Here is a 115,343-nt window from a genome sequence, read left to right as displayed (position 1 = left end):
GTCAAGATCTTGCCAAGGTGTAAATGTACCTGGTAATTGATTGTACGGAACGGCTTCATCAAAGGTATGTAAGTAGCGGCGTAACTTTCCTTGACCTGTTTCGCTATAGTTTTCAAACAGCGTTTTTAAAGCGCCAAAGTCATTGGCCTCTCTGCCAAAGTAACTAATATGTTTACCTTCTTGTTGTGCTTCTCGAACTTTTTTATCCATTTCGGGGCGAGTGTAACGATGAAAGCTATCTCCTTCGACAAAAGCCGCTTGAATATTAAGGCTACGGAAAATATGTTTAATTGCATTCGTTGTGGTGGTTGTACCCGCACCAGATGAACCCGTAATCGCAATAATAGGATTTTTAGCTGACATGTTAATTCTCTTTTTTAGGACCAGGTTTTATAACCAGACTAAACTTAACATTATTTTAAGTCGTTTGGGTATCTTAAGAGTTGACTGACTTAGCTCAAGTGACGCCATCAGCAAATAACGTTATCATGAGGTGCTTAAAATTAAAACGAGAGAAAGCATGAAACTTATTAAACCATTACTTGGATTATTTTCTATAGCAGCGCTGAACCCAATAGTGGTGCAGGCTAGCATGCCAAAAAGCCAAGTATTACTTGCTGATTTAAATACACCTTTCGGGGTACAAGTTAGTATTGTGAGCGATAAAAATAGTTATAACAACCAACCGCACTTAACAAGTACAGGTTTATACTTTACTCATGAAGTAATTAATAAAGGGCAAAGCCAAACTGATATTGCTTATTATGATTTCACGTCAAAAAAAGTTACCAATATAACTAACTCTCCCGTAAGCGAATACTCACCAACAGTTATGCCAAGTGGTGATGCGATATCAGCGATTGTTGTAGAAGCTGACGGTAAGCAAAAATTGTGGCAATACCCACTCAAAAATGAAGATGCGCCACGTCGTATTTTTGATTGGATTGAACCTGTTGGATACCATGCATGGGGTGTCCAAAATGATTTAGTGATGTTTATTTTAGGAAAGCCTCACACGCTTCAATATACTTCTGTTGCACAAGCGAAGGGGGAAATAGCTGCCAGTAATATTGGCCGAACGCTTATTTATAACAACTCAATGGCTGCATTTTTATTTAGTTACACTAAAAACGAGCAACACATTTTAGCGAGTTTTAATCCACAAGATAAACAAGTTGAAGACCTATTAAGGTTACCGGCTCAAGTTCAAGATTTTATTTTAAAAGATAATGCGACCATTGCTTATGCTATTAAAAACCGCGTTTATCAGCGTAAACTTGATGGAAGTGATGAAGTATCGCAATGGCTTAATTTAAGCACCTACTGCGAAACAAATATAACAAGAATGAGTTACAACAATGAAAAACTCGCTTTTGTATGTGATATAACAAAGTGAAGCAGACAAATAAATTCAGATTTTATTGTGTGTATGCGTTAATCTAATACGCAAATTAACTAATAGGGATTACACGTGGCTTATAGTGCAGACGAGCTGACAGAACAGCTCATTAAATTACAGTGCAGAAGTAATTTTAAGATTAAAAATATTGCAGAGTACATGTTAGTAAACTCTAAAGAAGCATTTTATACCCACAGCGAAAGCGGCAAGGGTAAAATAGTAATTCGCCCAGCATTTGAAGTGTTTAGCGATGATTTTAATGATATAGATGGCGTAACGCGTGCGCAAGGGTACTTCCATAGCAGTGAGATGACACGCTTTCCTACGCGCATTTTTAAAAGCGCTCAACCTATTCACTACGGTGTTGCGTTTAAAATAAATTCTGAGCAAGCAGCCAAAGATTTTATAGCCAAGCTAACTATGATTATTGGTAATTAATAAAGCAAAAATATAAACGTAAAAAGCCGCTGAATTTATTTTCAGCGGCTTTTGTATTTTTATAGCTCAATAAACCTAATAATTACTTACTTTTTAAAAAGCTATTAACCGATTCAAGTTCACGTGTTTTAAGCGCGATACAATCGTTTGTGCTTTCTTCAAGCTTACTTAATGTACGAGCGTAACCAGCTACATCAGCTACTTTTTCGTTAAAGAAGGTTTTTGTTGTCGCTAAACTTTCTGCATCACAGCTTGCAGTTGTAAAGTACGGCAAGTTAGGTATAAAGAACGGCGGTAAGCTTGCTGTTACTTTATCGTAGTTACTGTAAACCCAATTAATAAATAATGCTTGGCGCTCATCTGTGTAACTTTGACCTGACAAAATAGTACGCATGTCAGATGCCGTTACTTCATCCGTTAAGCTATAAGCTAATACCGCTTTTTGTAACTCAGGTTTACCAAAAAAGCCCATAGCTGCAAGCATGTTTGTGCGTACTTGCGGATCTTTAGTCGTTTTAAACGTTGTCATGAATTGATCAAGCAGTGCTTTATCACCATGAAAAGCAGCAAGAGTTAAGTACGTACCCGCTAAGTATGGGTCTACTTTTTGTGGATCATTTAAATAAACTTGCGTTTGTTCTTTGGCTTTATTGATGACGTTTTGATCTTCACCATCAAAACCTAAGCGTGATACAACGGCCGCACGAAGTTGTGCAATAGCTCCATCTTCACCCGCTTTTGCTTCTAAACCATATTTTTTAGCAGCAGGCGTTACTGCACCGCGAATAAATTCAGGCCATAGGTCTTTATTGCTATCGTCTTTAAAAGTGCGCTGTTGCGATACTAAGTAACCTAGTGCGGTATTTGCTACGCGAGGGTGGCTATCGCTTACGAACACTTCAAGTGTTTGCATTAACTTAGCAGCAGATATAACACCAGCATCAAGTAGCGCATCAGTAGCAGATAGTAACGCTAAGCGTTCACGGTCACTCAGTACGCTTGGCGCCTTTTTAACAAGTGCGCTAAATTGTGCATCATCCATTACCCAGCGGTAGTAGCCTAATGCACCTTGGTCGGGATAAATCCACTCTGGTTCAAAGTCTAAATCTAGTGTTTGGCTTTGTTTATTAAGTAATACGTTTGCTGTTTTCACTTTATCGCCAGCACCATATTTAATTGCCACCGGTACATTCCATAACTGCTTTGGCGCATCAACGCCTGCGTTTACAAAGCGGCTTTGTGAAATAGTTACTTTGCTACCTTGTTGAGTTACTTTAACTAGTGGGAAAGAAGATTGCTCAATAAACGATTTTAAAACACTCGCTACGTCTTTATTTGACGCTTTACCAAGTGCTTCCCATAAGTCGGCCGCTTCAGCATTTTTATATGAAAACTCTTTTAAGTAGCTTTGAATACCTTTTTGAAATGCATCTTCGCCAATCCAGTTTTCAACCATAGCAAGTACTGAGCTGCCTTTACTGTAAGCAAGACCTAAACCGTCCATAATGTCGGCTTCAGTTTTAATTGGCTTACGAATAGGCTTGGTGCTTAGGCGTGCATCAAGTGCCATTACGTTGTTTTGTGGCAGGTCTAAGTGCGATTCAAACTCAGGGTTAAGCTGTTTAGTAATTTTTGCAGCCATCCAGCTAGCAAATGCTTCGTTTAACCATAAGTCGTTCCACCATTTCATGGTTACTAAATTACCGTACCATTGGTGAGCAAGTTCATGAGCAATAATTGATACATTACGCTGTTTTTTACTGCGTGTTGCTGCAGCTAAATCAACTAATAAAATATCTTCTCGGTAGGTTACTAAGCCTGAGTTTTCCATTGCGCCAAATGGAAACTCTGGTACCGCTACTGAGTCTAATTTTTTGTAAACGTAAGGAATACCAAAATACGCTTCAAGTGCGCCCAGTACTTTTGGCATGTTTTCTTTTGCGTATTGGGCTAAGTGAATTTTACCTTGAGGGGTAATTACACGACCAGGAATTGGCATGCCTTTAATATCTAATTCTTCAAATGGGCCAACAGCCATCGCGACTAAGTATGAAGGAATTGGCGGCGTTTTATCAAAAAAGTGTGTGGTCATATCGCCATCAACCGTTGTTTTTAGTTCTGGCGTATTTGAATATACTTTTTGTGATGTAGGCGCGGTAATCGTTAACTGAAATGGAATTTTGTAACTTGGCTCATCAAAAACAGGAAATGCACGGCGTGCATCACTCATTTCAAATTGAGTAAATAAGTAAGGTGTGCCTTGGTCTAACGTTTTGTATAAACCAACACTTTGACGGTTATATGGCGCTGAAAAATCAACTTTAAGGGTGTATTTACCTGGTTGAATTTGCTCATCACAGCTAAATTTAACTTTACCTGTTTTAAGCATTTCGTTGTTTAAGTCACAGTTTTCGTCGCCAAGCAGTTGCGCCATTTTAACAGCGTAAGCTACGCCATTTAATTCAATGTATTTTGTTGGTTTTAGTACTTCTAGGGAAATCTCAGTCATCCCTGTGAATGTATCTTGGCTCGGATCGAGTGTTAACGATACCTGTTGTGAACTTGGTTTTGCGAGTTTTTCAATAACGAATTCGTTAGCGTTTGCAGCACCCATTGCCAAAGCAACGCTCACTGTTAAGAGGCTTTTAAGAAACATAGTGATCCCTAGATTGTTGTTGTTAGAAACTACCCTAAATAGGCTTTTTTATGCTCATATTATTAGGGGGTTAGATATCCTAACAGTTTTTTTTTAATAGAGTAATTGATTATAACGATGACTTTAAGGGGAAATAGTAACAAAGTTTGTCAGTGGCTTTCGCGTGTTATAAAACGCTGCCAATGCAGGTGTGAGTTAATAATACGTATTTTTTGGATCACGTTATTTAATAAAAGCACGTCCTTAAATTCATTATGTGGGTATTCGTTAAATCCCATGAGATAATTAAAGGCGTCTTTAGAGTTGGCTTGCAGAGCATGTATACGCACTTGTTGCTCAAAGTTAAGACGAAGGCTGCTTATGGCTGTTTTCATACCGAGTTGATCAACGTTTGGTATATCACACTTTTGTAAATAGCCGGCTCGCTCACCTTCACCTGAAAACCAAATACGGACTTTTTCACTGTATCTGCCAGTTTTAGCGGGTAAGTCGAACATTAATCGTTGTTGATTTTGTGATTTTATGAATGCTAAATATTCATTAAACCCGGCATCTATAAGTGCCTGATGCACTGGAACTAAGCGAGGTTTTATCTTACCGTGAGTATGAAAATTAAAACATAAGACATCTTTTTCAAGGGACAGATCATCAAGCGTTAGATAGCCAATTTCATCGCTATATGCACCACTGTAGTATGCAATTAGAGGAAGCCAAAAATGCCAGTGTTTTGGTTGCTCACGTGCAACTTTAAAATCACCGTATATATATCCATTATAAAGAGTGTGCAGTTCCATGGCTGAAAAGGGCCGGCGACCAAGATGGGTTTTCAACGTAATACCTTGAAAATAATGATGTGTTTTATTTTATACCCAACTAGCAGTAGATGCTAGTCGGGTTTTATCCGCTCTTAAAATAAAGCGTATAAAGTATTATTCACTTAATGCGCGAGCTAAACCAGTAGGTTCAATCTCTGTACATACTTGGTCATCATTCCAGTTAATGCCAACAAGTGCGTTATCTTCATTTAAATCTTCAACCCATGCATCTAAAAATTCATCAAGATTTATTTCTACAGGGCTGTAGTCTTTCCACTCTTCTTTACATTGCGCTTTAGCTGCTTCTTCACTTTCCCAAAGCAGTAGTACGTCAGTTTCGTCAAATTGGTTAGAATCGCACACTACAAAGCCATTATCTTCTGCACCAAGTGCCCAAATTACTTCGCTAACACGTACTTTTTCTACAAAGTTAACTAGTTGTGATTCAATTTCGATATCGCTCATGTGTTTACCTTTTTAAATTAGTGACGAGGATTAGTATCTATTGCTGCTTGACGCTTGCCATATTGCTTATGAAAAGCAACAAGCTCTGAATACTGACTAAAGTCAGTTAATTCACGAAAGCAAATCCAATCAAGCAGGCAGTATAAACTGATGTTGAGGTATTCACAGCTTTTAAATTCTTCATCGCTTAAATGGGTATTTAAAAAGCTTAATGTTTGTTCAATTCGTTCGTTTTGCAAATTAAAAAAGAGTTTATCGCTTTTGGTGTCAAATCCAGAGCGTTCACATAGCAACATTTCTACTAGCGAATCGTTACAGGCATTTATAGTCGTAAGTAAGTGCTCTTGCGGCCACGTTAGTTTTGGTTGACCTGTTTTTTCAAGTAAATAGCGCAATATAGAATTAGAGTCACTAAGTGTTAAGTCGCCATCTACCAGAATAGGAATCTTTCGAGCTGGATTTTTACTGGCCATAGTAGGGCGATCTTGCTCAGAAAATATATCAAGACTCACAAGCTCTAGTTTACAGTTGTTTTGTTGTGCCCAAATTCTAATTCGGCGCACGTAAGGTGAAGGTACAGAACCAATTAATTGCATAATTACTCCATAAAAAAGCCGCATAAGCGGCTTTTATAAAACGTTACTTACGATACAGTTAAATTTATTCTGAACGGCTAGTAACTTCAAGTAAATGATAACCAAATTGAGTTTGCACAGGGCCTTGTACTTGGTTAATTGGAGCTGAAAACACAACTTTATCAAACTCTGGAACCATCATACCAGGACCAAACTCACCAAGAGCACCGCCATCTTGACCTGATGGGCAGTTTGAATGCGCTTTGGCTAATTCAGCAAAGTCTTCGCCTTGCTCAATTTTTGTTTTTAAGTCTAAGCATTGTGCTTCACTGTCTACAAGTATATGTCGTGCGCTTGCTACTGTCATAAAATCTCCCGAGTATAGTGTGGTGTTTTTTTTAACCGAATTAAAATATCATTCTAGTTAGTTTCAACTAATTGTACCAGTATAAACTTATTTATCAGAAAGCACAGTTTCAATTGCAGCAATCATTTGTTCTGAATCAGGTGCTGCTTTGCTGTTAAACCGTAAAACCGTCTCACGATCAGCAGACACTAAGTACTTATAAAAGTTCCAATTTGGAGAGCTAGTTTGCTCATTCAAATATTTAAAAATTGGATTCGCTTTACTACCACGCACTTCGCTTGTAGCAAACATAGGGAAGGTTACACCATAATTTACAAAGCATACTTTTGCAGTTTCTTTTTCACTATCCTCTTCTTGAAAAAAATCATCAGAAGGGAACCCTAATACGACTAAACCTTGTTCTTTGTATCGTTGATATAGCGCTTCAAGGCCTTTAAATTGGGGTGTAAAACCACAGTTGCTTGCCGTGTTTACTATTAATAAAGGCTTATTTTTAAATTGGCATAAATTAATAGATTCTTTTGAGCGAAGCTTTCGAATATCGACATTGGTAAAATCTTGACAGTCTTGGGTAGAGGTTTGGTTAATAGTTGATGATGTTTCAGCGTGGAGTGGGGCATTAATAAATAAAGCCATTAATCCTATTATAATTTTTTTTAGCATTACATTACCTAAACTTTTCAATTGTTTGATTGGATAATCATACGCTAATATGAAACAAATTGATCAACCTTTGAATGACCTATGACAACCCGTTTAGCAACTATTGATGATCTTAGTGAAATTGTAGCCATTTATAACGAAACCATTGCAGGGCGAATGGTAACTGCAGATACCGAAGAAGTTACTGTTGACGAAAAGCGTGACTGGTTTAATAGCCATAACGATAAAAGGCCTATTTATGTTTACTGCGAAAATAACCAAGTACTTGCTTGGGTAAGTTATAAATCATTTTATGGGCGTCCTGCTTACGATGGCACAGTAGAGATGAGCATTTACATTACCCGTAAAGCACAAGGTAAAGGGCTTGGTAAAAAGCTAATGATATTTGCTCAAACACAAGCTAAGCAATTAAATATTAAAGTATTGCTTGGTTTTATTTTTAGTCATAATTTACCCAGTGTTAAATTGTTTAAGCATTTTGATTTTGAAATATGGGGCGAGCTACCAAGCGTTGCCATAATGGATAACAAGCCCTACAGCCTGACTATTTTTGGAAAGCATCTTAAATAAACTGTTTTATGAAACCTTGTAATATTTTTTTACAAAAAAACGATAGGGCTTTATGCCAATTAAATAAAAATAGACTACGCTGTTAGGATATTAAGTTTATTAATTTGAAGTGTGGCTTGATGATTCGAAAAATATTAATTATTGATAGTAGTAGTGTCATCGCGATGCGTGTGAAAGTGCTTTTAGAATTAATAGGGTGTGAGGTCGAATTAATTCATTTCAGCATGCTAGACATGTATACCAATATAGGCGATTACGACTTAGTTGTTGTTGCCCATGGTGTGCCTGTTGATTCTATAAAACCGCTTGTAAGCGAAGTAGCGCAAGAGCGCTTTATGCTGCTTGCGCCAAAAGCACAAAGCGGTGAACAACTAACTGCGTTTAGCGAGCTAAATCATATTGCGCCTGACGCAACCGTGGTCTACCCATTTTTTTCTAATAAAGAAATTACTTCTCTTTTAGAGAGCCTATTAGAATTGGGCTCTAACCATATTTTGCAATTACCTACTATTTTACTCGTCGATCATGTTCCTGAACGTCTCGAAAAAATGAAAAGCAGCTTGATCGGTGCTCATATCGAGACTCATACAGCAACCACCTCTGCAGAAGCTTTAGAAATTACGAAAGAAAAGCAAATAGATATACTGATAAGCGATTTTATTTTAGATGACGGAACAGGTTTAGGAATTTTTTCAAATTTAAAAGTAACCCAACCGCATTGTCGTTGTTTGTTATTTACCTCACGCCCTGATCAAGTTTCAATGATTGAAGCTATTCGTCAAGGTGTAGAAGACGTACTTATTAAGCCATTGAACGACAGCTCATTATTACAATCAATACATAAACTGTGGCAAACAGAGCTATTAAAACGCCATAACGCAGAACTTGTCGAAAGGCTACAAGATACGGTTGATGCCCTAATAGAAAAAGACAGCCTACTTCAGGTTATTTATAAACATACGCCCGATGCAATTATGTTATTTGAAAAGTGCGGTAGAGTGATAGAAGCTAATGATGCTTGCTTGAGACTATTTAACTTACCGTTTAATGAACTCGAAGGTAAATCAGTATTTGATTTTTTAGATGATGATTCAATTTTAGGTATTAAAGATAAGATTTCGACATTAAATAGTAATCGACAATTTAGCTGCGATTTACGTTTATCTAAAACAGCAGGAGGTTACATACCCTTAGTTGGCTCTTTTAATGAGATAGATCACCATGGCGAAATAGCACTTGCGGTCATATTTAAAAATGTAACCCATCTTAAGCAAAAAGAGGATTTATTACTTGAAGCAAAAGATGTTCTTGAAGAGCAAGTAAGAGCGCGTACTTCACAACTCGAGCATGCTAAAAATGTGGCTGAGGCTGCAAACTTAAGTAAATCAGAATTTTTAGCAAACATGTCGCATGAACTTCGAACACCTATGCACTCTATTTTAAGCTTTTCTCGTTTTGGTTTAAGTAAATTAGAAGCTGGAGATTTTGCAAAAGAAAAACTCATTAAGTATTTATCGCGAATAGAGAGTAGTGGTGAGCGTTTACTGTCGTTACTAAATAATTTACTCGACCTATCTAAGCTAGATGTAGGCAAGTTTCCATTTAACCCTCGTCCCTATAATTTAGCGAATATTATTAAAACAAGTATTGATGATGTGTCTGGTACGGCAATGGAAAAAGAAATTGAGATTATATTTACCGCACAGCCATTACCTGTAATTGCACAATGTGATGAAGAGCAAATAAACCAGTTACTTCGAAACGTACTAGGTAACGCACTTAAATTTAGCGAACCTAAAAGTAAAATACGGGTAAATTTAGAGTCAGATAATAAGCTTGCTACTATAGAGGTTACCGATAATGGGGTCGGTATACCAGAAGATGAGTTGGAGCATATTTTTACTAAGTTTGTGCAAAGCAGTAAAACAAATAGTGGTGCTGGTGGCACAGGGTTAGGCCTTGCATTGTGTAGAGAGTTTGTATCTTTACACCAAGGTGAAATCACTGCACGTAACAACGAAAATGGTGGTGCAACTATATCTATACAAGTGCCATTAGAAATAAACTTAGACGAGCATTTAGCTGAAGATCAGTTAATACAACACACTAATTAATTGTTTTTTGGCATACCAAGTAACTTTTTAAAGAATTTGAATGGATGATAAATTATGGCCTTAACTAAAATACTTGCCGTTGATGACGAACCCTTTAACCTTGAAATTATTGAGGAAATTTTAGAGGAGCTTGATTTTGAATTACAAGTAGCAACAAATGGTCCTGAGTGTTTAAACATGGTTGAAGGTTATATGCCTCAGGTTATATTACTCGACGTAAGTATGCCGCAAATGAACGGCTATGAAGTATGTAAAGCACTTAAAGCAAATCCAAATACCGCACACATTATTGTTATGTTTGTTTCTGCTCGCGGCACTGTTGAAGAACGCATGGAAGGCTATTCTGTTGGCGCAGAAGATTATATTGTAAAACCTTTTGGCCATGACGAACTTAAATCTAAGCTTAAAAATTTAAATCAAGTACTCGTTGAAAAGCAAAGCCTAGAAAAGCAAGTTGAAGATGCAACATCAACTGCATTTAATGCAATGGCCAATAGCAGTGAAATGGGGCAAATAGTTAACTACGTTGAAAACATAGGCTTTATTAACGATCCTCAAGAGCTAGGTAAAGCGCTTGTAGATTGCCTTCAGTCTTTTGATTTACAAAGCAATGTAGAATTTAGAGAAAATAATGAAATTAGCCACTTTGCGCTAAACGGCGTGTGTTCACCTATTGTGGTGGAGCTATTTGAAATGCTGAAAAACAAAGGGCGCTTACATGAGTTTTCGCACCGAATTTTAGTTAACTATGAATTGATTAGCTTACTCATTTTAAATATGCCCGATCATGACCCTGACAAGCATGGTCGTATACGCGACCACGTATGTTTTATTGTCAGTGTTACCGAGCAGCAGCTACGCGCCATCATGACCAAGAAAATGCTTGAATCACAACGAGCGAAACTTAATGCCGTAGCAAGTACTGTTCATAGTAAGTTTCATAGCTTAATTAGCTTGTTGAATGAAAACCGTCAAAACAACGAAAAAGTGTTTAAACAGTTACAAGAAGAGCTCGAAGAACGTATCCCATCAATGGGACTGGATGAAGATCAGGAGGTGTTTATTTATAAAAAAGTAGATGAAACTATCCAAAACTCAGTAGCAAGAGAAGAGTCTGTTAAACAAGTCAAAGCAGCCTTTACAGAGATAGAACAAGATCTATTGTTACTTTTGAAAAACTAGTTACTTCGCAATATAAAGGTTTACTTAAGCGGTGCTATGCATCCCTTGGTAAGCCTTTTTCTACAATTCTAATTAACCTAGCTGTTTTACGAATTTGTAATCGTTGTTTATCGTTTTGCTGAGCAAGTGCCCATTCAATATGTTCTAAAACAAGTTCGCTGCATATTTGGCTTTTATCTTGTAGGGCATTAATAATAGCGGGGCTGAACTCTGCATTACCTAAACCAACTGCTAAATTACGTAACCAACGTTCGTGGCCAATGCGACGAATAGGGCTGCCTTCGGTGTTTTTTAAAAATGTAGGCTCATCCCAAGCAAACAGCTCAAGTAAATCTTTATCTTTTAATTGAGTGCGAGGATGAAAATCATTTTCGTCAGTTATTTGTCCATAACGATTCCAAGGACATACCAACTGGCAATCATCACAACCATAAACACGATTGCCTAATAAAGTTCGGTACTGCTCTGGTATTGGCCCTTGGTGTTCTATGGTTAAATACGATATACATTTACGTGCATCAACAACGTAGGGCTCTACAATTGCACCTGTTGGGCAAAGAGTAATACAAGCAACGCATTTACCGCAGCCTTCAAAGGTGTTTTCTGCATCAATTGGTAGAGGTAAATCAATAAATAGCTCGCCTAAAAAAAACCACGACCCAGCTTCTTGGTTAATTAATAACGAATGCTTACCACGCCACCCTAAGCCGGCTTTTTCGGCAAGTTGACGCTCAAGTACAGGGGCTGAATCTACAAAGGGTCTAAAGCCATACTCGCCAATTTCTTGCTCTATTTTTTGGCCGAGTTTTTTTAAACGATTACGCATTAATTTATGGTAATCACGACCTAATGCATAGCGGCTTATATATGCTTTTTCTTTATTTTTTAAGGTTTTTGCAAAGCCAGCATCGGGAGGCAGATAATTCATTTTTACGGATATAACACGTTGTGTACCAGGCACTAATTCAGCAGGGCGGGCGCGTTTCATACCGTGGGCAGCCATATAATCCATCGAGCCGTGGTAGCCTGCATCAAGCCAACGTTGCAATTGGGCTTCGTGCTTAGATAAGTCAATATCAGTAATGCCCACTTCGCTAAAGCCAAGCTCTTGCCCCCAGGTTTTTATTTGCAGGGCTAATTTTTCATAGTCTGGGGTAGGGTTGCTCACACGCTTTACACACTTAAATTAATAGCTGCGTAATTTACCATATTTATCTGAGCCCGAAAACGCTTCTTAGTGCACAAAGCGCTTTAACTGTTGTTGGGTTTGTAAGCTAAGCTGTTGAGATTGCTCGCTATCGGCTAATGCCGTATCTATTTGTTGTTTAGCTTGCTCCCCTAAAGCTACGATTTGCTCTACCGATTGGTGAGTCGTACTTTGGGTGCCCTCAAGCAAATGTACAGCACTGGCTATTTGTTGCAGCTGCTGCTGGTTGTGCTCAAACTCACTAAGCATTTTAGTAAAGCCATCACAGGTTGCACTAATTGAGCTTTGTGCGTTATTAGAGTGAGTCATTAATTGCTCTGACTCTTTATTTGTCTCGTTTACCAAATCATTCATCTGACTTATAAAGTCGCTAATCTGCCTAGTTGCGCCACTTACCTTTATTGAAAGCGTGCGTACTTCGTCTGCAACTACGGCAAATCCTCTGCCAGCTTCACCCGCTCTAGCTGCTTCTATTGCGGCGTTGAGGGCTAACAAATTAGTTTGATCAGAAAACTCTTCAACCATTTTTAAAATACTACGAATGTTTTCACTGTTCTCTTTTAGCCCCGCAATTGTATTTGAAAAGCTACCTAGCATATTAGTAATAAGTTTTACCTGCTCTACTAAAGCAGCGAGTTCTGACGCAGATAGTTTTACAAAGTTAAGGTGTTCATTATTAACGTTATGTACGCTATCTGTATTATTTACTATGCCTTGTAAGCTTTGGGTTATTTGCATACTGGCATTAATAATACTGTGGCTTAACTGTATTTGTTGCTCACTTGATTGCTCAGTATTTTTCATTGATTCAGTGACTTGTGTATTGCTGTGTGCACTCGCTTGAGCACTGTTATATGTTGTGCTGAGTAACTCACTTAAATGGGCAGTAAATATATTGTATTGTGAACTTAAATCTTTAAATTCGTCATACGAAAAGTGGGGAAGTTTTGCTGCTAAATTTGCATCTTGTTGGTTTATTTCTATCAAAGTATCGCGCATAGCAGTAACAGGGCGAACAATTAAAAAACGCATATAAAAAAGAGTAAAAATAAAACCAGATATAATCACAAGCGTAAGCAGCCAAAATAGCCCTGTACTTTGCTGTTGTTCGCTTAAACTCTGATGCAGCCAAAATAACGTAATTGCTTGGAACAATAATACAAAACTTAAATTACCGACTATTTTACGGGTTAACGTAAAAAAGAATGTTTGCTCTATATAGTTATAAATTTTCATGAAACCACTCATTATGCTCAAGCCCTACGATTGTTATTTAAGTGAGGGGAATGTAAGTTAGCCTTTTTGTAACGACAACAAGTAAGCTTTGGTTCGCGCTGGGTAATTTGTAAAAATTCCGTCTATGCCATACTCAAGCATTAGCGCTATATCTTCTTTCCTATCGACTGTATAAGCATAAATCTTTAGGCCTCTTTTTTTTGCATCCTCTGCAAAGGCCTTATTTATAAAGGTTTTATCTGCATGTACGCTATAAGCGTTTAAATCACTAGCAAACTTTGCATAGTTAATTGGAATAGAAGAAGTAAGGGCGCCTATTTTAAGCCATGGTAGCTTGTTTTTAAGCCACTGTAGTTGATGATGATCAAACGATGATACTAAAATATTGGTTCTCGATATTTTTTTAGCTTCAATGTTTTGTTCTAATTGAGCCACAAACCTTTCTAGTGCAAACGTGTGTTTAAGCTCAATATTTAATAAAGATTTATTGTTATTCCAATCAAACAGCTGCTGAAGAGTAGGAATTTTTTCACCATTTCCAGCATCAAGCTTAGAGAGCTCATGAGCGGTAAAGTTACTCACCCTGCCTTTACCGCTGGTGGTTCTATCAAGCCATGAATCGTGTATTACCATGTAATCATCGAAGGAACTTTGAATATCTACTTCAATACCATCAACACCTACTTTTAACGCTTCTAAAATAGCGCTTTTGGTGTTTTCAGGAAAATCCCCACTGGCACCACGGTGTGCAAATACTTTCATTGTCGAGCCTTTTTAGTGATTGACCACGTTTCAAAACAAGCGGCACTCACTATGAGTGCTCCACCAACTAACGTCATAACAGTAGGACGTTCATGAATAATTACTATAGCCAGTATGGTGCCATAAAGTGGCTGCAAGCAAGAAATTAACCCCGCAGTTGCCGCTGATAAATGCTTTAAACTTGCTGCAAATAACGAGTGCGGTGTAGCTGTAAATATAACACCCGCTACAGCAATTAAAATCAGGTCATGATTACTAACCTCATACACTGGTACTTCTATAAATGCACACAACATAATGCTTGCCACTAAGGTTTGATAAAACATCGTTTGCGGCCCGCCATATTGGCTAAAGTAGCGCTTATGAGTAATGTTTCTTATTGAAAAAAACAATGCTGATATCACACCTGTTATTACACCTAGGGTTACATCATCGCCCAAGTTTGCACTTGGTACTAATAAGTAAATACCTAAAACAACCACCGCTGCACTTATTATATCTTTTGCTTTTGGCCTGCATTTATTAAATAAGGGTTCTAAAAACACCGTCATTACGGGGTAGCTAAAAAATGCCAGCATTCCAATAGTTATACCGGCCATTTGCATACCAGCAAAATAGGTAACCCAGTGAATACCCACCGCAACACCTAAAAATAACGCAATAAGATAGTCTTTAGGTTTGTTGAGTTTAATTTGTTTTTTTTGAAAATAAAGCATGGCTAAAATAGCCATTCCTGCAATTGCAGTTCTGTAAACGGTAATATCTAAAGCATTTAAACCAATAAGTTTGGCAAATAGAGCGGTCCCGCCAAAAAGTAATACCGCTATGTGTAAATAAATTAAACTTTGTTGCTGAGGCTGCATTTAGTTTCCTTGTTGTACTTTTTGAATATATTAACATTGCTTAAAAATTCTTAAGATGAATTTTTTACCGCATGACAAAAGTCATTAAAGTTGATGACACTTCACACTCTTATTATTTTTGTACGCGGGCATAGTTACCTTACTCAACAGGAGGTAATTATGAATTCTTTAATTTTAATCAGCTTAACTATTAATGAAGTGCTAGAGGCGTTAAGTTTTACTATTACGTACGCAGATTGCTTTATGCTGGTATGCATTTTTATGTTATTTATATTTATTAATAAAAATAGTGCTATAAGTAAAAATAATATGCCTGAGGTATTAGTATGAGCTCGTTAAGCAGCTTTTCTCAACAAAGCGATAAAGGTTTTTGGAAATATGGACATTTAATTTTTACCGGCTTTTATTTACTCCCGCTAATAATTAATTTTTCGAGCTTTACCGTTAACCAAATTGTTATGTCTTTAGCCTTCTATGTTGCTTTTATTCTTTTGTATATAAAAGCAATAAACTGTAAAAGTGCAGGGGTGACTAAGTTATTTGTAGCCATGCTTTTAATTTGTTTTTGCGCTACTTTTTACACCACAGGTACGCCTACTTTATTTGGTTTCGTAGCCTACATAGCAGGCTACTCTTACAGCTACCGTCAAAGAATTTATGCTGCGATCGCAATTATATTCACGGTTTTATTAAGCACATATATTGGAGATATAGGTAAGGTTCAATACTTTTTAGGCGTTGCTTTGATTCTTTGCGCCACATTATTTAGTTACGGTATTGCAGCAAAAAGAGAAAGCTTATACAAAAAGCGCGAACAAGAAAGCGCTAACCAACTAGAGCAATTAGCAGCTATTGCAGAGCGAGAACGAATAGCTCGCGACTTGCATGATATTTTAGGCCACTCATTGTCATCTATTGCTCTAAAGGCTGAGCTTGCTAATAAATTAAACCAAGGAGAGCGATACGCTCAAGCAAATAGCGAAATTGCACAAGTGGCCGATTTGGCAAGGCAGTTGCTTAGCGATGTAAGAAGCGCCGTAAGTGATTTAAAACAGCTTAATCTTGTCAGCCAAGTAGCACAGTTAAAGCAAAGGTTAATAGAGCAAGGATTTAACGTTTCATTTAATGTGGTTTTAAATGCTCTGCCCGCTAAAGTAGAGGGTATAGCAGGCCTTATAATTAAAGAGGCAGTTACTAACTTATTACGCCATAGCAACACAAAAAATTGCGAAATAAATATAGAACAAACAGCGCAGCAGTTACTTATAACCGTAATTGACCATGGTCCGTGCAGTACATTGAATTCGGGCAATGGCCTAAATGGTATTAAAGAGCGAGCAGAGCAACTAAATGGCAGTGCAGCATTTACCTGTGGCGATAATTTTACTTTAAAAGTAGTGCTGCCAATTACAGCTAAGGATTTATAATGATCAGAGTATATTTAGTGGAAGATCAGGCGCTTGTACGCGACGCAGTAGCAGCATTGTTAGGGCTTGATTTTAATATTGAGATTATTGGGCAAGCAAGTAACGGGCAAGATGCACTTAATGCAATTGAGGCACTTGATAGTGATTTACATCCCGATATAATTTTAACCGATATAGAAATGCCAACCATGAATGGTATAGAGCTTAGCGAAAAAATAGCCGCTAAATTTCCTGCTATAAAAATGGTTATTATGACTACATTTTCTCGTGCGGGTTATATTAGGCGAGCGCTTACGACTGGCGTTAAAGGTTTTATTTTAAAAGAAGCACCAAGTGAAGAGTTAATAAATGCGCTTAAAAAAGTAATGCAGGGACAAAAGGTAATTGACCCAGAGCTTGCTATTAATGCATTAGGCGACGCAGATCCACTTACCGATAAAGAGCGCAAAGCCCTTAAACTTGCAAGCGATGGCCTTAAAACAAGCGACATAGCTAAGCAGTTATTTATTAGCGAAGGGACTACGCGTAACTACTTATCTGATGCCATTGCAAAATTAAACGCTACTAACCGCATAGATGCTGCGCGTATAGCTAAACAAAAAGGGTGGCTTTAATCAGTGGGTTTATAAATTATAAGCAAAGTATTACTATGATATGTAAAAGTAACGAACAGCGCTTAAAATTAGCTTAAAACGCGCTAAAAGAGGTTTTAATGGCAAATTTAATAGAACTAACAACTAAAAATAATATCGCTATACTCACCATGAATACCGCTGAAAACCGCCACAACCCAGCGTTTTTGGCTGAGTTTAATTTACACCTAGACCACATTGAAGCAGAACAAAATATTAAGTCAGTTATTTTAACGTCTTCAAGTGATAAAAAATGGTCATTGGGTATCGACCTCCAATGGATGTCTAATCCAAGTATTTTACCTGCAGCAATTTCAGACTTTATGATTCAAATAAGTGACTTATTTAAACGCATAGTTACTTTTCCTATGCCTATTATTGCTGCGTTAAACGGGCATACCTATGGTAATGGTTCTGTACTTGCGTGTGCGTGCGACTTTAGATTTATGAAATCAGACAAAGGCTTTTTTTGTTTTCCTGAAGTGGATGTAATGGTGCCGTTTGTTCCATCGATGTTTCCTATAATTAATAAGGCTATTTCGCAAACCTTCTTTAATCGTCTAGCTATGTCAGGAGAGCGGGTTGGTGCACAGCAGTTGCTAGAGAACAAAGTAGTTGAAGCTGTGTTTGCAAATAACGACGAACTTCAAGCGGGTGCACTTGAGTTTGCCCAGCAATTTAATAAAAATCGTTGGATTTACGCTCAAAATAAAACACAAATGAATAAGCAGATTTTACTTACAATGAAAGAAGAAGATCCAAGCTTTATTGATAATATAAGTAAACTGCTGTGGAAAAACCTACAAAAAAAATAGTATAGATTTTAGCATTGCTACGAGATGACTAAACACTTTGCAGTTAAGGGATCGTTAAGCCCCATTGCGCTAGATTTTTAAACTATACAGCAAGGTAAACAGCAAGGTAAAAGTGCTTTCTTAAAAGTTTAATAGCTTTTACCTGTCTCATTATAACTATATGGGTTAAAATACCTACATAACCAACTAACAAGATAGTGAATGTCAAACCAAGATCCAAATCTCAGTCGAGAACAAGAAAAGTACGAAAACCCAGTCCCTAGTCGTGAGTTTATACTTACTCACCTTCAAGAGCGTTCAAAGCCTGCTAACTACGCGCAATTATGTGAAGAACTAGCAGTAAACGATGACGAACGCCAAATAGCATTTAAACGCCGCCTTCGCGCTATGGAGCGTGACGGACAGCTGTATTTCAATAAATTTAAATGCTACGCCCTAATTGACGAAGCCGGTTTAACCAAAGGCAAAGTAATAGGCCACAGAGACGGTTTCGGCTTTTTAGAAGTTGAAGGCGAGAGTAAAGATTGGTTTATTGCTAAGCACCAAATGAATATGGTGTTACATGGCGACATTGTACTAGCTAAAGGCACTAAACGTGGTTCTGGCTCAAAATGCGATGCACGTATTATAAAAGTGCTTACTAACGAGCGCGCGCCAATTGTTGGCCGTTACTTTGTTGAGCACGGTGTTGCTGTTGTAGTCGCTGAAGACCCGCGCATAACGCAAGATATAATGATTTTACCAGGCAACGAAAACGGTGCCCGCCATAACCAAATGGTGCAGGTTAAAATTACGCAAAATCCAAGCCGTAACATGAACGCGGTAGGTAAAGTTATAGATGTACTTGGTGAGCATTTAGCCCCAGGTATGGAAATTGAAGTTGCACTGCGCAATCACGATATTCCACATGTATGGCCAGAAGAAGTTGAAGCACAAGTTGCTCATCTAGGTGAATTTGTTGAAGAAGCTGACAAAAAAGGTCGCGTAGATTTACGTGATTTACCACTTGTAACTATTGATGGCGAAGATGCACGCGACTTTGATGACGCCGTATATTGTGAACCTAAAAAATCAGGTGGCTGGCGCTTATGGGTTGCCATTGCTGATGTATCGCATTACGTAGGAATGAACACGCCGCTTAACAAAGAAGCAATTTTGCGTGGTAACTCAGTGTATTTCCCTGAGCAAGTAATTCCGATGCTACCAAAAGTGCTTTCTAACGGATTATGTTCGCTTAATCCAAAAGTAGATCGCTTATGTATGGTTGCCGAAATGACCGTGTCGAGTGCGGGTAAACTTTCGGGTTATAAGTTTTACGAAGCGATAATGAACTCGCATGCACGTTTAACTTACACCAAAGTAAATGCCATTTTACAAAACGACGAAAAACTACGCGAAGAATACTCAGCCGTTGTGCCACATTTAACTGATTTACAGCAAATGTACATGGCACTTAAAGCTGCACGCCAAGACCGTGGTGCCATAGAGTTTGAAACCCTAGAAACACGTTTTGTATTTAACGCTCAGCGTAAAATAGAATCAATAGTGCCTGTTATTCGTAACGACGCGCACAAACTCATTGAAGAATGTATGATTTTAGCCAACGTATCAGCGGCTAAAATTCTTGAAAAGCACGAAGCAAGCGCGCTTTATCGTGTGCATGACGAACCAGACCAAGAAAAACTAGGTAACTTTACTAAGTTTTTAGGCGAGTTAGGTATTGAAAGTACATTAAGCGACGAGCCAACACCAAAAGAAATAACGCAAGTATTAGCGCGACTAGGTGACCGCCCAGAAGCTGAACTTATTCAAACTATGTTACTGCGTTCAATGAAACAAGCTGTATATCAGCCAGATAACATTGGTCACTTTGGTTTAGCGTTATCGGCTTACGCGCATTTTACATCGCCAATACGTCGTTACCCAGATTTAGTAGTGCATCGTGCTATTAAAGCAGTAATAAAAGCACAAGGTCAGCAAACGTCTGGCGAATACGCTTATACCGACGATGAAGTTGATCAACTAGGTGAGCAGTGTTCTACAACAGAGCGTCGTGCTGACGATGCAACTCGCGAAGTAGCTGATTGGCTTAAATGTGAGTTTATGCAAGACCATGTAGGTGAAGAGTTTGATGGTGTTATTTCATCGGTTACCAATTTTGGTTTGTTTATTCGTTTAGACGATTTACAAATTGATGGGCTTATTCACGTTACTAATTTAGGCGACGAGTTTTTTGCGCATGATGCTGCAAAACACACCCTAATAGGTGAGCACTCTCACAAAATTTATCGCCTTGGCGATAAAGTAACAGTAAAAGTTGCGTCGGTTAGTTTAGACGATCGCCGTATAAACTTAACGCTTAAAGGCGATGTTGCACAAGACAGATACTCACGTCGTCGTGCACCAAAAAAAGGTTCAGGTAAGTCTGAGCATGCGCCAGCAAGTGTGCGTTCGCAATTAAAAGCAGGCAAAGTACCAGGTAAAAAGTCGCACAGCGATGACAAACCAAAAGGTAAAAAAAAGCCAGCAAATAAAGATAAAGGCAAGCCTGCAAATAAGTCTGCAACAAAACCTGCAGATAAAAAAGCAGCAGACTCTGCCGTAAAGAAAAAACCAAAGAAGAAGGCCGTTAAAAAGCCTAAAAGAGCAGGCAAAAATGCCCGCAAACGTACTAGCCCAGGAGCAGACAATACGTGAGTAATGAATTAATTTTTGGCTTTCATTCTGTTGAAGCAATTTTAGAAAGCGAACCAGAGCGCTTTGTAGAAATTTACGCCCTTAAAGGTCGTGACGACAAACGCTCAACTCCGATTATTGATGAAGCACGTAAATTTGGTATTTCAGTACAGTTTATGCAGCGTAAAGCCCTTGATAGCAAATCAAAAGGTGAGCAGCATCAAGGTATTATTGCTAACGTAAAAGCAGCGCCAACGTTTAATGAAAAAGATCTTGATGCGATAATCGCTCGTGAAGACACACCGTTTTTACTTGTGCTTGATGGTATTACCGATCCGCATAACTTAGGCGCATGCCTACGTAGTGCAGACGCGGCAGGTGTCCACGCTGTGATTGTACCTAAAGATAAGTCGGCTAAGCTTAACGGTACTGCACGTAAAGTGGCCTGTGGTGCAGCCGAAACAGTACCGCTTATTCAAGTGACTAACCTTGCACGTACGCTTCGCGAAATTAAAGATGCAGGCGTATGGGTTGTAGGTACCGCTGGCGAAACTGATAATCACGTATTTGATGCAAGCTTAACAGGGCCAATGGCTATTGTTATGGGCGCAGAAGGCGAGGGCATGCGACGCTTAACGCGTGAGCATTGCGATATGCTCGTTAAAATCCCAATGGCGGGTACTGTTTCAAGCTTAAACGTATCGGTAGCCACGGGTATTTGTTTGTTTGAAGTATTACGCCAACGTAACGCAAATAACTAATATATAAAACGATAAGTTTTATGTATTAAAAAGCCGAGATTGAAATTCAATCTCGGCTTTTTTGTGTCTGTAATTTACGCTTTTAATTTTATATCAATTGATACTCTATTATAGCGATAGGAAAATAACTCTATAGCAAGACAAAAATAACGAAATATAGTTGTTCTTATATGAGTTATTTTTAACGCAGCTAGAGAGCTATTTAACTCGTTAGAATGAGTAAGTGTAGCCCATCTGTACAGTCCTCGGCTTACCTGGCTGAATGCCACCGTTTGAACGGTTAGCAACGTATGTTTTATCAAACAAGTTATCAACGCTTAGGTATACTTTTTGATTTTCATCGATTAAGTATTTAGCAGCTAAATCCCATACTACGCGGCTATCAATTGCGTTTAAGCCCGCCTCAGTTAAGTTAGCATGCGCATCAGATACGTAACGTATTTGGCTGTTAACTACAAACGCAGAAAACTCAGCACCTAACGATAACGCTACTTGGTTTTCTGGTACGTAAGGCATTGCATCGCCTTTTTCTACCGCGCCCCAAATTTCTGAATCAAAATCGTTTTTAAACTCAGAGTCTGTGTAGGTATACGTTAATTTAACTGGGAACATAGCTGTATCAGTTGCAAACGTACGTGCTGCACTAAATTCAAAACCCGCTACTTCTACTTCACCGTAGTTGTATTGGTCGCCAATGTTGTCGTCGCTACAACCAACCGCTGCAGTACAGTTACCGTGCATGTTGTCGTAGTCTGAGTAAAAGGCAATTACTTCACCGCTAAAGCCATCCATATTAAAGCGAGAGCCAAACTCAATGTTTACACTTTCTTCTTCTTCTTGGTCAGCATTACCAGGTGCTGCTGGTGCATACCCTTTTTGAATGCCCGCAAGTAGCGTTACGTTTTCGTTAAGCGTGTAAGTAGCACCTAGTGACGGCACTAAAATTTCAGTGTCGTTCGACACATCTTTAGTTAAACCGTTGCTGCGTGTTGGATCTGATTTAGACCACTCTTCACGCGTAATAGTAATGTCTTCATAACGAAGGCCTGCACTTACTACTAATGCATCAATTGTCCACTCGTCTTGAATAAACAAGGTGCTTGCTTCTGCGCTATCTACGCGGTTGCTGTCTGAGCCCGGAACGCCTTGCTCTGTAAGTGTTAAGCTTAGGTCTTGATTAAGTGTGTATTTGTCTTCCCACTGAAAACGATCCATTTCGTCTTCGTGGTAACGTACGCCAACAGTCACATAGTGATCGCCTGCAGGAATATGTAATTCAGACTGAATACCTTTAGCTTGGTAGTCGCGGTTATTAGCTTTAACGCCAATACCTTCAATACCTTCGCTTGTAGGGTTTGCTTCAAAATCGCTGTACTGCTCAAGAGTACTTAAGCCTACGCTGCTGGCTTTATACCAGTTACGATGAAAATCGTTTAAGTAAGCCGTAGCTAAAAACTCATAGCCATCACCAAAACGGTACGCGTAGTTAAGTTGGTATGCGTTGTGGCGCGTATTCATTTCATCGTTTTGCGATGCAGCATAACGACGGTAAGGACTTTCTTGATAGTCTTCGTCAGTTAAGCCCATGTATGTTTCGTCTGATGTTTCGTCAGAGTACTTAATTTTTAGCTCAAGATTATGCGCATCGTTTTGACCAAACGTATGGCCAAACTTTAATAGTAAATCTGTTTTTTCAAAGCCGGTGTTGTCATTGCCTACTGGCAGCTCTTTAAAGCCGTCTGCGCCGTAAGTAAATACTTCAATTAAACCCGCTGTGTTATTTTTTTCTTTACCAAAGTAAGCGTGGCCTTTGTAGTAACCGTCGCTACCAAGGGCTGCATCTACCATACCTTTTGAGCTATTTGGCTCAGTTGGTAAACTGCGCGAAAGTAAGTTTAAAACACCACCTGTAGTACGCGGGCCGTACTTAACTGAGGCTGCGCCTTTTAATACTTCAATAGATTCCATACGACCCATAGTAGGGAAGTAGTATGCAGAAGGTGCTGAATATGGTGCTGGTGCAACTAATACACCGTCTTCCATTACTGATATTTTATCGTTACGGCCAGTACCTGTACCGCGCATACCAATATTAGGACGAAGGCCATAACCGTCTTCTTCTTGCACGTAAACGCCCGGAACAGACGCTAAAACGCGAGAAATATCGGTAAACTGGAATTTTTGAAGATCTTCTTCAGAAATAAACGTAGCCGAACCAGGAATATCGTTAATTGCTTGCTGAGAGCCAATAACAGTAATTTGTTCAAAGCGTTGTTCTTTATTGCTGGTGTCTTTTGCTATTGCAGTAGCACTAAAAGACAAAGCAACCGCAGTTGCTAAAGTAGATACTAAAAACTTAGGGTTCATTGTGTTCCTAATCATGTCAATTATCTTAATTGGCGCAATTTGAACACGTTAACGAATACGAATCAATGTTATTAACTATTTAATTATTCAGTTTAATAGAACTAAAAACACCTGCTTATGCAACTTAATTAACTAAATTGTTTCTTTTGTATTATTTTGTAATTGCTTTACTAGCTATAAAGGCTGAACGAATTATATGTGCTACGTAAGCGCTAGCCCAAGCGTAGAGCTATAAATTCAGCGAGTTTATCTACCGCATTTTCCGACTCACCCGAACTTTTAACCAAACTAATACCAATATTACCAAGAGCTGGTAAATGCTTGGTTTGAACCTGATAGTTAAGCTCACTCGGTACTGTACTTTTGGCAAGTACCGTAATACCTAAGCCTTCTTTTAATGCAGCAATAAGGCCGGTTAAATCGGCGTTGCTATAAACTATTCGGTATTTAATGCCTGCACTTTTTAATGCATCAGTAGCACGGCGACGATAAATACATCCCTCTGGTGCGGTAACTAGGGTAACCACCTCATTATGCGCAAGTGACAGGTCGCCCACCCACACTAGTTCGTCTTGCATAAAAATAGGAAACTTATCAGAGTTGAGTCGCTCATTTAGCGCAAGTACTAAATCAAACTGATCTTGGCGAGAAGCCGAAAGCAAATGCTTACTTAAACGCGACTTAACCTCTAACGACACCTCAGGGTAGAGCGCCACAAAGTCGCCAATAATTGAGGGTAAAATACGCGCTGCAAATTCGCTCGGAATACCCAAGCGCACTTTACCTGCAATGTTTTCTGAGGTGAACTGCTGCAAAATAGCATCGTTGTGTTGCATCATTTGTTTTGCCATAGGCAATAATAGCTCGCCGTACTGGTTTAATACTTGGCGCTGCCCTTGTTTTTTAAATAGTTTATAGCCAAGCACGTCTTCTAAGCGCTTGATTTGCAAACTTACAGCAGGTTGCGACAGGCCAAGTAAATCGCCTGCTTTAGCAAAGCCACCTATTTCAACTACCATTACAAAAGTACGTAAACCGTCTGTTGATATGTTTTTCATATTTAAAATTACAATTTATATAGCCATATATATAAGTATTATTTATCAATTGATAAATAATTACAATTTGTTGTTGATAGACGTGGGCAATATACTTTTGTAATCGAAAATACACAGGTGTCTGTTATGACTTTTAACCCAATAATGTTTGCCCGCCACAGCAACGCAAGTAGTGCGGTTACTAACGCTTTGCAAACTAACAACAATCACGTTGTAATGGATTTTAGCGGAACCGAAACCAGTGTATTTTTAAGCACTATTTTAGGCCTTGATTTAACTAAGCTTACCGCCAGCGGTTTAGGCTTAAAAGGCACGCTTGATGGCGACTATAATTCTGACTACAGTTTTGCTGTTTATTACTTTAGCGAAACCGCCTTTAGATTCGTACTACCACACAACGCAAGCCTTCAACTACAAGCGCTTATAAACGAGCAGCAATTACGTTTTGATATTGATTATGTAGTACGCACCGACCTAGCAAGCTTTATTTTAAGTGGCGACAACGCATTTGATACCCTAGTTAATGCTTTTAAATTAACACCAGGTTTGCGCCTTTCTGACGCGCAACTTTGCTACGGTGCACAAAGCGGTGATGTATTTATTACCGCCATTGATAAAAACGACGAACAACACTTTGTATTAGTAGCTAAACAACAAGAATTACAAAAATGGCAAAGCTACATGCAAGCGCAAGGCTTTGCACTTATGCATAGTGAAGCCGCATAACGAATAAAAACAACAGGCGAGCATAACAATGTTTACCTGTTTTTATATCTATTTAAGCCACGCCCTAAACAGGGTTAATTTAAACGTGAAGGAATGTTATGACTTCTAAAACTGTACTACATGCTAAGCACCTAGAAGCGGGCGCAAAAATGGTTGATTTTCATGGCTGGGAAATGCCAATCAACTACGGCTCACAAATAGAAGAACACAATAGCGTACGTACCGACGCTGGTATGTTTGACGTATCACACATGACTATTGTTGATATTGAAGGGCCTCAAGCAAAAGCATTTTTACGTAAGCTAGTAGCTAACGACGTTGCAAAATTAACCGTACCAGGCAAAGCGCTTTACACAGGCATGCTTAACGAGCAAGGCGGTGTAATAGACGACTTAATTATTTATTTCTTTAGTGAAACGTTTTACCGCCTAGTTGTTAACTCAGCGACGCGCGAAAAAGACCTAGCGCATTTAGCTAACGTATCGAGCGACTTTGACGTAACTGTTACAGAGCGCCCAGAGTTTGCAATGATTGCAGTGCAAGGCCCTAACGCTAAAGCAAAAACAGCTACTCTTTTAAATGCTGAGCAACAAGCCGCTGTTGAAGGTATGAAGCCATTTTTTGGTGTTCAAGTAGATGATTTATTTATTGCCACAACGGGTTATACTGGCGAAGACGGTTACGAAATAGTAGTACCGAACGACCAAGCAGCCGATTTATGGCAACAACTGCTAGACGCAGGTGTTAAGCCTGCTGGTTTAGGTGCACGCGACACGCTACGTTTAGAAGCAGGTATGAACCTTTATGGCCTAGATATGGACGAAAGCGTATCACCACTTGCAGCTAACATGGCATGGACCATTGCATGGGAACCAGAAGATCGTGACTTTATTGGTCGTGACGTACTTGTTAAGCAACGCGCAGAAAAAAGCACTGACAAACTAGTTGGCTTAGTGTTTGAAGAAAAAGGCGTTTTGCGTAGCGGTTCTAAAGTAATTGTTGATGGTGGTGAAGGTATTATTACTTCTGGTACTTTTTCACCAACACTTGGTTTTAGTGTAGCCCTTGCACGTGTACCACGTTCAACAGGCGATACAGCTCAAGTAGAAATGCGTAAAAAATTAGTAAACGTTAAAGTAGTAAAGCCTAGCTTTGTACGTAACGGTAAATCAATAATTTAAATAATTTGGTTATATCAATCAGTGTAATTACAGTGATTGATATCCTCCCAATATAAACCAAAGGACAAATAAAATGAGCAACATTCCTAGCGAGTTAAAATACGCACCTTCACACGAGTGGGTTCGTAACGAAGGCGACGGTACATTTACTGTTGGTATTTCTGAGCATGCACAAGAACTTCTTGGCGACATGGTATTTGTTGAATTACCAGAAGTTGGCGACGAAGTAGACGCTGGCGAAGACTGTGCAGTAGCAGAGTCAGTTAAAGCAGCATCAGACATTTACGCACCTATCAGTGGCGAAATTGTTGCTATTAACGAAGAACTTGAAGACTCACCAGAAACAGTAAACAACGACGCTTACGGCGACGGTTGGTTATTCCGTATTAAAGCATCTGACGAGTCTGAGCTAGACAACTTATTAGACGCTGAAGGTTACTCGCACACTATCGACGAAGAATAATTATTCTTTGTAGATAACTAAAAGCCCCGTGTGTTTTATTTAGATATCGGGGCTTTTATGATTTTACAGTTAACTTTTCCATACAAAGTAAGCTGTTAAATTATAAGAATTTTAAGTTATTGCTGTTTACCCATCAGCAGTAGCCACATTTTTTGGATCATAGGAATCTGGACACATGTCAAACGCCAAATCTCTTGAAGAACTAGAGCAAAAGCAAGATTTTATTCGCCGCCATATTGGGCCAAGCCCAGCACAAGTAAGCGATATGCTAAGTGCTTTAGAAGTATCGAGTGTGCAAGAGCTCATTGACCAAACTGTACCGGCTAGCATTCGTCTAGAGCAACCGTTAACAGTTGGACAAAGCCGTACTGAAGTTGAAACACTAAGCTACTTAAAATCAGTAGCAAGCAAAAATAAAGTTTTCAAATCGTACATTGGCCAAGGCTACCACCCAACTAACGTACCGCACGTAATTTTACGTAACGTACTAGAAAATCCAGGTTGGTATACAGCGTACACACCGTATCAGCCAGAGATTGCACAAGGGCGTTTAGAATCATTATTAAACTTCCAAACTATGACCCTAGATTTAACCGGTCTTGATTTAGCAAGTGCGTCACTACTTGACGAATCAACAGCGGCTGCAGAGGCTATGGGCCTTGCAAAACGCGTATCAAAAGCTAAAAAAGCCAATGCCTTTTTTATTGCCGACGACGTACACACACAAACAATCGACGTAGTAACAACGCGTGCCGAGCAGTTTGGATTTGAAATAATTGTAGGTAAAGCAGAAGATGCCGTAAACCACGACATTTTTGGCGCATTGTTCCAATACCCAACTACATCGGGCGAAGTGGTAGACATAACTGACCTAATTGCTGGCGTACAAAGCAAAAAGGCGATTGCCTGTGTTGCTGCCGACATAATGAGTTTATTACTGTTAAAAGCGCCGGGTAAACTAGGTGCAGACGTAGTACTTGGTTCGGCTCAACGTTTTGGCGTACCTATGGGTTACGGCGGTCCACACGCTGCATTTTTTGCAACACGTGACGCATACAAGCGTTCATTACCAGGTCGTATTATTGGTGTATCTAAAGACCGTTTAGGTAACGACGCACTACGTATGGCAATGCAAACGCGCGAACAACACATTCGCCGCGACAAAGCCAATTCAAACATTTGTACAGCACAAGTATTACTTGCCAACATGGCAGCGTTTTACGCGGTGTACCACGGCCCACAAGGCTTAAAAACTATCGCGCAGCGTATACATCGCTTTGCTGATATTTTAGCAAGTGGCCTTAAAGCTAAAGGCATTGCACTTAAGCACAGCACTTGGTTTGATACGCTAACAGTAGTAAGCGATAGCAAAGACGACGTAATAGCGCGTGCAATTGCAAAAGGCGTAAACTTTGCAACAAACCACGAAGGCGAGTACTCAATTTCGGTATCAGAGACTACAACACGTGCCGATATTACTGAGTTATTCGATATTATTTTAGGCGAAGGCCATGGCCTAAGTGTTGACGCTATTGCAGCAGACGTTGAAGCAAATGGCAGCGAGTCTATCCCTGCAAGTTTAGTACGTGACGACGAAGTACTAACGCATCCAAACTTTAACAGCTACCACAGCGAAACAGACATGCTTCGCTACATTAAGCGACTAGAAAGCAAAGACTTATCGCTTAATCACTCAATGATCTCGTTAGGCTCATGTACCATGAAACTAAACGCGACTGCCGAGATGATCCCAATTACGTGGCCTGAGTTTGCAAACCTTCACCCATTCTGCCCGCTAGATCAAGCAGAGGGTTACCAAATAATGATTGGCGAGCTACACGACTGGCTAGTAAACATTACCGGTTACGATGCAGTATCACTTCAGCCAAACTCTGGCGCGCAAGGTGAATACGCAGGCTTAATCGCGATTCGTAAATACCACGAATCACGAGGGGATGCACACCGTAATGTATGTTTAATACCAAGCTCTGCGCACGGTACTAATCCTGCATCAGCGCAAATGGCGAGCATGAAAATTGTAGTAGTTAACTGCGACAAAAACGGTAACGTAGACATGGTTGACCTTAAAGCGAAAGCTGAGGAAGTGTCTGAAAACTTATCGTGTATTATGATCACATACCCGTCTACGCACGGCGTATACGAAGAAACAATTCGCGAAATTTGTGACATTATTCATGAGCACGGCGGCCAAGTTTACATGGATGGCGCAAACATGAACGCGCAAGTTGGCGTAACAAGCCCAGGCTTTATTGGCTCAGACGTATCGCACTTAAACTTGCATAAAACATTTTGTATTCCACACGGTGGCGGTGGTCCAGGTGTTGGCCCAATTGGTGTTAAATCGCATCTTGCGCCGTTTATGCCAAACCACAGCGTAATTAACGTACCAGGTACTAACATCGGTAACGGTGCGGTATCGGCAGCGCCTTACGGCTCAGCCGCTATTTTACCTATTTCATGGGCTTACATCACCATGATGGGGTCAGAGGGCTTAAAACAAGCTACTGAAATGGCAATTGTTAATGCTAACTACTTAACGCATGAGCTAAGCAAGCACTTCCCAATTTTATACCGTGGTCGTAACAACCGTGTTGCTCACGAGTGTATTGTTGACTTACGCCCGCTTAAAGAGCAATCAGGCATTACTGAAATGGACGTAGCTAAGCGCTTGCAAGATTACGGCTTCCATTCACCAACTATGTCGTTCCCAGTAGCTGGCACATTAATGATTGAGCCAACAGAGTCTGAATCAAAAGGTGAGATTGACCGCTTTATCGAAGCAATGGTGTCAATTAAAGGCGAAATTGAAAAAGTAATCTCTGGCGAATGGTCAATCGAAAACAACCCGCTAGTGTTTGCACCGCATACACAAGGCGATGTGTTAGGTAACGAATGGGACCGCGCGTACGACCGTTTTTACGCTGCATTCCCAGTGCCTGCAGTGGCTAAAAACAAGTTCTGGCCAACCGTTACACGTATTGATGACGTATACGGCGACCGTAACTTAGTATGTTCATGCCCAGCGGTTGAGACATATAGAGATTGATAATTTTTAAAATTTCCAATTAAAGATTGGGAATTTATAAAATTGAAAAAGCCGTTGCAGCAATGTAGCGGCTTTTTTATGTGTGGTGATTCGCTATAAATAATATGGGCGTAGGTTGGGTAGAGTGAAACGAAACCCAACAAATCACAAATATACTTACTCGCTCAAAAGCCAAGAGTATGTGTTATTTATGTAGGCGTTTAGCTTGCTGACGCGCGGGCGGCAGCCCGAATAAGTATTTAAATAGGTACTTGGAATTACTATTACAGATAACGCGAATACGTTTGGCACTTCTAGAGATTAGAAACCTTATTCAAGGTTTTGTCGCGCTGGCGACCGCAGCCAAAGAGGGGCTGCCGCTGGTCCCTCTTTGGACACTCTCAGCGCACCCGAGCATCACGCTATTTCCTTCAAACCACAATTGATGTGAATGTAAACGCCATGAAAGCACATCCATGTGCAAGCATGGCTTTCATTTCATCCATGAAATGCATTACTCATCAATTGCTTATTTTCAGGGGTGATGACGGGGGAGGGTGTTAAACGTGAGGTTGGTGTTTGGTCTTGGCAAGAAGCAAGACTGACCCTCTGTATTTCCTCTAGGTAGAGTGAAACGAAACCCAGCGAATCACAAATATACTTACTCGCTTAAAAGCCAAGAGTGTGTGTTATTTAATGTAGGCGTTTAGCTTGCTGACGCGCGGGCGGCAGCCTGAATAAGTATTTAAATAGGTGCTTGAGGTTACTATTACAGATAACGCGAATACGTTTGGCACTTCTAGAAATTAGAAACCTTATTCAAGGTTTTGTCGCGCTGGCGACGGCAGCCAAAGAGGGGCTGCCGCTGGTCCCTCTCTGGACACTCTCAGCGCACCCGAGCATCACGCTATTTCCTTCAAATAATTAATTGATGTGAACGTAAGCGGCGAAGATAGGCCATCCATGGCCTAGTTTCGCCTTATCGCGCATCCATGCGCGACATTACTTATCAATTGCTTATTTTCAGGGCGTAATGACGGGGGGAGGGTGTTAAACGTGAGATTGGTGTTTGGTCTTGGCAATAAATAATAGCTGACCCTCTGTATTTTAAGATATTAGACAATGTCGCAGATCCTCTCCACATTCAAGAAGTGTTAGGCCATGCTAGCATTCTCACACCACAACTTTACACGCATGTTAGTCGTATAAAGCTCTCCGAAGTATATAAAGCAACTTACCCTTTTGCTGTTGGTAGAAGTGGGTTATTTTTAGCTCACATAGGACACTAACTTATTTTACAAAAATATATGGCATCATTACTAGTGAAATATTCCATTAAGTATTTGTAATACATGTATAAACTCTATAGTTTAGCAGAAAGAATTTTGATACGAAGTTAAGTGGTATATTTTAGTTATGAGTAAGCGAGATAGAGATAGAGTTGTATTTCACTCAATACACGACATGTCGAGTGGTCACTATTTATCAAAAGCAGAGCCTCTATTGAATAGCGAATTATTGGAAGATATCAAAGATATAAACGATATACTTGAACTGTACAATATATCGCTGTTTTTTGAAAAAGCGATATACCTTAAAAATTGGTCTGAAAAAGACATTGCTGCTTATAAAGAAAAAGTTAATGGTTTCAGAACTGTAATTGGTAAGTTTATAACTAATATTGATGATAGTAACTTCCTACCACATTTTGAAAGTATATTTCACGGTTACTATGAAAGCTTCTGGGTATTAATAAGTAATTATCAACAGTTTAAAAGAATATCACCATCTCAAATAGAAGAGGTTATAAAGAAAAACCCACATCAAATTAGGTACTTGTTGAGTCAAAAAAAATTGGTTAATAAATATAAGATTACCCTTTGCGAATATTTTAAAAGTGCCCAGCAAAGTGCTGAGATCCTTTTGTCTATATATGAAGTTGAAGATAGCTTTAATAAAACTCAATTGTACCTCCCTAGTTGTTTAACTGTTCAAGACAAAGAAAATATTATTTATTCGTACATCGACTCAGAGCATTGTAATACTAACTATCTGCCTATAATACAGAATGCTAAAAGACATAGTGACTTCCGCATCTCAGATAAAACTAAACTGGCGGCTAAGAGAAAATATCAACAGTCTATTAAAGACTTTTTCGATAATGGTTCTAGTTCATCATTTGAATACGGGGTAGCTATTAGTTATCCAGAAAATGCTTCTAAAATTAAACATGCTTGGATTGAGCAGGGTATAATCCATTACGAATTTAGCTTAGATTACATTAAAGAAAATAATCACCCATATATTCTGTATAGAAACTTCAAGACACTTTTTGAGTACGTGGATGAACAGAATATCGTATCTCTAACGAGCAAAGAAAATCAGCTTGGAATTTTTGAAAGAACTTTAGGAATTCGGTCAAAAACTGAATACGTTTATGGTGTTGCGTTCACACAATTAGAAATGGCATCTATGGCCCAAATTTATACATATTCTAATATACTAAAAGGGCTTAAATATTCATTAGAGGATATTCTAAAAACAGTTTTCATTGATACTTTACCGGAATTATTTGACTTACCGAGTAACGCCAATTTTACAGTCCCTACTCAAAATGCTTCTGCTTTAGAGAAAATAAGAACAATCGCACCTGAGTTTGAATCGATATTAAAGCAATATAAATTATTCGTAGAAAATGAATATATTGATTTTGAACTCCTGCAAATGTCATCTGGCCCTACAGCAATCAAAGATATTCCAAGCTTAAATAATAATAAGTACATATACATTAACAAAGGTAATCAAGAAGTTGATTCGCTAACCCATCTGTTATTTTCGGATCAGACTTTGTTGACTTATGTTGACCCTTTCAAAGATAAGCAATACAGAAATTTTGTTGATTTGTTGGTGAGTGAAGAAGAAATAAAGTTTGGAAATTATGAAGAACATCAGCATGAGCATTTAAATTATTTGATAGATAAGAATCATATATCTGTCGATGAAAATAATTGCGTTCAAGTCACAAATTGGAACCGAATATTAATATTAAGAGATATCTTTGAAAATGAGGTTGCCTCGTTTCACCATTATCCTGCCGATATTCAAGGCGAAGTTATGAATATGAGTAAGGATGGAATAGTGTTTTTTGGAAGTTCACTTTTCGCAATACCTGAGCAAAACTATTTCAATTACTACTTAAACAAAAGTGAGTTTACAAACGGGCACGACTTAAGAAATAGCTATTTACATGGTACACAGGCTAACCCAACTGAAGTTTATCTGCATGAAAATTCGTATTTACTTTACTTAAAGCTTTTAATATTAGTTATTTTTAAAATAGAAGATGATCTTTTTATTTATAAAAAGCTTAAGGCTACCGAAGAATAACTGTTAACGGTCAAAAATCAGCAGGGTCAGGTCTTTCTTTTTGCCATTTGTGATTAAGGAAAAATGCAAAACCTGCCCTAGTAACCCCATTTAAAAAAGGGCAATATTATTGCCCTTTTTATGCGCTTAAACTAGTAGTTATAAACTATAGCGCTACTAAGCTTTGCTCTAGCATTGCCTTTATTTGTTTTACTATTTTAGCTTCTGTTTCAGGTTCGAACTGTTGTATACGTGGGGTGTGAATATGCCCTGTAGGTATACTTGAATTAAGCGCATCGCGCAGGCGAATACTTCGGTACGATATTTCGTTAGACAGGTAACCACCGCCGCCGCCATTTACCGCAATACTATTTTTAACCTCGCCGTACGAACCCGCTTTATAGGTTTTTTCAAGCGTGGTGACTTCGTGATTGTCGATAACCTTATAAGGGCCTTTAGCTTGTTGCATGTAACTTACAGGCAAGCTAAATTTTACAAACTCGTTGCCTGGGAGTGGTCGACCATTTAGTTTTGGTATTACTGGGCTCGTTTGCGTTCCACCATACACAATATTGGCATTATCGGGAGCGGTTACACTGCGGCGTTTACCTGGGAAACGCTCTAAATCAAATTCTGTTCTGCCCATACTTACGGTTACTACCATGTCTACATTATTAAGTGCGTAGTAGGGGGCAAGTAGTGATTCTATTATACCTTGATCAAAGTCTTCGTAGCGTACAGGCACCATAACGGTGTTAATTTCTGCGCTTATGCCGTTGTAATTAATAACTTGGCCGTCGAGTAATAACGCCGCAACACCTGAGGGGTTACTTTGGTTTATGTTTTTATCGAGTAAAAAAGGGTCAAAGCCTGTTAGTAATATTTTTTTAGTGCTGCCTGATGAAAAAGCAAGGTCGGTACGGCCTCTGCTGCCTTCTTCAAGTAGGGTTAGTAAAGTATTTAGTTGAGCCTGCGTAATTGAAAACTTAGGCGAAGTTGTGCGTATTACTTTGCTTGAAAGCAGGCGTGCCCAGTAGAGCTCTCGGTCGTCGTAGTTACTGGTTTTTATTATGCGTTGCTTGGCGTTTTCCCACAGTTCAAAGCTAAAGTTTTGTACTAATGCTTTTGCACTTTTAAAGTCGTTTAATTCTTTAAATTGTTGCTCAAAACTTGATACTTGTGGGGTAAATGCATTTAAAACATTTGGCATTGCTGATTGTGCTTTGTTGATACGCTGTTCTTCAACAGTTAAAGGATTACTTAAAGCAGCGAATGAAGAGGCAATTAAGCTGGTCGCTAATAATACTTTGATCATAATACTCCTAAGATAAAGCTATTGTTTTATATGTAATTTACTATCCTACTATTGCTAACTTAGGGCAACCAATTAACGTTGAATCGACTGAAATTTGCTTTTGTTGTTTGTTAAAAACCAAGGGGAGAGAAATTTTGCTTAATATATCAAGGGTCTAAATTATAGTTTATTGCTCATTGAGTTACTTACTATGTCTAGACCGCTATGAATAGAATAAAAAATACACTTTTTAAGTGATGACGTTTTTTAACTGTTTTTTACACTGTATTTGTCCACTTACATCGTTCTCTCTTCTTTAATGATTATTGAGTATGTTAGCCAACTATCGCTGGGTACCAACTTGCAAACACTACACCAAATAAGCCGACTAAAAATACAATGGATATCAACATCATTAAAGCAGCGGTGGCGATTATTATTACTCTATTAGACGTTTTACCTGCATACCTGACTAACTCAGCTATGAGCAGCGGCATAATATAAGAACATACGCTAATAGTTAACACGGTTGGACCTGTAAACGTTGCAGTATCAATTCCTAGTGAGCCGAACATTAAAAACCAGGCAAAAATCATCAGCCTAAAAAATAAAACGCCGTTTGCTGCAAGATATAAACGTATCGCCCAAATTTTATGTTTAGTGATATTACGCTTTCTGGCCGCTTGTACGGCTAATATACTCGCTAAAATAACCACGCAACCACTAAGCATAGTCAACGCATGCATTAAGGTGTTACCAACGGTTCCTCTGGCTATCATAAGGTACATACCTGCTAAAGAGATGGTACAGGCTAACATTACGAACACGCGACCATTGTAGCGGTGAAACTTAGTATACTTTGCTCTTATTGTAGGTATTAGCTGTAAGCTACCACCAATTATCATTATGATGGCGAGTAACACATGCAGAGCGTACATTGAATTACCGGTGGGATCGCTGGCAACATAGGCGGAGCTATTTATACGACTCCAGCCAGATATTCCCGTAGTGACCCCCGTAAGCCCGTATCCCAAGGAGAGGTAAATAACAAAGCAGGTTTGTGCCATTAAAAGGCACGTGAACCACATTTTTTTACTCATCTCAAGTAGCTCATTGGGCGTTTTTTTTATTGTTTGCATTAACATGTGCTTTTCCAGGAAATCTTTTCAATAGCCCAAATATAAAGACTTTCATGGTGATTTCTTCTCAAATTCGGAATTTGAGCAACGATATATTGATAATTTTTTGTAATTAGCTAGGGTGGTATAGACACATTCACTAACAAAGTTTTTTTGCCAACATACATGTTAATTTGTACCATGTAATTCAGGCCACGTTGTTGGTTAAAACGTCATTTTAAGAGCACGCTATTATGCAAAATTATTCCCCTTATTATCTTCTTCTTTTTGTTTGTATGGGGTTAATGTTTTTAAATGCGCTGAAAAAAGATAAGCAGCTGGTTAATTATTTATTTGTGATTTTTTGTGGTTCCCTTTGTATGGTGGCAGCACAAAAGCTCAGTGCGCAAAGTATTGGCGCGTATCAATATTTAATCGGGTTGTTCACTTGCGCAACATGTAATGTTTCATGGCTGATTGCAAGAACGTTATTTCGTGAGCATTCGCCAATTTCCCGCAGGCATGTGGCTTTTGCTGCAACCATTGCCGGCTTGATCATGTTTAATCAAACATGGCACTACTTAGTGAGCCTTGATCCTCAGCCTTTACCTACCAGTGATATAATGTGGCGCTTAAAGCAAGGGGTGAATGAGATCACCATATTGCTTTCATCAAGTATCCTTGCGCTTTCTTTTTGGGAGGCGTTTAGAGGTTATAGTAAAAAAACATAGTCACAAAAAATGCAATCAGTCATCTTTGGGAGCGCTTGGGTTTTAGCTGTGTTTAATGCAAGTATTTTTCCTAAGTTTATTTTTAGCGCGGCTGAAATTGAGCTGTATAACCCCATTATCATAACTTCATCTGCACTTTTAATAGTATTTGCAATGCAGGGAGTTATGCTGCTTCAAGCAATTACTACTAATAAGCAAAAGTTAAATCACAATAGTAAGAGCAAGACTGCTTTTGATACTGATGATGTAAAAGAGTCTTGTGGTAGTGTTCATCACCAAGAGCAAGTGCCCTCAGAATTAATAGGAGGTATTGCTGAACTGATGAGCGAGCAGCAGTTATTTTTACAAACTAGCCTTAAAATTTCGGATTTTGCACAAGCGCTCAAAGTGCCGGAATACAAAATTAGTAGAGCAATTCGCTATCACTATAAAGTAGCTAACTTTAATCTGTTTATTAACCAATACCGTGTAAATTATGCGAAGACATTATTAGCAAGTGAACAAGCCAAAGAGTGGAGTATTTTGAGCATTGCACTTGAAAGTGGTTTTTCTTCTCTTGCTACGTTTAATCGTGTGTTTAAAGATATTGTCGGCGGTATTCCTAACGAATATCGAAAACAAAACGATGACTACTATAATAAAGGTATACGGGAGCTTGTTGATTAGCCAGCTACGTTAAATTATCTGTAAATAAACCAAAAGGGTCTAATTTTAACTTCATATCAATGGTCTAGATTTATAGTTTATTGCTCATTGAGTTAATTATTATGTCTAGACCGCTGCGAATAGAGTATGAGAATACGTTTAACCGTGTAATGAAACGTTGAGAAGGCCGTGAAAATACCTTTTTAGTGATGAGGGTCTGAAGTGTTTTTGATACTGCATTGAGCAAGCAAGCCTTCGTTTTAATATTGAAGTGCATTCTTATTGTTTTATGGCCAATTACCATCATCTGCTAATAAAAATCCCCGAGTCGAAATTGGTTTTTATGGGTTCTATTTTAAGTGCTCATAAAAGTAAAAAGCCGTTGCAGTAATGCAACGCTTTTCATTATGGTTTTATGTGCTTAGGCAATACGAGCGTAAGGCTTTATAGTCCTTTAAGACCCTCTATTAATCATCTGGCCCTTTTAAGGTAAACACTAAATGTTTACGCATATCCTTTAAAATCACGCCTTTTTTAAGCATTGCGCCGCTTAAGCGTTTTTGCCATTTTAATAAATCTGGCTCTGCGGCTGCTAAGGCTTGCTCGTTTTCAAACTGAAAACACAGCAGTAGTGAACTTGGAAATAAGTGATATTCCACATCAAACCAGCATTGCAGCATGCCTGGGAGCTCAGCGCGGCCTTGCTCTTCTAATTTTTCAGCAGTATTGAGTACAAGCGCTTGCTGTTTTATTTGCACTGCAGAGAGTTTTTTCATTATTAAAATCCAAGTTAGCGGCTAAAAAATGCAGCCGGAATGTGGGCATTATACGCAAGCTTGTAGGCAGGCAACAACTTTGAAAGGGAGTTAATGTCCAATAGAGTGTATCTGCTTAAAATAAAGGGTCATGTTGCAAGGCACCTCCAGTTTTTCAACCTATGTAGATCGGATAAGTGGCGCAGCCGCGCCATCCGACTTTTTAAGTTTCATCACTGAACTCCGATTTGGGTATTAATATATTTTTTAGCTCAATAGTTAAGTAACCTTAACCTAAGCTTTTGCCAAGTTGCTTGCGACAACTGGGGAGTGGTTGTCGCAAGGCGCCTTTAGCGCCTCACCACACTACGCTTAATACTTATAAGAGGTATTAATTGGGTAGGTTTATTTGGAGCGGCGCTTGTCTAGTACGTAGCGTACGGCCATTCTTGCAACACCCGCACCAATACCTGAGACTACTGCCCATGTAACGGCCTCTTTAAGATCTGTTTCTTCGCTTGGTCTATCTTTTGGAGCTGGTTCGTTGGTAACCTTTTCCCACGATTTTTGTAAGGTTTTCCTTGTTAACATACCTGCAGATGCAGCGGCGAGACCTATACCTATTGTCGTAATTAGTTGTTTATTACTCATAATGTTCTCCTTTTTATAAATAACGGCAGCGTTATTTATGTATAACTCTTTAAGTAAGAATATTAATAACAGCAATTTACGTACCGATAGGCTGAGGCGTTTTTAAATCAGGGCGTTCTTGTTTTATGCAAATTAGTCGTTTAAAACCATACTCACATCACACTTTCACCACATTTACACACAAGCTAAATAACCACTGTAGAGCGTGCGCAACTCTGCTCAAAATCTTCTTTTTAGATATTAACTCTGCAATTTAACTTACCTTCTAGGCGGCTTATCGCACTCATTGCTGTACAGATAGTAAACACTTCCACCCTATGCTTTAATATTAAAAAACAAGGGAGGGCGTTATGAGTAAAAATCGATTTTTATTTAATAAATACGTTTTGGTAATGACAGTGTCGGGCACTTTGGCAGTGCCGCTACCAGTGCTGAGCAACGATAAGGGGCCGCTAGTTGAGCAGCTTTGTGCTAGTTGCCATAGTTTAACTAATCTTGAGCGCAGTGCGGGTTATAGCCAGCAGGACTGGCAAACATTAATAAGCTATATGGTTGATGCGGGCGCAGATACTGCGCTTAATAAAGATATAAGCGCTTATTTAGCTGAGCATTATCCTGTAAACACTAAGCGCGAATCTAAGGTTGTTACCGGCGATTTAAAGCTTAGCTTTAAGAACTGGCAAGTGCCAACGCTTGGGCAGCGCGCTCGCGATCCGGTGCAAGGTAAAAATGGCATTATTTGGTGGGTTGGCCAGTGGGGTAATATTTTAGGCCGGTTAGACCCTCAAACCGGCGATATGAAAGAGTATACACTGCCAAGTGGTACATATGCGCACAGTGTGTCGCTTGATAAAAATCAAACCCCTTGGTTTTTAGGCAATAAAAATGGCACGGTTGGATATTTAGACTTAAAAACCGAAAAATTTAAAGTGTATAAAATGCCAAATAAAAATGCCCGCGACCCGCATACTGGTGTATTTGATGAAGCCGGAATATTTTGGTTTACCCTCCAGCATAGCAATATGATTGGCAAGCTAGACCCTACAACTGGCGATATTCAATTGGCTACTTTACCCACTAAAGGCTCACGGCCATATGGTATTAAGCTTGATTCAAAAGGCACGCCGTGGGTGTCGTGTAATGGTAGTAACTGTTTGGTTAAAGTTGATAAAAATACCATGGAGCTTAGTGAGATAAAACTCCCAGGCGCTAAAACGCATACTAGGCGATTAGCCATTACGCCTGACGATATAGTTTTTTATGTTAACTCTGGTATGGGTAAACTTGGCCGCTATAACCCCAAAAACGGTAAAATAACGCAGTGGGATAATCCCAGTGGTGAAAACAGTCATCCGTATGCAATTGAATATGCCGATAACGCCATTTGGTTTAACGAGTCAGCCAAGCGTCCTGAAACCTTAGTAAGGTTCGACCTTAATACCGAAACTATGCAGAGCTGGCAAATTCCGAGTAAAGAAGGAGTTTACTCTGGCTTAATTAGGCATATGCGCATGGGGAATAATGGGCTGATCATTCATCAAACAGCAACTAACCAATTAGCTGAAATTACGTGGAGTAAGTAATAATTTATTTTATGTTAAAGCTGCGTACTGCTTACTAGTAAGTTTTCTTATATTAGGTAGGAGTTTTTTACAAAGCTTAGCAACTTTTACCTTTTAAATAAGTAAATTGATACAATTATTTATTTAAGATATTGATTTTTATTAGTTAAATTTGTGGTTTGGGTTTTGCTTGGTAGTAAGTGTATTTTCTTAAATAAAATAAAGGAGTTATTATGAGTACCGTTATTACTGGGTTATTTGAAAGTGCATCACAAGCAACACTCGCAATTTATAGATTAGAAGCTTTAGGTATTAATGAAGCTGACATAAGCATTGTAGCCAACGACTCATACGCAAAGGAAGATTTTGCTGTAGACGAAGGTACAAAAGCCGCTGAAGGTGGCCTTGTAGGCGCGGCTTCAGGTGGTATTCTTGCTGCAATTATTGGCGGTTTTACTGCAGTAGGTACTGTAGCAACAGGTGGTACGGGCTTATTAGTTGCCGGACCATTAGTCGCAGCATTTGCTGCTGGTGGCGCAGGCGCCGCAGTAGGTGGTACTTTAGGTGCTGCAATTGGTGCGTTTATTCCTGAGCACGAAATTAAATATTATGAAGATGCCATTGAAAAGGGCTCTATATTAATTGGTGTTAAGTACGATAGTGACAACAAAAACGCTATTGAAGAAATACTTAACAATGCAGGCGCAAGTAACGTTTCTACGGCTTAATGCTAACTAATTAGTTTCAAAATTAATTAAAAAGGTGAAACTTAGTTTCACCTTTTTTTTTCGTTTTTAACGGCGGAGCAATTATAAATATTAACGTAATTTTTTATCATTAAATAAACTCCATATATAAGTAAATTGGTTTTAAACATGCTTTGATTATAGAAAAGACTTATTTAGATAGGCGCTTTTTATTACATGTCGTAAGGCCTCTCTAACAACACCAACTCTCGAAACTACCGCCTATATAATAACGGCCTTTTTAATAGCTACTTTTTAACTTGGCTTGTCTTTTTGGGTTGGATCGTCGGTAATCTTCTTTTATGAGTTTTGTAAAGTTGCCATTCTGTTTGTAAATATGCCTTGGTTTTTGTTTAACTTTTGGGTGAAAGTCAGTTTTTTTAATTAACTAGCTATTTATTTAAAATTAATAAAAATTATAAATTTACTTTTTAATCAATAGATTAAAAATAAATAATACATAAATTCATGTTTACGCGTAGGGCTGGTATATACATTGAAACTACTTGTTTAATAGTCGCTTAATTTAGCGTTATTGCTTTATTAATTTGATACTAAACGAGGAGATGATGATGAATTGTTTGCAGTTTGATTCAAACGCTAAAAGACCTTTAACCCGCGTTTTAAAACCAGCTTTTGCGATACTACTTACCGGTGTGTTACTACAAAATAGTGCACTGGCTAATGTAAAAGTTCAAATGCACCAAGTAACTAAGTCCGGCCAAGGGCAATCACTAGGTACTATTACACTAACAGAAAATGATAACGGTGTTGTTTTTTCACCAAGTTTAAAAGGTTTAACACCGGGGCTGCATGGTTTTCATGTTCACCAATTTGCTAGTTGTGAACCCAAGAAAAAAGGCGAGAAAGTTGTGCCGGGGGGCGCCGCTGGTGGGCATTTCGATCCAAAAGCTAGCGAGCATCATGATGCTCCTTGGGGGGATGGCCATTTAGGCGATTTACCGGCGTTGTATGTAAATGAAAGTGGCCTAGCTAAATCGCCTGTTTTAGCGCCAAGGCTCACGCTTGAAAAACTTAAACAACACGCAGTAATGATTCACGAAGGAAGTGATAACTATGCAGATAAGCCAAAGCCATTAGGTGGCGGTGGCAAACGTGTTGCTTGTGGCGTAATTGAGTAAATCTAAGGAGGAAGTTATGCCATATAAAAATCGTGATGAATTACCTGAGTCGGTAAAAAGTAACTTACCTAAACATGCTCAAGAGATATATCAAGAGGCGTTTAATAGTGCGTGGGATACCTATAAGGACCCTAGCGATAGAAAAAACGATGATGACCGCGAAACAACAGCGCACAAAGTAGCTTGGTCGGCGGTTAAAAATAGTTATAGCAAAAATGATAATGGAAATTGGGTAAAGTCGAGTAACTAAACTAACAACAAAGCTTAAGCATTAAAAAGCCGCCATAGCTGATATAGCGGCTTTTTATATAGACGTTTTATAGTTGCGCTGTTTATACAATACTTTGCAGTCTGTTTGAGTAAAAACTGGTAAGCAAAACCATAAGTACTGCTTTAAACACGAATGTGAGTTTGGTTTAAATTTGCGTTATTATTTATTTGTATTAGCCAATCAGAGAACACTTTGAATTATTTAGCTCATCTTTATTTAGCGCAGCCCACAGCCGATTCTCACTTTGGGAACCTGTTGGGTGACTTTGGTGGAAAAAGACATGTAAAGCACTTACCAAACACAGTTAAAAATGGCCTCGATAACCATTATTTAGTTGATAAATTTACCGACTCTCACCGCGCAGTTAAACACGCTAAACAATACTTTTCACCCGAGCGTAAACGCTTTGCTGGTGTGGCTATTGATGTGGTGTTTGATCACTTTTTAATTGTGCATTGGCAACGATTTAGCAAGCAACCTTTAAGTGATTTTAAGTACACCAGCTATCAGCTTTTAAATAACCGTATACCTGTTATGCCAGCGCGAATGCAGCATGTTGTAACAAGTATGACTAAAAACGATTGGTTTAAAGAGTACGAAACCGTTGAGGGAGTAGGGCTTGCGCTTGATAATATAGCCAAACGCATTCGTTTTACGAACACTTTTGCGGGCGCGGCTGATGACATAGCACAGAATTACGATGAATTAGAAGCCGTGTTTTTAGCGTTCTTCCCGGAGCTAATTAAGCATGTGAATGAGTTTGACCTTGAAAGCCCCTCAAAAAATGGCATAAAGCGCATTATTTAAAGTTTTCATCAATTGTTAATCTTTTGTGATAAGTTAAGGTGAAAAACACGCTACTCTAATACAAATTAATTTTTGAGTGTTTTTAATGAATCGCAATTACTTGGTTATTGTGGGCTTTGCTGTTTTAGCGGCATTTCAATCCGGTGCTGTATTGGCTTTCGACTTCGACTTAAAATCGGTACGCACAACTATTTCAAACCCAAGCACTAGCCACGCGCTAATATACGATGACTTGGCGCAGAGTAATCAAAAAATACTGTTTTCGTTAGATCCCATAAATAACCAGCGTGTGGGTGTGTTTTTTGATATTAACGACATTGAAATTGGCTACTCTGCCGACATTTTTGAAGATGACGTTGAAACAAAAACACTAGATATACTGCTCTCGTATAGAAAATTTAAAAATTACAAAATCACATTTAACTATCAAACGCTTGAAGGGCTGCAAAGCACGGCTAGCAATTTAAGCGGCAATCAAACGGATCAAATTTTCTCGCAAAATACACGTTCAACCAAGTTTGAGCTATCTGGCCAACACAACTTTTATACCTTCAATAATAAAGAGTCTTTGTTTGAGCATTTTTTTCTTAATAGGCCAAAGCTAAGCAGCAAATTTGATTTGTCGTTAAGTGTTGTTGGCGCTTGGTCTTTCAAGCATGTATCTCTTGAGAATAAAGATAATATTGTGTTTCAGGCTGATTTTTTAAGTTCACCTGTGCCACAGATCACTAAGTTAATTTCTAATTCGTATGGGGCGAGTATTGGCTCGCTTTTATCATTTTCGTTACCGCATAATGTTCACGTATTTGCTGAATACAAAGTAGGTAAAGGGCATATTCAAAACACAAACCCTGGGCTGGGGTTAAAAGATTCGGGCGCCGAAAAAGTTGAAGCATACGGTGGTGGAATTTCTTGGACTTCCGACAATAAAAAACTTATGGTCGTACTACGCGCGTGGGAGCAAACAGGCCGGCATATAGATACTTCTTTTGGTGATTTGTCAGTAATTAAGTTTTTTTAGTATTGATCACCAAAATAGTAAATTTACCAGGAATACTATGAGTAAGAATAACGCAGTACCTCAGGCTTATGTGAAGCAAGAGGAAGGTTACCGAATTAAAGCCTTAAGATTGTACCCTTGGGTATGCGGGCGTTGTGCTCGTGAGTTTGAGTACTCTAATTTACGAGAGTTAACGGTGCATCATATAGATCATAACCATAGTAATAATCCAGAGGATGGCAGTAACTGGGAGTTATTGTGTATTTATTGCCACGACAATGAGCACAATAAATACCACGAACATATTATGTATGGCGGGTCGACTACAGAGCGAAAAGTTGAGGCTGCAACGCATTCTCCATTTGCCGATTTAAAAGCGATGCTTAATAAATCAAAGTAGCTACTATGATTTCAACTGTTTGGATAAAAACAAGGTTGTTACATCAGCTACTTTAATAAGTGACAGTTTATCTGCATGGCTCCATGAAATTTTTGAGCCAACACTTTCACAACAAATAACACCTAGCGGTTTGTTATCAATAAAGTAGATGTAATCAAGCAAGGAGTAAATGTTTGATGGTTCAAAATAAACCTTGGTTAAGTTTTTAGTGATTTCGTGGTTTCTCGCATCTGATGCGTCTAATACTTTATGCTCTAAAATATAGTCAAAGTATGCAGGAAAGTCTTCAGCTTTTAAAACTGCATTACTTACTATCTCATTTTTTTCATCAAGGCAAATTAAGCTATTAATGGCAGTATAGTCGTGATTAAACAACCATAGACTGACTCTGTCGGCATTTGAAATTAACTTTTTTAGCTCATTGCATATCTGTTTTAGCTTACGTTCACTCGTAATGTTTGGGTTACTAACTTTAACTGCTAAATTTTTGAGATTTGAGTTTTTTGGATTATAAACATTGAGCAAGCTATTTAAATGATCTTTATTAAATGGCTTCGTTAAATAGCCATCCATACCAATGTCTAAATAGTGTTCAATATCTGGTTTCATGGTGTTGGCTGTCATGGCAATAATTGGCGTTGTTTTACCTGTTTGTTGCTCCCTAATTATCTTAGTGGCTTGCACTCCATCCATCACTGGCATTTGAATGTCCATAAAAATTAAATCAACATGGTTGGCAAAAAAGTAATCAACGCATTCTTTGCCATTTTCGGTAAATATTACTTTCGCATTATGAGCTTGTAGCATTTTACTTACGACAACTTGATTTACTTTATTGTCTTCGGCAACCAAAATAGTACACCCTTGTAAATCGGTTATTTCTTTATTTGGTTTTAATAATTCATCGAGTTCTGATGTTTCAAAGCTTTGTTGGTAAGTAAATACAGAACCTTTATCTTCTTTACTCGTGAAGTTGATTTTGCCATTCATTAAATCACTTAGCTTGGTGCAAATGGAGAGGCCAAGTCCCGTGCCCCCGTACTTTCTAGATGTAGATGAATCTGCCTGATGAAACTCTTGAAATAAATTTTGCTGTGCAGCTTTACTAATACCAATACCCGTATCGATTATTTCAAATACAATATTTTGCGTGTTTAAGAGGTTCTCCTTTACAGTGACTTTAAACTCTACCTGGCCTTGTTGTGTAAATTTAATCGCATTTGAGCATAAGTTATTTAAAATTTGAGAAACTCTGACAGGGTCGCCTTTTAGGGTTGTAGCGATATTTTTATCTATAGATGGAATAAATTTTATGCCTTTATCTGTGGCTTGTTTCATTAGTGGATTAATTACATTGTTAATGACTTCGCTCAGGTTAAAGTTAATATTCTCAATATTTAACTTACCCGCTTCAATTTTTGAAAAGTCTAAAATGTCATTTACAATATTTGAGAGTATATTCGCGGAGCTTAAAATACTTTTTAGGGCGTTATCTTTTTGTATATTTGAAGTCTCTGCTAGTCCAAACTCAGCTAAATTTAAAATGCCGTGCAGCGGGGTTCTTAGCTCGTGAGACATATTTGCTAAAAATCGACCTTTTAGAGTGTTAGCTGTATCAGCTTCTTTTTTTAGTTCTTCAAGATTTTTATTATGTATTTGTTGTTGTTTTAATGCAGTCGCCAGCTTTCTGTTGTTTAACCTGAGCTCAAGTTGTGCGATAACTTCTTTGCCAAGTATTTTCAGTGCGTTAATTTGTGTTTGAGTTAGCTTTTTTGGCTGGTCGCTGATAACACATAATGTACCAATTGTGCTGCCACTAGGTGTAACTAGCGGTGTGCCCGCATAAAACCGAATGTTTGGATCGCTGGTTACTAGAGGGTTATCATAAAAACGTTCATCAAGCAGAGCGTTTTGTATTTCAAATACTTGGTCTTGCAGTATTGTATGAGAGCAAAATGCGATATCTCTTTCGGTGGAGTCTACATCGATACCATACTTTGATTTAAACCATTGCCTTTGTGGATCAACTAAGCTTATAAGTGATATGGGGGCTTCACAAATATCAGAAGCAAGTTGAGTTAAATCATCAAATACTTTTTCGGCTTCAGTATCTAATATTTCATACTCGTAAAGGGCCTTTAATCTAGATTCTTCGTCAGCTGGTATTTGTGCTTTTATCATAGTATTGCTCAATATTTATATAGATTCACTATAAGAGTAATTTAGTGATAATGACAACTTTAACATGTAGAACCGGCTAAAAAAAAGACATTGCATTTTGCTACTCTATTATTACTTTTTTGAAATGTTTTTTCTATTGTGACTAATATTGGTTTTTAAACTCGTATTTTAAAATCTGCTCTAAATACTTAAAAGTAACTTTGCTAAGCTTTTTAGTTGAGTAAGCTGTTATTAAAAAGGCCGAATCCCATTTAATGGTTCGGCCTTTTAAAGCTTTAGGTTAATAACAATAAGAGTTATTTTTTCTTTTCGCTTGGTGCTGGTTGGCCATAATTAGGTGAACGAGGTCCATATAATAAGCCGTTGTAAACATCTGAAGAAAGTAAGCGTGTTGAAGTCATTGCTGCGATTTCAAAGCCTTTATCGGTTACCGTTTCAGCAATTTGATTGATTGCTGCAATAACAAGCATACCTACAAGGCCACCACCGCCATTACTTTGTTGTTCAGCTGAAGAGGCTCTTGCTTTACCTTGCCATAATTGCTCGCCAGTGCGTAAATCAACTAGTGAGGCTGACACAGTTACAGCTGTTTCGCTAGAAATTACAACATAGCTAGTACCGTATTCTTTAATAGTGATGTAAAGCGCAGAGTCTGCACCAAAAATTTCATGTAATTTATTCACCGGTACTTGGTGTACGTCGCTTGCAACAGTGAGGCCATTACCTTTAAAGGTTTGATCAACTAAAGCAACAGGAAAAACATAAAAACCCGACTCAGCTATAGGCGCGACCATTTGAGTCATCACACTGTATGGTGCAATTACTTCAGGTGTATTATTTAGCGGAGGTAAAATAATAACTGAGTGAGGGTCTGCTTGTTTAAATGCTGTGTAGTCATGTGCTGGTGGAGGTGAAACACAACCAGCGAGTAATGCGACTAATACGATCGCTGTGTATGATTTTAAATTAAGCATATTAAGCGCCTTTCGCAGATTTTAGAAGGAAGTCGATGTAATGAACTGATTCTGGGAAAAGTGATTTCTCAGTTTCGAAGTGAGTAGTGCCTAATGAAGGATTACCCGTTTCAAAGTACAGCATACCTAGGTGAGCATGTAAGCCAGGTGCAACATTCTTACTTTTGTTTGCGGCATCGGCAATAATTTGCTCAAGCATACTAATTTGCTCTTCGGCTGTTACGTCATCTGCTTTTAAATAGGCGTATACGGCAGTGCTATAGTCGCCGTAATAGTAAATAGGTTCTTTCGTTGAGTTACAACCCGTTAGGGCTATACAAACAAATGCTAAGGTAATTAGCTTTTTCATTATTTATTGCCCCATTGGCCAGCTTCAAGACCAGTAACTAACTTGTTAACGACTTCGCGAATAGCTAGGTCAAGTACTTTGCCATTTAATGTGGCATCGTATGAAGCTGTGCTACCAAAACCAATAACTTCACGTTCTGATAGGCTATATTCACCAGCACCTTGCACTGAATAAATAACTTCTGATGTAGTAACATCAACAACATTAAGCGTTACTTTAGCATAAGCAATTTGCGATTTACCTTTACCCAATAAACCAAAAAGCTGGCGATCGCCAATGGCTTTACGGCCAAACTCTGTTACATCACCAGTTACAACAAATTTAGCACCGCTAAGAACTTGTTTTGTACCTGTTAACTTTGCCTCTTCCGCAAGGGCTGCCATATTGTCGCGATCAAGCACACTAAAGCGATTTGTTTGTTGTAAGTGGCTCATTAGTGTTGTTTTTGCTTGGCTACCTAAACGGTCTTGGCCTGATGCAAATATACCATTTTGAAAGCTCGAACGGTTTACAAACTGACCTACGACTAGTTTGCTTTTTGCACCTGAGTAGGTTGTGTTATAGCTAGCAACAGTTGGTGTTTCTATTACTTTTGATGATGTTGTAGCACACCCAGCTAAAGACGAAGCTGTAATTGCAGCGATTACAATTGTTTTAATGTGGCTTTGGTTAATTCGCATAAATTTTTGTCCATATAGATAATTGCAGAAGTTTTTATTGATAGGCGCTTGATTTTTATACTTATAAGTCAATTACTTATTTCAAGAGTCCATTCAACTTACTTTATAAACAAAAGTTGATGTAAATACAATGTTATTTATGTTTTATACAGATACACACAATGAAAAAGAATAAATTCTTTGTAATAACAATGCTAATTCATTAGTTTTTAAATTATTGAAAGCCTTTTTCTATAGTTGATATACAAGGAGATTTATTGCGCGCTGAGTTGTTAATTAGTAATTTTATTCAATTAACTGTAATTTTTAAAACCAATCGGCTGCAACTTGTAGTGGGGAAGGATCGCCTTTTTTAGATACCTAAAACACTAAGGCTTGCTTTGTTGGCGATATTTTTTTAGCGCGAGGCAGGGTTAAGTCAGCTAATGATAATTGCTGCTTGGTCTGCATGTCATTTTGCTCGTAGCCAATAACAACAAAGTCATGTTTTAACTTATGGCCTGCGTTTGCGCCGCTGTGTATTTGTGTTTCTATGCCAAAGCCTAACAGAGCTACATGGGCTATTAAGTTTTGGTCAGTATTATCTTCGATATTAACAGTATCGTATTCGAGATTAATTTTACTGTTGTTTATAGTCGCTTTTAAATTACCTAAATAACGGGCTTTAGCTACAGGAATAGCTTGTTTATAAAACCAACTTTGCCACCCGTTGCCGTTAACCATAAATCCTGGAGTAGCTACAATCCTACTTTTACCGAGTGCCTTATACGTGCGTTGTCTTTTACTAAACACAGCAGAGGCAAACGGGTCTTTCCAACCCAAATAATCCCAATAAGTAACATGAAAATTAATAGGGATTAAATCAGTCCATAGTTTTTCATCATCTGTAAACGTTGAAATCCAGCGCTCTGCTGGTGGGCAGCTACTGCAACCTTGCGACGTGTAAAGCTCTAAAAAGGTAGTCGGATTAGCTGTACTGGAAATAGTTACTTTCTCAGCAGCTTGGCTTTGAAAGCAAAAAATTATTAACCCAACAAGTGAAATTAAAAATGGATGGGATAGTGCTTTAAAAGGCATGTTACTTCTCGCAAAGGCTGATATTGCATTCAGCCTAAATGATATTTACGAATGTAGTATCACGAAATACTCTCAATTAAATCACGTTTTAACTGTGTATTTTATTTAGCTGCTCAATTATTGAAATACTTTACATGACTAAATTTTATTTTTAGGAAATATTATACTTAATTTGATGGTTTGTTAGTTAAAAGCGTCAACCTTTAGTGTGTAAGTGTTTTTTTTATATAGAGGTTATCAAATTTTGAGTTTTTATTTATTTATTGGCAATAAAGGTTGCGATATTTATCAAGGTTATATTTACCTAATAAATATTATGCTAATTAGTTTTTTAGCCTTTTTTATCTAGAAATAAGGGGAGAGTGAGTTGTTTTAGGAAGTATCGCTTCGTTTTATTATTCTAATTAAGTTAATTATTTGTGTTTTATTTTTTTATTGTTCTGATAAGTGGTACGGTATTGTGTTGCTTAAGTTGCTATCCTGTTGTTTTATTTGGTTTTTAATTGTTGCCTTTAAGTGTCATTTAGTTAAAATAAGGTTTCAGTATAACTTTTTATTGGGTCAAAACACCCGATTTTAGTTTTAAACGGATGTTTGATTTACTAAAAATCAGTAAATTTCAAAAGGATTTATTAAATGAAAAAGACAAAGTGCTTTGCATTGTGTTTAATCGCAACCTCTATTTTAACTGCGTGTGGCAGTGATAAAGACCCATCTAGTACTAGTGAAACACCTAAAGTAGTAGCCAATACAGCACCTTCAGTAAATGCAGGAGCTGACCTTATCGTAGATGAAAATCAATCTATTTCATTTACAGGAACAGCTGAAGACTCAACCGGTACAATAGCAAGCTATGCATGGCAGCAAACCTCTGGGATTGATTTAGAGCTTAGCGGCTTAGATACAAGCACCCTTTCTTTTACAGCGCCAGAAGTAGATGAAGAGCAAGTTGTTGTATTTGAATTAGTTGCTACTGATGATGGTGGTTTGACTGCATCTGACTCTATTTCAATTACTATTAAAAATGTACTAGTAGAACCAACATTGAGCTTAAACGAAAGAGTCACTGTTGAAGAAAATACAGAAGTAGAAATTACAAGCATAGCAGAAGATTCTAATGGCTCAATAGTGTCGTATGCTTGGCAACAAACTGACGGCATTATCATTGAAATTGATAACTTAACTAATGATTCTTTAAAATTTATTGCTCCAGAAGTTGATTTTGATACAACGTTAACTTTTGGCTTAACAGTGACAGATAATGATGGTCAAACAGCTACAAGTAGTGTTTTTGTTGATGTGACTAATGTTGCCGCAAGTGTTATGTCTATACCTGGTGGTAGTGAAAATATTGTTATAGATGGGCAAACCGTTGAGGCAGCGCTGAATGAAGTATTAGTACATTTAAACGATGATGTTACAGAAGCTGAATTAGAAGCTGTTTTTGATGAGATTAGTAATAATGATGCTGGAATCGCAAGTTTTGATGATGCATTAAAAGTATTACAGATAAGAGTTAGAGAAGGCGCTTCTGAAAATAGCTTGATAACAAAAATTGGGGAAATGGGCGGCGTTAGGCATGCAGGTTTAAATACTGTTATAGAGTCAAAAAACTTAAGTCTGATTAGTAATTATAATCATGTAATCAAAAATAAAAACACTGTAATACAATATATTGCAGAGGAAAGCACTGATGAGCCTCTTTTTTCTGGAGATTATTGGGTTAAAGCTGTAGCCGCAGATAAAGCATGGGATGCATTACAAGAACGTACTTTAGCGCCAGTGACATTAGGTGTTGTTGATACCGGTATAGGTGCAGGACAAATTAGCATTGAAAGCTCTCGCTTAACTCGTCTACGCGCACAAGAGAATGGCCAATTTGGTGTTGTTGAAGGTGATGATACAGAAACTGATAGTTCTCATGGGTTGTGGGTATCTAGCTTTATTGCTGGACATAACACGAGTGAAGGCAGTGCAGTGTATGGTGTTGATCACAGTGCCAACTTAATACATACCGATATTTATGTTAAGCGTTGTAAGGATGGATCAACTACTGAAGAGTGTTCATCTGAATCTCCTATTAAAACTTATATAACAGATTTAATAGCAGGAACTAAGGCGACTATAGATAACGGTGCGAGCATTGTAAATATATCTTGGGGTGATACAAGCACTTGTGCTGACGACTCACAAGTTAGATTAAAAAGTAATAGAAATTGGCGTCTACAACAAACTAACTTAGTGGAATACGCAAAAGAAAAAGATGTATTACTAGTTTATTCGGCTGGTAATAACTGTGAAAAAAATGATGATCAACTTTTAGTTGATATCAATGATATTGCCCAAGATGCTTGGCAAACAAATACATTGATTGTAGCGGCAACAGATGCAGATGATAAAGAAACTGATTTTACACGTATGGGTAACGTCGTAAATATTGCGGCTCCTGGTGATCAAATGGGGTGGGGGAATACTGATGGTAGCTTAGGCGTAGGTACATCATTTTCAGCCGCTTTAGTAACAGGCTCTGCAGGGATTGTGAAAGGAATTAATAGCTCATTAAAAGCAGCGGAGATTAAAGATATTTTAGTTGCTACATCTTCTAATTTAACGCTTTCTGAAGAGTCAAAAGCTCTAGGCACAACGGGTCCTACGCAGTTACTAAATATTCACTCTGCAATACAAACAGCCGATTTAACTGTTGATTCTGTTTTAGAAGTTAAGGCTCCAATTGCTTTATCTAAAGGGGATAAAACTACTTCGCAGTTAAGCTTTACCTTACCTGAAACTACTGTGACAGCAATTGATGTCATGTTTTTAATTGATGTTAGCGGTAGTTATACTGATGATATAGCCAGCTTAAAAGAGCAAGCTGACAATATATTAGAAAACTTATCTGGTCGTGGAATTAATGTTGCTTTTGGGGTTTCTGCCTTCTCAGACTTTCCTATTGATGGATACGGCCATGAATACGATGGTGATGAAGCGTTCTATTTATTACAGTCGGTGACTACAGATATAGATGCCGCAAAAACAGGAATCAATAATTTAACCATTTATTCAGGTAATGATTATCAAGAATCACAGTTAGAAGGTTTGTACCAAGCTGTAACTGGAGCTGGTAGAGATATAGACAACGATGGAAATTATACTAGTTTAGGTGATATTGAACCTATGAATATTGGTTGGCGTGAAGGTGCTTTAAAAGTTATTTTATTAGCGACAGACGCGCCATTTCATGATTCAGATATAGATGAGAATTACCCAGGTGCGGGCAAAACTGAGGTCATCAATGTATTACAAGAAAAAGGTGTGACGGTATTTGGATTGCAAAGCGGCTCAATTGGCTTAGCTACAGATGATTTAGATTCAATTGTGTTAGCTACCAAAGGACAAACATTTTTATTGTCGTATGATAGTAACGAAATTGCAGCGGCTATTTCTTCAGCTCTTGATGAGGCTTTAAAAGAAATCGATCTCTCAATTGAAGTGATTTCAGGAGAGCAGTGGGTTGAAACTATTACCCCTGTATTAATTGAGAACGTTAAACCAAATGAAGAAGTGACCTTTGAAATTAATTTGAAAGGGATTAAAAATGCCTCTCTTGAGGAATTAAATTACGAAGTGATACTTTGGATAAGAGGTGATGGTAGCGCAGTTGTAAGAAGGGTTGTAATTCCTATTACAGTTCCAACTTTAGCCGACTAATTTAGACAAAATTAAATGATTAATAAAGCCGATATTGAGCGTTGCTCAATATCGGCTTTTTATTTAATGGGCCAAATATGAGTAGTGCTAATACTTGCCATACTTTTAGTTTGTTGCTTCTGCAATTGATTTTTAAGCATATTACTTCATACAAAAGTTTATTTTTCTTTAGCATAAGTAATTTTTAAGATTGAAGTATCACGAAATACTCACAGTTAAATCACGTTTTAACTGTGTATTTTACTTAGTTAAAACTTAATTTGAACACCCGCTCAAGTTGTGCTTTAATCGTTGCTCAATTATTGAGGAACTTTACATGATTAAATTTTATTTTCACCATACTCCTAACCCAATGAAGGTTGCGCTCTTTTTAGAAGAAACAGGCTTACCGTTTGAACTTGTTCCTCTTGATACTTTAAAAGGTGAGCAACATACACCTGAATTTAAAGCAATTAATCCAAACGCTAAAGCGCCAGCAATTGTTGATGGTGAAACGCGTGTGTTCGATTCGAATGCTATTTTAATGTACCTTTCTGAAAAATATGGGAAGCTTGAAGGCAAGGGCGATGACCGCGCTGAAATGCTGTCGTGGTTAATGTTTATCGCATCTGGTTTAGGTCCGTATTCAGGGCAAAGTGTTCACTTTAGACACATGGCGCCAGAAGGGCTTGATTACGCGGTTAATCGTTATTTACGTGAAGCGCAGCGCCATTACGAAGTACTTGATACTCACCTTGAAGGTCGTGACTTTATAGTGGGTGATACATATACCATTGCTGATGTATCTGCATGGGGTTGGATTGATAAAGCACCGGTTGTACTAGGTGAAGAGGGCTTAGCGCCGTACCCAAATCTTAAGCGTTGGTTTGAAAGCATTGATAGCCGCCCAGCGGTTGCACGTGCACGCGCAATTGGTACTGATATAGCCTTTAAAAAAGAGTTTGATGAAGACGCTAAAAAAGCGTTTTTTCCTTCAAACTATCCAAAAGTATAAAAAGTAATTAATACTAAACAGCAGATCAGTTAGCTGATCTGCTTATTGTATTTTATTGCTGTGTGAGCGGTTCTTTATTTTCGTCTGACTCAAACAAGCTAACCTCTTGCGTGTGCTGGCTTACGCTATTTCTTTTTAGGGCGATGTATAGGTCTGAGTGAATGTATATGCCCTCTGTTCCTGACTTCATTCCTGCAATATCAAACCACGAAAGTAACTGACGTTTTCTACCTGCAAGCTCAAGCCTTATATCACGCTTTTTAAATATAACGTCGAGATCTGCAAGCATGGCCATTACGCTTAAATCTAAATGAGTAAAGCAGGGCACAGCGTCAATTATTACACATTGTGTATCGTCTTTTTGCCTTGCATATTGCTCAAGTAATCTGCGTTTAAAGTAGCTGGCATTAAAGTAAGTTAAAGGTGAATTAAAGCGATAGATAAACACGCCTTGCACTGCTTTTGCTTTATCTGTGGCGTCTAAACTTCTTACTACACCGTTAACATCTACGCCGAGTATATTGTCGGTTGGACGCATAACAGTGCGAATAAATTGAAATAACCCTAGTAATACAGCAAGTGTGATCCCTGGTATAACGCCAATAAATAACACAGCAAGTAAGGTGGCTGAGGCGAGATAAAATGCCTGTTTGTCTTTTCGTTTTAATTGCCAAACAGCTTTTAAATCGAGTAAATGGACAGAGGCAATAATAAGTACAATACCTAGCGCTGCGCTTGGAATAAATTCAAGTGGGGCTGTTAAAAATACAGCTATGAGCGCAATAATAGCTGCTGCAATTATTGATACTAACTGCGTTTTACCACCTGTTGCATCGTTAACAGCGGTGCGTGAGTCGGCGCCACTGACTGCAAAACCTTGCGAAAGAGCTGACGCTATATTGGCAATACCCAACGCTCTAAATTCTTTATCGGCGTCTATGTCGTAGCCATTTTTAGCAGCAAAGCTGCGGGCAGTTAGCATCATACTAACAAAGCTCACGATGGCTAAGTTAAGTGCGGGTACCACCAGCTCACGAATAATCCCTAAATCAAAAACAGGGGTATTAAAAACGGGAAGCCCGCCAGTTACGGTGCCAATGGTTTTTATATCAAATTGTTTTAAATCAAAAATCCATACCAAAAGTGCACCAAAAGCAATAGCAAACATAGATGCAGGCCACGTGGGCTTTATCCGTTTCATGGCAAAATAGACCGCCAGTGTAAACAAAGCCATTAATAAGGTGGGAACGTGTGTTTGCGCTAGGTATGTGGGCACACCACCGAGGCGTTCAAGTAAGTAGCGCTCATCAAAAGTAAAACCAAATACTTTAGAAAATTGACCCACAATAATAGTGATAGCTACGCCGTTTAGTAAGCCCATTAAAATAGGTTTAGATAAAAAGTCAGCTAATACACCTAACTTAAATTTACTGGCTATAAAGCACCAAAAGCCGGTCATGGCGGTCATGGTGACAACAAGTTGCCAATGCTTAAAGCTGTCGCCTGCAGCAAGAGGTGTTACTACAGCGGCAATAACGGCGCAGGTAGCAGCATCAGGGCCGACTATTAATTGTTTTGAAGTGCCGAAAAGTGCATATAGCATCATTGGCAGTATGCAAGAGTATAACCCTACGGCGGCGTTAACACCGGTTAGTTGTGCGTAAGCAATGGCAACAGGTAAAGCCACTGCAGCTACTGATAGCGCCGCCCTTACATCATCAGCAAACCATTGGCGTTCATAGTGCAGCAATGTATTTAAACCGGGCATAAAATTATATAAACGCGACAGCACCTTAGTTTTCCTGCTAATAGTTACAACGTTTTGATAGTAAATTTAATATTCAAATAAGTATAGCTAGGACGACGGTTATTTTAATAAATTGCAGGTGATTATTTATCAAGATATTAAATTTATAATTTGGCAAAAAAGTGAAAATTGAATTTTCCTGAGGTGTCTTTTAATCAGCTTATGTGCGTAGTATTAATGTACTGATATTGAGCACCTCAGGAAATCACTAAATCTAAAATCTAGTTTTAAATTTTTTAAGATTATTTAGCACCACATGCCGGATATAACTCAAGCACCTCTGTTACTACTTGTCCAAATAAGGCTTGTTCTTGCTGTGTTAAATCTATAGCAGGAATAAATGGCATTGTGTCTGTTAATTCCGAGGTAATGATTTGATAAAAGGTCATCGCTGTAAGGACATTCCCAGCATAGGATGCATGATTACCGTCGGCACTATGAAGGTTTATACTAGGCATTATTTCTAATACTCGATTCCACACGAAGCCAACTGGCGCTATGCAGCTAGGTTGTTTTTGACTGATTGCTAAATGGAGGTCGTAAACCTGCTTTGCTTCTGCGGGATCCCCTTTTTGAGGATGCTCTGGAAATAAAATAGGTGTAATTTTATGCTCTTTTGCGTTCGAGATTAATCGCTCAGTTGCGCTTGTAGGGTAGTCAGTCGAACCTGATTGTGAGTACTTTTGGCCTTGAAAAATTGCATGACTCCAGTTATCACTTTTTAATTTATCGACATTCGCATTTACTGCGACTATTTCATCTAAAAATCGACCACTGACAGTCGTTATTTTGACTGGAGTGCTAGGTAACTGGCTTGTAATAATTATTTCTAATAAGCCCCCTAACTGTGAACTATGGCTATTACCATAGATAATTATTTTGTATTCATTTAAGGGGCTGTTATTAATGATTGCTGTTGTTTTTATTATTTCAGTATTTACAGCCACTTTTGTTTTACTTCCCCCAGAGCCGCATGCTGTTAATAATAGTAATGATAATGTGATTGATATTGTTGTTATGTATTTTAGAAACATTGTTAATCCTTTTTTCGTACCAATTATAAGTACGGCTTTAGAATACTAGACATTTTATAACCAAGCTGCAAGGTTGCTGGTTTTTAGTGCAATGTATGGTGCTTAGTTTGTGCGCTAAAAGTGAAGTGCAGGAGGTTGATATTGTTTACGCGGTATATAAATTTTAGTTTGGAGTATTATTCAATGATAATTTTATTGCTTTAAATAAATATTTAGTTATAAAAATTGTGCGATGTTTTAACACAAGTGCCACTTTTTTATAGACGTAAAAAAGCCTGCATAAAAGCAGGCTTTAGTTTCTAGGGAAAATTAAAATTTAGCGCGAATACCAAAGCTGTAACGGCGATCCGCTTCAGTGTACTTCCAAGCACCACCTAGTTCAGATAGGTAAATAGAAGGCTCGCCCGTTAAGTTGGTCGCATTACCTACTAAGGTCACGTTTTCGTTAATATCCCAGCTTGCAGAGAAGTCTAACTGGCCTCTGTCGTCACGGTAGTTATTACCGTAAACAGTACCTTCTGCTGAAATACTGCCGTCTGAGTTAATATTTTCTACACGTTTCTCGTTTTCAGTATCTAAGAAACTGTCACGGTAGTTATAAGCTAGACGAGTAGAGAAACCTTCGTATTCCCAAAATACTTGTAAGTTATACGTATTTTTAGAAATATCTAATAACGGGTTACCGTTTGGTTGCTCGCTGTCTGCGTATGTGTAGTTTGCGTTAATGCCTAAGCCAGAAAATGCACCAGGTAGGTCTGTAAAGAACTGTTGATAACCAACTTCAAAGCCTTGTACTGAGCCGTTTTCACCGTTTACATTTTTAACAGTATCGATACCCGTTAGTCCTGCGTCACGTAAGCCTGCTACATGGTTAAAGCCATCAGCATCTACTGGGAAGTCAGTTGCATCCGAGTAAACTAGGTTGTCTTGTGAAACACCTGCAACGTCAAGCTGACATACTTGGTTCCATTGAGTTACGTTTTGACCTGTTGAAGTGCTTGATGCAGCTACACAGCTACTTTCGTTACTTAAGAAAGATTCAACATCTTTATAAAATACTGCGAAAGAAATTACGTTACCTTGGTCAAAGTAATGCTCTACAGATAAGTCGTATTGCGTTGCACGATATGGTTCTAAATCAATAGAGCCTTGCGTTGCACCTGTAATGTCGTTATTAACGTCAAATGCAGGGCTTAGTTCGCTAAAGTCAGCGCGGCGCATAACTTTTGCAGCAGCAAAGCGGAATAATGTTTCGTCTGAGTAGTTATACGTTACGTTTAAGCTTGGTAAAAAGTCGCTGTAGTCATTGTCGCCAGTTACTTTTTTGCCATTAAGAAATACGCTTGATTCTAAATCTGTAGTTACATAACGACCACCCACAATTGCAGTGATGTTATCAAAGTCTAAGTAGGCTGATATATACACGGCAGCAGTATCTTCAACTACGTTGCGGTATGCGCTTTCTTGGAACTCTTGGTTATCTGAAAGACTACCTGTTGACGCTAGGTTAGTACCTGCAAGTAACTGCTGAAGCTGAGCGTAAGTATTTGCAGGGTTAGATAAACCGTTGTAGCTTAAAAAGGTTAGTAGGTCGTTTTGTCCCGAATGACCTAATTGGTCAAATGAGTTGTCGTGGCTAACTGTTGTAAAGCTATTTGAAAAAGCAGCGTTGTAGTCATCAACCCATAAAGTGGCTAACGAACCGTCTGAGTCGTTAAATGCATTTTTATAAATGTCTTTAATTTCTACTTTGTATTGCTCATATTCGTAATCGCGGTTAGTAACACGTACACCCGCTTTTACTTTAGATACCCAGCTTAAGCTGCTGAGTGGCTCAAACATTTCAACATCAAAACGAATAGCTGTTTCGTCATTGTCTGTTCTTCTATCTTCACTTTTAAACGTACGAAGTGCTAAGTTTTGTGGGTCAGTAAATGCATTAGGATCTGAATGAATGATGCTTGGTAATTTATTACCGTCTTGAGAAAATGCACCATCATATAAATGATTTGTTAGCTGAGTTCCACCACTTGCTTCAAATGTTGATTTTTCGATTGGGCGAAGTGTAAATTCAGAATCAGGTCTTACGCTTTCTGATGATGCTACCGCAATTTCACCAGAGATTTTGATACTGTCAGTAAGGTTCCACTCTGCACCAAGTGCATTTGAAAACGAGTCAGTTTCACGAAAGTCACTGTATGTTTTAGGAATACCAAACTCGTTTGTTAACGTGTAATTATTTACGCCGTTAGCATCTTGAGTTGTATTTGCATCTGTTGATAGTGAACCTGCGACACCTAAAATAGAGTTACCAGCTTGTTCACCTGAGCGCTTTGTGCCGCTTAAATCAAGATACACCATGCCATTACCAGATTGTGGTGCCCATTGAAGAGATAAATTTACAGCAGTTCGTTTACGCTGCTCTACGTATTGTTCAACACTGTGCTCGTCTCTTACGATAGCGTTGCCACTAGGTGTATTACCTTCTTGGCCATTAATTTCGATATCTTGAGGTTTAACACGGCTAGATGTTTCATCTTGGCGAATTTCGCGATCTTGGAATGAAAACATAGCAATGGCACCAAAGGTACCCATTTCATCAAAGTCCCAGTTGTTACCAATTGAACCACTAAAAATAGGAGCTACATTTTCTGTTTTATCAGCGTATTCGCCATCTAATGAAACTGCGCCAGTTAGTTTATCTAACTCTAATGGGCGAACTGTCTTTAAACTAACTGTTCCGCCTAATGCACCCTCAATCATATCGGCAGTAGGAGACTTAACTACTTCTACTGTTTTTAAGAAGCTTGATGGGTAATCTTGCAAGCTAATGCCGTCACGAGAGTCACCAATAGTAGAGCGACCATTTAATTCAACACGGTTTTGAGGTAAGCCACGAATCGAAACACTGTCACCCACACCAAAATCGGTATTAATAGATACGCCAGTAATACGTTGCAACGCTTCTGCAATATTATTATCTGGTAACTTACCAATGTCTTCAGCAACAATCGCATCTACAATACGTCCGTCAGTACGCTTAAGCATAGCGGCGGCTTTCATACTGCCTAGCATGCCTTTTACTTCAATAACTTCAATGTCTGCAGCTGCCGTTTCTGAAGCTGCGGGAGCCTCTTGCGCTGCAATATTTGAAGAAGCCATTAATAAAAGGGCTGCGGCACTGATTGTTGTAGAGCTACTTCTTTTATGCTTATTAATTAATGTTGAAGTAATTTGATTGAGTTTCATGTATCTCTCCCGTTTGGGTACGACTTGCGTCATTGTGTGTGTGTTGTTACTTGGCTTGGTTAACCAATTTAACTGTTTCTTTCCTGTAGTGTGTCATACAGGTGGTATGGTTGAAATTAATCCAATTCAACTTTATTTACAACCTTTGTTTACCAAAATTTCACAATGTGTATTACAAAAACCTCTTTTATTTTGCTTATATTTAATAAATTTAATGGCTTATAGGGTGTTTTTATTTTTTGTATTTTGAATGAATTTTATTGAAGTATCTTTACCAAAGGCATTTTTATATATTATTTGTACTGTTTAATACATTTGTTAGTACTATTTTGAAATTTTATGTCGTACTTTTATACGTGTTTAGTTTACTTTTTAAGTGATATTGAATTGGAAGAGCGACCATTAAAAGTTCTAAATGATTTATAAATTTGCGAAATAATGGAGAGGTTAAAATAATTAAAAATCATTTTGGTAATACCAATTTTCTATTGTTTTTATATTGATTTTGTACTAGCTGGGGTGGGGGCGGTAAGCTAGGTAGCGATAAATAGATTTTTACGCAAAAAAAAGCCCAGCATAACAATGCTGGGCTTTCTTACTTTAGATGTATTAGCTTTGTAATTCGCCTGTAGATGATTCTAAATGTGCTCGTATGAACCACTGAAATTGCTCTAAATCGGCTAGTTGGCTGGTGATCATATCTTCAGAGACCGGATCTAGCTCAGAAAGAGTCTCAATTGCTTTGCGGTGATCGGCATTAACGCCATTATATACTTTATCAAGCGCAGCCAAATGTTCGGTTACTAGGCCTTTGCCTACTGAGTATTCGTCCCAAGTACGGCGATCTACAATTGATTTTGGTGTGCCAACAGGTACTGCACCAAGAGTCGCAATTCGCTCTGCAATTGTATCTGTCATTTCGCGCACAATGTCTACTTGTGGGTCTATCATTTCATGTACGCCAATAAAATTAGGTCCCACTACGTTCCAGTGAATATGCTTTAAAGTTAGTTGTAAGTCTATCAATGCAACCATGCGGTTATCGAGGGTAGCTATTGTTTTTTGGGCTGATTCGTCACTCATACCTGGCGCGGTAAATTTAGTTGTTTTGTTTGATTCGTTATTGTTACTCATAATTTCTCCTACATTAAGTAATGTGTTGCTCATATAATATGTTGCGTTATGAGCATGACTTAAACTTAATGAAGCAACTGTTATGCCGTAAGTTGCTTTATTTGAAAAGTGATTCAAAAACAATTGGTTATATTTTAAATTAAGGTTTCTAAGGCTGCAGAGGAGATTGGGTTTTTGAAAAGCCTGCATATATTTGTAAAATATGCAGACTTCGATTTAGTTACTCTTAGGTGTATTTAAACGTTGGCTATGTATTCGTGCGCTTTTAAAACATCGAGCGGCACTATTTCTAATGATTTTTTATTTGTAGCCTCAAGCACCACTGGTGGCGCAACGTTTGCTGAAATAGCATGAAGCCATCTTACTGCACACAAGCACCATTTATCACCGGCTTTTAAACCTTCGAAATCGTAAAGAGGGTTCGGGCTTATTAAATCGTTACCTTGTGATTTTGAAAATTGTAAAAATTCATCAGTCATAATTGCACACACACTGTGATTGCCAAGATCTGATTCTGGTACATAACAAAACCCTTCACGTGTGTAGCCACCATTACCGCAACATAGTTTTAAGCGTGTGCCGAGTACATTAAATTGATTCGCCATGAAATACCTTAATTTGTGGTGTTTAATAAATTTACTCTAACAGGAGTAACTCGCTTGAGATAGCTATAAAACTTAAAAGAGGGAAGGGCTACACAAACTTAAGCCCGCAGCAAATTGCGGGCTTAGTATTGTTTATTATTTAATACGCAGCGCCATACAATCGCTATGACCGTTTATGATCATGCTTTTATCAACACGCACGCCACCACCAGAGTATTTACCGGCGGCTGTAAAACTACATATTTGTACAAAGTAGTCGTCTACTTTAGGCAGTGCAAATAGTTGTTGGTATATTTGGTCTTGCTCTGCAAAGTGCCCCATTGTTTTTTCTATAACTTGCTGCTGCTCATCAATAAGTTGAATATTAGCGCCACAGCGTCCTACTATTGGTTTAACTACATAACCGGATTGTAATAACTCGTCGTTAAGCTCAAACGCGGTATTAAGTAAATATTTATGATTAGGGAATAAGCTCCACAGTATTGGCAAAATAGCCTTGTTACTTGGAATTAATGTCCACAGCGGTTCAAACACCATGACATTTTTACGCAGTAATACATCGACTAAGCGTGGCGTTTCACCAGCTTTGAATTGTGGTTCAAAGTTATCACCTAATGATTGGTCGGCTTCGCATTCTTCACGAATTTGATCAAGTGCGGTTTCCCACGACCAGGTTTTCCATACGTAACTCAGTTGTGCGCCATCAGTATCTACTATGTTGCCTGACTCATTCCAGCGAAGTGTGCTTAAGCCAATTACTAGCTTACATTCAAAGCCTGCGGCTTCAATAGCTTCTTTCATAAATAATGCGTGGTAATGTTCTTCTGGTTCATCATCTTGCAGAATATGAACAAGACCTTTTACCTCACTTTTACGCCATGCTTTTACGAGATCTTTAAATAAATTTTGGCCTGCATCTACACCTGTTTTAACGCCAAAGTGTTTTGCCCACTTTCCCTGAACTTTGCCGCTTTCCATGTAACACGATGCCGAATCGCAATTGTATTCGTAAACTTTTAAACCTGCTGCTGTTAAGGCAAAGTCAAACCGGCTGGTAATTAATTGGTTTAAGCGGTTATCCCACGATTGGCGAATTTTATTAAGCACAACATCGGGTAAATTAAACTTTTCTAATAACTCAGGGTGCTGCAATACATAGTCGGTTGCATGCATAAATAAGCCATGCAGCTCATTTGTTGCATGCTCAATGCTTTGCTGCGCCGTTTGAGATATTGCAAAGTAATTATGTTGATCCTCATCTACTGATGTAAGTTTATGGCCTTGCATCATTTCTACGTAGGCAGCTTCATCGTCATTCGCAATATTTAACCATGACTTGTTTGCTTGGCCTGTATCTACTGCTTTATGGGCTTCTATAATAAATAAATCAGTGTTTAGATCAGACGTTGGCTCAGCATATTCTGTTTCATCAGTTTGTGTCATCCAGCCTAAAATAGTGGCGTCGCTGTAAGAGCACTCAATCCAATAGTCGCCATCTTTAGTTACTTTTGCTTTTAGTTCACGGCACCAGTTTTGATTTGTTGGCCATATTTGATGCCCTACATTTTGCTCAGCAAGACGTATTTTATCTTCATGCACTTCAACAATGACAGCAACATGGCCTGTTTCTTCAAACTCGCCGCCTTCTTCCCATATAAGTAAGCTACCTACTTGAGGATGATGTTTAGCACCATTTTTAAACGCGTTTAGTGGCAATCTGTTTTGGCTATTTACATCGCGCACTGAACGCAGCTCAAAAATATCGTAAGCCATGGCTATGTCATCAAAAATATAACTATGGTTGAGGTACATCCATCTACGGGCAAACTCAACGCATTGCCATTTATAGCCCATGTAAATACCGTCTAGGTAACTACGATAGGCGCTACGATTAGGATAAATGCTTTCGTCAGCCGTATCATAATCAGATGAGTAAACAGCAACATTACCAGGTGCATAACCTAATAAAGTACCAAAATCACTAGCAGAAGATTTCATAAACAAAGATGTTCAAAATAAGGTGTGATAATTTGCTGACTATATGAGCCAAACTGCGTTATAGCAAGATATAAAATATGCTTTTACGAAGGGGGATAAGTAAAAAATTACTCATTCATTAAAGAGTGGAAAGATGGGAGAGTACTCTTACTAATAGTATAAGGTTTGGTACCTTTTGACTTTTAGCTGGTTGAAAGTTAGCAATATTTTTGACGTAATTATTACTGTTTAAATCTCAACTAAAAAATGGAGAAGCTATAGGTAACTTCTCCACTTTTATTATTCATATTTAGTGTTTTTTATAATATGTAAAGCAGGTTAACGCGCTGCTAAATCATTTCAGCATCTATATGGCGTATTAGGTTTGATACCCAATTAACATATTGGCGGTGAATTTTTTTGCCGTTGTAGTTTAAGTTAATAGAGTCTTTATAGTTGATTGAGTATGCCGTTTTGTCATACGCAATATCGACAGTTAATTGATGTGTGCGAATATCCAGTACACCTTTTATTTTACCTTCACTCAAAGGCGTACACTTCCAACCAAGCTGAATACATGCCTTTAGAATACCTTTTTCTACGTCAGCTTCACTGTTGGTAATTGTTGATGTTTGCGGAATAGGGTTTTGTTCAAAGTCTCTTACTGAACAGATGTTGAACAACCAGCAAGTACAGTAAGTGCTACCGCTGTAACTAAAATTGAGTAATTTTTCATAATAATCCTTTGTTTTAATTTCATCCAATTGTGATGTCTCGCCAATATATGCGCGCTTAGGTGAGATTATCGGTAAATTTATAGATGAGTGCCAGCAATAATTAGAAAATTAAGAGAGTTAACCGAGGGTTATCTCGGGTATTAGCTTTATTTATGAACTAGTTAAAGTTTAATTATTTAAGCTATAAACCAAGGGGTAAAGCAAAATTATGTGTTGAAAGATTTACATGAGCGATGACATGTTTTGAGGGGAACGCTCTTTCGTTATGTTTTAAAATACTCCTATATTCGTACTTTAGTTAATTTTTTGTTAAACCATTGCGCTTGGCGTAGCAAAACTAGCTAAAAGTTTTAAAACAGGAAAAACAATGGAAGACATAATAAACAACATTGATATTAATCAATATTTACCCGCTGCAATTACGTGGGCAACCAACATATTACTAGCAATTGCAATTTTACTTGCGGGCTTATGGTTAGCGGGCAAAGTACGCAATTTAATTATTGGCTTGTGTCATAAATACACTCATCTTGACGATACGTTTTTTCGCTTTTTAGGCAGCATGGCTCGCTACATCATATTAGCGTTCGTTATTATTGCTGTGTTAAATCGCTTTGGTGTACAAACAGCCTCTATTATTGCTTTACTCGGTGCTGCGGGACTTGCTATAGGCTTGGCGTTACAAGGTGCAATGTCGAACCTTGCCGCAGGCGTTATGTTGCTAATATTTAGACCTTATAAAGTGAATGACTTTATTGAGGCTGCAGGGCGTTTTGGTAAAGTAACAGAAGTAGATATGTTTACTACTATTTTACAAACGTTCGATAATCAACAGGTTATTATACCAAATAGTCAAATTTGGGGCGCGCAAATTATAAACCATTCACATCATCCAATTCGTGGTGTAGATATGCATTTTGGTGTTGCTTACGGTGAAGATACAACGGCTGTACGTAAAGTTATAGATGGGGTACTTGCAGCGCACCCACATATACTAAAAGATCCAGCTCCTTTTGTTGAAGTAGAAACACTTAACAACAGCTCAGTAGACTTTTTAGTAAGGCCATTTTGTAAGGGCGAGCATTACTTCGATATTCTTTACACTGTGCCAGAGTTAATTAAAAAAGCACTTGATGAAAACAACATTGAAATACCTTTCCCACATCGTAAAGTTATTTTAGTTAACGAGAGTAAAGATTAACTAAATTTAAAAATGCATAAACCTAAGAGCACTTTTAAGTGCTCTTTTTTGTGTGAAAAAGTTACATACCTGTGTAACTTTTTCTTTTATAAATCATCTCAAATACTACATTGTTATCTGTACAGCCCTTTTTTACAAGGTTGGATGGCTGGTCTTTATTTTGCATTTGCATAGTCGCTTTTAGCTTTAAAGCTCATAAAAACTATTGACCCATTAAATCAAACTGTATGAAGGACTAAACATGGCTGAATCATTTAAATACTCAGGTAATAAAGGGCATGGCGGCGAATTGCATCAAAAAGCGTCGGATGAACACCCTACCATGACCACCGCGCAGGGCTGCCCTGTAAGTGACGATCAAAACTCATTACGTGCGGGCAAACGTGGCCCCGGATTATTAGAAGATCACATAATGCGCGAGAAGATCTTTCACTTTGATCATGAACGCATTCCTGAGCGTGTAGTGCACGCTAGAGGCTATGGTGCACACGGATATTTTGAAACTTACGACACGCTTGAAGATTTAACCTGTGCAGATATTTTTCAGCGAAAAGGTGAAAAAACGCCTGTGTTTACTCGCTTCTCTACGGTTGCAGGTAATAAAGGATCACCAGATTTAGCACGTGATGTACGCGGTTTTGCGGTAAAATTTTATACCCAAGAAGGAAACTGGGATTTAGTGGGTAACAATATACCGGTATTCTTTATTCAGGATGCAATGAAGTTTCCTGATTTAATTCATAGCGCTAAAGCCGAGCCTGATCGTGGTTTTCCGCAGGCGCAAACAGCACATGATAACTTTTGGGACTTTGTGAGTTTGTCACCTGAGTCAATGCACATGGTTATGTGGGCAATGTCTGATAGAGCTATTCCACGCTCTTTACGCTTTATGGAAGGTTTTGGTGTTCATACCTTTAAATTTATTAATGCCAAAGGTGATGAGAAATTTGTTAAATTTCATTGGAAACCAAAAGGCGGAATGCAATCTGTAGTATGGAACGAAGCACTTAAGCTAAACGGCGCGGACCCTGATTTTCATCGCAGAGACATGTGGGAATCTATTGGCAACGGCGACTTCCCTGAGTGGGAACTAGGTGTACAGGTGTTTGATCAGCAATTTGCTGATGAATTTGAATTTGATGTTTTTGATGCCACCAAGCTTATACCTGAAGAGCAAGTACCAGTGCAAATTGTTGGTCGTATGGTGCTTGACCGTGTTGTAGACAACTTTTTTGCAGAAACAGAGCAAGTAGCATTTTGTACTCAAAACATTGTACCGGGGCTCGACTTTACACCTGACCCGCTACTGCAAGGTCGTAACTTTTCATACTTAGATACCCAAACCAAGCGTTTAGGTGGTCCTAACTTTACGCATATTCCGGTCAATGCGCCTAAATGTCCAATGCGTCATTTTCAGCAAGATGGCCACATGGCAATGCACAATCCAAAAGGGCGTGTTAATTATGAGCCAAACTCATGGAGCGGCGACGAAAACAACCCGCGCGAATGCCCAGTACATGGCTTTAAAAGCTCAAAGGAACCTGAAGTAAGTGGCGGTGATAAACTGCGTTATCGCTCAGAAACATTCAGCGATCATTACAGTCAAGCTCGTCAATTTTATTTAAGTCAAACAGAGGTAGAGCAGGCGCATATTCAATCTGCGTACGTGTTTGAGCTGTCTAAAGTTGAGCATTTGCCAATACGAGAACGTTTGGTATCGCACTTGTTAAATATTGACGAAACCCTCGCAAATAAAGTTGCCGAAGGACTTGGCTTGCAAGAAATGCCAGATCCGGCAGAAGCTGCAATGCCAACACGTAAAGACTTACCTGTATCTGATGCGTTAAGTATTTTGAAAAATGCGCCCAACACCTTCAAAGGCCGTAAATTAGGTATTTTAGTAAGTGATGGCTTTAATGCAGAAATTTTTGAATCGGTTACCAATGCACTTAAAAGTGAAGGTGCAAACTTTGAAATTATTGCCCCGCAAGTTGGCGGTGCTAAATGCAGTAAAGGTAAACACTTTAAAGCTGATCAGGTTATTAATGGTGGTCCATCGGTTTTATACGATGCGGTACTTGTACTCACCACCGAAGATGGAGCTAAAAAACTAGCTGCCGTAGCAGAAGCTAAAGACTTTGTAAGTGATGCGTACGCACATATGAAATTTATAGGCTTTACAAATGAGGCTAAGCCTTTATTTAAAGCGGCAGGCCTTGATGGAAAAGTAGATGATGGTTGGATAGATTTAGAGGCACATTCAGCCGATAAATTTATAAATACATTGCGTAATTTAAGATATTGGGAGCGTTAGTAAGCTCAATAATTAAAAAAACCACAGCATGTAATTGTTGTGGTTTTTTTAGCTCACCTAGTTAAGGTATTAGTTCAAGCCAACAATAAATATTGGATATATTATGAAGCTTAATGGCGCTTGTCACTGTGGCAAAGTGGTATTTACGGTCAACTCAAAACACCCTTATCCTTACAATTTATGTTACTGCTCTATATGCCGTAAAACCGCAGGGAGCGGCGGGTTTGTTATTAATTTAAACGCGCAATACAGCACGCTTGAGGTTACAGGGCGTGAACACATAACTATTTATCATGCAAAAATAGGCGATAAAATCAGCCCTGCAGAGCGTCATTTTTGTAAGCATTGTAGTGCTAACTTGTGGTTATACGATGCACGTTGGCCTGAGCAAGTTCACCCCTTTGCTGGTGCAATAGATAGTGAGTTACCCATACCGCCAGAGCGCACTCATTTAATGCTTGGTAGTAAAGCAAATTGGGTAAATGCGCCCATTAATGAAGGTGACAAGCAGTTTGAAGAATACCCTGATGAAAGTATTGCTGCTTGGCATAAACGTTTAAACCTCGAAAAGTAACGCAATTTTTTGTATGAGCTAAGCTTAAATTTAGGGGCAATTAAACGCATATTTAGTTAATTAAATATTAAAAATCACCGCGTAAGTAAAGGAGAATATTATGGCAGTCTCAGCAATACCAAAAGGGTTTCATTCAGTTACACCTTATTTAATTATGAATGACGCACAAAAAGCGATAGATTTTTATTGTGATGCATTTAGTGCTGAACACGTAATGCAGATGCCTTTACCTGATGGTGGAATAGCCCATGCAGAAATAATAATTGGTGATTCGCATATTATGCTTTCAGATAATGGTTCTGAAGAGCATTTAAAAAACCCAAAAGAACTCGGTGGTACAGCGCTAAGCCTTATGCTTTATGTTGAAGATGTTGATACCGTGTTTAAAAAAGCAATTGAGCTTGGTGCAACACTAATAAGACCCGTACATGACCAGTTTTATGGTGATAGGACCGGCACACTACAAGACCCATTTGGTCATATATGGATCATTGGTACACATAAAGAAGATGTTAGTGACGAAGAGTTAAATAATCGAATTGGGAATATAACAAATCAAGAGCAAGACGCATAACTCGCATGCTAATTAGATTTATGTACCTTTCTAATTACATTGATGGCTTTAATGGAAGGCTTGTAGCTTTTGCTTCAGCTTAACTAGGTTTTACCTTGTTATCGACACGGTTTTCTTACCTAAAAGTAGCTCACTTAGTAAAGCGAATTGGTATAGATTACTAGTTAAATTTTAGGCATAAAAAAACCTCAGCCAATAATTAGCTGAGGTTCAAAAAGTGGTACCAGCGGCCGGACTCGAACCGGCACTCCTTTCGGAAGGGGATTTTGAATCCCCCATGTCTACCAATTTCATCACGCTGGCATAATTTTTCTTTAATCTTTTAAGCATAAAAAGATAAAGAAAAACCACTTAAAATAAAAAGGATACTTATATACCTCTTATTCTGTATCCGCATTATACAAACAAAAGAGGGGGCGGCAAGCCTTTTCTTTTATTTGCATAAACAACTGGTTGATAATTAATCGTTTATAGCAAGGAGACTCCATCGGTGAATTTTTTAAGTCTTTTTGGGCTGATATATAAAGCGAATATTTTCGGTTATGAGTGCTATTAAACTGTTATGCGATTGAATAAATAAGCAATTGAACTATTGATAATAGTGAATCGTATTATAATAATTATTCCTGCTTTATGCCGATTTTGCGCTTGATTCAGGTATTATTTGTACAACAAGGTTTTTAAGACATTAATTATGACCCAATTAAGTGCCAAACAGAACATTCAATCGATTGTTAAAGCTATTAAGGCAGAAGAAGCATTACTTCGTCAAAAATACCCATTACTTGAACATCAAAATACCTTAGGGTTAATTATTTTATTGCTGTCGCTTAGCGCATTAATTGGTGTTGGTGTTTTATATTATTTAGCCCTAATACCTGCTTGGGCATGTATAGTACTTGCCGCTATTGCTGCGTCTATTTCCCATGAGTTAGAGCACGACCTTATACATAAACAATATTTTAGCAATCAGCCTTTCATGCATAATTTTATGATGTTAGTAGTATGGTTAATGCGGCCAAATACTATTAGCCCATGGTACCGACGTAAAATGCATTTACACCATCACAAAACCTCAGGCACACAACAAGACCTAGAAGAACGCTTGGTGGGTAACGGTATTAAAAATCCATTTTTACGTGCGCTAGTTATTGTAGATGGGTTATTAGGGCTAATTATTTCTACTAAACGTTTTAGAAAAGAAATTAATGGCTTTAGTTTTTCGAGTGTTTTTAATGCGGGATTTCCGATAGCGACTGCGTATTTTGCTGTTTTATATAGCGTTATTTTATTTCATATTGTTGATTTATTTATACCACTTTCGCTAAATTCACCTAGTTGGTTGTTAAGTACAATGGATGTGTTTGAATTTTTAATGGTTGTGCTCATTGTGCCTAATATTATTCGCTCAAGCTCGCTTAATTTTGTTACCTCAAGCATGCATTACTATGGTGGCGTTAATAACATACTTGAACAAACTCATGTACTAACGAGTCGTTTATTCATGCCGTTTCACTTGTTTTGTTTTAACTTTGGTAAAACGCATACCATTCATCATTTTGTGCCAAATCAGCCGTTTTATTTACGCCAAATGCTAAGTAAAAAAATACTTAGAGTAATGGCGCAGCACAACGTGCGCTTTAATGATTTTGACAGCATTAAAAATGCGAATGCATATAAATAATTACCCCCAACATAAGGGGAGGTTCTACATTGCTATTCTTATTTTATAGTTTGAATAGCGATTATGTGCCAAGCCCATTACCCGTGAATTTACTCTATCCATCGCAACGTTTATTAAGCCCAACTGTCCGCGCTTTGGTGGACTATTTAGTGCCATTTTTAAATCAACAAAAGCAAAAGTGGTAGGCTTAATTAGCGCTAAAACTTTAAACTAAAAATAGATAAAACCAGTGAAAAGTGAAGTGGCCCTTCATAGTTGGGCATCTAGCTTAAATGGGATTGATTATTGTAGAGCCTTCAGTAATAGTGGTTATAGAGCAAACTAATTATATTCTCAATAATACATAAGGGCTCGTGCTCATCAATATTATAAAACCAATAAATATAATAAGGACAAACAGGATGAAAAAATCACTAATTTCAATAGCGTTGGGCTTTGCTGCCCTTAGTGCGTTTAATGCCAATGCAAACATTGATCAGCAAGTTAAAAAGATAGAGCAACAGGTTATTGATTGGCGACGTGATTTTCATCAAAACCCTGAGCTTGGAAATCGCGAAACCCGCACAGCAGGTATTGTCGCTAAGCACTTAAAGTCGCTGGGTATGGAAGTACAAACAGGGATTGCTTATACAGGTGTTGTGGGGCTATTAAAAGGCGCAAAGCCTGGCCCGACAGTAATGCTACGCGCAGATATGGACGCGCTGCCAGTTACTGAAAAAGCAGATGTTGATTTTAAATCAACTAAAACCACTAATTACCGTGGTGTAGATGTAGGCATAATGCATGCTTGTGGGCACGACACGCACGTGGCTATGCTAATGGGCGCTGCACAAGTGCTTGCAAACATGAAAGATGAGCTACACGGTAATATTATGTTTGTATTTCAGCCTGCAGAAGAAGGCGCACCTGAGGGGGAAGAGGGGGGCGCTGAGTTAATGCTTAAAGAAGGCATATTTAAACAATACAAACCAGAAGCTGCTTTTGGGTTACACATAACATCTAGTTTGCACAGCGGTAAAATTGGCTATAGAAGTGGCCCTGCAATGGCCAGTGCAGACCGGTTTGAAATAACAGTACATGGCAAGCAGGCACACGGCTCTGCACCGTGGACTGGGGTTGACCCCATTGCCGCAGCTGCGCAAATAGTAACAGGCGTAAATCATATTGTTAGTCGCCAAATCAACATTACCAAAGAGCCTGCTATTGTCTCGTTTGGTAAGATAGCGGGTGGGGTACGTAATAATATTATTCCTGAAGAAGTCGAAATGGTAGGTACAATTCGTAACTTTGATATGGATAACCGAGCACAAATATTTGAAAAAATAAAAACCACAGCCACGCACATTGCTAAATCGTCAGGTGCTACTGCAGAGGTACATATTCACGAAGGTTATCCGGTAACGATTAATAACCCAAAGTTAACTGCGCAAATGTTACCTAGCCTTAAAAAAGCAGCAGGTAATGAAAACGTAGTTGAAATGGGAAAAATAACCGGCGCAGAAGACTTTTCGTTTTACGCATTAGAAGTGCCGAGTGTATTTGTATTTTTAGGCGGCACACCAAGTGAGCAAGATTTAAATACAGTGGCTAGTAATCACTCACCTTATTTTTATGCCGACGAATCATCGTTTAAAGTAGGCACTAAGGCGCTCAGCCTGTTAGCTGTTGATTATTTAAACGCACATAAAAGATAGCTTAAACACACCACGTTACGCTATTAGCTTAACGTGGTATTGCTGTTTTATTTAAAACATCGCATCATGTTTGTAGCACTTGCTCAATTTTGAAAAAATCACTCTCAAAAATTAAAAACCTAACCGAATATACAAATGAACCGGCGAGCAATTTTTTATATTTTAAAAATAATGAATCGATACTGCCGGTCTTATATCTCGATTCAATCTTCATAAGCATTAAGGATTTAAATAATGGAAATTACTGGAAGCTGTTACTGTGGTGAAATTAAATACCAGGCAAAGTCTCAAAATAACAATGCACTTGTTTGCCATTGTAGCGATTGCCAACGTATGTCGAGCGGCCCATTTAGAGCCGTTATAATTGCAGAGCCAAATTCGGTAGTATTTACCCAAGGTGAGCCAAAAGAGTTTGTTAAAACAGCGCAAAGTGGTAACAAGCGTGCGCAAGGTTTTTGTGGCACATGTGGTACAACACTTTATGCAACTAACGAAGCTAAAGCTGACCGTGTATATGGCTTGCGTATTGGTGCGGTTGATCAGCGTGATCAGTTTACGCCAACAGCACAAATTTGGGCTAAATCAACATTGAGCTGGTTGAGCGGCTTACACGAAGTACCTGCGTTTGATACAACCCCACAAAACTAGTTATTTGGGGTTATCAGTATTACTTTTTTAGTAAGCGGTTTGAAATTTATTTAACCAAATGACTGTCTACTTATAAGTCAGTCATTTGGAGAGTAATATGTGTAGTTCACCTAAAAGCAGCCGAGCAGTGAAAAAAACAGCCATTAGTTTTAATGATGAGCTTACTCAAGAGCAGCGCTTGCGTTTTACTGCAAAAGCTAATTTAGCACAAGAGCGCCGTGAACAGCGCGAAGTAACGAATAAACGCTATGAGCAAAAGCACGCGAGTAGTAAACCTTCGTCTGGTTTATTTTCGTGGTTACAGCAGCTAGTTAGCTGATTTAGCTAAAGTGGTGTTTTTACCACTGCCCAAACCACATAAAGCACACAGTACTCCGGCAATAGCGCACAACCACAATGGCGCACTCCAACTGCCTGTTGTAGTGTGTAATGCACCAGCTAGCATAGGACCAATAGCCGCGAGCAAATAACCTACGCTTTGCGACATACCTGAAAGCGACGCTGCTTGTTGCGAATCGTCAGTTCGTAAACTAATAAACGACAGCCCCAATATAAAACATGCCCCAGAGCAAAAGCCCAGCATTAGGGTCCAAACAAAAGCAAAGCTAGGCATGTAAAGCAGCCCCAATGCACTGAGTGCACTCAACATGGCTAAAATAAAGCTAAGCGCGCTTTGATCTTTTAATTTGGCAAGTAACGGAATTAATATTAAACCCGGTAATGCAGTCGCTATTTGAAAAGCACCATGATAAGCACCTGCTTGGGTAGCTGAGTGACCAGTTTCGGTTAATATGCTTGGTAACCACGTAATAATTATATAATTTAAAAACGAGTTTAAGCCCAGCAGTAGGGTAATTTGCCATGCTAGTAAATAACGCCATACACTTTTTGACGTGTCGGTGTGTTGAGCAATACTCGCGGGTTTTGTGTGCTTACTTAATTGCGACATCCATACAATAATACTCGCCAAAGTAATAAGAGCTGATGAGCCCAGCGCAAGTTGCCATCCTAATCCGTTTAACTGACTAAGCGGAAATACCAAAGTAGAAAACCCACCCGATACCACGCCCATAGTAAGCACGTAGGCTGAGGTCATTAACGCAACCTTTGCAGGGAAGTCGCGCTTAATTAAACTTGGTAATAATACGTTTGCGATGGCAATGCCCACACCAATAATAGCGGTGCCTACAAAAAGCATGGCTGAGGTATTTATTACCCGCGCTGCAACCCCTGCAAGTATAAATAACAAAGCCACAAACAAGGTGCGCTCTAACCCTTGCTTTTTAGCAAGAGTTGCCGCCATTGGCGATGCAACCGCAAAGGCTATGAGTGGCAGTGTTGTTAAAAAACCAGCTTGCGATGCGCTAAGCCCAAAGTGATTAATAATTTGTTCAAGCACAGGTGCAATACCTGTAAATGTGGCGCGTAAATTTGCGGCAATAAGTAATATGCCAAGCACAAGTAATATGCCAGCAAAGCGTGATTTAGGTGTGTTATTTAACAACAGGGAAGACCATTAAAGCTAATACTTAATGGGCGCTAGTATAAAGGCTTAGTAAAAACTATAATTTAGAGATAATGACATTAAATAACTAAAAACAGACAAAACTATGTTTGATGCAATTGGTTGGGACGACATTAAAAATTTTGAAACTATGGCGCAGCCCATAATAGCCAAAATAGAGCATGCCCATGCAAGTCACGAAATACCACTACATACCCATCCAAAAGGGCAATTAATTTTAGCGCTGCATGGGTATGTAACGTGTGAAGTATCGGCCAAAATGTGGATGGTGCCCACGCACAGTGCAATTTGGATCCCAGCACAAAAGGTGCATAGCAATAGGGCGTCTGATAACGCGCAGCTTTGTCATTTATTTATTGATAGTAGTAAAAACGGTATGCCGCTAAATACCTGTACGTTAGCTATTACGCCGTTGGTTAAAGAGCTAATGTGTGAGTTGGCTGGGCATAATCAGCACTATACTTTAAATAGTAAAACAGCGCGTTTAGCGCAGGTGTTATTTGATCAACTTATTGATATGCCCGTACAACCACTGGATTTTGTATTATCTAAAAATGAGGTAATTCAAACTATGAGCGATCAGCTTATAAACAAGCCAAACAACCGAAAAACACTACCACAATGGGCTAAGCAGTTTGCATTAACTGAGCGCACATTAGCGCGGTTAATTAAAAAAGAAACCGGTATGACATTTGGAAAATGGCGTACGCAATTGCATATAATTACAGCCTTAAAAGCGCTTTCTGATAAGCAAAGTGTGCAGCAGGTGTCGGAGTTATTAGGGTATGAGTCGGTGAGTGCATTTATTACTATGTTTAAAAAGGTAATGAAAAAGTCGCCCATGAAATACATGAGCGATTTAAATCAGCTTAGCCCTCAAATAAGCATTACCACGTATAAGTTGCCGAAAGCATCGCGTTACGAGGCCTACCCGGGAAGTATCTGTCGCCGGTAAAACTGGTGTAATCGGCGCGCTCTGCATAGGCCTCATCAGTTAAGTTAATAATACGAGCAAGTAGCTCAAGATTACTAGTAACTTGCCACTGTGCGCGTAGGCTTAAAACATCATGCCCTTGGTATTTATTTAAGTTTTCTGGGTCGGTGTAGTAGTTACCAACGCGGTGCCACTGCAAAGCAAATTGCGCGTTGTTTAATGCCTGCCATGTTAAATCGAGATTAGCAATATTACGCGGCGCGGTATCTATGTCGTTGCCGTTTATATTTAAACCGTTAAGTATTTGGTTGTTAGTGTAAGTATGCTTTGCGTGAGTGCCAGCAAAGTTAAGCGCAAGCGACTTAGTGAGCTGGTAGTCAAGCTCAAGCTCAATACCACGATGGCGAGAGCTGCCATTATTTACCGTAAAAAAGTCACTATCGCGGTAAATCGTATTGTGTTTACTCATAGCGTAAAGTGACACGCCATAACGTAGTTTTTCGTAAATTCCTTTAATACCCAGCTCTGCGTTATTAGCTATTTCGGCGCTTAAATTTGCAGTAGTTTGCTCGCGTTGTAATTGGTATAGTTCAGCCGCTTGTGGCGCTCTGTAACCGCGAGAAAAGTTTGCATAAAGCGTGTTATTTGTATTGTACTGATAACTAACCCCAAGCTTTGGCGATAGATTACTAAAACTATTTTTAGCACTCGCTGGGCGGCTGTATCGGCAGCCACCAAAGCCGCATTCTGTACCATCGTCTTTTGTTCTACCTGCTAGCATATTATTGGTGTAGTCGTACTGCATATGCTCGTAGCGAACACCGGCAGTAAGTAACCACTTATTTAATTGCCAATCAACCGATGCAAAAGGGGCATAAAGCGTGGCGTTTACATCGTAATCGTAATGCTTACCTTGTGGCACTGTAGCCACTAAAAATGCAGAGCCTTGAGTGGGCTCGTTTTGGCTTTGAGTAAAATCGGCTTGCGTGTATTCGCCATCAAGCCCTAGGTTTACTTTTACATTACGTTGTAAATTATATTGATAAAGCGATTGTACGCCAAAACCTGTTTGGCTGTTTTTTTCAAGCGGTGTGCCGGGTAAAAAGTGCTTAAAAAAGTCCATGCTTTGGTCGCGAAAATATAACGTAGTCGAGAGCACATCATTGTTATTTAATTGCCATGTTGCATTGCTCCATGCTCTAAATGCGCGTGCTTTTCTAAATGCGTCAGGGTCAAAGTTTTTTTGCGCGAGGTCTTCGTTTTTATAGCTTTCAAAGCCTGTAATAAATCCCGCAGTTTGCTGATCAAGATTTGTATAAGTAAGGCCTGAGGTAAGTAATAAATTATTCTTTGAATAGCGATGGCGAATATTTACTTTTTGTTGCTCTACGCTTTCGTCGTCGCGGTAACCGCTATCGTCGGTAACACTTGCGTTAATGCCGATACCGCTGTTGCCGTAATCTTGCCCTGCGCGTAATTTGTAGCGAGTATAACCGTACGAGCCATAATCTAAACCAACTAAGCCACCGCCTTGTGTGGTGTCGGGCGTTATTACATTAATAACACCATGCACAGCGTTTGAGCCATAAAGTGCAGAGCCAGGGCCTTTTAGCACTTCAATGCGCTGCGCCATTTCGCTGTGCGCCTCAAATAGCTCGTTTATATTACAAAACCCAGCGGCTCTAAGTGGTATGCCATCCTCCAAAGTCAATATGCCACCACAAGCGCCAGCGCCCGAAAGTACCGGAGAGCGAAGTGCGGGTAAATACTCTTGGCCATTTCCGCGTTGAATATTAGCCCCTGCTACACGTTGCAGGGCTTCTTCAATATGGGTAGGCGCTATGCTATTTAGCTGCGCTTCACTAAGTGTACTTATTGATAAAGGGAGTGGAGTAGATAGCGCTTCAATACGTGATGCCGTAGTTGTTATGGTTTCTATTGCATCATTGTTTTGATTATCGGCAAACGCGGTGTGGCTAATGGGTAATATCAGCGGCAAAAAATAAGGTTTCATACATTCCTTGAAAGTAATCTTTATTGCATTGCCTCTATAATATGCGGTTTTAATATGCATTTAAACTTGTTGCGTTAAAGCGTACGTAACCTATAAACCCGATACGTAATTGATAAAACAAAACAAGCCACAGCAGGAAATACCAAAGCCAGCACTAAGTAATGCTTAAATAAAACGTAGCCGGTTATACCGCCTAGTAAAAAGCCTGCAATAATGAGTAAAAACATAACGCCTTTACGGATATCAAATTGCTCACCTTTAAGCGCTTTACCTAGCATTAAACCAAGGTCAGTAAAAATACCGGTTAAATGTGTCGTACGTATAACAGCACCACTGTAATTAGTTGCTAGCGCATTTTGTAACCCACACGCAGCAGACGTTAAAACAATGCCGCAAACGAATGTGTTTTTGAGTAAATAAGCACTCGCAAGTAGTAGCAATCCTTCAATAAAAAGCAAAGTGTCGTAATGACGACCAAGTTTTAATGAGCCACCAGAGAGCAAAAAGCCCGACAGTGCCGAACCCAACATAAAGCTAACAATTATTGAAAGTAACAATAAGGCAGTACTGGGATTAGTTATTGCTTTAATACCAAGTAAAGTAACAGAGCCAGATACATGCGAAATAGCCTGGTGCTCAAACCCTAATAAGCCTACAGCGTTTACTATGCCCGCTATAAATGCCAGTGTAAACGCGCCATATTCAACCCACTTTGGTAGTTTTGTAAACATTGGTTATCTCTTAACGTGTGCAGTGTTAATTATTGAGTTTGTGCTTTAAAACGCTTTATTTGCTCATCAACTAATTTTGTATCTATTACGCCACGCTTAAAAGCAATGTAAGTAGGAAACGTAAACTCATTGAGTTGCCTAGCGTATACGTTTTTATATTCCTTTGAGTACCACAAACCCGCCTGATAGTTAGTTATTGCGTATTCAACGCGATTTTTTTCTAGCAGCTCAAAAGTGTCTTTAGTTGAAAGTGAGCGAAGCAGATTATTCTCATCAAGTTTATACTTTTTAGCAATAACCTCAGGCACAGCAACACCGCGTAGCATCGCTATTGGGGTATTTGATAAATCGTCAGTGAGCAATTTATCTTTGTTTAAAGCAAATAAACCATACTTAGTAGTATGCAAGGGCACGCTTGTAAAATCTAAATACTCTGCTCGTTCTTTTGTATTGGCCAAAGAGAAATAGCAGTCGTAGTAGCCCTGCGCCATTTCTTTTTTAACGCGCGCCCATGGAAGATGAATTACGTCAATCTTAAGATTTAAATTACGCTCAATAAACGTTAAGTATTCAATATCTAAACCCGTGAACGTATCGCTTTTCTCATCAAATATAGTAAAAGGCGGGTAGTGAGTTGTTACGCAGCGCAGGGTTTTACTTGGCGCTGCAAGTAATAATGAAGGTAAAGTTAAAGCTAAAAACAGAAATATTGCGCGCATAAATAAAAATTCGATATCTTTTAAAATACATAAATTGAACGCCAATTATACAGTTACTGAGCTTAATTGCATTGATCTAAGTATTTTTACCTAGCGTATAGTTAAATTTTGTGAGATGTACCATGTTTAACGCAGAGCAGCAGTCACGCATTATCGAAATGGCGTGGGAAGATAGAACCCCTTTTGAGGCAATAGAGCAGTTATACGGATTAAAATACTCCCAGCTGGTGGTATTTATGCGCGAACATATTTCAAAAGGCAGTTTTAAAGTGTGGCGTAAACGCCATGCTGGTCGTAAAACAAAACACTTAAAATTACGCGATCCCGCTATTATGCGAAGCCACTGTAAAACACAATATAAACAACGTTAAATAAGTGTAAGTTGTTTCATATGATGTTCAGCCGTGTTTGTTAACCTTTAGCTATAAATTACGCTAGAGATTATTTATGAGAGCACTAACATACACAGCACTAATAGCATTGGCTTTATGTTCAATCAGTGCAAACGCAAAACCGCATAAAGATAAGCATGGTCATAAACACGGCGATAATAAGCATCATTCACATAAACACAACGACAATGACTACCTTTCTAAAAAAGAGGCAAAGCAGTTAATTCGCGCAGGTTGGACGCCACTAGGGCTAAGTAAAAGCTATCACCGAGGCGACTTTTTAGATCGTGATTTATATAAACGAGGTAGAGTGATTGAACGCTCTAGAGATAGTGGTACAGTGAGTATTGAAATAGACCGTACAGTTATTCACATGGTGCACGACACCCGAGAAATACTTTCAATCTTAAGTCGCTAAACTAACTTTATAAGGATATTAAAATGCTTATTGCGCTGGCTATAATTATTGGCTTTTTTTTACTGGTTACCTTGTTGCCAATGTCGTACAGCCAGCATTACTTAGTGCGTAGCTGCGACTTTGTGCGCTTACAGGTATTTTATATTGCCAGTTTTGTAGCCGTTACATCGTTGTTTTTATTATGGCAAAGTAGCGCAATAGGTTATGTATTTATAGCCTTAACCTCATTACTTATAATGATTTTACAAGGTAAATGGATTTACCCGTATACGTGGCTAGCTAAAAAAGAAGTGCAAAGCGCACCGAAGCATATAGACCACAGCGTACGAATTATGTCGGCAAATGTACTTATGTCGAACCATAAAAGTGAGCAGCTAATTAGCCTTGTAGATGAGCACCAACCCGACCTACTCATTACGCTTGAAAGCGATAGCTGGTGGGAAAATAAATTATCAGTCATTAAAAAAAATTACCCGTATTACATAGAATGCCCTAAAGACAATCGTTACGGCATGCACTTATACAGCAAGTTTAAAATACTCGATGCACAAATATGTGAGCTAATAGAAGAAGATATTCCTTCAATTCATATTCTGTTTGAAAACGATGAAGGCCTGCAAATGCAAGGGCACTTTATTCACCCAGCACCGCCAAGCCCGACCGAAGAAGACTCATCACGCCCGCGCGACTCAGAGCTAATAATGGTGGCTAAAGCACTTAAAAACCCTACACGGCCTACTATAGTTGCCGGAGATTTAAACGACGTAGCATGGTCGCGTAGCACCCGTTTGTTTATGCAAATAAGTGGCTTTTTAGACCCTCGAAAAGGCCGTGGTTTTTATAACACCTTTCATGCAAGCTACTTTTTTATGCGTTGGCCGCTCGATCACTTATTTCACAGCGAAGGCTTTAAAGTAAAGCGTATTAAGCGCTTAGCTAAGTATGGCTCTGATCACTTTGCACTCCTTACTGAGCTTTCTTACGAAAACGCTAATCAGCAATCATTGGAAGATAAATCCGATGAGCTTAAGCAAGAAGAAATTCAAGAGCTTGCTATGAATAAGGCAGATAAGCGAAAAGTGCCGAGGTTTGAGGAAAAGTTATAGCTATTAGGCAGTGTAGGTCGGATAAGCGAAGCGCCATCCGACACAGTAAAATACCTTGCCAGTTATAATCATTATTTATGTTGTCGAGTGGCAGGAGAGTGCCAATTGCAAACAGTGGTAACTTTTAAATAAGGGGCGCAGGCACGTAGGGCATAATGGCGAAGCCGCCCTGCGTATTTGCGTCCCAGCCCGCGCAGCGGGCGTACTTAATTTTTTTGTTAGAAGCCTGCACGCCGTTGTTCCCTACGAGGATCGTGTGGATTTACATTACCACCAAATATTTGTTTATACACCTGGCCTAAGTCTGAAGTGATTTCCAACGTTACTAGGTAAGGTGTGCCCAAAGCTGAACGCCAATAGTGATACTGCTTTTGATATTGCTCATTAAAACTAAAAGTAACATTGGCTGACTTAAGCCATGATGAGGGAATTTTATGAGAATTCAGCATTTTAATAAGCAATTTGCGCATGCTTTTAGCAAATGGATCGAGGCTATTTTCAACACAGTTAGATTCTACTTCTAAGAGATTGATTGAGACAGAAGAGATGTTTTCTTGCTCTGCAAGTAAGCATAGTTGTCCCATAGCCCAGTAGCCAAGATGATCGTTATTGCGGTTATTTAGCATATGAGCAAAGTTTCTTACAATTCCCTTGAACTCTGAACGACGAGCCATGATTCTCCTTGGCTTCTAACAATTTAATAGTGCGCTCATCGCGCATATTTCTGCCGACGTCACGCTCATTTTTCTGAATGATATAGTTTTAACAAATAGTTTAAGGTATTACTATTACTAAGTTTCTGAAACTTTAAAGAAAAGATAAATAGAACAATATGCGCTCAGCGCTCATTTTCATGAATATATGCGCAAAGAGCAGCCTTACCAATCAATTCACGACGATATTTGGCCAATCTCAATGACCGCTTATCGCTCATTGTTGCCTGTCAGGTTAAGTCTAGTGAAATAGATTGCATTGCATAGTTAAAGTTTTTATATTGTTCGGCAATATTTTATTTGGTGCTAATAAAGCACTGCGTGCAAAGGAAAGCATGTGAATTATAAAAAAATGTACTACCCAGTTAAGGCGCTTGCTGTTTTATCTTTAGTTGCTGTTGCTATTAAGTACTGGATGCCAACTGAAATTGGCTTTGCGTTTATACTGTTGCCTTATTTGCTTCTATAGTTTTTAGCTAACGCTAAAAACTATAAAAATAAACGGCTCATTTTTATTAGAATTATAGCTGCATTACTTACTATTACTTTAGCGGCAGTACTTGTCTTTGGTATTGAACCTGACCCTCAAGCTGGGATTGGTATTATGTTTTTGCTGATAATGCAGCTAGCTGCAATTAGTGCCTCTGAATTTATTATATTATTCTTTTATATTGATAATGATTAAAAAGCAAACTGCTCATTTACAGTTATTACTGTTTAGTTGCTTTGTGGTTTGAACTTAGTAAAGACTAAGCTCTTCTGTAATCTAATTTTAAAGTTAAAAAAACCTAAAAGCGGTTACCCACTTTTAGGTTTTTTAATGTACTAGTATTTAAGGCTAAATTAGCTATTGATCATAATACATTTGATATTCACAAATTCGCGCATACCAAAGCCGCCGTGCTCTCGGCCGTAGCCACTTTCTTTAACACCACCAAACGGTAGGTTGGGTTGAGCAAGGCCGTAACCGTTAATGTTGATCATACCGGTATCAAAGTGCTTTTTAGCTAGTTCAATGGCTTTTTTCTCATCTTTAGAGAAAATACCGCCGCCTAAACCGTAGCGAGAGTCGTTAGCGATGCGCATTGCATCGTCGTTGTCTTTGGCTTTAATAAGCGAAGCTACTGGGCCAAATAATTCGTCGTCATAGGCTGGCATACCAGGGGCTAAGTTATCTAGTAGAGTAGGTGGGTAGTAGTAGCCCGTTTGCGAAGGTATTTCGCCGCCCGTTACTATGTTTGCACCTGCTTTAACTGATTCCATTACTTGGTCGTGAATCCCGTCGCGTAAGTCTTCACGTGCCATTGGACCTAAGTCTGTGTCGTCTGCCATTGGGTCGCCCATTTTCATGGCTTCAAATTGCTCTTTAATTTGCGCTTTAAAGTCATCGTAAAGTGACTCTACAACAACGAAACGTTTAGCTGAAACACACGTTTCACCGTTATTGATCATGCGCCCGGTTACACAGGTTTTAACTGCAAGCTCTAGGTCTGCGTCATCAAGTACCAAGTAAGCGTCGTTACTACCAAGCTCTAACACTGTTTTCTTAACGTATTTACCTGCTTCTTCTGCTACTTTTTTACCTGTCGCATCACTACCGGTAAAGGTTACGCCGCTAATTGCTTTGTGCGAAATTAAAGAACTGGCTGTTTTGCCGTCGATAAGTAGATTGTTAAAGCAATACTCTGGGAAACCAGCTTGTTTAAATAGCTCTTCTATTTTTTCAGCCATGCCAAATACATTACCAGCATGCTTTAATACGGTTGTGTTACCCGCCATGATGTTAGCAGCACTGTAGCGAATTACCTGATAAAGCGGAAAGTTCCATGGTTGAATGCCTAATAGTACACCTGTTGGTTGGTAGCTGATAATTGCGCGGCCGCCGTCCATATCACGTTCTTCGTCAGCAAGTACTTGTGGGCCTTGTTCGGCTGTATAACGACAAATTCCTGCACATAGTTCAACTTCTTGAAAGCCTTGCTCGTAAACTTTACCCATTTCTTCGGTCATGAGTTTTGCAATAGCTTCTTTTTGATCTTCAAAGAGTGAGGCTAACTTATTAAGGTATTTTGCACGTTCAGTGAATGACGTTAATCGCCATTTTAAATATGTTTCGTGAGATTTTTCGATTACCTGTTCTGCTTCCTTTTGAGAAAGTAGTGTATAGGTTTCAATGGTTTGCTCAGTTGCGGGATTAATCGTTTTAACTGTGTTACTCATTTCTATCTCCTTACAAATTTAGTTATTTAAAAGGTGCAAGGCTAGAGCCAGTTTTTAAAAAAAAGTTGATTTTGTTTTTATCCATCTGATTTTATTAATTAAATTTAGATTTTTGCTGAAGGGGTATTTTTTAAATATAAAAATTGAGGTGCTCGAGGCAGTAAAATATTCTGGGCGTTGCAAAATTTACAACACCCTCTGGGGCAAACACAGAGCTTTATATTAGCTCCTTTGCAATGCGCTTTAATAAGTAAGTTTCTCGTAAAATAGAAAGCCCTTGTTTTTCACTGTTAGCAATGGTGCGCTCGTTATGTGCAATTGCGTCGTTAATATCAACCCATTTAGCTGTCATGCCATTTTGCTGCTCGTAATGCTCTAACTGCGCTTTGCCAAACTCGTCGGCTATACTGCATACAAAGCAATACGATTTAATATGAATAATATCAAAATCGTCCTTATACCAAGGGCGATACTCTTCATAGAGTCCAAAAGCTTCAACTACACTTATTTGTTGTGCACCGGTTTCCTCGCTTAGTTCGCGAATTAAGCCTTGCTCAATACTTTCGCCGTCATCTACTCCACCGCCGGGTAGGCTGTAGTCTTCATAACGGTTTGTATACATTAAAAGTATTTTATTATTTTTAATTACAATGGCGCGAGCTGTTAAGCGTGTAAATTGAGTACCTTGGTCAATATTAATACCTGAATGTATTAAGGTTTTTAATTGCTGCATTTCGTCTCCTTTTTTAGGTTTTTAATAATAATAGTTGCTACCATTCTATAAATAGAAACGATTTTAATTATTAATCATAATTTGTGATCGATTTTTTTCAGCATACGTAAATGTTAGGTTGGTAACATTAATAGCATTTAATCGCTTAAGTTTATTTTAAAAATTAGATTCTGGGCGCACCTTTAAATTAATATCAAGGATGCGTAGAATAAGAAAAAAGCATAGGGATTTATCATGTTAGACATACTTTTAGTAGATGACGACGTTGAATTTAGTGACGTTGTTTGCCACATAGTCGAATTCCTCGGCCACAATATAAGCACAGCTACCAGTTTAAAAGAAGCACATCAATGGTTTGAAAATAATGCCTTTGATCATGTGCTGCTTGATTTTATGCTGCCTGATGGTAGCGGTTTGCACTTACTTGATCACTTAAAAACGATTGGGCAATCTCCAAAAATTACACTTATTTCGGGCCATCCTTCAGTTAAAGGTATTTTAGCTGATATGTGTGAGCCAAATGTAGGGCATTTATTAAAACCATTACAACGTGAAGATTTAGAACTCGTTTTAAATGGCCCTAAAAAAGCAGTTAAAAAAGCAAAGTCGAGCGGTATTGTACGCCACTTTGGCGGTTTAATTGGTGAATCTGAGCCAATGCAAAAGCTTTACAACATGATTGAACGCGTAGCTAAAACAAATGCTAACGTGATGCTTATGGGTGAAAGTGGTGCAGGTAAAGAAGTAGTGGCTCAAGCTATTCATAACGCAAGCCAGTGCGAAGGACCATTAGTTGCTAGCAACTGTGGCGCACTTTCAAAAGAGTTAATTGGTAGTGAGTTATTTGGCCACGAAAAAGGCGCATTTACAGGCGCAATTGCACGTAAAGAAGGTGTATTTGAGCAATCAAATAACGGTACTTTGTTTTTAGATGAAGTAACTGAAATGCCAATTGATATGCAGCCAAATTTACTGCGAGTGCTTGAAACTAAAAAGGTAACACGCGTAGGTGGTAACAGAGAAATACCAACCAATTGCCGTGTTATTTCAGCTACTAACCGCTCGCTTACCGATTTGGCACAAAATAATGTTATTCGTGAAGATATTTACTTTAGGTTGGCTGTTTTTCCTATTGATATACCGCCACTTCGCGATAGAAAAGAAGATGTACCTTTATTAGCGAAAGCCTTTTTAGATCAACTTAATGCCGAAAACGGCACTGCCTTTAGTTGGACTGCCGCACAGCTCAAAGAGCTGCAAAGCTATGAATGGCCGGGTAATGTGCGAGAGCTCCGCCATGCTATACACCGTGCATTTATTATGAGCGACCCACAAACCAGCGACATTATTTTACCTGATAACTTAGAGTCACCCTTTTCGCGCGTTAATAATCAAGCTGCCGAAAAGCCTGTATCAGCAGGGCAAACAATTGAAGAAGTTGAAAAAGAACTTATTCATGCAACGCTTGATAAGGTGCAAGGTAATAAAACGCTTGCTGCACAAATGCTGGGTATTAGTACTAAAACACTTTATAACCGCCTTAATGCATATGGCGGTATTGGCGAATATAAATAGATTTGAGGAAGGGCATGACATCCGATAACCAAACAGAGCAACTCAATAAATTAGTACACGATGCAAGAGGGCCGCTAAATCGTATTTCGATGAATGCTGAGCTGATTAAATTGGTACTTGAAAACGATATGCCAAAAGAAAAAGCGTTAGATGCACTTGATAAAATTATCAATAATTGCCAACAGTGCAGCGAAAGTTTGCAAAAAATATCAGACTCTCAATAAATATTAAGTGTTGTATAAACTTTAATTCGGGAAGCTAAATGAGCAAGAAAAAACAGCAAGGTAAAGCGAATATCACTTGGGCAACATTTATGGTGGTTGTGCTAGGTATTATTGTGGGCAACGCATTTTTAGCATTGAATACGATTCAAGGCTTAACACAAACCCAAAAAAGTTTAGACAACACTAGCATGCTAACCACTGCAATTGAGAAGCTGCATCTATCCATAGTGCAGGCTGAGTCTGGGCAGCGTGGTTATTTATTGACAGAAGAGACTGACTATTTAACGCCGTACTACGATGCTGTAGGCCAAATTGAAGCGCAAACAGATCATGTCAAGTCGCTTCACTCTGAGATTGACGGTCAAGCTGAGCGTATAGCCCAGTTGTTAGTTCTTGTAGATAGTAAAATTAAAGAATTAAAACAAACTGTAAACCTTGCGCTAGATGACAAAGAAAGACGTGCGTTGTATGTATTAAATACGCATAAAGGAAGAAAGCTTTATAAGCAAATTAGAGAGTATGTTAATGAAATTCAAGACCGTGAATTACTCTTTAAAGTAAGCCATTTTTCTAAATTAGCACAGATTAAAAATGAAGCTAAAATTACATTCGCTATAACAGCAATAACGAGTGCGTTACTGATTATTGGTATGTTTATTATGACGCGCCTTAATTTAAGAAATGCAGCACAATATCGTTTTGAGCTTGAAAAACAAAACGAAACATTAGCAATGAAGGTTTCTGAGCGGACACAAGAGCTAACATTATATTCAGATGAATTGAGCCGTAGTAACCGAGAGCTTGAAGAGTTTGCTTTTGTAGCAAGCCATGATTTACAAGAACCTCTTAGAAAAATCCAAGCCTTTAGCGACCGTCTTGAAACCATGTTTAAAGATGAATTGGGTGAAAAGGGGATGGATTACATTGGGCGCATGAAAAATGCAGCGCAGCGTATGTCTAACTTGATTAACGACTTATTAGAGTTTTCGCGAATTACAACGCGTGGTAAAGATTTTGATGACACGAATTTAAATGAAGTTGTAGCTGATATATTAAGTGATTTAGAGATTGCGATAAAAGAGTCTGAAGCACAAATTGATGTAGATGATTTACCAGTTATTCAGGCCGATAAAAGCCAAATGCAGCAGCTGTTTTTAAACTTGTTGTCGAACGCTGTTAAATTTAGGCGTCCCGACGTAAACCCACACATAAAAATCAGTTATCAAGATGAAGATATTTTCAGCTCTGATCATAATACTCATTTAAGTTTTCAAGTTATTACCATAGAAGATAACGGTATTGGTTTTTCACAAGAATATGCCGATAAAATATTTGTACCGTTTCAGCGCTTGCATGGACGCTCACAATATAAAGGCACGGGTATTGGCCTTTCTGTATGTAGGCGTATTGTGGAGCGCCACGGCGGAACAATTACAGCCCAAAGTAAAGACGGTGAAGGTGCAACCTTTATTATAAAACTACCTGTGGAAGCTGAGCTTTTCACATTGCAAGGAGAGGCTTAAATGCCCTATTCAAAAGTAAAACCGATTACTATTTTAATGGCAGACGACGATGAAGATGATCGTTTGTTAACACAAGATGCCCTTGCTGAAAGTCGTGTACTTAACGAGCTTCATTTTGTTGAAGATGGCGTTGAGTTGCTTGAGTATTTAGAGCGTAAAGGTAAGTTTGAAGACAAAGCAGTTTCGCCGCGTCCTGGACTTATATTACTTGATTTAAATATGCCTAGAATGGATGGCCGTGAAGCGCTTGAAGCTATAAAAGGAAACCCTAACTTAAAGGGAATTCCGGTTGTTATATTAACTACGTCTAAACAAGAAGAAGACATGGTTAAAGGGTATAACTTAGGTGCTGCATCTTACATTACAAAACCAGTAACGTTTGATGGTTTGGTTGATTTGATGAAAACGCTAGGAAAATACTGGGTAGAATTTGTAGAGCTACCGACAACATTTAACGATTAATGGAGATTGTATGTTAGATAAAGTGACTCAGTTGCTGCTTGTAGAAGACGATGAAGATGATTACATACTCACCTGCGACTATCTGGACCAATTGGATTCACACACGTTTAACATTCAATGGATAAGCTCTCCAGAGCAGGCAATTGCAACGCTTAGTAAAAATGAGCACGACATTTGCCTGCTTGATTACCGCTTGGGTGCATCGAATGGTTTAGATGTATTAAAAGAAGCAATTGCCAATGGCTTTAGCGGACCGATTATTATGCTTACCGGGCAGTCAAACGACGAGTTAGACTCGGCGGCGCTTGATGCCGGTGCAGTAGATTACTTAATTAAAACAGAAATGAGTTCGAGCCGCTTTGCGCGAGCTATTCGTTATGCTTTGGCACGTAAAGATGTTGAAGGCGAGAGAGTAGAGCGCTTAAAAGCTGAAGCCGAAAACCGTTCAAAAGATCGATTTTTAGCTCATTTGAGCCATGAGTTACGTACTCCTCTATCGTCTATTTTAGGCTACACCGAACTGTTAATGCAGAGCGATTTTAGTCAGCAAGCTGAAAATGAATTGGGTGTTATTTATCGAAACGGTAAACACTTATTGAGCTTGTTAAACGACGTGCTCGACTTATCTAAAATAGCAGCCGATAAACTGGAACTTACCCTAAGCGAAGTTAACCTTGATAGCATGCTTGCCGATGTTTACACGCTAATGCGCGTATCGGTGCTTGATAAGGGCCTTACGCTGCGCTTTGAATCACATCAGCCATTACCTTTGGTTGCACGACTGGATGCAACAAGAGTTCGTCAAATTTTAATAAATTTAATAAACAATGCGGTTAAATTTACCGATAAAGGCGAAATTGTTGTTAATGCGTGGATGCAATGGGTTGATGATCGCGAAATGCTATTTTTTAGCATTAAAGATTCAGGTATGGGCATTGCCCCTGAAAAACAAGAACTTATATTTAAGCCATTTGAACAAATAGCAGATGTAGAATCACGCTCTGTAGGTGGCGCAGGCTTAGGTTTGGCAATATGTGCTGAATTGTTAGCGCGTATGCACGGTGATATTAGTTTGCACTCTGAAATAGGCAAAGGTTCTACATTTACGATTTCGGTATATCCAGGTGATATTAGCGAAGTAGAACGACAAGTACTTAATTTTAGTAGTGCCCCACAATTACAAAGTAAATCGGCTCCATGCAAAGTGCATGGGCGAGTATTAGTGGTTGATGATTTACGTGATTTACGCATGTTAGTTGGTCATATGATCAGTACCTGTGGTGCGCGCGTAGATTATGCCGAACATGGCCAGCAAGCACTTGAAAAAGTACGCATAGCAGATGCGTATAAAGCGCCTTACGATATTATTTTTATTGATATTCATATGCCTGTAATGGGCGGCAAGGAAGCTACCATAGAGCTTAGAAAAATGGGCTACAAAGGCCCAATAATTGCGCTCACTGCAGCTACTATGAAAGGCATACATGAGGAGCTTGCTGCACTTGGTTTTAACGATGTAATACCAAAGCCTGTTGATAGCGCGGCTTTATATCAATGTTTGCAAGATTACTTGGTAGCGCCAGAGCATGCACCGCAAGCTAAAGATATAAATTGTAGTAATGGCTTAACCGAGAAAAAGCAGCGCTTTTTACTTGTGGAAGACGATCATGATGCAGCGCAAATTACGCAACTACTTTTAGAAAGTTTAGGCGTTGAAACCGTCATTGCGTCTAGCTGCGCACAATGTTTGCAAATACTTAATCACGACCAGCAATTTAATAAGGTATTGTTAGATATGCATTTACCTGATGGTCGTGGCGTTGACTTAGGCCAGCAAATTAATGAACGATACCCTGAATTACGTTTAGTGATTGTAAGTGGCGCAGAGCCAGATCCAAGAGAAATAAAAGATTTAAATATTGACCGAGTTTTACTTAAACCTATTAATTTGAGCTTACTTGAAACGCTTATTAGCTAGGGCCTGTTTATCTTTCGAGGTTAAATTTGCAGCAGTTTATTTGGTATTTAGGCAAGGCTGAGTCTATGTAGTGTGGTTATTCCCCATAAATAGGCGATAACGTAGCACAAATGCCAAATATGCGCTGCCCGAAGGGTTCTGTCCAGGGGCTATTTACTTTTTGTTGCTCGGTTTTTACTTATTCTTACAGGGATGTAAGTCAGTAGAATAACGCAGGAGCAGTTATCGAGCCCACTAGGTTACAAATCTCGCGCCGCGATTAAATAGCCCCTAGATTGAACAAATTTTAATCCTGAAAGGTCAACAGGTCCAATAACTGAGACATTATTTATATGCATTCAATAAAGTTAGTATCTGAAGAATTAACACCATCAAAAGTAGTGTGTGTTGGTCGTAATTATACCGCACACATTGCAGAGCTAAATAACGAAACGCCAGATCAAATGGTTTTATTTAATAAGCCAAATAGCGCAATTACTAATACGTTATTTGCAGCTCACAACGGCGATACGCTGCATTATGAAACCGAGCTATGTTTTGTAGTTAAAGATAAAAAATTTGTAGGTGTTGGACTCGGCCTTGATTTAACTAAGCGTACTGCGCAAAGTAAATTAAAAAATAAAGGGCTTCCATGGGAGCGCGCTAAAGCGTTCGACGGCTCTGTAATTTTAACTGATTTTGTAGCGCTAACTGATGCAATGAAGCACTTTACCTTTGAACTTAAAATTAATAATGAAGTGATTCAGCGAGGTGATACTGATTTTATGCTGCACAACCCTGACTCAATTTTACATGAAATTAGTGAATTTATGAGCTTAGAAGACGGTGATGTAATAATGACAGGTACACCGTCGGGCGTAGGTGAGGTAACAGCTAAAAGTATTTTTGCAGTGGCGCTTTATGCTAATGATCAGTGTTTGCTTGAGCATCAGTGGCAAGTAAGTAAAAATTAATGACTTGCTGTTGGTAGTGTTTATCAAAGTCAGTAAAGGTGGTTTTAAGCCAATTATGCTGACTTTGTTGATACTCAGGCGATTGAAGTACATTATTTTTTAATGCGCGGTTAATTTTTTTAAGGGCTTGCTCTGCAAAATTATTAGGTGCTTTAGCCGCACAGCCTATTGCTCCTCTTATAAATTGAATGTCATTTTCTGCAATTGGCACACTTTCTATATTCGTATACTCCCCTTGTTTATTAAAGTAATCAGCCATAAACGGGTAATCAATTGAGTAGTCTAAAAAGCCGTGACTCAAGCGTGCTATAACAGCCTGACTTTCATTTTCGCTACTCCAACTTAACGAAGACTCTTTATCTCGTTTTGTATTTTCAATAATTGTATTAATTTTAGTTGTAAATTTACGTGCAGCCGCTTGCCCGTATACATATTGCGGGTCGGTTAATAAATTAATAAGGTGAATAGGCGAGCCGTGCTTTTCTTCTAATTGCGGCTTTAGATCTTTAGTCGTGATAATTGAAAATGGGGGATATACCGTTGTTGGATTTGAGTAGTTAAGTTGTTGGTTATTATTTTTTTTATAAATAACACACGGAAAACATACATTTTTCCCTTCATTTAAATATTTATTTATACGCTGCTGAGGAACAATTAAGCGAGTATGTTTTACATCAGTTATGGTTCTGATGAGTTGCTCGGTTAGGTTGTCGCAAATACCGCCTTGTGGTGCGCTTTCACTTTTAGCTATATGAAAAGGGGGCGTGTAACTTTGCAGCCAAATAATCTCTTCTAGAGGTTGTACTTTTTGCTCAACGGCGTGCGCGTTGAATACAATTAATAAGCAAAATGCATAGTATCCGTTTTTCAGCATTGATAAGTGTTCGTTGAATTAAGAAAACTTAATAAAAGTATAGTGTTGGTTGTAGTAGGGTCAAATATTTTAGTTAAAAAGCAACCTCATTCAAGGCTGCTTTTAACTCATACATGCTTAATAAGGCATCGGATGGTTTCTAAATATGGTGTTAATCTCACTAAGAATTTCGTCGTTTAGCGTTATGCTAAATGCGTCTATATCTTCCTTTAATTGAGCTATAGATGTTGCCCCAATAATTGAAGAAGTTACGCCATCTACTTGGTTACACCATGCTAAGGCTAGTTGTGCTGGAGTAATATTGTTTGCATGAGCCAGCTCAACATACTGCTTAGTTGCTTGCTCTGCATTGAGTGTATCTCTAAAAATACCGTTACGCTGCATGAAGGTCCAACGAGAGCCTTCTGGGCGAGCTCCATTTAGATATTTACCCGTTAATAAACCGGCTGCTAAAGGCGACCACGGTAAGTAGGCAATATCTTCGTGTACACATTGTTCTATTAAATACGGCCAGTCTTTAGCGTGCGCTAAGCTAAACTCATTTTGAATAGATACCATACGCGGTAAGTTATGCTCTTTGGCCAAACTTAAAAACTGGCTTATACCCCATGGCGTATCGTCAGATAAACCGCAGTGCTTAATTTTACCTGCTTTAACACATTCATTAAGGCCTTCTAGAATATCAAGCATACTAGCTTGCTGCTCTTGTGTATTTACGTCGGTAAATTTAAGAGTGCCGGGCCATTGTCTGCCAAAGTGAGGGGTAGAGCGGTTTGGCCAATGTAGTTGATATAAATCAATGTAGTCTGTTTGAAGTCGCTTAAGTGAATCATCCACGGCTTCTATTACTGTTTGGCGAGTAATATTGCCGCCATCACGTACCCACGATAATCCATTGCCTGCAATTTTTGTAGCTAGTACCACATCGCTGCGCTTTTGCTGATTACGCGATAGCCAATTGCCAATAATTTCCTCGGTTTTACCATAGGTCTCTGGCGAAGGAGGTACAGCATACATTTCGGCTGTATCAATAAAGTTTACGCCTTGCTCTAGCGCGTAGGCTATTTGTTCATCAGCGTCGCTTTGAGTATTTTGTTTACCCCAAGTCATACTCCCTAGGCACACTCGAGATACGTTTACGCCACTGCTACCTAGTGGGTTGTATTGCATAAAAATTCCTTAACTAAATTAGTTTTGAGCATGGCTGATTAAAGCCGATAAAAGAGGCTCGGAGATTGGGGCTTTTTGCCCTGTAGTAAAATCAAACATTACAACTTTAGATGCACCCGTAGTCGTTATTGCTTTTTGTGCATGGCTGTAAACTGTGTAGTTCATGGTAAAGCGATCTGTTTTAAGATCTGTAATTGTAACGCCTACAGTGAGTGTGTCGGGAAAAGTTACTGGGCGTTTATAGCGAACGTTATTTTCGCTTATTACTGGGCCCACACCGTTTGGGCTTATTGTGTCGAACAAATTTATTTTATTTAAAAAGTCGATTCGGGCTATTTCAAAGTAACGTAAATACACTACATTATTTACGTGTTGTAGCGCATCCATATCAGCCCATGCTACGGTGATATCGGTATGAATAGGGTGCTGATCTTTAAACGTTTGCATTATTTATTGGCCCTTGATTTTTAAAGTACTTAGATTATCAACATGGTGTTACGAGCTCAAGGTAATTAATGGCATGTTTTTTTTATAAGATGATTGTACCTGTTTAATTTTAGGTCTACAGTTAAATTACACAGACACACAAAAACACACACAAAGGTAATAATATGCAGAATATAATTAATTGGTCCTTAGCTTGTTTGGTTTTTATAGCCTCTTTTACCTGTTACGCGATGGGGAATGAATCTGGCGCTATCATTTTAATGTTGGCAGGATTTTTATTTGAGGTTATGTATTGGCTACGTGGTTATAAGAGAACGGAGGACAATAAACACTTTTTTTAATCGTTAACTAGGGCCTGTTGACCTTTCAGGATTAAAATTTGTTCAATCTAGGGGCTATTTAATCGCGGCGCGAGGTTTGTGACCTAGTGGGCTAAGTAAAAACCGAGCAACAAAGAGTAAATTGCCCCTAGGCAGAACCCTTCGGGCAGCGTATGTTTGGCATTTGTGCTACGTTATCGCCTATTTATGGGGAATAACCACACTACATAGGCTCTGCCTTGCCTAAATACCAAACATACTGCTGCAAATTTAACCTCGAAAGATAAACAGGCCCTAGGCTTGCTTATTACATTTGATTCTATAATAATGACTGTATAAATAACCAGTTATTATTGTGGTGATGAAGAAGTTTATTCACATAGACATGGATTGCTTTTATGCAGCAGTAGAAATGCGAGATAATCCAAAACTTGCATGTGTACCGCTTGCTATTGGAGGCAATAGCCGACGAGGCGTGCTCTCAACCGCTAACTATATAGCTAGAGAGTATGGCGTGCGATCGGCTATGTCGAACTATCATGCTAAACAATTATGCCCCGATTTAGTTATTGTCCCAGGGCGCATGGCTGTATATAAAGAAGCTTCAAACCAAATACGCGAAGTATTTAGCCGCTATACAAACTTAATTGAACCCCTTTCTTTAGACGAAGCCTACCTAGATGTAACAGACAGCACCGCTTGTAAAGGCAGTGCCACACTTATTGCACAGCAAATAAGAGCCGATATTTACAATGCTACAGGGCTCACTGCATCAGCTGGTATTGCACCGATTAAATTTATTGCCAAAATAGCCAGTGACGAAAATAAACCGAATGGTCAATTTGTCGTTTTGCCTGATGAGGTCGATGACTTTTTAGCGCAATTACCGCTTGGGAAAATTCCAGGAGTGGGCAAAGTAACGCTCGAAAAGCTAAATTTAAAAGGCTTATATACCGGCAAGGATGTACGTGAAAAAGGCGTTAACTGGATGCAGCAACATGTGGGTAATTTTGGTGTGTCGCTTTATCAAAAATGTGCAGGTGAGTATGTTGGTAAAGTATCCACAGATCGTATAAGAAAATCGCTGAGTGTTGAACATACCTACGAGTACAACAAAACAAGTTTGCAAGAGTGCTTAGATGAGCTGCCAAGGTTGTTAGACGAATTAGTTTTAAGGCTTAATAAACAGCAGTTACGAAACCGTATTAATAAATTGAGTGTTAAGGTGAAGTTTGCAAATTTTGTAGTGACCTCTGCCGATCAGGTATACCACGAGCTAAATACAGAAATATTTGTTCAACTACTTACTAAGGCCTACCAGCGTGGGCTACAACAGCCTGTAAGATTACTTGGCATAGGCGTTGGCATTAAAAACGAGCCAGAGCAAAACTTCCAACTTAGTATTCTCGATTAAGCTGTAAAGCCTGTAACTCCAAGTTGCCATTTATTGATAGGTTATGTGATTAGCTCATCGCTCCTTGCTGGTCTTCAATATTTAAATCGACGATAATAGGGGCTTATGTTTTCTAACAGGACCTTATTTATGGCATACCCTCAAGCGGTTAGTGCAAGCCTTGAATGCACATCTCATGATGCGCTTATTATTATTAGTAATGACTTTTCTCAGTTACCAAATAACTCATTACGTGATGCTATTTTAGCTCAAGCAAACGTAGATTCTCGCATCGGTAAGCAAGTTACTTTATTAGTAATTGAAAACAAGCGCGTTGTACTTGCGCCAACCGGTCCGTTAAATAGAGATTACGACGACGTGCGTCGTTATTTTGATGCTGCTAAATTAGCAATTAACGAAGCAAAAGCGTCGGGCAGTGTTAACCCTGCATTATTTTTAACAAATTTAAATGGCGATAGCCGTTATCAGCATGCTTTAGAAGTTGCTTATTTAGGCGCTTGCCAAGCCTTATGGCAGCCATTAGAAGCGCGTGAATATCACGGTGAAAGCATTGAACCTATTACACAGATTGGTTTAGTTGGCGCAAGCGAGCAAACTATTAAAGCTGTTAATGCAATTGCAGCAGGCCAATATGCAGCGCGTGACCTGTGTGGCACTGAACCTGAGCGTATGGCTCCCCCACGTTTTGCTGATTACTGTGTTGAATTGTTTAAAGACTCAAACATTGCAGTTGACGTAATTGATGATATTGCAGCTATTGATAAAAACTACCCAATGCTAAGTACAGTTGCTCGCGCATCGTATGCAGTTGAGCGCCATCACCCCCGTGTTGTTAAGCTTGAATATATACCAGAGGGCGAAATTACTCGCACACTTATGTTTGTAGGTAAGGGCCTTGTATACGATACAGGCGGTGCAGATTTAAAAGTAGGCGGCCATATGGCAGGCATGAGCCGTGATAAAGGCGGCGCAGCTTCTGTTGCGGGCTTTATGAAAGCCGTTGCTGATTATCAGCCTAAAGGCGTTAAAGTGGTCTCGTACTTAGCTGTTGTTCGCAACTCTATTGGCTCAGATTGTTTTGTGCCAGATGAAATTATTACTAGCCGTGAAGGTGTTCGTGTACGTATTGGTAATACCGATGCAGAAGGGCGTTTAGCAATGGGCGACCTGCTTAGCGAAATGAAAGATTTAGCTAAAGGTGAGATTAACCCAACGCTGTTTACTGTTGCTACATTAACGGGTCATGCGGCACGTGCAATGGGTCCTTACGGTGCGTATGTTGAAAATGGTCCAGCTCGTAGTGCTGGTGTCTCACGTCAAATAGCTGACCTTGGAGATTTGTGGGCCGATGGCGCTGAAGTATCGCGTTCACGCCGTGAAGACTACGACTTTATTAAACCACGTACGCTAGCTGACGATGTTTTATCTAGCAATAACGCAGCATCTGCCGTTACTGCTCGTGGACATCAGTTCCCTATGGCGTTTATGGCTATTGTTGGTGGGCTTGATAAGCACGGTAATGACTCTGCACAGCCTCTACCTTATGTTCATATGGATATAGCAGGTAGCGGTGTTGAAGGCGGTGATTGGCAGCATGGTAAGCCAACAGCTGCATCAGTAACGAGCTTGTTTGCACGTTATTGTTTGTAAGCTAAAAACTTACATGTAATAAAAAAGCCCTGTTAATTCAGGGCTTTTGCATTTTATGAGAACGCTATCGATTAATCTAATTTAAAACGATTAACTACGCTCGAAAGACCTTCGCTACTTTGTTTGAGATTATCACTGGCATCGGTAAGCTGCTTAGTATTATTTAATGATTGCTCAGTTGATTGAGATAGCTCATTTATACGCAAATTAACCTCGTCGGCAGCTTGCGTTTGTTGCTCTGTGGCACGTGCTATTTGGCTGTTCATTTCGGTAATAATTGAAACAAGTCGTTCTATTTCATTAAGTGAAGTATTGGCTGATGACGCCTGCTCTACGGTAGAAACTGAAAGTGCTTGGCTTGATTTAACTGCTTCTACTGCTGCTTTTGCACCTTCTTGTAGTTTAGTGATCATGGTTTGAATTTCGTCAGTACTTTGCCCTGTACGACTGGCCAGTGTTCTTACTTCATCTGCAACAACAGCAAATCCTCGACCATGCTCTCCTGCGCGAGCAGCCTCAATGGCAGCGTTTAATGCCAGTAAGTTTGTCTGCTCCGATATACTTCTTATTACATCAAGCACAGAGCCTATATTATGGCTCTCGTTGGCTAAATCTTCTGTTACACGGCTTACTGTTTCAATGTTGCTTGAGAGCGTTTCTATTGCTGTAATTGTTTGCGCAACCACATTTTTACCCGTTGATGCGTTTTGTGCTGCATCCTTAGCTGCTTGCTCTGCTGCTTCAGCGTTACGGCTCACATCGTGTATTTGGTGAGTCATTTGCTCCATGGCAGCTGCAACTTGGGTTGAACTATCGTTTTGAAGCTCAATAAATGAGTGGCTTGTTCTACTTGAGTCGTCAACTGTATGCGCATGTTCGCTTACATCGTTTGCACTTTGTGCTACATGAACAAGTGACTCTCGCATTTTTAGAGCAAATAAATTAAATGAACGTGATAGTTCAGATATTTCATCATTACCGGATTCATTTAATTTACGGGTTAAATCGCCTTCGCCTTGAGAAATGTCTTTCATCATATCGGCTGCTAAGCGAGTCGGTATTAAAATACTCTTACCTATAAAGTAACTAAGTAAAATAACAGCAATAATCATAATTATTGCACTGATGACTATAAGGTTACGTTGCTCGCTAAATGCTTCTTCAATTGAATCAAGGTAAACACCCGAGCCAATAATCCACTGCCATTGATTAAAACCTTTAACAAATGCGATTTTTTCAACCGGTTTATCTTTACCTGGTTTTGGCCATTTATAAGGGATAAATCCCTCGCCAGAGCGTTTAACTATATTTACCATATCAACAAACAATGCTTTGCCGTCAGGGTCCTTGTTATTAGTTAAATCTTTTCCATCAAGCGCAGGTTTTATAGGGTGCATAACCATTGTTGGCTGGTAATTGTTAATCCAAAAGTAATTGGTTTTGTCGTAGCGCAGTGCTTTTATTGCATTAAGTGCTTGTGATTGAGCTTGTTGTTGAGTGAGAGTGTTATCTTGTTCAAGCGCATAATAGTGCTCGATTATACTGTACGCCGTTTCTACTACATTTTGTGTTTTTATGTATTGCTCGTCTTTTAGCGAACTATATTGATGAGTTAGGCTCGATATACTAAGTATTATTAGTCCAAATACAACGATGGCTATTAACAGTGAAAAACGCTGGGATATACTAAAACTTCGTAGATTAGGCATACATTTATCCTCAAAAAGTGTGCGCTTTAGCGCATAGAATAAGCGTAGCTAAAAAAAGAGTTTAATCTAGGCTTAACGCCTATTAATGCAAAAAAAAGGCTGATTTATCAATCAGCCTTTAGTCTGTTATTACTTTACTTGCTTATTTAACGTCAAAATGGCGATTAAAGAAGTTTGTAATTGTTTGATGTAAGTGTGTTTGCACTTGTTTACCGCGTAGGCTGTGCTTAGAGCCTGGGTAGGTCATCATTTCAAACTGTTTTTCGTTATCTTGCAGTTGTTTAAATAACTTAGTTGAATGCGTAAACAATACGTTGTCATCAGCCATTCCATGGTAAATCATTAATGGGCCTTTTAAGCCATCAGCATATGGAAATACTGCGCTGTCTTCATAGCCTTTAGCATTTGTATCGGGGTGACCTAAATAACGCTCTGTGTAATGTGTATCGTATAGAGCCCAATCGGTTACTGGAGCACCTGATACGCCGGCTTGAAAGTAATCGCCCGCTTTAAACATAGTCATAAGCGCCATGTAGCCGCCGTAGCTGTGGCCATAAACACCGATACGTTGTGGGTCAACGTAATCAAGTGTACGTAAAAACTCTACGCCTTTAATTTGATCGGCAACTTCAACCACACCTAAATGTTTATAAATAGCATCTTCAAACTTTTTACCACGGTTGTACGAACCACGGTTATCCAGTTGAAAAATTACATAACCTTGTTGCGCCATGTACTGAAAGTACAAGTTTTTACTGCGCCAGCTATTCGTCACTCGTTGAGCATGCGGGCCGCCGTATACGTTAACAATAACAGGGTGCTTTTTGCCATCAGTAATGTTGCTAGGCTTAAATAAACGGTAATGCATAACTTGGCCATCTTCGGCTTTAATTGTGCCGTATTCTGGTTTTGTTAAGTCGCTTAAATAAGGGGTAAGCGGATGGTTACTATCAAGCTTATTTTCTTCAAGCCAGGTAATGAATTCGCCGTTTACTTTACGAAGCGCTGCTGAGTTTGGTTTATTATCAGAAGAGCTATTATCGATAAAGGTTTTATTGTCCTTTGCTAGCACAACATTGTGGTACTGACCTTTTTCGGTAATACGTTTAGAATCGCCTTTTTTAAATAAAGGCGCGCTGTATAAATGGCTTTCAAGCGGTGTATCTTTTCGACCGGCAAAATACACAATGCCTTTTTTCTCATCAATACCTTTTAAGCTATCAACAGCCCAATCACCAGAGGTGATTTGACGAACAAGTTGACCGTTTGTGCGATACAGATATAAGTGTTTAAAACCGTCGCGCTCAGATGCCCATACAAAGTGTTTTTTGTCTTTTAAAAACTCAAGATCAAAATGTAGGTTTATCCACGTTTCGCTATTTTCGGTCAGCGCTACTTTTTGGGCTTTAGTTTCGCTGTTATAAAAACGCAGTTCTAATTTATGTTGCGAGCGATTTTGCCATTGGTACGACAGTGTATTGCCGTCTTTTAGCCATTTAGCGCGTGCAATGTAAATGTCTTCATCTTTACCTAAATCAATCCAATCTACTTTTTGGTCGTTTAGCTTAACCACACCAAGTTGAATTTTAACATTATCGGTACCTGTAAACGGGTAGCGCTGGTTAAATAATTTAACTTCATCAGCGTAAATTTCGTTACGGATAGCTTCTTTTACAGGGGTTTCGTCAACGCGGGTATAGGCAATTTTAGTTTCATCACCTGACCACCAGTAACCTGTCATACGGCTCATTTCTTCTTGAGCAACAAATTCGGCCATGCCGTTTTTAATTACGCCGCCGCCATCTTTACTAAGCTGAATCTCTTTACCAGATTCAAGCTCTAAAGCGAATAGGTTTTGCTCTCGAATAAACGATACGTAGTTACCTTTAGGTGAAAAGCGTGCATCGGTTTCAAATGTTTCAGTGTCGGTTAGTTTTTTACTTTTAGCAGAGGCTAAATCGTAATAATAAAGGTCACCATTGAGTGGGAATAAAAGTGCTTTGCCATCTTTAGACCATTTGTATTCAAGTATGCCTTTACCAAAAATACGTTGGCGTTCGCGGCGTGCTTTTTCTTCATCTGATAGGTTTTCTGGGCCTGAAAATAACTTTGCTGAATCAACTAGCACACGGTTGGTGTTATCTTTTAGATTGTATTCCCATAAATCGTAGCGGTTGTAGTCATCGCTTTTGCCTTGTAGGTAAGTTACACGGCTGCCGTCAGGCGAAAATTTAAGTTGTACAGGTGATTTACCAGAAAGGCTCGGATCGTCAAAAATTCGCTCCAGCGATAAAGGTTTTGCTTGAACACTAATAGCGCCAACCATTAACGGTATAGCTAGTGAGAGGTGTTTTATTTTTTTTAGCACAAGGTTGCCTTAGCTTATTATAAATATTGCTTTGATGGTAAAGCCAAGCGTGTGCAACTGCAACTAAATGCTATAAAGTGGCGATTATCAAAGACAAAGTAGGACATAGCAATGACTCACCCTGAATTTAAACTAGCGCCAGAACTTAAACGCGACTGTATAGAACTTGCCGATTGGCCATTGTGTAAAGTACTTTTATTGAACGACAGCTTGTATCCGTGGTTTGTATTAGTGCCTAGGCAGGCTAACTTAAAAGAGATAATTGATTTATCTGAGGATGATCAAATTGTTTATTTAAAAGAGTCAGCCAAGCTAAGTAAATTATTAATGGATGTATTTAAACCTGATAAATTAAACATAGCGGCTTTAGGTAATATGGTGCCGCAGTTGCATATTCATCATATTGCGCGTTTTACGAGTGATGCTGCATGGCCTGCGCCAATATGGGGTAAACACCCAGCAGTGCCTTATACAGATCTACAAATCACAGAGCTAAAAAAAGCGCTGCAGTTATAAGCTGCAACGCTTTTTTAGGGTTTAACTAAGTTTAACTAAACTTATTTAAGCCCTAGTATTTCCTTACCTTGCTTAAATGTTACATCTACAGGGATATTAGCTTTACTTAGTTTTTCTAAGTCTTTAGCAAGCTCTTCTTTAATGTCGCCATGCGTTGCAATTAGTTGATCTACTTTTTCGTAATCGCCATCACCTTGTAAGGTTAAAATTAAGCGAGAAAGCTTAGCCATTGCAATGCTCATTTTTTCCATATTAACGCGGTATAAGCCTTCTTCATTTTTAGAAAAAGCACCTTCTTGAGCAAAAAAGTTAAAGCGGATCATATTTGCTTTACCATGCGCGCTTGATGCGCCAAAACGAACTGAGCGGAATATACCTGCCATGAAGGTCGTGTAATAATCTTCAATAGTGCCTTCAGTAATTTCGCCTTTTTTAAGTAACTGTTCAATCATGTATAGACCTAAAATATCGGCTTTACCTTCTTCAAGGGCACTTGCGTGTTCTTGTAGTGATTGACGAACAGTACCTTTACCTGTGATTGTATTTTTAATACCTAAACCGTGAGCCACTTCATGGAACATCGTATTGGCAAAAAATGCGTCAAAAGTAATGTGTTTACGCTGCTCTGGTACAATTAACTGCTCTGAAATTGGCACTAAAATTTTATCAAATTTAGCACGCATTGCGTTTTTAAGTTGCAGACGACGAGTTCCTTTTTCTAGCTGTACTTGCTCATCGTTTGGTAAGTTAATTGCTATTGTTTTACTACCTGCGTTTGAATGCCCAGCGTAGTAAACAACATCATATGCATTTAGGTCGGCGTCAGAGCCTGGTACTTCTTGTTTGTACTTAGCATCTACAGGTAAGCCTTTTTGAAGTTCAGGTAAAAATGCTGCAAACTTAGCTAAGCGTTCGCTCCATTTTAAATCTTTAATAAGTACGTAAGATTCATAAGCTGCGCGGTAACCGAATAATTGATCTTCATAAGTTTCAATTGGACCAATAACCACATCTACTGGGTTATTTTTCATATCCATCCAAGCAAAGTCAGATACTTGAAAGTCATCTTTTTGTAGGGCATCGGCACGCAAGTTTAGATAGTTAGCAAATTCTTTATCGTCAGCAAGTTTGCTTGCTTCACGTAAAATATCAGCGGCTTTTGCAAGCTCATCAGCGTATTCTTTTGAATAAGGCACGCTGTAAAGCTTACCTTGCTCATCACGCTTAATTACAGAATAAAGCCCTGTTTTGTCTTCAACGTCTGCATTGTTTAACTCTTCTTTGGTTATATCAGCAGGGTAAAACTGTGCGCCAAGAGGTTTTTCTTTATAGCTGGATAAAAATGCTTCATCACCATTTAAACGATCCCATGGACCATAGTTAATATCAGCAAATTTACGTACTTTTTCATCGTTTAGTTTTGCTAAAAAAGCATCTTTATTTTCACCAAATGCTTGCTTCCAAAATAACTCATCCATTATTTTTGAAGCGTCAATAAGCTTTGCAACCATTGCTCGTTGATTATTGCTTAAGTGCGATAAATCACTTTGTAAGCTAAAGTCGGTGTAAATATCTAAACGTTGTTTATCTGCATTAATAAGTTTAGGGCCTGACTGTGCACTGCTTTTTTGAGCAAGCTCTACGGCTGTGTTGTCGGTAGAAGACGGCGCTTGTTCAGAACATGCGCTAAGAAAAACAACACCAGAGAGCATAATTGCTTGGCTAATTTTATTTAAGATCATTATATTGCCTGTTAAAAAGTAAGTTTAATAATTTGTACTGCTTTAGTTAAAATATTAAGTATGTACAAACGCTTCCTTATTGTGAGTGCATTAAAGCAAAACTAAATGGTAAATAGCAAGTATTTGGCGTTGTAAGGCAAGCATGAGCGGTAAAGCATTATAAATAAAAATAAACTTCTATAATTTTCTTAACTTTATCGGTAAGTTAGACAATACTAATTATATTACTAATACGAAAATTAACTGCTTGAGTTTGCAGTTACTTTACAGGCTGAACACAAAAGGATGGCAGCTTTATGTCTACAGAAAACGCTTTATTAACGATTCTAGTCGATAGAATAAATAACGATACGTTGGTTTTACCAACGCTACCTGAAGTAGCGATTAAGGTTCGCCAAGCTGCAGATAACCCAGATGTGAATTTAATCCAAATGTCAGATGTAATCTCACAAGATCCAGCGCTTTCAGCTCGTATGATAAAAGTAGCTAATAGTGCGATTATGGGACGTTCTGTAAAAGTATCTAATTTACAACAAGCAGTGACTCGTATTGGATTACGTCAAATTAAAAACATTGCTACAGCTATGGCTATGGAACAATTATTTGTATCAAATAATGAGCTAATTAAAGGCTACATGGGTAAGGCATGGCAAAAAACATTAACCGTTGCTAGCCATTCAATATCACTCATGGAGTTTTATTTAAAAAATAGTAAGCACACGTCACTAAACCGCGATTCTATTACACTCGCCGCACTTGTTTATAATATTGGTGTATTACCAATTTTAACTGAAGCTGAGCGCCACCCAGAGGTATTTGCTAATCCAAGCTTTTTGGCTCATGCAATTCAAAAGCTTAGCGGAAAGGTTGGCTCATCTATTATGCAAGCGTGGGAATTCCCTAAAGAGTTTGTTGATGTAGCTCAGAGCTGGGCTGACCCAAGTTACAAACCTGAAAAAGTAAGTTACGTGGATTTTATTCGAGTAGGGGCTATTTTAGAGGGCACGTTACAGGTTTCTGATAAGTCTGCAGCGCTGCAAACGTATATAGACAAAGGCGTTATACCGTCTATGCAATTATTCACAAGTGATGAGTACAACGACATGCTAAAAGATGTGAAAAACATGTTTAGCTAAAAGTGCCTTCCTACACAACCAAAAAGGGTTAACTTGCGTTAACCCTTTTTTAGTTTTATTTTTCGGTGGTATTTTCTGTCTTAGTTTTTTCGTATCGCTTTATTCCTGCTACCCATGTTTGCAGTACGTTTGTTTTGTAGATCTCCTCAAGAGGCACTTTAAAGTAGTCTTTATCAATTAAAATAAAGTCGGCCCATTTACCTTTTTCTAAACTACCTACCTTAAATTCTTGATGAGCTGCATAGGCGCCGCCAAGAGTAAATGCACGTAATGCATCTTCGCGGCTTAGTACTTCACTTGCACGCCAGCCGTTTTCCGGTAGTTTGTTATGATCCATGCGTGTAATGGCTGAATACAAACCATCAAATGGATTTGCAAGCTCTACAGGGTAATCAGAGCCCGCTGCAACAACCGAACCTTGCTGTAAAAATGTTTGCCACGCGTAGGCGCCGCTTAGTTGTTTTTCAGTTAAACGCTGCTCTGCCATATGCATATCAGAAGTGGCATGTACCGGCTGCATTGAAGGGATTATTTTTAACGCTTTAAAGCGAGGGATATCATCAGGGGTTACAATTTGGGCGTGCTCTATTCGGTTTCGCAGTAATATACCGCCCGTTTTTTTAAACACATTTTGATAGGCATCAAGTACTACTTTATTTGCTTTGTCGCCAATGGCGTGAGTATTTGCGCTAAAGCCGCTTTTAAAGCTTTGTGTAAAGAGTGCTTCGAGTTTCTCTTGCGTTTCAAGCATTAAACCATGGTGACCAGGTCTGTCTGCATATTCTTCAATAAGTGCTGCACCACGAGAGCCCAGTGCGCCATCGGCGTAAACTTTAACACTGCGAATTTCCATAAAGTCATTTTTGTCGTGGTATCGGCCTGCCTTTAACATTGTGTCTAAATCAGGGCTTGCACCACTTAACATTGCCACAATACGTAGTGGTAAATTACCAAGGTCGCCGCGCTCTTTATAAACCTCCCATGTGGTTTTATCAATACCTGCATCGTGAGTAGAGGTAATGCCTAAACTTAATAAATGTTTACCTGCTGCATCAAGTGAGTCACTTATATCTTGTTTTGAAGGGGCTGGCATATACTGGGTAATTAGCGATTCTGCTTTGTCTACAAAAATACCCGTAGGATTGCCAAATTCGTCTTTAATTATCTCACCGCCTTCAGGTGCTTTTGTTTGGGCGGTAATACCTGCAAGTTCGAGCGCTTTTGAATTAACCCAAACGGCGTGGCTATCAACTCGAGAAAGCACCACAGGTCGATCGTTAACTACTTTGTCTAAATCTTTAGCAGTAGGAAAGCGTGTATCAGACCAAAGCTCTTGGTTCCAACCTCGTCCTGTAATCCAACCTTGTTTGTTATCGGCAAATACTTTTAGTTTATTCGTTACTTCATCAACCGATTTTGCACCGCGTACATCAAGTTGCGATAAATTATCGCCAAGGCCAATAACGTGCCCATGAGCATCAATTAAGCCTGGTAATAAGGTATTACCGTGCGCGTCAATTAGCTTGGCATCTGGGTAGCTATCTTTAAGTGTATCGCTACCTAGTTTTACTACCTTGCCATTTTTAATAACGAGGGTAGTAAACTGCTGTACTTCACCTTGGTATAAAGGGGTATAACCATTTGCGTTATAAATTACTTTTGTTTGTGCAAGAGTGTAACTAGAACTAGCGCAAAGGCTGGCTAGTATGAGTGGTTTGATTATTTTTTTGAGCGACATGGTTACTTAATTTTTATTGTTAATTTACTTACATTAACAAACTTGATTTTATAATACCAATGAATTGATAGGCCTCATTATAAGGTTTTTCTCTTTACTAACTGTTTACAAAATAGGTAATTGATGTGATTATTTAGTATGTAAAACAATCAATAAAGCATAAGGAAACGCTATGAAAGCCCTCTATTTATTACTCCCATTAACTTCATTACTTGCGGCATGTGGAGCAACACCTACGACAGAGGAAACTGTTGAAAAGCTAGATTATATAGATTTATCAAGTGTTGAGCTGCGCGATAGGGTGAAAGACTATTGGAATATTTTAACAAGAACAGAACCACAATATCCAATAGCTGCTGCAAAAAAAGGTCTTGCAGGTTGTGTAGAACTCATGACTATCATTAATTCTGAGGGTAGGGCGCAAGGATATAAAGTAACCTCCTCATATCCTAAAGGGTTATTTGATGAAGCCGCAGCTCAATCTTTAAGTACATGGGCCTGGTTGCCTACTAACGTAAATGTAGCTAAACAGCCTGTTCTTACTCATATTAGAATTGATTTCACTATTGACTCAAAACCAGTAGGTGAAAAATATTTAAAGAATTGTCCGGCTGGCGAAGCATTTCAAATAACGGGAGAAAGAAGAAAGTCATAAGATTTTAAGTGGAGTATTTATATATCTCACTTTGGTGGTGCGTTTGCATAACAGGTAATTGATGCAACTACTTAAAAAATTATTTATAACGAATTAATAAGGGAATGCTATGAAAGCTCTCTATTTATTACTCCCTTGAGCATGATGCTGACAGCCTGTAGCTCAATGTCTGATAAACAAGTAAACGATGAAATGCCGAGTTTTATTGATTTATCAAGTCCTGAACTGCGAAGTAAGGTAGGTGAATACTGGGATGTTGCTAAAAGAGTTGAGCCGCGATGTCAGATAGAAGCTGCAAAGAAAAGTATTTAAGGCTGTGTTGAGTTTGCTATGTTAATTAATTCACAAGGTGAAGTCCAAGGGTATAAGGTTGTCTCGTCTTACCCTGAGGGCGTGTTTGATATTGATGCGGCAGCTGCTGTGGGTTTATGGCGCTGGAAACCGACAGTTGAAAATACGAGTAAGCAACCGATTCTAACTTATCTCAAAATGGATTTTATGGTGAGCCCAAAACCTACTGATGCAGAGTACTTAGCGCATTGTTCTAAAAATAAAGTCTGAACGTAATTAATAGTATAAATATAATAAGCTAGGTGTTTGTGTACCTAGCTATAAGACTACTTACTTGCATATAAACTGTATTCACTTAGCGTTAGCTTGCCGTCTTTGTCTTGATCATAGCTTGAAAATCGAGACCACAAAGCGGGGTCTACAGCGGTTTCTGAACGTGTTAAAAAACCATCCTGGTTTCTATCAAGTTTTTCAAATTGCTCTGCAACATTGTTGCTTGCAGCAAAGCCTAATGTGCTAAAAATACTAAACGCAAAAAGCGCTATATAGCTTGTTTTTTTCATGAAAAATACTCAGTAGAGGTTATTGGTAAGGTAATTTTTAAATTCGATTAACGAAATTTGGTTATCTTGGTTTTTGTCCCATTTTACAAATGTGTTTAATAGTTGTGGTTGGGGATCAAGTTCGTCATGCGTTAAATAGCCACTTTTGTCGCTATCGAGGTGATCAAAGCGTTGCTTTACATCAAGTGCAGCGGCATCAAAGCTTAATAGCATTAAGATGCTTATAATAAGGGGAAGTATCTTCATGGTGTTCCTTCCAAAAGATGTATTTAAAGTTTGTGGCTAAAATAAAGTGAAAAGGAAAAAGCACTTGCCGTAATTTAACTCCCAACATTAAATCCTTTTACACACTCCCTCAGGGATTATGGCAAATGCTTTTAATTCCAGTTTACCTATAACAAGCTTAAGTAAAGCTTAATCAGTAATTACTCATTAAGGTTTAAAGCTTTCAAATTCCTTTTTTGAGACCTTTTCATCACCGTCTTCATCTAAGTCGGCAAATTGTCTCATTACTTCCTTATCTTCCTTTGCTTCTGCAATTGATATTTGTCCGTCCATGTCTTTATCTAAGTGGGCAAAACGCACATTTGTTGGCGATGCAATTACGGTGGCACTAATTGCTAAAAACATTAATGAAAAAGCGGCTATAAGTTGTTTCATAATCACGTTCCTTATTAAATGAGTTTATTGAATAAATTTTTTGAATTCATCTAGCGACAATTGCCCATCTTGATTAGTATCAATTTGAGAAAAATTCTCGTGTAACACAGCATCTTCACCTGCTTCGGCTTCACTTAATGTGCCGTTACTGTCTTTATCAAGTTCGTTAAAAGTCGCGTGAACGTCCATTGCGTGTGCATTAGCGCCTAAAAAGCCTAAAGCCAGTAATGATGAAATTACTAAAATGCGTTTGTTCATAATTATTTCCTTATTGATTAAAGTTATTACTCCTATTACAAAAATGGTGCCAATAATAATTGTTGTTATTTTTCAATTGGTTATTGTTTTAGCTTTAAGCCAGTGAGAAGTTTTTACTGGGTTTATTGTAATTTTTGTGCGCCTTTTGCAACACTATTTAATGGGGTTAAAAGGGAGTTTATTAAAATCAACGAGTTACGTTGTCTCTATTTGGCGACACATTGTTTTGTAGTGCTGGCTGTTAATCGTATTAAATATAATTGCTGGTTCAGCTAGTGTATAAGGTAAGCACTTAATAATAGAACGCTTAACTTAAAAGGACTAAACGAAATGCCAGCAACCATAGCTAAAAAATACCAAGCAATGCTTAACTGGCGGCCTAATTTAATTGGGCAATTTGCAATGAGTATGCTGCTTTCGTTACTGCCGCTTTCTATAGTGGTGATCGTATTTTTAAATGCGCTTAATAAGCAATTAGCGGTTACTCAAAGTATTGTGAGTAGCAACTACCAAGTTACCAAATCGTTTAACACTTTAAAGCAAGAACTCAACAGCCTTGAACGCGCTACTAGGCAAAACTGGGTATTAAAAAGTGAATCGCTTGATAAGCTCATTGTCGATAAATGGCAATCATCCCTACAAAGCATTGATGAACTCAAATTTGTAAACACGAATAAAGAGTATATCAACCAATGGCAACGCTTATATACCACCTTACAAACCGCGCATGTAAAACTCGTTGAGCAAAAACAACAACAAGCTGAGCTATTTGTGCCAGTGAGCGATTTAATTGCTGAACTTACTTTATGGTTACGTGATAAAAACGAAGCGCAAATTACCAATAACCAAAATGAGCTTACAAGCCTGCAAGCGTCATTTATAAACTGGCTGGTGGCACTTATCCCACTGACTTTAATTGTTGGGGGAGGTTTTTTATGGCGCATAAGTGGGCGGCTAAAAGGGTTAACTACGGTTATTGATAAGCTTGGGCAGGGGCATTGGCAGCAAAAAATATCTGTGAAAGGTTCAGCTGAGCTTGTTGAGCTAGGAGAAAAGCTCCAATGGGTACAAGAACAGCTTCATATGCTTGAGCAGCAAAAAGATACTTTTTTACGCCATGTAACTCATGAGCTAAAAACGCCGCTTGCTTCAATGGTCGAAGGCACTGACTTATTAACTGATGAAATAGTAGGTCCAATTACCGCTGAGCAAAAAGCAGTGCTTGAGCTTATTAGCCAATCTATGGTGCGCCTTCGTACAATGATTGACAGCTTGCTGAGTTATAATGCTATTCGCACCAGTAAAGATAGCCTAAGCGAAGTTGAATTTAGTCTTCTTATTAATAAAATTAATAGCCATTTTGAGCATCGCTTAACTGCGCGTCAGCAAGCTCTGCAGTGGCAAAATACTTTACCTAACAAACCGCTTGCTTTACCTAGTGAGCTTATTGAGATGATTTTAATTCAGCTTATTTCAAATGGCTTAAAATTTTCACAAGATAAGCAAAGCGTTACTATTAATTTAGCGCTTGAGCAAAACCAGCTTTGTATCGTTGTACTTGATAAAGGGTGCGGTATTAAAGAGCAAGAAAAAACTCAAATTTTCAGCGCATTTTATCAAGGTAAACACAGTAAAAATGTTACGCTGCAAGGCAGTGGGCTGGGTTTAACTATTGTAAAAGAGTCTGTTGAACAGCTAAGAGGTACACTTAGTGTTGAGCATAACGAGCCACATGGTTGCCGGTTTTCAATTAAAATTCCCATAACAAAAAATCTAGGAGTTAATTAACATGCGCTTGCGTTTAATCGCTATTTTATGTGTGCTCAGTAGCAGCATGGTTATATCAGGTTGTGAAATTAATAATGGGCAAGAAGAGCGTGTGTCAATTACACCTGCACCTGTGGTCGATACAAAAAAAACGACCGACAAAAACAGTAACCCTAGTCCAAAACCTAGACCAAAAATTGAACCAAGCTATCCTCCTGCAGAGCAAGTTATTGCATGGCACGCTAATCAGTGTGGCGGGTTTAAATTGGTACCTAGCAAAAATGTTTTTACAGGCGAAAACGAGCTTAAACGCTTTTTTAAATTTATGTGCTTAAACATAAATAATGATCCAAATACGGTAATGACTCAGTTGCTAAAGCTCGATCTTGCTTACTTTTGGCCTGATGACATAAAGCAATATTTATGGCTTCAAAAGCAGCAAGTAACTATGCAAATAAATGCTAAAAAAGAGCAGCAAGCACTTAATAATAAAATGCAAGAAACCCTCTCATCGTTAGCAACGATTGAGCAGCAACTTTTACTACGAGAAGAAACGAAGGAGCAGTAACGATGGCCGCAACTAAAGTACAAGGTGCAAAAGTATTACTCGTAGACGACGACGCTAGCTTATTAAAACTGCTCGCTATTCGTATTGAATCAAAAGGATACGAAGTAACAACCTGCGAAAGCGGCTTAACTGCACTACAAATACTTAAAAGCCAAGTGTTTGATGCCGTTATAACCGACTTACGCATGGATGAAATGGATGGTATGGCACTGCATCGTCAGCTGCAAAGCCGCTACCCTGCATTACCTGTCATTATGATGACAGCGCACGGCTCAATTCCTGATGCCGTAGAGGCAACTAAGCAGGGCATTTTTGCATTTATAACTAAACCAGTGGATAAAGACGAGCTATTTGACAGCCTTGCAAAAGCGATAGAAATTCATGGTGTTAACGCCGATGAAGCTGCACCTAAAAGTAATATAGTTACGCGCAGTGGTGCCATGCTGCACTTGTTAGAGCAAGTAAAACTACTTGGGCCAACCCAAGTTAATGTACTTATTTCGGGGGCTAGTGGTACTGGTAAAGAATTACTCGCACAGGCGATTCATCAGCATAGCCATGTAAGCGGTGGCCCTTTTGTTGCAATTAACTGCGGCGCTGTACCAGGGGAGCTTTTAGAGTCCGAATTATTTGGTCATAAAAAAGGCTCGTTTACGGGGGCAATTAAAGATCACCAAGGTTTGTTTCAACAAGCACAGGGTGGCACGTTATTTTTAGACGAAATTGGCGATATGCCGCTTAACTTACAGGTTAAGTTACTGCGCGTATTACAAGAAAAAACAATTCGCCCAGTAGGTTTTCAAGAAGAGATAGCAATTGATGTACGCATAGTGTCGGCAACACATAAAAATCTTCCTGAAGCTATTTTAAACCAGCAATTTAGAGAAGATTTATACTATCGCTTAAACGTAGTTAATTTAAAATTACCGCCACTGTGTGAGCGCCGCGAAGATATAAGCTTATTAGCACAGCATTTTAGTGCAAGCATTGCTAAGCGCATGAACCAAACTGAAAAACACTTTGCAAGCGATGCTATGCATGCACTTGTGCGTTACGATTGGCCAGGTAATATCCGCCAATTACAAAACGTAGTAGAGCAGGTTGTAGCATTAACGCCAAGCGATGTTATTTCAGAGCATTTAGTGTTAGCTGCGCTAAATAGTAACGAAACAAACGTAGAACCATTATCACTCAACGACGCTAAAAAAGAGTTTGAGCGCGACTATGTAATTAACACTTTAAAAATGGCAGGTGGTAACGTAGCTGAAGGCGCTAAGCTTGCCAAGCGCAACCGCTCAGATTTTTATAAGTTGATTAAAAAGCATAATATTGATGTTGATAATTTAGGTTAAGGAAAAGCATGCAGTTATTTATGGTGTATTTAGGTGGCCGGATTCAAGGTTGCCACATTGAAATGCATGATATTCGTTTTGTAGTAGGGGAGAATATAGAGCAAACCTACTCAAAGTTAAAAAGCCAATGGGTAGGCGACAGAAGTAGTGTTCACATGGATAGCTACATGGCAATTAATCATATTGATGGCTTTAAAGTAGAAGTTGTTGATAGCTATGTGGAGCAAAATAAACAACTCTATTTTGTAAATTTAGGCGCTTACAGAAGTGATTCCATGGCTGAGCAACATGACTTTGCACTGTATGTTGCAAGCAGTAGCCATGAAGCTAAAGAGCGCGCTAAAAACGATTTGCTCGCAGGGCTTAGTCATATTCATAAAGATGATTTACATGATGTGGACGATTGCTTTGCCATTGATTTACTCGACAGCCAGCTAAACATTAAGCTCACGCCCAGCGGTATATCGCAGCCGATAAAGCCAGACTGGTTTGGCTATCACATACTTTAAATTATAATAAGTAGCTAAAACAGAGTAGGATTAAGAGTCCTGCTTGTTTTGTTCATCCTTTTCGCTTTTAGCCGCCATTTTAAACGCCACAATAACCAACCCAAACATAGCAAACGGCAGTGCTGCCAACATGTATTCAACCAAATTACTGTCTTGAAAATTTGCTTGTAGTAAAAAGTGACCCGCCACACACATCAAAATAACCACTAATAAAATGGGTAGTAACATGAGTTCTTTTTTTGATGAATGGTTTTTCATTAATTATGAGGCTATAGCTAAAAATAATGCGCCATTGTAATGAGCTTACTTAAGCTTGGCAAATACCGCAGAATTTTTTAATTAATGATATGATTAGCGTCAAACAATTGGGCAAGTGTTATTGGGAATAAAGTGAAAAGTAACTTAAAACAAGTTTACCTCGTTGGTGGTGCAGTGCGCGACAAACTGCTAAATATAAAATCAAAAGATAACGACTATGTAGTGATTGGGGAAACACCAAAAACGATGGAATCGCTTGGTTTTGTGCCAATAGGTAGTGACTTTCCGGTTTACTTACACCCAAAAACAAAAGAAGAATACGCACTGGGGCGCACAGAGCGTAAAAGTGGCAAAGGCTATACAGGCTTTGTGGTTGATGCCAGCCCAACCGTTACGCTAGAAGAAGATTTAGCAAGGCGTGATTTGACCATAAATTCAATGGCGCTTGATGAACACGGTAATATTATTGACCCGTTTAATGGCCAAACTGACTTACAAAATAAAACACTGCGCCACACCACTGAGGCATTTGTAGAAGACCCTGTTCGAGTACTGCGTATTGCCCGTTTTTTAGCGCGCTATGGCAGCGATTGGCGTATTCACCCAAGTACCTATGCATTAATGCGCGAGCTTAAAAATAAAGGTGAGCTAAATCATTTAGTACCTGAGCGCGTGTGGCTTGAAACTGAAAAAGCACTGGGTGAAAAGCACCCTGAGCTTTATTTTGAAGCACTGCAAGGTTTAGGTATTTTTCCAGAACTTGAGCGCATGGTTAATGTACCGCAACCGGCAAACCATCATCCTGAAGGGGATGTATTTGTGCATACTATGTTGGTACTTAGGCGTGCAGCCGATTTAAATTTTAACTTAGAAGCACGTTTTGCTGCACTTACCCATGATTTTGGAAAAGCGCTTAGTTTTAAAAAGCATGGAAACCTACGTGGGCACGAACGCGAAGGTGTTGCAGTTATTGAGGCGTTTTGTGAGCGCTTAAAAGTGCCTAACCGTTTT

Annotated in this window: 106 protein-coding genes and 1 tRNA gene (2 of these 107 cut by a window edge); 58 read left to right on the top strand and 49 right to left on the bottom strand. The window is 38.8% G+C overall.

What is annotated here, in order from left to right; all coding sequences use genetic code 11:
• Positions 1–363, bottom strand: partial view of a phosphoribulokinase gene (locus tag H5126_RS06870; protein ID WP_002958002.1) — the 5' end (the start) only. Its footprint begins 537 nt before the window's first position; only the first 363 of its 900 coding nucleotides appear in the window; it begins with the start codon at positions 361–363; the stop codon falls past the left edge of the window.
• A gap of 157 nt (positions 364–520) precedes the next feature.
• Here H5126_RS06870 and H5126_RS06865 point away from each other — a divergent pair, with 157 nt between their 5' ends.
• Positions 521–1,396 (top strand): hypothetical protein, encoded by an 876-nt coding sequence (locus tag H5126_RS06865; RefSeq protein WP_182719879.1) that lies wholly within the window; start codon positions 521–523, stop codon positions 1,394–1,396.
• Between the two features lie 75 nt (positions 1,397–1,471).
• Complete coding sequence (locus H5126_RS06860) at positions 1,472–1,837, top strand: hypothetical protein (protein ID WP_007376965.1); 366 nt, start codon at positions 1,472–1,474, stop codon at positions 1,835–1,837.
• 82 nt (positions 1,838–1,919) lie between these two features.
• Here the strand turns inward: H5126_RS06860 and H5126_RS06855 are convergent, their stop codons facing one another.
• The 6 genes from H5126_RS06855 to H5126_RS06830 all read right to left on the bottom strand — a co-directional run bounded on the left by H5126_RS06855 (position 1,920) and on the right by H5126_RS06830 (position 7,378).
• Positions 1,920–4,493, bottom strand: coding sequence for a M1 family metallopeptidase (locus tag H5126_RS06855; protein WP_182719878.1), 2,574 nt, complete (start codon positions 4,491–4,493; stop codon positions 1,920–1,922).
• Between the two features lie 149 nt (positions 4,494–4,642).
• Entirely contained in the window at positions 4,643–5,323 is a 681-nt protein-coding gene (locus H5126_RS06850; protein WP_138488564.1) for a hypothetical protein, read from the bottom strand.
• Positions 5,324–5,422: 99 nt separating this feature from the next.
• Positions 5,423–5,773 carry a DUF2750 domain-containing protein gene (locus H5126_RS06845; RefSeq protein WP_002958007.1) on the bottom strand — a complete coding sequence of 117 codons (351 nt, stop codon included), beginning with the start codon at positions 5,771–5,773 and terminating at the stop codon, positions 5,423–5,425.
• 17 nt (positions 5,774–5,790) lie between these two features.
• Positions 5,791–6,369 (bottom strand): glutathione S-transferase family protein, encoded by a 579-nt coding sequence (locus H5126_RS06840; RefSeq protein ID WP_024605976.1) that lies wholly within the window; start codon positions 6,367–6,369, stop codon positions 5,791–5,793.
• 64 nt (positions 6,370–6,433) lie between these two features.
• Positions 6,434–6,715 carry a peptidylprolyl isomerase gene (locus H5126_RS06835; protein WP_002958009.1) on the bottom strand — a complete coding sequence of 94 codons (282 nt, stop codon included), beginning with the start codon at positions 6,713–6,715 and terminating at the stop codon, positions 6,434–6,436.
• An 87-nt stretch (positions 6,716–6,802) separates the two neighbouring features.
• A complete protein-coding gene (locus H5126_RS06830) occupies positions 6,803–7,378 on the bottom strand; it encodes a glutathione peroxidase (protein ID WP_002958010.1) in 576 nt (191 codons plus the stop codon).
• Between the two features lie 81 nt (positions 7,379–7,459).
• On the opposite strand from H5126_RS06830, the gene H5126_RS06825 reads away from it, so the two are divergent.
• The 3 genes from H5126_RS06825 (at position 7,460) to H5126_RS06815 (ending at position 11,244) form a co-directional block, all read left to right on the top strand.
• Complete coding sequence (locus tag H5126_RS06825) at positions 7,460–7,948, top strand: GNAT family N-acetyltransferase (RefSeq protein WP_149602143.1); 489 nt, start codon at positions 7,460–7,462, stop codon at positions 7,946–7,948.
• Positions 7,949–8,067: 119 nt separating this feature from the next.
• Positions 8,068–10,062, top strand: coding sequence for an ATP-binding protein (locus tag H5126_RS06820; RefSeq protein ID WP_154903871.1), 1,995 nt, complete (start codon positions 8,068–8,070; stop codon positions 10,060–10,062).
• 54 nt (positions 10,063–10,116) lie between these two features.
• Positions 10,117–11,244 carry a PleD family two-component system response regulator gene (locus H5126_RS06815; RefSeq protein WP_154903872.1) on the top strand — a complete coding sequence of 376 codons (1,128 nt, stop codon included), beginning with the start codon at positions 10,117–10,119 and terminating at the stop codon, positions 11,242–11,244.
• A gap of 34 nt (positions 11,245–11,278) precedes the next feature.
• Here the strand turns inward: H5126_RS06815 and queG are convergent, their stop codons facing one another.
• The 4 genes from queG to H5126_RS06795 all read right to left on the bottom strand — a co-directional run bounded on the left by queG (position 11,279) and on the right by H5126_RS06795 (position 15,312).
• The gene (gene queG, locus H5126_RS06810) at positions 11,279–12,412 is read right to left on the bottom strand and encodes a tRNA epoxyqueuosine(34) reductase QueG (RefSeq protein WP_024594635.1); all 1,134 of its coding nucleotides are present in this window, start codon (positions 12,410–12,412) and stop codon (positions 11,279–11,281) included.
• A gap of 66 nt (positions 12,413–12,478) precedes the next feature.
• On the bottom strand, positions 12,479–13,699 hold the full coding sequence (locus tag H5126_RS06805; RefSeq protein ID WP_024594634.1) for a methyl-accepting chemotaxis protein: 1,221 nt from the start codon (positions 13,697–13,699) through the stop codon (positions 12,479–12,481).
• A 45-nt stretch (positions 13,700–13,744) separates the two neighbouring features.
• Positions 13,745–14,449: a glycerophosphodiester phosphodiesterase family protein gene (locus H5126_RS06800; protein ID WP_024594633.1), complete on the bottom strand. Its 705-nt coding sequence runs from the start codon at positions 14,447–14,449 to the stop codon at positions 13,745–13,747.
• Complete coding sequence (locus H5126_RS06795) at positions 14,446–15,312, bottom strand: DMT family transporter (protein WP_182719877.1); 867 nt, start codon at positions 15,310–15,312, stop codon at positions 14,446–14,448. Before H5126_RS06795 ends, H5126_RS06800 begins: the two co-directional genes overlap by 4 nt.
• A 159-nt stretch (positions 15,313–15,471) precedes the next feature.
• Between H5126_RS06795 and H5126_RS06790 the strand changes: the two genes are divergently transcribed.
• From H5126_RS06790 to rlmB, 6 genes are all read left to right on the top strand, one after another.
• Positions 15,472–15,642, top strand: a complete 171-nt coding sequence (locus H5126_RS06790) for a hypothetical protein (RefSeq protein ID WP_164487629.1) — start codon at positions 15,472–15,474, stop codon at positions 15,640–15,642.
• Entirely contained in the window at positions 15,639–16,739 is a 1,101-nt protein-coding gene (locus H5126_RS06785; RefSeq protein WP_024594631.1) for a sensor histidine kinase, read from the top strand. Before H5126_RS06790 ends, H5126_RS06785 begins: the two co-directional genes overlap by 4 nt.
• Positions 16,739–17,353 carry a DNA-binding response regulator gene (locus tag H5126_RS06780; RefSeq protein WP_182719876.1) on the top strand — a complete coding sequence of 205 codons (615 nt, stop codon included), beginning with the start codon at positions 16,739–16,741 and terminating at the stop codon, positions 17,351–17,353. Before H5126_RS06785 ends, H5126_RS06780 begins: the two co-directional genes overlap by 1 nt.
• Positions 17,354–17,451: 98 nt before the next feature.
• Positions 17,452–18,186, top strand: coding sequence for an enoyl-CoA hydratase/isomerase family protein (locus H5126_RS06775; RefSeq protein ID WP_182719875.1), 735 nt, complete (start codon positions 17,452–17,454; stop codon positions 18,184–18,186).
• 201 nt (positions 18,187–18,387) lie between these two features.
• Positions 18,388–20,883 (top strand): ribonuclease R, encoded by a 2,496-nt coding sequence (gene rnr / locus H5126_RS06770; protein ID WP_182719874.1) that lies wholly within the window; start codon positions 18,388–18,390, stop codon positions 20,881–20,883.
• Complete coding sequence (rlmB, locus tag H5126_RS06765; RefSeq protein ID WP_002958023.1) at positions 20,880–21,623, top strand: 23S rRNA (guanosine(2251)-2'-O)-methyltransferase RlmB; 744 nt, start codon at positions 20,880–20,882, stop codon at positions 21,621–21,623. The genes rnr and rlmB overlap by 4 nt, the downstream gene beginning before the upstream one ends.
• Positions 21,624–21,833: 210 nt before the next feature.
• On the opposite strand, the gene H5126_RS06760 is transcribed toward rlmB, so the two are convergent.
• Complete coding sequence (locus H5126_RS06760) at positions 21,834–23,990, bottom strand: TonB-dependent receptor domain-containing protein (RefSeq protein ID WP_182719873.1); 2,157 nt, start codon at positions 23,988–23,990, stop codon at positions 21,834–21,836.
• Between the two features lie 212 nt (positions 23,991–24,202).
• Entirely contained in the window at positions 24,203–25,048 is an 846-nt protein-coding gene (locus tag H5126_RS06755) for a LysR family transcriptional regulator (protein WP_002958025.1), read from the bottom strand.
• Between the two features lie 126 nt (positions 25,049–25,174).
• Between H5126_RS06755 and H5126_RS06750 the strand changes: the two genes are divergently transcribed.
• The 5 genes from H5126_RS06750 (at position 25,175) to H5126_RS06730 (ending at position 33,851) form a co-directional block, all read left to right on the top strand.
• Positions 25,175–25,774: a hypothetical protein gene (locus H5126_RS06750; RefSeq protein WP_002958026.1), complete on the top strand. Its 600-nt coding sequence runs from the start codon at positions 25,175–25,177 to the stop codon at positions 25,772–25,774.
• Positions 25,775–25,872: 98 nt separating this feature from the next.
• A complete protein-coding gene (gene gcvT / locus H5126_RS06745) occupies positions 25,873–26,955 on the top strand; it encodes a glycine cleavage system aminomethyltransferase GcvT (protein ID WP_182719872.1) in 1,083 nt (360 codons plus the stop codon).
• 73 nt (positions 26,956–27,028) lie between these two features.
• Positions 27,029–27,418 (top strand): glycine cleavage system protein GcvH, encoded by a 390-nt coding sequence (gene gcvH / locus H5126_RS06740; protein WP_002958029.1) that lies wholly within the window; start codon positions 27,029–27,031, stop codon positions 27,416–27,418.
• A 175-nt stretch (positions 27,419–27,593) separates the two neighbouring features.
• The gene (gene gcvP, locus H5126_RS06735; RefSeq protein ID WP_182719871.1) at positions 27,594–30,485 is read left to right on the top strand and encodes an aminomethyl-transferring glycine dehydrogenase; all 2,892 of its coding nucleotides are present in this window, start codon (positions 27,594–27,596) and stop codon (positions 30,483–30,485) included.
• A gap of 1,395 nt (positions 30,486–31,880) precedes the next feature.
• Entirely contained in the window at positions 31,881–33,851 is a 1,971-nt protein-coding gene (locus H5126_RS06730; protein ID WP_182719870.1) for a hypothetical protein, read from the top strand.
• A 145-nt stretch (positions 33,852–33,996) separates the two neighbouring features.
• Here the strand turns inward: H5126_RS06730 and H5126_RS06725 are convergent, their stop codons facing one another.
• Positions 33,997–35,145: a hypothetical protein gene (locus H5126_RS06725; protein WP_182719869.1), complete on the bottom strand. Its 1,149-nt coding sequence runs from the start codon at positions 35,143–35,145 to the stop codon at positions 33,997–33,999.
• A gap of 314 nt (positions 35,146–35,459) precedes the next feature.
• Complete coding sequence (locus H5126_RS06720) at positions 35,460–36,263, bottom strand: DUF2306 domain-containing protein (protein ID WP_259398353.1); 804 nt, start codon at positions 36,261–36,263, stop codon at positions 35,460–35,462.
• A gap of 233 nt (positions 36,264–36,496) precedes the next feature.
• Here H5126_RS06720 and H5126_RS21465 point away from each other — a divergent pair, with 233 nt between their 5' ends.
• Together H5126_RS21465 and H5126_RS21460 are read left to right on the top strand one after the other, a co-directional pair.
• Complete coding sequence (locus H5126_RS21465; RefSeq protein WP_259412770.1) at positions 36,497–36,973, top strand: hypothetical protein; 477 nt, start codon at positions 36,497–36,499, stop codon at positions 36,971–36,973.
• A gap of 9 nt (positions 36,974–36,982) precedes the next feature.
• Positions 36,983–37,639, top strand: a complete 657-nt coding sequence (locus tag H5126_RS21460; protein ID WP_259412768.1) for an AraC family transcriptional regulator — start codon at positions 36,983–36,985, stop codon at positions 37,637–37,639.
• Positions 37,640–38,085: 446 nt separating this feature from the next.
• Here the strand turns inward: H5126_RS21460 and H5126_RS06710 are convergent, their stop codons facing one another.
• Both H5126_RS06710 and H5126_RS06705 read right to left on the bottom strand, forming a co-directional pair.
• A complete protein-coding gene (locus tag H5126_RS06710) occupies positions 38,086–38,394 on the bottom strand; it encodes a hypothetical protein (protein WP_024596321.1) in 309 nt (102 codons plus the stop codon).
• Between the two features lie 384 nt (positions 38,395–38,778).
• Positions 38,779–39,024 carry a DUF4235 domain-containing protein gene (locus H5126_RS06705; RefSeq protein WP_002958040.1) on the bottom strand — a complete coding sequence of 82 codons (246 nt, stop codon included), beginning with the start codon at positions 39,022–39,024 and terminating at the stop codon, positions 38,779–38,781.
• A 350-nt stretch (positions 39,025–39,374) separates the two neighbouring features.
• Here H5126_RS06705 and H5126_RS06700 point away from each other — a divergent pair, with 350 nt between their 5' ends.
• The 7 genes from H5126_RS06700 (at position 39,375) to H5126_RS06670 (ending at position 44,952) form a co-directional block, all read left to right on the top strand.
• On the top strand, positions 39,375–40,607 hold the full coding sequence (locus tag H5126_RS06700) for a cytochrome C (protein WP_182719867.1): 1,233 nt from the start codon (positions 39,375–39,377) through the stop codon (positions 40,605–40,607).
• Between the two features lie 212 nt (positions 40,608–40,819).
• Positions 40,820–41,314 (top strand): general stress protein, encoded by a 495-nt coding sequence (locus tag H5126_RS06695; RefSeq protein ID WP_002958042.1) that lies wholly within the window; start codon positions 40,820–40,822, stop codon positions 41,312–41,314.
• A gap of 590 nt (positions 41,315–41,904) precedes the next feature.
• Positions 41,905–42,474: a superoxide dismutase family protein gene (gene sodC, locus H5126_RS06690; protein ID WP_182721471.1), complete on the top strand. Its 570-nt coding sequence runs from the start codon at positions 41,905–41,907 to the stop codon at positions 42,472–42,474.
• Positions 42,475–42,490: 16 nt separating this feature from the next.
• Positions 42,491–42,724, top strand: a complete 234-nt coding sequence (locus H5126_RS06685) for a ChaB family protein (RefSeq protein WP_039485228.1) — start codon at positions 42,491–42,493, stop codon at positions 42,722–42,724.
• Between the two features lie 213 nt (positions 42,725–42,937).
• Positions 42,938–43,552: an ACP phosphodiesterase gene (locus H5126_RS06680; protein WP_182721472.1), complete on the top strand. Its 615-nt coding sequence runs from the start codon at positions 42,938–42,940 to the stop codon at positions 43,550–43,552.
• 85 nt (positions 43,553–43,637) lie between these two features.
• Positions 43,638–44,573 (top strand): hypothetical protein, encoded by a 936-nt coding sequence (locus H5126_RS06675; protein ID WP_182721473.1) that lies wholly within the window; start codon positions 43,638–43,640, stop codon positions 44,571–44,573.
• Positions 44,574–44,610: 37 nt separating this feature from the next.
• On the top strand, positions 44,611–44,952 hold the full coding sequence (locus H5126_RS06670; protein WP_024604747.1) for a YajD family HNH nuclease: 342 nt from the start codon (positions 44,611–44,613) through the stop codon (positions 44,950–44,952).
• 3 nt (positions 44,953–44,955) lie between these two features.
• Here the strand turns inward: H5126_RS06670 and H5126_RS06665 are convergent, their stop codons facing one another.
• The 5 genes from H5126_RS06665 to H5126_RS06645 form a co-directional block, all read right to left on the bottom strand.
• A complete protein-coding gene (locus H5126_RS06665) occupies positions 44,956–47,133 on the bottom strand; it encodes a response regulator (RefSeq protein WP_182721474.1) in 2,178 nt (725 codons plus the stop codon).
• A 296-nt stretch (positions 47,134–47,429) separates the two neighbouring features.
• Positions 47,430–48,107: a DUF799 domain-containing protein gene (locus tag H5126_RS06660; RefSeq protein ID WP_182721475.1), complete on the bottom strand. Its 678-nt coding sequence runs from the start codon at positions 48,105–48,107 to the stop codon at positions 47,430–47,432.
• Between the two features lies 1 nt (position 48,108).
• On the bottom strand, positions 48,109–48,456 hold the full coding sequence (locus H5126_RS06655; protein ID WP_008165258.1) for a DUF4810 domain-containing protein: 348 nt from the start codon (positions 48,454–48,456) through the stop codon (positions 48,109–48,111).
• Entirely contained in the window at positions 48,456–49,136 is a 681-nt protein-coding gene (locus H5126_RS06650; RefSeq protein ID WP_076923668.1) for a CsgG/HfaB family protein, read from the bottom strand. Before H5126_RS06650 ends, H5126_RS06655 begins: the two co-directional genes overlap by 1 nt.
• 360 nt (positions 49,137–49,496) lie before the next feature.
• Positions 49,497–50,213 carry a DUF1223 domain-containing protein gene (locus H5126_RS06645; protein ID WP_182721476.1) on the bottom strand — a complete coding sequence of 239 codons (717 nt, stop codon included), beginning with the start codon at positions 50,211–50,213 and terminating at the stop codon, positions 49,497–49,499.
• Between the two features lie 636 nt (positions 50,214–50,849).
• On the opposite strand from H5126_RS06645, the gene H5126_RS06640 reads away from it, so the two are divergent.
• Positions 50,850–53,921 carry a PKD domain-containing protein gene (locus tag H5126_RS06640; protein ID WP_182721534.1) on the top strand — a complete coding sequence of 1,024 codons (3,072 nt, stop codon included), beginning with the start codon at positions 50,850–50,852 and terminating at the stop codon, positions 53,919–53,921.
• A gap of 316 nt (positions 53,922–54,237) precedes the next feature.
• Positions 54,238–54,915, top strand: a complete 678-nt coding sequence (locus H5126_RS06635) for a glutathione S-transferase family protein (protein WP_039485204.1) — start codon at positions 54,238–54,240, stop codon at positions 54,913–54,915.
• A gap of 52 nt (positions 54,916–54,967) precedes the next feature.
• Here the strand turns inward: H5126_RS06635 and H5126_RS06630 are convergent, their stop codons facing one another.
• The 7 genes from H5126_RS06630 to H5126_RS06600 all read right to left on the bottom strand — a co-directional run bounded on the left by H5126_RS06630 (position 54,968) and on the right by H5126_RS06600 (position 65,485).
• Positions 54,968–56,707 carry a SulP family inorganic anion transporter gene (locus H5126_RS06630; protein ID WP_182720844.1) on the bottom strand — a complete coding sequence of 580 codons (1,740 nt, stop codon included), beginning with the start codon at positions 56,705–56,707 and terminating at the stop codon, positions 54,968–54,970.
• 257 nt (positions 56,708–56,964) lie between these two features.
• Positions 56,965–57,756 carry a hypothetical protein gene (locus tag H5126_RS06625; RefSeq protein WP_182720843.1) on the bottom strand — a complete coding sequence of 264 codons (792 nt, stop codon included), beginning with the start codon at positions 57,754–57,756 and terminating at the stop codon, positions 56,965–56,967.
• 309 nt (positions 57,757–58,065) lie between these two features.
• Positions 58,066–61,005 (bottom strand): TonB-dependent receptor, encoded by a 2,940-nt coding sequence (locus H5126_RS06620; RefSeq protein ID WP_182720842.1) that lies wholly within the window; start codon positions 61,003–61,005, stop codon positions 58,066–58,068.
• Between the two features lie 609 nt (positions 61,006–61,614).
• Positions 61,615–62,139 carry a DNA starvation/stationary phase protection protein Dps gene (dps, locus tag H5126_RS06615; RefSeq protein WP_024595435.1) on the bottom strand — a complete coding sequence of 175 codons (525 nt, stop codon included), beginning with the start codon at positions 62,137–62,139 and terminating at the stop codon, positions 61,615–61,617.
• Between the two features lie 236 nt (positions 62,140–62,375).
• On the bottom strand, positions 62,376–62,744 hold the full coding sequence (locus H5126_RS06610; protein WP_024605487.1) for a DUF2237 family protein: 369 nt from the start codon (positions 62,742–62,744) through the stop codon (positions 62,376–62,378).
• Between the two features lie 135 nt (positions 62,745–62,879).
• Positions 62,880–64,742, bottom strand: coding sequence for a bifunctional glutathionylspermidine amidase/synthase (gene gss, locus H5126_RS06605; RefSeq protein WP_182720841.1), 1,863 nt, complete (start codon positions 64,740–64,742; stop codon positions 62,880–62,882).
• Positions 64,743–65,071: 329 nt separating this feature from the next.
• Positions 65,072–65,485, bottom strand: coding sequence for a hypothetical protein (locus tag H5126_RS06600; protein ID WP_259397876.1), 414 nt, complete (start codon positions 65,483–65,485; stop codon positions 65,072–65,074).
• A 340-nt stretch (positions 65,486–65,825) separates the two neighbouring features.
• Between H5126_RS06600 and H5126_RS06595 the strand changes: the two genes are divergently transcribed.
• The 4 genes from H5126_RS06595 to H5126_RS06580 all read left to right on the top strand — a co-directional run bounded on the left by H5126_RS06595 (position 65,826) and on the right by H5126_RS06580 (position 70,121).
• Positions 65,826–66,659: a mechanosensitive ion channel family protein gene (locus H5126_RS06595; protein ID WP_182720840.1), complete on the top strand. Its 834-nt coding sequence runs from the start codon at positions 65,826–65,828 to the stop codon at positions 66,657–66,659.
• A 241-nt stretch (positions 66,660–66,900) separates the two neighbouring features.
• Positions 66,901–68,973, top strand: coding sequence for a catalase (locus H5126_RS06590; protein ID WP_182720839.1), 2,073 nt, complete (start codon positions 66,901–66,903; stop codon positions 68,971–68,973).
• 103 nt (positions 68,974–69,076) lie between these two features.
• A complete protein-coding gene (locus H5126_RS06585; protein ID WP_058154198.1) occupies positions 69,077–69,547 on the top strand; it encodes a GFA family protein in 471 nt (156 codons plus the stop codon).
• A gap of 100 nt (positions 69,548–69,647) precedes the next feature.
• Positions 69,648–70,121 (top strand): VOC family protein, encoded by a 474-nt coding sequence (locus tag H5126_RS06580; protein WP_058154199.1) that lies wholly within the window; start codon positions 69,648–69,650, stop codon positions 70,119–70,121.
• A 218-nt stretch (positions 70,122–70,339) separates the two neighbouring features.
• On the opposite strand, the gene H5126_RS06575 is transcribed toward H5126_RS06580, so the two are convergent.
• A tRNA-Leu gene (locus tag H5126_RS06575) sits at positions 70,340–70,424 on the bottom strand.
• Positions 70,425–70,815: 391 nt separating this feature from the next.
• Here H5126_RS06575 and H5126_RS06570 point away from each other — a divergent pair.
• From H5126_RS06570 to H5126_RS06555, 4 genes are all read left to right on the top strand, one after another.
• Positions 70,816–71,805, top strand: coding sequence for a fatty acid desaturase (locus H5126_RS06570; RefSeq protein ID WP_182720838.1), 990 nt, complete (start codon positions 70,816–70,818; stop codon positions 71,803–71,805).
• Positions 71,806–72,206: 401 nt separating this feature from the next.
• Entirely contained in the window at positions 72,207–73,499 is a 1,293-nt protein-coding gene (locus H5126_RS06565) for an amidohydrolase (protein ID WP_002958068.1), read from the top strand.
• Between the two features lie 234 nt (positions 73,500–73,733).
• Positions 73,734–74,147 (top strand): GFA family protein, encoded by a 414-nt coding sequence (locus tag H5126_RS06560; RefSeq protein WP_007377055.1) that lies wholly within the window; start codon positions 73,734–73,736, stop codon positions 74,145–74,147.
• Positions 74,148–74,244: 97 nt separating this feature from the next.
• Positions 74,245–74,466 (top strand): hypothetical protein, encoded by a 222-nt coding sequence (locus H5126_RS06555; RefSeq protein WP_154903460.1) that lies wholly within the window; start codon positions 74,245–74,247, stop codon positions 74,464–74,466.
• Here H5126_RS06555 and H5126_RS06550 read toward each other — a convergent pair.
• Positions 74,455–75,651 (bottom strand): MFS transporter, encoded by a 1,197-nt coding sequence (locus tag H5126_RS06550; protein ID WP_154903461.1) that lies wholly within the window; start codon positions 75,649–75,651, stop codon positions 74,455–74,457. The genes H5126_RS06555 and H5126_RS06550 overlap by 12 nt on opposite strands.
• 106 nt (positions 75,652–75,757) lie before the next feature.
• On the opposite strand from H5126_RS06550, the gene H5126_RS06545 reads away from it, so the two are divergent.
• Positions 75,758–76,627, top strand: a complete 870-nt coding sequence (locus H5126_RS06545; RefSeq protein ID WP_259396035.1) for a helix-turn-helix domain-containing protein — start codon at positions 75,758–75,760, stop codon at positions 76,625–76,627.
• Here the strand turns inward: H5126_RS06545 and H5126_RS06540 are convergent.
• From H5126_RS06540 to H5126_RS06530, 3 genes are all read right to left on the bottom strand, one after another.
• Positions 76,560–78,620 (bottom strand): TonB-dependent receptor, encoded by a 2,061-nt coding sequence (locus H5126_RS06540; protein ID WP_182720837.1) that lies wholly within the window; start codon positions 78,618–78,620, stop codon positions 76,560–76,562. The genes H5126_RS06545 and H5126_RS06540 overlap by 68 nt on opposite strands.
• Positions 78,621–78,694: 74 nt before the next feature.
• Complete coding sequence (locus tag H5126_RS06535; RefSeq protein ID WP_182720836.1) at positions 78,695–79,351, bottom strand: YoaK family protein; 657 nt, start codon at positions 79,349–79,351, stop codon at positions 78,695–78,697.
• 29 nt (positions 79,352–79,380) lie between these two features.
• On the bottom strand, positions 79,381–80,070 hold the full coding sequence (locus H5126_RS06530; protein WP_182720835.1) for an ABC transporter substrate-binding protein: 690 nt from the start codon (positions 80,068–80,070) through the stop codon (positions 79,381–79,383).
• 122 nt (positions 80,071–80,192) lie between these two features.
• Between H5126_RS06530 and H5126_RS06525 the strand changes: the two genes are divergently transcribed.
• The 3 genes from H5126_RS06525 to H5126_RS06515 all read left to right on the top strand — a co-directional run bounded on the left by H5126_RS06525 (position 80,193) and on the right by H5126_RS06515 (position 81,986).
• Positions 80,193–80,441 carry a TIGR03643 family protein gene (locus tag H5126_RS06525; protein WP_039485113.1) on the top strand — a complete coding sequence of 83 codons (249 nt, stop codon included), beginning with the start codon at positions 80,193–80,195 and terminating at the stop codon, positions 80,439–80,441.
• A 76-nt stretch (positions 80,442–80,517) separates the two neighbouring features.
• On the top strand, positions 80,518–80,880 hold the full coding sequence (locus tag H5126_RS06520) for a hypothetical protein (RefSeq protein WP_182720834.1): 363 nt from the start codon (positions 80,518–80,520) through the stop codon (positions 80,878–80,880).
• A 23-nt stretch (positions 80,881–80,903) separates the two neighbouring features.
• Positions 80,904–81,986 carry an endonuclease/exonuclease/phosphatase family protein gene (locus H5126_RS06515; RefSeq protein ID WP_182720833.1) on the top strand — a complete coding sequence of 361 codons (1,083 nt, stop codon included), beginning with the start codon at positions 80,904–80,906 and terminating at the stop codon, positions 81,984–81,986.
• Between the two features lie 218 nt (positions 81,987–82,204).
• On the opposite strand, the gene H5126_RS06510 is transcribed toward H5126_RS06515, so the two are convergent.
• Positions 82,205–82,660 carry a hypothetical protein gene (locus tag H5126_RS06510; RefSeq protein WP_182720832.1) on the bottom strand — a complete coding sequence of 152 codons (456 nt, stop codon included), beginning with the start codon at positions 82,658–82,660 and terminating at the stop codon, positions 82,205–82,207.
• Between the two features lie 376 nt (positions 82,661–83,036).
• Between H5126_RS06510 and H5126_RS21455 the strand changes: the two genes are divergently transcribed.
• A complete protein-coding gene (locus H5126_RS21455; protein WP_259413546.1) occupies positions 83,037–83,168 on the top strand; it encodes a hypothetical protein in 132 nt (43 codons plus the stop codon).
• A 374-nt stretch (positions 83,169–83,542) separates the two neighbouring features.
• On the opposite strand, the gene H5126_RS06505 is transcribed toward H5126_RS21455, so the two are convergent.
• Both H5126_RS06505 and H5126_RS06500 read right to left on the bottom strand, forming a co-directional pair.
• The gene (locus H5126_RS06505; protein WP_182720831.1) at positions 83,543–84,919 is read right to left on the bottom strand and encodes an NAD-dependent succinate-semialdehyde dehydrogenase; all 1,377 of its coding nucleotides are present in this window, start codon (positions 84,917–84,919) and stop codon (positions 83,543–83,545) included.
• A 217-nt stretch (positions 84,920–85,136) separates the two neighbouring features.
• Entirely contained in the window at positions 85,137–85,652 is a 516-nt protein-coding gene (locus H5126_RS06500) for an NUDIX hydrolase (RefSeq protein ID WP_182716784.1), read from the bottom strand.
• Between the two features lie 234 nt (positions 85,653–85,886).
• Between H5126_RS06500 and H5126_RS06495 the strand changes: the two genes are divergently transcribed.
• The 6 genes from H5126_RS06495 (at position 85,887) to H5126_RS06470 (ending at position 92,367) form a co-directional block, all read left to right on the top strand.
• A complete protein-coding gene (locus H5126_RS06495) occupies positions 85,887–87,227 on the top strand; it encodes a sigma-54 dependent transcriptional regulator (protein WP_182720830.1) in 1,341 nt (446 codons plus the stop codon).
• A gap of 14 nt (positions 87,228–87,241) precedes the next feature.
• The gene (locus H5126_RS06490; RefSeq protein WP_039485081.1) at positions 87,242–87,451 is read left to right on the top strand and encodes a histidine kinase; all 210 of its coding nucleotides are present in this window, start codon (positions 87,242–87,244) and stop codon (positions 87,449–87,451) included.
• Between the two features lie 38 nt (positions 87,452–87,489).
• Positions 87,490–88,974 carry an ATP-binding protein gene (locus H5126_RS06485; protein ID WP_154903470.1) on the top strand — a complete coding sequence of 495 codons (1,485 nt, stop codon included), beginning with the start codon at positions 87,490–87,492 and terminating at the stop codon, positions 88,972–88,974.
• Positions 88,975–89,436, top strand: coding sequence for a response regulator (locus H5126_RS06480; protein ID WP_039485075.1), 462 nt, complete (start codon positions 88,975–88,977; stop codon positions 89,434–89,436). It begins immediately after the preceding gene.
• A gap of 10 nt (positions 89,437–89,446) precedes the next feature.
• On the top strand, positions 89,447–91,414 hold the full coding sequence (locus H5126_RS06475) for a hybrid sensor histidine kinase/response regulator (RefSeq protein WP_182720829.1): 1,968 nt from the start codon (positions 89,447–89,449) through the stop codon (positions 91,412–91,414).
• Positions 91,415–91,746: 332 nt separating this feature from the next.
• A complete protein-coding gene (locus H5126_RS06470; protein ID WP_182720828.1) occupies positions 91,747–92,367 on the top strand; it encodes a fumarylacetoacetate hydrolase family protein in 621 nt (206 codons plus the stop codon).
• On the opposite strand, the gene H5126_RS06465 is transcribed toward H5126_RS06470, so the two are convergent.
• From H5126_RS06465 to H5126_RS06455, 3 genes are all read right to left on the bottom strand, one after another.
• Positions 92,318–93,241 carry an ABC transporter substrate-binding protein gene (locus H5126_RS06465; RefSeq protein ID WP_182693575.1) on the bottom strand — a complete coding sequence of 308 codons (924 nt, stop codon included), beginning with the start codon at positions 93,239–93,241 and terminating at the stop codon, positions 92,318–92,320. The genes H5126_RS06470 and H5126_RS06465 overlap by 50 nt on opposite strands.
• A 117-nt stretch (positions 93,242–93,358) precedes the next feature.
• Complete coding sequence (locus H5126_RS06460; RefSeq protein WP_182720827.1) at positions 93,359–94,411, bottom strand: aldo/keto reductase; 1,053 nt, start codon at positions 94,409–94,411, stop codon at positions 93,359–93,361.
• Between the two features lie 18 nt (positions 94,412–94,429).
• Complete coding sequence (locus H5126_RS06455) at positions 94,430–94,858, bottom strand: thioesterase family protein (protein WP_002958095.1); 429 nt, start codon at positions 94,856–94,858, stop codon at positions 94,430–94,432.
• 681 nt (positions 94,859–95,539) lie between these two features.
• Here H5126_RS06455 and dinB point away from each other — a divergent pair.
• On the top strand, positions 95,540–96,592 hold the full coding sequence (gene dinB, locus H5126_RS06450) for a DNA polymerase IV (RefSeq protein WP_182695735.1): 1,053 nt from the start codon (positions 95,540–95,542) through the stop codon (positions 96,590–96,592).
• A 129-nt stretch (positions 96,593–96,721) separates the two neighbouring features.
• Positions 96,722–98,242, top strand: a complete 1,521-nt coding sequence (locus H5126_RS06445; protein WP_182720826.1) for a leucyl aminopeptidase family protein — start codon at positions 96,722–96,724, stop codon at positions 98,240–98,242.
• A 71-nt stretch (positions 98,243–98,313) separates the two neighbouring features.
• Here H5126_RS06445 and H5126_RS06440 read toward each other — a convergent pair whose 3' ends face one another.
• Positions 98,314–99,951, bottom strand: a complete 1,638-nt coding sequence (locus H5126_RS06440; RefSeq protein ID WP_182695734.1) for a methyl-accepting chemotaxis protein — start codon at positions 99,949–99,951, stop codon at positions 98,314–98,316.
• A 142-nt stretch (positions 99,952–100,093) separates the two neighbouring features.
• Positions 100,094–102,319, bottom strand: coding sequence for a S9 family peptidase (locus H5126_RS06435; protein WP_182720825.1), 2,226 nt, complete (start codon positions 102,317–102,319; stop codon positions 100,094–100,096).
• 111 nt (positions 102,320–102,430) lie between these two features.
• On the opposite strand from H5126_RS06435, the gene H5126_RS06430 reads away from it, so the two are divergent.
• Complete coding sequence (locus H5126_RS06430; RefSeq protein WP_165743397.1) at positions 102,431–102,835, top strand: HIT domain-containing protein; 405 nt, start codon at positions 102,431–102,433, stop codon at positions 102,833–102,835.
• Positions 102,836–102,876: 41 nt separating this feature from the next.
• Here H5126_RS06430 and H5126_RS06425 read toward each other — a convergent pair whose 3' ends face one another.
• On the bottom strand, positions 102,877–104,577 hold the full coding sequence (locus H5126_RS06425; RefSeq protein ID WP_182720824.1) for a dipeptidyl-peptidase 3 family protein: 1,701 nt from the start codon (positions 104,575–104,577) through the stop codon (positions 102,877–102,879).
• Positions 104,578–104,873: 296 nt separating this feature from the next.
• On the opposite strand from H5126_RS06425, the gene H5126_RS06420 reads away from it, so the two are divergent.
• Entirely contained in the window at positions 104,874–105,713 is an 840-nt protein-coding gene (locus H5126_RS06420) for an HDOD domain-containing protein (RefSeq protein ID WP_039485043.1), read from the top strand.
• Between the two features lie 55 nt (positions 105,714–105,768).
• On the opposite strand, the gene H5126_RS06415 is transcribed toward H5126_RS06420, so the two are convergent.
• The gene (locus H5126_RS06415) at positions 105,769–107,451 is read right to left on the bottom strand and encodes an amidohydrolase (protein ID WP_182721465.1); all 1,683 of its coding nucleotides are present in this window, start codon (positions 107,449–107,451) and stop codon (positions 105,769–105,771) included.
• 172 nt (positions 107,452–107,623) lie between these two features.
• Here H5126_RS06415 and H5126_RS06410 point away from each other — a divergent pair, with 172 nt between their 5' ends.
• From H5126_RS06410 to H5126_RS21445, 3 genes are all read left to right on the top strand, one after another.
• Entirely contained in the window at positions 107,624–108,106 is a 483-nt protein-coding gene (locus tag H5126_RS06410; protein ID WP_024597594.1) for an energy transducer TonB, read from the top strand.
• A gap of 165 nt (positions 108,107–108,271) precedes the next feature.
• Positions 108,272–108,418: a hypothetical protein gene (locus tag H5126_RS21450; protein ID WP_240915858.1), complete on the top strand. Its 147-nt coding sequence runs from the start codon at positions 108,272–108,274 to the stop codon at positions 108,416–108,418.
• Positions 108,419–108,436: 18 nt separating this feature from the next.
• The gene (locus tag H5126_RS21445) at positions 108,437–108,667 is read left to right on the top strand and encodes an energy transducer TonB (RefSeq protein WP_240915857.1); all 231 of its coding nucleotides are present in this window, start codon (positions 108,437–108,439) and stop codon (positions 108,665–108,667) included.
• Positions 108,668–108,723: 56 nt separating this feature from the next.
• Here H5126_RS21445 and H5126_RS06400 read toward each other — a convergent pair whose 3' ends face one another.
• The 4 genes from H5126_RS06400 to H5126_RS06385 form a co-directional block, all read right to left on the bottom strand.
• Positions 108,724–108,960: a calcium-binding protein gene (locus tag H5126_RS06400; protein ID WP_002961647.1), complete on the bottom strand. Its 237-nt coding sequence runs from the start codon at positions 108,958–108,960 to the stop codon at positions 108,724–108,726.
• Positions 108,961–108,969: 9 nt separating this feature from the next.
• Positions 108,970–109,206, bottom strand: a complete 237-nt coding sequence (locus H5126_RS06395) for a calcium dependent protein (protein WP_033021630.1) — start codon at positions 109,204–109,206, stop codon at positions 108,970–108,972.
• Between the two features lie 186 nt (positions 109,207–109,392).
• Entirely contained in the window at positions 109,393–109,620 is a 228-nt protein-coding gene (locus H5126_RS06390; protein ID WP_024597597.1) for a hypothetical protein, read from the bottom strand.
• A gap of 24 nt (positions 109,621–109,644) precedes the next feature.
• Positions 109,645–109,878 carry an EF-hand domain-containing protein gene (locus tag H5126_RS06385; RefSeq protein ID WP_002961641.1) on the bottom strand — a complete coding sequence of 78 codons (234 nt, stop codon included), beginning with the start codon at positions 109,876–109,878 and terminating at the stop codon, positions 109,645–109,647.
• A gap of 330 nt (positions 109,879–110,208) precedes the next feature.
• Here H5126_RS06385 and H5126_RS06380 point away from each other — a divergent pair, with 330 nt between their 5' ends.
• The 4 genes from H5126_RS06380 to H5126_RS06365 are packed head-to-tail and all read left to right on the top strand — an operon-like array spanning position 110,209 to position 114,074.
• Positions 110,209–111,666 carry a sensor histidine kinase KdpD gene (locus H5126_RS06380; protein ID WP_182721464.1) on the top strand — a complete coding sequence of 486 codons (1,458 nt, stop codon included), beginning with the start codon at positions 110,209–110,211 and terminating at the stop codon, positions 111,664–111,666.
• 1 nt (position 111,667) lies between these two features.
• Positions 111,668–112,213 carry a hypothetical protein gene (locus tag H5126_RS06375; protein ID WP_182672836.1) on the top strand — a complete coding sequence of 182 codons (546 nt, stop codon included), beginning with the start codon at positions 111,668–111,670 and terminating at the stop codon, positions 112,211–112,213.
• A gap of 2 nt (positions 112,214–112,215) precedes the next feature.
• Complete coding sequence (locus H5126_RS06370) at positions 112,216–113,565, top strand: sigma 54-interacting transcriptional regulator (RefSeq protein ID WP_024597600.1); 1,350 nt, start codon at positions 112,216–112,218, stop codon at positions 113,563–113,565.
• Between the two features lie 8 nt (positions 113,566–113,573).
• Positions 113,574–114,074, top strand: a complete 501-nt coding sequence (locus H5126_RS06365) for a DUF1543 domain-containing protein (RefSeq protein WP_002961636.1) — start codon at positions 113,574–113,576, stop codon at positions 114,072–114,074.
• A 30-nt stretch (positions 114,075–114,104) separates the two neighbouring features.
• On the opposite strand, the gene H5126_RS06360 is transcribed toward H5126_RS06365, so the two are convergent.
• On the bottom strand, positions 114,105–114,332 hold the full coding sequence (locus tag H5126_RS06360; protein WP_182692551.1) for a hypothetical protein: 228 nt from the start codon (positions 114,330–114,332) through the stop codon (positions 114,105–114,107).
• Positions 114,333–114,464: 132 nt separating this feature from the next.
• Between H5126_RS06360 and H5126_RS06355 the strand changes: the two genes are divergently transcribed.
• On the top strand, positions 114,465–115,343 hold the 5' portion of the coding sequence (locus H5126_RS06355; protein WP_182721371.1) for a multifunctional CCA addition/repair protein. The gene runs 372 nt beyond the window's last position; the window shows 879 of its 1,251 coding nt (coding positions 1–879); its start codon is at positions 114,465–114,467; the stop codon falls past the right edge of the window.

The organism is Pseudoalteromonas sp. SG45-3, assembly GCF_014164075.1.
Lineage (GTDB): Bacteria > Pseudomonadota > Gammaproteobacteria > Enterobacterales > Alteromonadaceae > Pseudoalteromonas > Pseudoalteromonas distincta.
Note: the sequence above shows the minus strand (reverse complement) of the source record. Positions and strands in the feature narration are given on the sequence as shown.

Bases quoted from the DNA above. Each gene is read 5' to 3' on its own strand.
- H5126_RS06710 (WP_024596321.1), bottom strand. From the start codon at position 38,394: ATGAAAAAACTCTCTGCAGTGCAAATAAAACAGCAAGCGCTTGTACTC.
- sodC (WP_182721471.1), top strand. From the start codon at position 41,905: ATGAATTGTTTGCAGTTTGATTCAAACGCTAAAAGACCTTTAACCCGC.
- H5126_RS06505 (WP_182720831.1), bottom strand. From the start codon at position 84,919: ATGAGTAACACAGTTAAAACGATTAATCCCGCAACTGAGCAAACCATT.
- gss (WP_182720841.1), bottom strand. From the start codon at position 64,742: ATGAAATCTTCTGCTAGTGATTTTGGTACTTTATTAGGTTATGCACCT.
- H5126_RS06685 (WP_039485228.1), top strand. From the start codon at position 42,491: ATGCCATATAAAAATCGTGATGAATTACCTGAGTCGGTAAAAAGTAAC.
- H5126_RS06475 (WP_182720829.1), top strand. From the start codon at position 89,447: ATGTTAGATAAAGTGACTCAGTTGCTGCTTGTAGAAGACGATGAAGAT.
- H5126_RS06670 (WP_024604747.1), top strand. From the start codon at position 44,611: ATGAGTAAGAATAACGCAGTACCTCAGGCTTATGTGAAGCAAGAGGAA.
- H5126_RS06455 (WP_002958095.1), bottom strand. From the start codon at position 94,858: ATGCAAACGTTTAAAGATCAGCACCCTATTCATACCGATATCACCGTA.
- H5126_RS06515 (WP_182720833.1), top strand. From the start codon at position 80,904: ATGCTTATTGCGCTGGCTATAATTATTGGCTTTTTTTTACTGGTTACC.
- H5126_RS06665 (WP_182721474.1), bottom strand. From the start codon at position 47,133: ATGATAAAAGCACAAATACCAGCTGACGAAGAATCTAGATTAAAGGCC.
- H5126_RS06530 (WP_182720835.1), bottom strand. From the start codon at position 80,070: ATGCGCGCAATATTTCTGTTTTTAGCTTTAACTTTACCTTCATTATTA.
- gcvH (WP_002958029.1), top strand. From the start codon at position 27,029: ATGAGCAACATTCCTAGCGAGTTAAAATACGCACCTTCACACGAGTGG.
- H5126_RS06635 (WP_039485204.1), top strand. From the start codon at position 54,238: ATGATTAAATTTTATTTTCACCATACTCCTAACCCAATGAAGGTTGCG.
- H5126_RS06640 (WP_182721534.1), top strand. From the start codon at position 50,850: ATGAAAAAGACAAAGTGCTTTGCATTGTGTTTAATCGCAACCTCTATT.
- H5126_RS06595 (WP_182720840.1), top strand. From the start codon at position 65,826: ATGGAAGACATAATAAACAACATTGATATTAATCAATATTTACCCGCT.
- H5126_RS06795 (WP_182719877.1), bottom strand. From the start codon at position 15,312: ATGCAGCCTCAGCAACAAAGTTTAATTTATTTACACATAGCGGTATTA.
- H5126_RS06660 (WP_182721475.1), bottom strand. From the start codon at position 48,107: ATGCTTAATTTAAAATCATACACAGCGATCGTATTAGTCGCATTACTC.
- H5126_RS06525 (WP_039485113.1), top strand. From the start codon at position 80,193: ATGTTTAACGCAGAGCAGCAGTCACGCATTATCGAAATGGCGTGGGAA.
- H5126_RS06805 (WP_024594634.1), bottom strand. From the start codon at position 13,699: ATGAGTGGTTTCATGAAAATTTATAACTATATAGAGCAAACATTCTTT.
- H5126_RS21465 (WP_259412770.1), top strand. From the start codon at position 36,497: ATGCAAAATTATTCCCCTTATTATCTTCTTCTTTTTGTTTGTATGGGG.
- H5126_RS06855 (WP_182719878.1), bottom strand. From the start codon at position 4,493: ATGTTTCTTAAAAGCCTCTTAACAGTGAGCGTTGCTTTGGCAATGGGT.
- rnr (WP_182719874.1), top strand. From the start codon at position 18,388: ATGTCAAACCAAGATCCAAATCTCAGTCGAGAACAAGAAAAGTACGAA.
- H5126_RS06495 (WP_182720830.1), top strand. From the start codon at position 85,887: ATGTTAGACATACTTTTAGTAGATGACGACGTTGAATTTAGTGACGTT.
- H5126_RS06540 (WP_182720837.1), bottom strand. From the start codon at position 78,620: ATGAAACCTTATTTTTTGCCGCTGATATTACCCATTAGCCACACCGCG.
- H5126_RS06585 (WP_058154198.1), top strand. From the start codon at position 69,077: ATGAAGCTTAATGGCGCTTGTCACTGTGGCAAAGTGGTATTTACGGTC.
- H5126_RS06820 (WP_154903871.1), top strand. From the start codon at position 8,068: ATGATTCGAAAAATATTAATTATTGATAGTAGTAGTGTCATCGCGATG.
- H5126_RS06420 (WP_039485043.1), top strand. From the start codon at position 104,874: ATGTCTACAGAAAACGCTTTATTAACGATTCTAGTCGATAGAATAAAT.
- H5126_RS06750 (WP_002958026.1), top strand. From the start codon at position 25,175: ATGACTTTTAACCCAATAATGTTTGCCCGCCACAGCAACGCAAGTAGT.
- H5126_RS06440 (WP_182695734.1), bottom strand. From the start codon at position 99,951: ATGCCTAATCTACGAAGTTTTAGTATATCCCAGCGTTTTTCACTGTTA.
- H5126_RS06425 (WP_182720824.1), bottom strand. From the start codon at position 104,577: ATGATCTTAAATAAAATTAGCCAAGCAATTATGCTCTCTGGTGTTGTT.
- H5126_RS06840 (WP_024605976.1), bottom strand. From the start codon at position 6,369: ATGCAATTAATTGGTTCTGTACCTTCACCTTACGTGCGCCGAATTAGA.
- H5126_RS21460 (WP_259412768.1), top strand. From the start codon at position 36,983: ATGCAATCAGTCATCTTTGGGAGCGCTTGGGTTTTAGCTGTGTTTAAT.
- H5126_RS06400 (WP_002961647.1), bottom strand. From the start codon at position 108,960: ATGAAAAAAACAAGCTATATAGCGCTTTTTGCGTTTAGTATTTTTAGC.
- H5126_RS06655 (WP_008165258.1), bottom strand. From the start codon at position 48,456: ATGAAAAAGCTAATTACCTTAGCATTTGTTTGTATAGCCCTAACGGGT.
- H5126_RS06370 (WP_024597600.1), top strand. From the start codon at position 112,216: ATGGCCGCAACTAAAGTACAAGGTGCAAAAGTATTACTCGTAGACGAC.
- H5126_RS06755 (WP_002958025.1), bottom strand. From the start codon at position 25,048: ATGAAAAACATATCAACAGACGGTTTACGTACTTTTGTAATGGTAGTT.
- H5126_RS06760 (WP_182719873.1), bottom strand. From the start codon at position 23,990: ATGAACCCTAAGTTTTTAGTATCTACTTTAGCAACTGCGGTTGCTTTG.
- H5126_RS06725 (WP_182719869.1), bottom strand. From the start codon at position 35,145: ATGATCAAAGTATTATTAGCGACCAGCTTAATTGCCTCTTCATTCGCT.
- H5126_RS06675 (WP_182721473.1), top strand. From the start codon at position 43,638: ATGAATCGCAATTACTTGGTTATTGTGGGCTTTGCTGTTTTAGCGGCA.
- H5126_RS06700 (WP_182719867.1), top strand. From the start codon at position 39,375: ATGAGTAAAAATCGATTTTTATTTAATAAATACGTTTTGGTAATGACA.
- H5126_RS06390 (WP_024597597.1), bottom strand. From the start codon at position 109,620: ATGAAACAACTTATAGCCGCTTTTTCATTAATGTTTTTAGCAATTAGT.
- H5126_RS06500 (WP_182716784.1), bottom strand. From the start codon at position 85,652: ATGCAGCAATTAAAAACCTTAATACATTCAGGTATTAATATTGACCAA.
- H5126_RS06465 (WP_182693575.1), bottom strand. From the start codon at position 93,241: ATGCTGAAAAACGGATACTATGCATTTTGCTTATTAATTGTATTCAAC.
- H5126_RS06555 (WP_154903460.1), top strand. From the start codon at position 74,245: ATGTGTAGTTCACCTAAAAGCAGCCGAGCAGTGAAAAAAACAGCCATT.
- H5126_RS06830 (WP_002958010.1), bottom strand. From the start codon at position 7,378: ATGCTAAAAAAAATTATAATAGGATTAATGGCTTTATTTATTAATGCC.
- H5126_RS06395 (WP_033021630.1), bottom strand. From the start codon at position 109,206: ATGAAGATACTTCCCCTTATTATAAGCATCTTAATGCTATTAAGCTTT.
- H5126_RS06565 (WP_002958068.1), top strand. From the start codon at position 72,207: ATGAAAAAATCACTAATTTCAATAGCGTTGGGCTTTGCTGCCCTTAGT.
- H5126_RS06650 (WP_076923668.1), bottom strand. From the start codon at position 49,136: ATGCGAATTAACCAAAGCCACATTAAAACAATTGTAATCGCTGCAATT.
- H5126_RS06510 (WP_182720832.1), bottom strand. From the start codon at position 82,660: ATGGCTCGTCGTTCAGAGTTCAAGGGAATTGTAAGAAACTTTGCTCAT.
- H5126_RS06470 (WP_182720828.1), top strand. From the start codon at position 91,747: ATGCATTCAATAAAGTTAGTATCTGAAGAATTAACACCATCAAAAGTA.
- H5126_RS06410 (WP_024597594.1), top strand. From the start codon at position 107,624: ATGAAAGCCCTCTATTTATTACTCCCATTAACTTCATTACTTGCGGCA.
- H5126_RS06790 (WP_164487629.1), top strand. From the start codon at position 15,472: ATGAATTCTTTAATTTTAATCAGCTTAACTATTAATGAAGTGCTAGAG.
- H5126_RS06380 (WP_182721464.1), top strand. From the start codon at position 110,209: ATGCCAGCAACCATAGCTAAAAAATACCAAGCAATGCTTAACTGGCGG.
- gcvT (WP_182719872.1), top strand. From the start codon at position 25,873: ATGACTTCTAAAACTGTACTACATGCTAAGCACCTAGAAGCGGGCGCA.
- H5126_RS06825 (WP_149602143.1), top strand. From the start codon at position 7,460: ATGACAACCCGTTTAGCAACTATTGATGATCTTAGTGAAATTGTAGCC.
- H5126_RS06580 (WP_058154199.1), top strand. From the start codon at position 69,648: ATGGCAGTCTCAGCAATACCAAAAGGGTTTCATTCAGTTACACCTTAT.
- H5126_RS06375 (WP_182672836.1), top strand. From the start codon at position 111,668: ATGCGCTTGCGTTTAATCGCTATTTTATGTGTGCTCAGTAGCAGCATG.
- H5126_RS06610 (WP_024605487.1), bottom strand. From the start codon at position 62,744: ATGGCGAATCAATTTAATGTACTCGGCACACGCTTAAAACTATGTTGC.
- dps (WP_024595435.1), bottom strand. From the start codon at position 62,139: ATGAGTAACAATAACGAATCAAACAAAACAACTAAATTTACCGCGCCA.
- H5126_RS06815 (WP_154903872.1), top strand. From the start codon at position 10,117: ATGGCCTTAACTAAAATACTTGCCGTTGATGACGAACCCTTTAACCTT.
- H5126_RS06430 (WP_165743397.1), top strand. From the start codon at position 102,431: ATGACTCACCCTGAATTTAAACTAGCGCCAGAACTTAAACGCGACTGT.
- H5126_RS06385 (WP_002961641.1), bottom strand. From the start codon at position 109,878: ATGAACAAACGCATTTTAGTAATTTCATCATTACTGGCTTTAGGCTTT.
- H5126_RS06835 (WP_002958009.1), bottom strand. From the start codon at position 6,715: ATGACAGTAGCAAGCGCACGACATATACTTGTAGACAGTGAAGCACAA.
- H5126_RS06535 (WP_182720836.1), bottom strand. From the start codon at position 79,351: ATGTTTACAAAACTACCAAAGTGGGTTGAATATGGCGCGTTTACACTG.
- H5126_RS06560 (WP_007377055.1), top strand. From the start codon at position 73,734: ATGGAAATTACTGGAAGCTGTTACTGTGGTGAAATTAAATACCAGGCA.
- H5126_RS06490 (WP_039485081.1), top strand. From the start codon at position 87,242: ATGACATCCGATAACCAAACAGAGCAACTCAATAAATTAGTACACGAT.
- H5126_RS06460 (WP_182720827.1), bottom strand. From the start codon at position 94,411: ATGCAATACAACCCACTAGGTAGCAGTGGCGTAAACGTATCTCGAGTG.
- H5126_RS06730 (WP_182719870.1), top strand. From the start codon at position 31,881: ATGAGTAAGCGAGATAGAGATAGAGTTGTATTTCACTCAATACACGAC.
- H5126_RS06845 (WP_002958007.1), bottom strand. From the start codon at position 5,773: ATGAGCGATATCGAAATTGAATCACAACTAGTTAACTTTGTAGAAAAA.
- H5126_RS06775 (WP_182719875.1), top strand. From the start codon at position 17,452: ATGGCAAATTTAATAGAACTAACAACTAAAAATAATATCGCTATACTC.
- H5126_RS21445 (WP_240915857.1), top strand. From the start codon at position 108,437: ATGTTAATTAATTCACAAGGTGAAGTCCAAGGGTATAAGGTTGTCTCG.
- H5126_RS06645 (WP_182721476.1), bottom strand. From the start codon at position 50,213: ATGCCTTTTAAAGCACTATCCCATCCATTTTTAATTTCACTTGTTGGG.
- H5126_RS06570 (WP_182720838.1), top strand. From the start codon at position 70,816: ATGACCCAATTAAGTGCCAAACAGAACATTCAATCGATTGTTAAAGCT.
- H5126_RS06480 (WP_039485075.1), top strand. From the start codon at position 88,975: ATGCCCTATTCAAAAGTAAAACCGATTACTATTTTAATGGCAGACGAC.
- H5126_RS06485 (WP_154903470.1), top strand. From the start codon at position 87,490: ATGAGCAAGAAAAAACAGCAAGGTAAAGCGAATATCACTTGGGCAACA.
- H5126_RS06590 (WP_182720839.1), top strand. From the start codon at position 66,901: ATGGCTGAATCATTTAAATACTCAGGTAATAAAGGGCATGGCGGCGAA.
- H5126_RS06705 (WP_002958040.1), bottom strand. From the start codon at position 39,024: ATGAGTAATAAACAACTAATTACGACAATAGGTATAGGTCTCGCCGCT.
- H5126_RS06800 (WP_024594633.1), bottom strand. From the start codon at position 14,449: ATGAAAGTATTTGCACACCGTGGTGCCAGTGGGGATTTTCCTGAAAAC.
- H5126_RS06360 (WP_182692551.1), bottom strand. From the start codon at position 114,332: ATGAAAAACCATTCATCAAAAAAAGAACTCATGTTACTACCCATTTTA.
- H5126_RS06625 (WP_182720843.1), bottom strand. From the start codon at position 57,756: ATGTTTCTAAAATACATAACAACAATATCAATCACATTATCATTACTA.
- H5126_RS06445 (WP_182720826.1), top strand. From the start codon at position 96,722: ATGGCATACCCTCAAGCGGTTAGTGCAAGCCTTGAATGCACATCTCAT.
- H5126_RS06620 (WP_182720842.1), bottom strand. From the start codon at position 61,005: ATGAAACTCAATCAAATTACTTCAACATTAATTAATAAGCATAAAAGA.
- H5126_RS06545 (WP_259396035.1), top strand. From the start codon at position 75,758: ATGTTTGATGCAATTGGTTGGGACGACATTAAAAATTTTGAAACTATG.
- H5126_RS06865 (WP_182719879.1), top strand. From the start codon at position 521: ATGAAACTTATTAAACCATTACTTGGATTATTTTCTATAGCAGCGCTG.
- H5126_RS06785 (WP_024594631.1), top strand. From the start codon at position 15,639: ATGAGCTCGTTAAGCAGCTTTTCTCAACAAAGCGATAAAGGTTTTTGG.
- H5126_RS21450 (WP_240915858.1), top strand. From the start codon at position 108,272: ATGTCTGATAAACAAGTAAACGATGAAATGCCGAGTTTTATTGATTTA.
- H5126_RS06415 (WP_182721465.1), bottom strand. From the start codon at position 107,451: ATGTCGCTCAAAAAAATAATCAAACCACTCATACTAGCCAGCCTTTGC.
- H5126_RS06365 (WP_002961636.1), top strand. From the start codon at position 113,574: ATGCAGTTATTTATGGTGTATTTAGGTGGCCGGATTCAAGGTTGCCAC.
- gcvP (WP_182719871.1), top strand. From the start codon at position 27,594: ATGTCAAACGCCAAATCTCTTGAAGAACTAGAGCAAAAGCAAGATTTT.
- H5126_RS06695 (WP_002958042.1), top strand. From the start codon at position 40,820: ATGAGTACCGTTATTACTGGGTTATTTGAAAGTGCATCACAAGCAACA.
- H5126_RS06720 (WP_259398353.1), bottom strand. From the start codon at position 36,263: ATGCAAACAATAAAAAAAACGCCCAATGAGCTACTTGAGATGAGTAAA.
- H5126_RS06780 (WP_182719876.1), top strand. From the start codon at position 16,739: ATGATCAGAGTATATTTAGTGGAAGATCAGGCGCTTGTACGCGACGCA.
- dinB (WP_182695735.1), top strand. From the start codon at position 95,540: ATGAAGAAGTTTATTCACATAGACATGGATTGCTTTTATGCAGCAGTA.
- H5126_RS06520 (WP_182720834.1), top strand. From the start codon at position 80,518: ATGAGAGCACTAACATACACAGCACTAATAGCATTGGCTTTATGTTCA.